The sequence below is a fragment of the Neisseria sp. HMSC15G01 genome, assembly GCF_001808255.1.
GTDB lineage: Bacteria > Pseudomonadota > Gammaproteobacteria > Burkholderiales > Neisseriaceae > Neisseria > Neisseria subflava_A.
On sequence record NZ_KV792686.1, the window covers coordinates 17663 to 121914 of the forward strand.

The following is a 104252-nucleotide window of genomic DNA, read 5'->3' on the forward strand; positions in this document are numbered from 1 at the left end:
GCCGTCTGAAAATTTTCAGACGGCCTTTTCATCTAACTCACATTATTTAGCCAGTTCGGCACGCAGTTTGTGGGTTACGTTCATCATCACTTGGAGTTGTTCCAGAGTTTCTTTCCAGCCACGGGTTTTCAGGCCGCAGTCTGGGTTAACCCATAGACGTTCAACCGGTACAACCTCGATGGCTTTGCGCAACAGGTGCTCAACTTCAGCTTCAGTCGGTACGCGTGGGCTGTGGATGTCATAAACACCTGGACCGATGTCGTTCGGGTATTTGAATTCGCCGAATGCAGTCAAGAGCTCCATATCGGAACGTGAAGTTTCAATGGTGATGACGTCAGCGTCCATAGCGGCGATGGCAGGCAGGATGTCGTTGAACTCAGAGTAGCACATATGAGTGTGGATTTGGGTGCTGTCTTCGCAACCGGTAGAGGACAGGCGGAAAGATTCACCGGCCCAGTTCAGGTAGGCATCCCAATCGGCACGTTTCAAAGGCAGACCTTCGCGGATGGCAGGTTCGTCAATTTGGATGACTTTGATACCGGCTTTTTCCAGATCCAATACTTCGTCGTTCAGAGCCAGTGCGATTTGTTTGCACACGGTAGCGCGAGGAATATCGTTGCGGACGAAAGACCATTGCAGAATGGTTACAGGGCCGGTCAGCATACCTTTCATCGGGCGTTTGGTCAGGCTTTGAGCGTAAGTAGACCAAGCAACAGTCATGGCTTCAGGACGGCTTACGTCACCGAAGATGATAGGTGGTTTAACGCAGCGTGAGCCGTAGCTTTGTACCCAGCCGTATTGGGTGAACGCAAAACCGCTCAACAATTCGCCGAAGTATTCAACCATGTCGTTACGCTCGGCTTCGCCGTGTACCAGTACGTCCAAGTCCAGTTTTTCTTGCTCTTCAACCACCAAAGCGATTTCTTTTTTCATCGCGGCTTCGTAATCGGCAGCAGACAGTTCGCCTTTTTTGAAGGCTGCACGTGCTTGGCGGATTTCGGTAGTTTGTGGGAAAGAACCGATGTTGGTAGTCGGCAGCAGAGGCAGGTTCAACCATGCTTGTTGCGCTTTGATACGGTCGGCAAATGGAGATTTGCGTTGGTCTGCGTTGGCAGGCAAATCGGCCAGGCGTTTGGCAACGTCTGCACGGTGGATTTCACTGCTGTTGGCACGGGAGTCGGCAGCAGCTTGGCTGGCGGCGAGTTCTTCGGCAACAGAATCACGACCTTCGTTTAATGCAGCTTTCAGAACGCGCAATTCTTGAGTTTTTTGCAGGGTGAATGCCAACCAAGAGTACAGATCAGGTTTATTGGCTTTCAGTTTTTCTTCAACTGACAAGTCAAATGGAGTGTGCAGCAGAGAGCAAGAGCTGGAGATCCACAAACGGTCGCCCAGTTTGGCTTGCAGAGGCTCAACAGTTTCCAAAACTTTGTTCAGGTTGGCGCGCCAAATGTTGCGGCCGTCGATAACGCCGGCAGACAGAACTTTGTCGTAGTCGGCAAATGCGTCCAGTTGCTCAGGGGCGCGTACCAAGTCGATGTGCAGGCCGTCAACAGGCAGGGATTTCAGCAAAGCAGCGTGTTCGGCAACAGAACCGAAGTAAGTGCTCAACAGGATTTTGGCGCTTACTTTGCTCAAAGTAGCGTAAACGTCTTTGTATGCTTCTACCCATTCTTTAGGCAGGTCAACAGTCAAAGCTGGCTCGTCGATTTGAATCCACTCGGCACCGGCTTCAACCAAAGCAGTCAGGATTTCAACGTAAACAGGCAACAGTTTAGGCAACAGGCTCAGACGGTCGAATTCAACGGCGCCTTTTTCTTTACCCACCCACAGGAAAGTCAACGGACCAACAACGGTCGGTTTGGCTTTCAGGCCCAAAGCTTGGGCTTCTTGCAGCTGTTGAACGTAGTGTTTGGCGTTGGCTTTGAATTCGGTATCGGCGTGGAATTCAGGCACCAAGTAGTGGTAGTTGGTGTCGAACCATTTGGTCATTTCGATAGCGAATTGGTCTTTGTTACCACGCGCCAGTTGGAAGAATTGTTCCAAAGACAGGTTTTGGCTGTCGAAGCCGAAGCGGGCAGGGATGGCACCGGTAGCAACTTGCAGGTCGAGGATGTGGTCGTAGAAAGTGAAATCGCCTACGGCAACGTAATCGGTGTTGGCAGCAGCTTGGTGTTTCCAGTTTTTCTCGCGCAAGTCTTTAGCAACAGCCAGCAATTCTTGCTCGCTGATTTCTTTGCGCCAGTATTTTTCTTGTGCGAATTTCAATTCGCGGAAGGCACCGACGCGCGGGAAGCCTGAAAAATGTAATGTTGTCATGTTAACTCTCCTAGTTGGAATTTTGAATCAGGCCGGTATGGCCTGAATGTTCGATATTGTAAATCAGAATGGTGAGGCCGTCTGTTTTATTAACGGGGGCGTACACCCAAAATATGGCAGATGGCGTAAGTCAGTTCGCTGCGGTTGAGGGTGTAGAAGTGGAAGTCTTTGACACCTTCGCGAGAGAGGACTTTGACCATGTCGATGGCGATGCTGGCGGCAACAAGGTTGCGTGTGCCTTGGTCGTCATCCAAACCTTCGTACATTTTAGACAGCCAGCTTGGAATTTTGACGTTGGTCACTTGGGCCATTTTGGTCAATTGTTTGAAATTGGTTACAGGCAGGATGCCGGGAACGATTTCAACGTCGATGCCCATCATCACGCAACGGTCGCGGAAGCGCAGATAGCTTTCCACGTCAAAGAAGAATTGGGTGATAACGTGGTTTGCGCCCGCATCGATTTTACGTTTCAGATTGATCAAGTCGGCTTGGGCGGATTTGGCTTCAGGGTGAACCTCTGGATAGGCCGCTACGGAAATATCAAAGTCGGCCACGGAGCGCAACAGTTTGACCAAATCTTCGGCATAGAAAGGTTTTTTCTCGTAGCCGGGCGGCTCGTCGCCACGCAGGGCGACAATGCGGCGGATACCGCTGTCCCAATAATCTTTGGCGATTTGGCGCAACTCGTCAGGGCTGGCGTCGATACCGGTCAGGTGGGGGGCTGCGTCAAGGCCGGTTTCTTGTTTGATGCGTTTAACGATACTGTGTGTGCGGTCGCGTTCGCCGGAGTTTGCACCGTAAGTTACGGAAACGAATTTCGGATGCAAGGTTTGCAGGCGATGGATGGAATCCCATAGCATGGTTTCCATTTGTTCGTTTTTCGGCGGGAAAAATTCGAACGAAACATTGATGTCGCCTTTCAAATCAGAAAGGCTGTTGTTTAAAGCGGCGATTTCTCGAGCGTGATTCATGGTTATGCACCTTCTGCATATCTTTTATTTGTTGTCAGACTGCATAATAAATTTGAGGTCAGTATGAGTCAATTTCGAAATTTTCCAAAATTGTATGAATAGATTTAATAAAGACCTCAGGCCGTCTGAAAAATAGCCTGAGGTCTTGTTTGATAGGGAAGGGAAGAAAGCTTATTCTGCTTCATCTATCCATGCTTGTTGCACGGCTTCGAGAATGCGCTCGCCGCAACGCGCCGGATCATCGTCAAATCCAGGCAAAGCCATAATCAGATCACGCAGTTGGGTAAAGCGTACGGTTTTCGGGTCGATGCTGTCACCGTGTAAGTCGTAGAGTTCTTCGGCGATGCGTTGGGTATCTGTCCATTTCATGATGTGTTCCTTTATTGGGTTTGGGCTAATAGTAATTATTTTAATCAAGAAGAAGTCGGACTGCCAGAATGTTTTACTGCAGATGCGGATATAAATAATGCGGGTATTTTTTAACAAAATAGCATATTTGCGTTAAAATACGGCACGACACTTAAAAACTACGGCACATTCGCTTTGAATTTGCCGTTTTATATATTTTATTCCGTTTTGAATGATGGTTTGCGCATGAATAATTTACATTATCTCAATGCAACCAAATCATTTGGAACGGCTCTTAATACGAAATCCATCGCTTAAAAATAAAAGGAAAAAAAGATGAATAACGCACTCAACGCCAAGCTATCCAAACTAATTTACGCGCTTGCTTCAGATGATCCGGAGTATCTGTCTAAAGCAGGCGCATTTGACCGTTTGCTGCTGTTGGTTCGCGAACTTTATCGGATGCTGGACGAAACAGAAGGTTTGAAGCAGCTGGTGTTCCGTCTGTATTACGGCAAGCACTATGGCTTAATTAAACTGGATGCCGCTTCGCCCAATGACGATGCAGGCGCGTTGAGGTTGAAACGTTGGATGGTTTATTCGCGGATCGCAGAGCGTATCGAAAAGTGCGGCAAGCATTTGTCGGTCGTGCTTGAAGATGCGGCGTTGGAAAATGGCGTGGACAAATCTCATTATATAGATGAAGCCAATGCCATTATCGAGCGTTTCGGTTTGGTAAGGGATGAGGCTGCGCTTTCAGCCATCGAGGCAGAGGAAGCGTTAAAGGCAGAGGCTGAACTGCCGACAGTAAATAAATCTCAGAATGCTGCTCCCCGTTATAACGGCAATATGCATCAAATCAGAATGCAAGAAAAAATTGAAAATTACTCCGCTACGCAGAAAGTGGCCTCCATGCAGATTTCGCGTATGCGTTTTATTTTCCCTCATATCAAATAATTTGCTGCATAACCAAAAGGCCGTCTGAAAACCATGAATTTGTGGTTTCAGACGGCCTTTTCATTAAACCTCGTTTTAATGGTCTTCGCGAGCGTGGTTGATTGTATATTTAGGAATTTCTACGACCAAATCTTCATCGGCAACGACTGCCTGACAGCTCAAGCGTGAATCAGCTTCCAAACCCCATGCTTGGTCGAGCAGGTCTTCTTCCAATTCGGTCGGTTCTTCCAGGCTGTCAAAACCTTTGCGGATAATCACGTGGCAGGTGGTGCAGGCGCAGGATTTTTCGCAGGCATGATCGACTTCGATGTCATGGTCGAGCAGTACGTCAAGGACGGTTTGGCCTTCCGGCGCGTCTTCGATAACCGCGCCTTCAGGGCATAATGTCGCGTGTGGGAGTACGGTAATTTTTGGCATTTTTATTGTCTCGGTTGTTTAAGAGTGGTTGTGGTTAAAGTGGTTTCAGACGGCCTTGGATATTCAATATTCAGGCCGTCTGAAAAATGGGTTTATAACATGATGCCTTTACTTCTTAAATTTTCCAAACACTCGTCCAGATAAGCATCATCATGTTCGGCATAAATCGGCGAAGTAGCTGTTTCAGCCGCGTGTGAATGGTATGGGGCAGCGACTTTGCCGCGATATAGCGGGTCTTTCCATAAAGCATCCGGTTTGTAACCGCGCTTTTCCATCTCATCCATAATCAACGCGTGATATAGATAGAGTTTGTAGGGCGAATGGGTAAAAACGTAATTAACCGTCGCATGCGGCCTGCCCCAGCCCGCTCCGCGTAAAGCGGCGCATTCGCGGTGTTGCCCCAAAAGCTGGGCACGGGGGAGTAGGGGGATAAGGGTTTGGTGCCAGAGTCTCATTGTGATTAAAATAATTTTAAATATTCTGTGTAAGCTTTCTCTAAATTTTCTTTTGAATAGGTAGTATAAATATGAAGACCTTCTTCAATTTCAGTAGTTAGCTTTGAACCACTTGTCCCAAAGTATTCGTCTTTATATAAACGGACTTTGGAATTTTTGGGTTTATATGCATTTTCTGAAGAGATGAGATTTCTTAATATGGAAGGATTTTGTTGGTGCTTTTCCTTGATAAAGTCGATAAATGCACTTCTGTTTACTTCAAAGATTTTTTCTTGATGATGTTCTTCGACGGTTTTTTCAAAACCTAACTCTGCTATTTCATTTTTAGGAAATACAATTTCGCCTCTTAATGAGAGAAAAAGCCTTTTCGCAAGATTTTCATCAATTGCAAAAAGCTCAGTTTCTCCTATTTGGCTTTTGCCGAAAATTTCATGAAGTAAGGTTTCTTTTTCTTTATAGTTGTCGGTTTTAATGGCTAGAATGCGTTCTAACCCGGCAACGTTTGCGTAGCCGTTGTTTTCCAAATGGCGCATTCTAGTTTCAAAATTATTTTCGTCAGTAATACCAATTTTATATACGCCTTTGATGACGGTTTTCATCAGGAAGACAATGCCTGCTTTTTCCATTGTTGTCCTTTATTTTTATTTCTGTATGAAGATATCTTTTCAGACGGCCTTTTTATCAAAGGCCGCCTGAAACCATTTGCCGTCAAATATTATCAACGCTTTGTCCTGTCAATGCGCGTTGGATGTTGCGGTTCATGCGTTTGGCGGCGAAGTTGTCGGTGCTGTGGCTGAGCTTGGTGACGGCGGCACGGATGTCTTCGGCTTTGCCGTCTTTCAGACGGCCTTGCAAGTTGGCGATGTCTTGTTGAATCTGTTGCAATTCTTCGGCTTCCAACAAATCTCTGTCTAACTCAAGGGCTGCGTTGACAGCGTCGGTTAAGCTTTCGGCTTCGACTACGGCTTCGGCGCGTGCGCGTGCGGCCATGTCTTCGGCAGCGTTGCTCATGCTGTCTTTGAGCATTTGGGTAATGGTGCCGTCGTCCAAGCCGTAGGAAGGTTTGACTTCGATTTGCGCCTGTACGCCGGTGCTTTGTTCTTGTGCGGAAACGGACAGCAAACCGTCGGCATCAACTTGGAAGGTCACGCGGATACGCGCTGCGCCTGCTGCCATGGGCGGAATACCGCGCAGGGTAAATTTGGCAAGGCTGCGGCAGTCGGAAACGAGTTCGCGCTCGCCTTGAACGACGTGTATCGTCATGGCAGTTTGACCGTCTTTGAAAGTGGTAAAGTCCTGCGCACGCGCGGTAGGAATGGTAGAGTTGCGAGGAATGATTTTCTCGGCAAGACCGCCGTAGGTTTCCAGACCAAGCGATAAAGGTGTAACGTCAAGCAGTAGCCATTCGCCGTCGGTTTTGTTGCCGGCAAGGACGTTTGCTTGTATGGCGGCACCGAGTGCAACCACTTCGTCAGGATTGAGGTTGTTCAGCGGGGTTTGGCCAAAGAATGTGGCAACTGCTTGTTGAACGTGCAACATGCGGGTAGAGCCGCCAACCATAATCACGCCTTTGACATCTGCCTTGGTTACGCCTGCGTCTTTCAAAGCCTGTTTGACGGGCTCGATGGTTTTTTGTACCAGATTTTGGGTCAGATTGTGAAACTCTTGGCGGGTAATGACGGTATGAACTTTATGGCCGTCTGAAAGTGTGGTTTCGATGACGGCTTCGGTTTGAGTGGTCAGTTTTTCTTTGGCGGTACGGACAAGGGAAAGCAGAAGTTGGCTGTCTTGTTCGTTGAGTTTGGAAAGGTCGTTTTGTTCGAGCAGGTAGCAGAACAAACGATGGTCGAAGTCATCGCCGCCCAATGCGCTGTTGCCGCCGGTGGCTTTAACTTCAAACAATCCTTTGGTCAGTTGCAATACTGATACGTCGAATGTACCACCGCCCAGGTCGTAAACGACAAACGTGCCTTCTGAAGCGTTGTCCAGTCCGTAGGCGATTGCGGCGGCGGTCGGCTCGTTGAGGAGGCGCAATACATTCAAGCCTGCCAAGCGTGCGGCATCTTTGGTGGCTTGACGTTGGGCATCGTCGAAATAGGCAGGTACGGTAATGACGGCACCGACCAAATCGCCGCCTAATGTTTCTTCGGCACGCGATTTAAGGGCTTTGAGGATTTCAGCCGATACTTCGATAGGCGTTTTTGCACCTTGACGGGTGTTTAACTCGACCACGCGCTCATTGGGTGTAAATCGATAGGGCAGGTATTGCGCCTCTTGTGCGAGGTCGGTAAGGGTGCGGCCGATCAGGCGTTTGGCGGAGCTGACTGTATTTAGCGGATCGGTTTTTTGGGCAGAAAGGGCGTTTTTGCCGACTTCAACTTCGCCATCCAAATAACGGACAACCGAAGGCAGGGTGGCGCGGCCGTCTGAATCAGGCAGGCAGACTGCGCTGCCGCTGCGGACTGTGGCAACCAAGCTGTTGGTTGTGCCTAAATCAATGCCTACGGCGAGGCGGTGTTGATGGGGGGCGGCGGACATGCCGGGTTCTGAAATCTGCAAAAGAGCCATGATTGTGTGCCTTCTGATGCTGTATTTATTAGGATGGGGCAGATTTTAGCAGATTTTTGGCAGATAGTTGAGTGGTTTGCTAGGAAATAACCATAAGGCCTATTGTTGTTTTTTAATTGAAAAGAAAGTGGATTTTGAATCCGGACTTGTATTTTTTAAGAAATGCGGATAAAATTCAGCCTCTTTGCCTTGCCTTTTACTTCGCATGGTGAAAGGCTGTTTTTAATCATCCATAAGGAGATAACATGCGTCATTACGAGATCGTGTTTATCGTTCATCCTGATCAAAGCGAGCAAGTGCCTGCTATGGTTGAGCGTTACAAAACCATGATTACTGAAGCCAGCGGTAAAATCCACCGTTTGGAAGACTGGGGCCGTCGTCAATTGGCTTACCCAATCAACAAAATCCACAAAGCACATTATGTTTTGATGTATATCGAAACTACTCCTGAAGTGGTTGAAGAGCTGGAAACTGCTTTCCGCTTCAATGATGCCGTACTGCGTCACCTGACCATCAAAACAAAACACGCTGTAACTGAAGCTTCTCCAATGTTGGGCGGCGAAAAAGCAAAAAATTTGCTGAACGGTGCAGCTGAAGAAGTTGCAGCAGCCGAATAAGATTGAACAATCTGATTAAGCTTACCGCCCGTATCTTACAGGTTCAGCCTTTGAGATACACGCCGGCAGGAATTCCTGTTTTAGATGTTGTGTTACAACATGAATCTTGGCAGGAAGAAAACGGACAGAAATGTCTGGTCAAATTTGAAATTCCCGCGCGGATTTTAGGTAAGCAGGCTGAGGAATGGCAGTATCGGCAAGATGCTATCATCGAGTCGGAAGGATTTTTGGCGCAACGCAGCCAACGCTTCCCCAAGCCGGTACTACGCATACAGAACATTAAAGAATATAAAGGTTAAACGACAATGGCTCGTCAATCATTCAAACGTAGAAAATTCTGCCGCTTTACGGCTGAAAAAATCCAAGAAGTTGATTACAAACAAGTTGATTTGTTGAAAGACTTCATCTCTGAAAACGGCAAAATCATCCCTGCCCGCATTACTGGTACTAAAGCACACTACCAACGTCAGTTGGCTACTGCTGTGAAACGTGCCCGTTTCCTGGCTCTGTTGCCTTACACCGATCAACACAAATAATTTTGGAGTTTAAATCATGCAAATTATTCTGTTAGAAAAAATCGGCGGTCTGGGTAACTTGGGTGACATCGTAACCGTTAAAAACGGTTACGCACGCAACTTCCTGATCCCTGCCGGTAAAGCAAAACGTGCAACCGAAGCCAACATGAAAGAATTCGAAGCACGCCGCGCTGAATTGGAAGCCAAACAAGCTGAAATCTTGGCTGATGCTAAAGCACGTCAAGAAAAACTGGAAGGCCAAACCATTACTGTTGCTCAAAAAGCCGGTGTTGATGGTCGTCTGTTCGGCTCTGTTACCAATGCTGACATCGCTGAAGCAATTGTTGCTGCCGGTATCCAAGCTGCTAAAGCAAACGTACGTCTGCCTAACGGCCCATTGAAAGCTGTTGGCGAATACGAAGTTGAAGTGGCTCTGCACACTGACGCTGTTGCTAAAATTACCGTTGCTGTTGTTGCAGCCGCTGAGTAATTGATTCATTCAAGGCCGTCTGAAAATCAAGGGTTTCCTTGGATTTCAGACGGCCTTGTCTATGTGCTTGAGTCGAAGCAAATAGGTACCGAGTTTCTATATTTTTTGGCTGATTAAAAAGATGGCAGTTGGCATAGAGAGATGATGTGTTGGACGAATATTCTTTCGTATTCGGATTTATCATAGTATTTAATAAAGAGATTATTTATGAATAAAATCAAAATCTTTGGGATGGGTCTGGCTGCTTTGGCTCTAGCTTCATGTAGTACCCCGCAAAAGCCTGCTGTCGATACAGCGAAACCTGTTGAGCCTGTTTCTTCTGCAAAACGCCCTGTATTTGATGCAGCGGCTGAATCTGTTGCCAGCAGCGGTTTTAATGAGAACGTCAATGTTCAGCAGTTTATCCAATATGAAGTAAAAAACCGCCGTTTCAGTGCGGAAGAGTTGCGCAATTTCTTTAATGGCGTGGTGTATAAAGGCAACATTATTACCATTATGTACCGCCCAAGCACTTCGCGTCCTTGGTATGAATTCCGCACCGGTAACTCTGGTGCAGCCAAATTTAACGGCGGCAGACAATTCTATGCGGCAAACCGTGCCGTAATCGATGATGTGGCACGCAAATACGGCGTACCTGCCGAATTGATTGTGGCGATTCTCGGTATCGAAACCAATTACGGCAAAAATACGGGTAGCTTCCGCGTTGCCGATGCCTTGAGTACATTGGCCTTTGATTATCCACGCCGTGCCGAGTTCTTCCAAAACGAGTTGAGCGAACTTTTGCAGATGGCAAAAGAAGAAAAAGAAAATATCTTTGACTTCAAAGGCAGCTATGCCGGTGCGATGGGTATGCCGCAATTTATGCCTTCAAGCTACCGTAAATGGGCGGTGGACTATGATGGTGATGGTCATCGCGATATTTGGAATAATGTCGGCGATGTGGCGGCTTCTGTCGCCAATTATATGAAACAGCATGGCTGGCAGACCGGCGGTAAGATGGTTGTGCCGGTAAGTCTGACGATTACTCCGCACTTGCAGGCGATTATCGATGAGAAAACTGCCTTGACGCGCACTGTCGCAGATTTCAAAGCTTTGGGTGTCGTGCCTCAAGCTGCTGTTGCGGATAATGAAAAGGCTGTATTGTATGCTTTGGAAACCAGCCCGGGCGTATTTGAATACTATTTGGGCCTGAATAACTTCTACACTGTATGGCAATACAACCACAGCCGCATGTATGTAACAGCGGTACGCGATATTGCGAATGCAATCAATAACAATGGCCTGTAAGCCATAAGAAAACCACCCATTTGGGTGGTTTTTAAGTATTTGGGGCTTTTACAGAACATTTTAAGCCATCAGTTTGATTTTCATGGCGTAACGTTTTTTGCTGTGCCCTGAAACAAACTGTCCGCCTTTTGCAGGGGATAAAAACGCATTGCCTTCTGCGGTTGGTTCTGCACAAGTATATTGGCCGTTTCTATCGCTCCAGAGGGCATACACAGGCAGATTGTGGGTGCGGATATCCAGTTTCAAGCCGTTAAATGCAACGTGTGCATCCTGGTCGGAGGAAACAAATTCGGTATGGGAGATATAGTCGGCATCGTATGGCGCGCCGTTGAAATCAAATTGTGTACCTGCGGCGGTAAAGTAGGGGTGGAATCCCGGAGACGTGCGGACGGGCGATTCGCCGTAATTGCAGACAGTTAGGATGGCGATGGCTTCATTTTCGTTAGGCAGACTGTAATCAAGCAACCATTCGACGTGTTCATAGCCTTTTTCTGTGCTGATTAATTTCAAGCCGATATCCGATTCATTTTGATGGCGGATTTCCCAGTCTGAAGTTCTGCCGAAACCATGTTGAGCTAGATGATTTTTGCTGTCCGGTCCGAATTGGGGTAAGCAGACGTGCATGCCGCCGCGTAATTTTGTATCATCGCCCACGTGGACGCTGGTTTTCGGAAACAAGACTTCCCGTCCTTTTAGAATCAGGGAGTCAATATATCCGCCCATTGTATTGACTTGCATAGTGGCTGATTGGTTGCGTAGTATGATTTCAGGCATAATGATTTTAGCTTCAAATTGTTTATCATTTGTGTGGCATTCTAACATTGCGATGACATGCTGTCGCTGCCAGCTTGATAGAAAATCCTTAATAAAAATCAAAAAAATGCTAGAATATATGCCATTTTCTGAGGCCGTCTGAAGAGCGGATAATTCTTTTCAGACGGCCTTCCGATTTATTTCCCGTAGAGAAACAACATGGCTTATCAAGTTCTTGCACGAAAATGGCGTCCGAAAACCTTTGCCGATTTGGTCGGTCAGGAACACGTCGTCAAAGCCCTGCGCAACGCGCTGGACGAAGGCCGTCTGCACCATGCCTATCTGCTGACAGGGACGCGCGGTGTGGGCAAGACCACGATTGCCAGGATTTTGGCCAAGAGCTTGAACTGCGAAAATGCCGTGCATGGCGAGCCGTGCGGTCAGTGTGAAAGCTGTACGCAAATCGACAGCGGCCGTTATGTGGACTTATTGGAAATCGACGCGGCATCGAATACCGGCATCGATAATATCCGCGAAGTATTGGAAAATGCGCAATACGCACCGACTGCGGGTAAATACAAAGTCTATATCATCGACGAAGTGCATATGCTTTCCAAAAGCGCGTTCAATGCCATGCTGAAGACTTTGGAAGAACCGCCTGAACACGTTAAATTCATTTTGGCGACCACCGATCCGCACAAAGTCCCCATTACCGTATTGAGCCGCTGTTTGCAGTTTGTTTTGCGCAACATGACAATCCAGCAGGTTGCCGAGCATTTGGCACATGTTTTGGACCGTGAAAACGTTCCTTATCAGCCGCAGGCCTTGCAGCTTTTAGGACGCGCCGCCGCCGGCTCGATGCGCGATGCGTTGAGCCTTTTGGATCAGGCGATTGCCATGGGTTCGGGTAAAGTGGCCGAACAAGATGTCCGCCAAATGATCGGAGCGGTCGATAAACAATACTTGTTTGAATTGCTTGAAGGAATCATCAATCAAAACGGTGAGGCCTTGCTGGAAAAAGCTCAGGAAATGTCCGCCAGAGCGATTGGTTTTGATAGCGCATTGGCAGAATTGGCCATGCTGTTGCAACGTTTGGCTTTGATTCAAACTATTCCTTCCGCCTTGGCAAATGACGACCCTGAACGTGAAACCTTGCTTCGTTTAAGTCAAGCCTTGAGTGGCGAGCAGATTCAGCTTTATTATCAATGTGCTATTCATGGCAAACAGGATTTGCCGCTGGCTCCGGATGAGTATGCTGGTTTTGTCATGACGCTTTTGCGCATGCTTGCATTTGCGCCGTTGGCCGCTTCGGGTTGCGATACGCAAAGTCAGATTGAACACACGGATTTGCATTCCGACCATCAGAAAGCTGAGGCTGAAAAAAAGCCTTTTCAGCTGCCGAAATCTGAGCCGATAGCAGCACCGGCGGTTGAGGAAGAGGCTGTTTTTGCCAAGCAGGATACCGTTGAAAAGCCGTCTGAAGAAACCGTTCAGTCTGTTCGGCAACAACAGACGGATGTACCGCCTTGGGAGGAAATGCCGAGCCAAGTATCGACTGAGCCGCCTCAAACTCAAACGGCGCAGATGCAAGAAACTGCGGAGCCATTGCCTGTTGCAAAAGTTCAGACGGCCCCTGAGCCGGAAACATATCCGCACATGGATGAGGAAATTCCGCCTCCGTATTTTGATGAAGCATATGTATATGAAGATTCACACCGTGCTGATGTGATGGAAGTACCGCAGCCGGTTGCGTCTGCTGAGTCTGAAGAAGAGGAGGGAGATGAAGAAGAGCTTCAGTTCGCTCCTTTGCCTGAGTTTAAAACAGAGAATTGGCACAGCATTATCGAACGCTTCGCCCGTAAATTAGGCGCGGCGCAGATGTTGGCGCAAAATGCGGCATGGACGAATTATGATGCGGAAGCAGGATTAATCATGCTGTCGTTGACGGATGAGGCCAAAGCCACTGCCAATAAAGAGCGCTTGGATAAAATCTGCCAGACGTTGAGCGAGGCCTATCATCTTGGCAATTTAAGGCTGCAAACCGAGCCTTGGCAAGATGATAAAGGCTGGGAAACGCCGGTGATGCGCCGCAAACGTATTCAAGAAGAAGGGCGGCAGCAGGCGCAAGATTTGCTGGAAGCGGATACGACGGCGCAGAAAATCTTGCAAACCTTTGAGGCGCAATGGCTGCCGGATTCTTTAGAGTTGGCAGGACATTCTTAACATACTGATATACAAGGCCGTCTGAAAGGCAATAGCGTTTTCAGACGGCATGAGTAAAACCCATTTATTCAAACCCATAGGAGTAAAACATGTTTGGAAAAGCCGGATTAGGCGGCCTGATGAAACAGGCCCAACAAATGCAGGAAAACATGAAAAAGGCACAAGCCAAGCTGGCTGAAACCGAAGTTGAAGGTGAGGCAGGCAATGGTTTGGTGAAAGTCGTGATGACCTGTTCCCACGTTGTCCGCAAACTTGAAATCAGCCCTGATTTGATTCAAGAGGCTGCTGACGATAAAGAAATGCTGGAAGATTTGGTATTGGCCGCCATCAATGCCGCTTCTGAAAAAGCCGAAGAAACCACCAACAAAACCATGGGCGCATTCACCCAAGGCCTGCCTGCAGGCATGGGAGATTTCTTCCGCTAAACCCGCGCCGCAAAGCAAACAAAGGTCGTCTGAAACACCAAAAATCAGTTTCAGACGGCCTTTGGATTATCTGTTCTGCAGATTGAAATCAACATATCGGCAGTTATTCCGCTTATTGCATTCAAATCAGCTCAATCAATATTAAAACCAACCGATACACTAAACAAAATGAAACCGTCCCTTCCCATCCGCTCACTTCTTTTAAGCTGTATACTCGCCGCAGCAAGCGCAAACAGCCTTGCCGCTGAAACTGTCATTACTTCTCCGGATAAGCAGTTCAGCGTCAGAAAAATCTGCAACCACAAAACCCAAGAATGCTCTTTCTTTGCAGGCAAAAAAGCCATCGAAAAAAATCTCCCTGAAGACAGGATAAGCCATGAATGGCTTGGCAATACTTTCGCATTAAGAATCAGCTTCGGGTCGTATGATTCCTACACCACCTTCGCCGACCGCACCCATAAGCCCCATACGCTTTCCTCCGTCATTGCCGCCGACGGCAAAACGCAATGCGCAGTGACCGCAGATAATAAAGGCGTTTCTTTCTATTCGTTATTTCATGAAAAACCGGTCAAATTCATTGCCGCAAACGACAAAAAATTCGGCTTCACCCGAGATGTTGCCACGCTGGAATCCGTTGTCAAAGCAGAATTCAAAGGCAAGAAAGTCCACATGACGTATATGAACAAAGCCGAACGCAATGTCTCGGTCGTTTTGGACAATCCGTGTGTGAAATGATGTGTCAAGTTTAAGGCCGTCTGAAAAGACGCTGTCCATTTCAAAACGAAACAGCCCGAAACCTGACTGAAAAAGGTTTCGGGCTGTTTGCATTTGTTCGCCAGACGAAGCGGGTAAGGCGTAAGGCGTGCCAGTTTTGGGGATAGAGACCTTTGCAAAGGTTTCATGAGGGTTCAGGGCTTTTTTGGAAAAGAACAATCGTTCCTTATTGATGTAAAAAAGCCTGAACAGAAGTTCAGGCTTTTAAAATTTGGCTCCCCGACCTGGGCTCGAACCAGGGACCTGCGGATTAACAGTCCGTCGCTCTACCGACTGAGCTATCGGGGAATGGGGCGTATTATAATGGCTGGAAAAAATGTGTCAATCCATATTTTCAAGAAAATGGTGCAAAATATTTCAAATGTTTGAATGTTAAAAATATTTTGTAATCAAGTTTCACAGGCTTCCAGCCGTTTCAGACGGCCTTTAGTATTTGGCGTTAACCAATTTGCCGTTTTGGAATACTTGCTGCTGCATCAGGGTGCCGTTGTAGGCGTAAGTGGTCAGCGAGCCGTTGCTTGGTGTGGCGCGGAACTGCATCAGCTGGTTGCGGCTGAGGACATAGGGGTCCGTGCGTTTTTGGCTGTTGTCGCTGTAAAAGTCTTGGACGACGTATTCGTTGTTGCGTTTGCTGATCAGTTGACGATGGAAGCCGCCTTTGACTGCGCTGTTGCTGGGCGTACCGTGTGCATCAAAATAGGTCACGATTTGTTCTTCTGAGATACGGATGCCGTCTGAATCCGTGCCTTTGGTGGTTTTGGTTTTGTCCAATCCGACAGGGATGTTGATGGATGTACCCAGGCCGACATGGCGGCCGATGCCGGTACCGACGCCTAAGCCGACGGAAACGCCGGGTGTGCCGACTGTACATGCGCTGAGTGAAGCGGCCAAAAGGGCAGGTAAGAGAACTTTTTTCATAATGTGTATCCTTGTAATAAGAAATGTTTGTAATGTTGGAAGTATAGTATTTTTGCGGGGTGGCTGGTGTTAGTATTGGTAAAAGGGCGCAAGGCCGTCTGAAAAACAAGATAGAAACGGATATATCATTCTGGTGTAGAATGTGCCGGAATAATGATTTAATAAGAATGTGAATGAATAATGAAAACTTTAAAATTTACGAAGATGCACGGCTTGGGCAATGATTTTATGGTGGTCAATGCCATCAATCAGGACTTTGATCCGTTGGCTGCGCCGCTTGCCCAATGGGCAGACCGCTATCGCGGCGTGGGTTTTGATCAGTTTTTGGTAGTGGAGAAGCCTTCTTCTGATGCGGTCGATTTTCGGTACCGCATTTTCAATGCTGATGGTCGGGAAGTAGAGCAGTGCGGCAATGGCGCGCGTTGTTTTGCGCGTTTTGTCGCGGATAAGGGGTTGACGGATAAAACGGAAATTTTGGTTGAAACGACCAAAGGGATTATTGTGCCGAAGCTGTTGGATAACGGTTTGGTTACCGTCAATATGGGTAAACCGCGTTTCATGCCGTCTGAAATTCCGTTTGTGCCTGCACATGGTGAAAATGAAGATGCGCTGACGCATATTGTCTTGGTCGGTTTGGAATCTGTACCGGTAAGCTGTGTGAATATGGGTAATCCGCATGCGGTAATTTTGGTTGATAATGTTGAAACCGCACCGGTGGAGCATTGGGGCGGCGCTATTGAATCGCACGAGCAGTTTCCTGAACGGGTCAATGTCGGCTTTTTGCAGGTTGAAGATGAGTTGTCAGTCCGCCTGCGCGTGTTTGAACGCGGGGTGGGGGAAACTCAGGCTTGCGGCACTGGAGCGTGTGCGGCCGTGGTGGCAGGCGTGCGCAATGGCTTGCTGAAAGCGGGTGCGCCTGTGCGTGTTACTCTGCCTGGGGGCGAACTGTTTATCAGTTGGGAAGAAGGCGGCGATGTGCAAATGACCGGCCCTGCTGAAACCGTTTTTGAAGGCGAGTTGCAGTATTCATGATGGTTTCTTTGGATTTTTGGTTTGCCGTCGCGTATGCTGCGGTATCGTTGGCATTTATTTTTCGCGCACAGCGGTTTCAATGGCTTTGGGCTACGGTGTTGTTGTGGCTGGGGATTTCGGCACTGGGCGCACGCTTGTTGCCTGGAATGTGGGGCTTTACGCATACAGGCCCTTTGTTCATCCCTCATTTTTATCTGACAATCGCCAGTATTTTCTTCTTTATCGATGACTGCAGTAAAACGGAAGACAAAAAGTTTTGGTCGGCAGGCGAATATGCCGGTTTGACCTTATTTGCAGTTTCCAATGTCGTCATGACTTTGGCTTTTGTTTTCTTGGCAGGCGTGGTTTATTTCATCTTGCCGCTGGCAGGCTCGGTTTTTGCATGGGTGGCCTTACTGAAAATTTATGCTTTGAAACCCATTTATTGGTTTGTCTTGCAGGGCGTGTTGATGCTGGTGTTTTATCTGCACCGTGTGGTTGTTTGCAAGCAGTCTGCCTCTCTTTTCAGTATGCGGCAGATGTGGGCAGGCTGGATGGTTGCCGTCGTGATGCAGGCTGTGGTTGCCGTTACATTGATTTTTGAGCGCAGTGGATATTGACCGCGCTTGAACCAAAAGTTATAAAGAAAGAAATTTTCGATATTGGTTTTTTAGACGGCCTGAGTTTAATATGCAGGCTGTATTACATCTAAATCAGGAGCAGGAAATGAAAATTGCAAATAATATTACCGAGCTGATCGGCAACACACCTCTGGTGAAACTGAACCGCCTGACCGAAGGTTTAAAAGCGCAAATCGCCGTTAAACTTGAATTCTTTAATCCAGGCAGCAGCGTGAAAGACCGTATTGCCGAAGCCATGATTGAAGCGGCCGAGCAAGCCGGTAAAATCAATAAAGATACCGTTATCGTCGAGGCAACCAGTGGCAATACCGGTATCGGTTTGGCCATGGTGTGCGCGGCCCGCGGTTATAAATTGGCCATCACCATGCCTGAAAGCATGAGTAAAGAACGCAAAATGCTGCTGCGTGCGTTTGGTGCAGAATTGATTTTGACTCCTGCTGCCGAAGGCATGGCAGGCGCTATTGCCAAAGCCCAATCTTTAGTGGACGAACATCCGGGCACTTATTTCATGCCGCGCCAATTTGATAACGAGGCCAATCCTGAAGTTCACCGCAAAACCACTGCCGAAGAGATTTGGCGCGATACAGACGGTAAAGTAGATATTTTCGTGGCCGGTGTGGGTACTGGCGGCACGATTACCGGCGTGGGCGAAGTGTTGAAAAAATACAAACCCGAAGTTCAAATCGTGGCTGTCGAGCCTGAAGCTTCTCCGGTATTGAGTGGTGGCGAAAAAGGCCCACATCCGATTCAAGGTTTGGGCGCAGGCTTTATCCCCAGCGTTTTGAATACGACTGTTTACGACAGCATTGTCAAAGTACCTAACGAAGCAGCGTTTGAAACTGCACGCGCTATGGCTGAAAAAGAAGGCATTTTGGTAGGTATTTCTTCAGGTGCCGCGGTATGGAGCGCATTGCAACTGGCCAAAAAACCTGAAAACGAAGGCAAGCTGATTGTTGTCTTGTTGCCATCGTATGGCGAACGCTATCTTTCTACGCCTCTGTTTGCCGATTTGGCATAATATAGGATTGTTGTTAAAAGGCCGTTTTCAGACGGCCTTTTTTGCGTATGGGCTTGAGATATCGTATGAAATCTGTTGTAATTCAGTTAATCTGTTTTGAATACCGTTATTCAAAAGTTGGTTTCTTCAACGAATCATGCTTATAATGCGCATTATGAAAAAATACATTCTTCCTATCCTTGCTGTAGCGGCACTTGCCGGTTGTGAATCGATTTATGTTCCGACTTTGAAAGAAGTGCCAGTTCGACCAACCAACGTCAAAAAGCCTAAGGCTGATTCACAAGTTTCAGCTACCGGTTATCATTTGGCTCCTTCGCATTGGGCAGATGTTTCCAAGATTCATGATGAAGCACGTCGCTTGAGTACCCAAGTGAGCCAAGGTAGTCTGACCAAAGTTCAGGCTGCACAATATTTGAACCGCTTCCGTATCCAACAAGTGGGACGCAACTCTGTCGATGACAGTATGTACGAAGTTTATCTGCGTTCTGCCGTTGACAGCCAACGTGGTGAAATTACTACCGAGCAATCCAAACAGTACATCCAAGGTGCTTTGCGCGGTTGGCAACAGCGTTGGAAAAACATGGATACCAAGCCAAGCAATCCTGCGTTTACCAATTTCCTGATGGAAGTTATGGGTATGCAGCCTTTGAAATAAAAAAGTCATAAACTGAGAAGGCCGTCTGAATATTCAGACGGCCTTCTTTTTGTATTTATATATGTGTAGTCGAATTGTATCCAATTAAGAACCAAACAACTTGTCAGCCGCTTGACGGGCTTTTTCTTGAATATCTTCGGTCAGATAGTTTTTCATCTGAGAATAAACCAGCGCAATGACGGCAATGTCATCGCTGAAGCCAAATGGAATCAGAAGGTCGGGAATGCTGTCGATAGGGCTGAGGAAATAAACCAGTGCGCCGACAATAATCATTTTAGCCCGTTTGGGCGTGTGTTCGGATTCCCAAAGGTAATAAAGTACATAAAGCTGTCGGACGACAGGTTTGCCCAGGCGGCCGGCAAAGCGTCCGAGTTTTTTCATAAAACCGGATGTGTCCAAGTTTCGACGGCGGAAGGAGGGGATGTAGTCTTCCGGATCGGGTGTGTTTTGATGAGGGGAGTGTGTCATGATGCAGCTTCCTTATAAGGTATGGAAACATTGTTGGTGTTGTGCTGTATTTTAGTCCATCTAGGGATAGATGAAATGTCTTTGAATGTATAACTATGTAAGAGTAGTAGTAATAATGCAATAGTAATAAGTTAAAAATGGCTTATGCCTTTGTAAAGATTAGGTATCAAGAGTGAGAATTTATCTCGCAATAGATACGATTCTCAAATCATAATGATGTTATTGTAAGTGCTTTGATGGGGAGATGGCTTAATTGCAGGAAAGTAACAAAAAAGGCTAGCCACGCAAAAAAAAAATCTAAGAATGATTGTTTGATTTTATTAGTCTTTTGGTAAAAATCATTAGAGCATTCATAAATTGCACTGTTCAAAATGAGATAAAACAGGTAAATTATGGTTTATGTAGCTTATTGTAGTGCTGAGCTATAGGTTTTGAGCTGATAATAAATCTAGAGGAACTGACCATGTCCGCCAAATCACGCCCGGTATTTTTGGAAATTCCGAATATCCGATTGCCCATACCGGGGATTGTATCTATTCTTCACCGTATCAGCGGCGTCGGCTTATTTGTGATGCTGCCTGTTCTCTTGTATTTCTTCTCTGGAACGCTGGATCGCGAAGCGTCGTTTGAAGCATATCGTTCTGCTATTTCCAATCCGTTTGTGAAGCTGATCCTTATCGGTCTGTTGTGGGCATATCTGCACCACTTTTTTGCCGGTATCCGCTTTCTGTTTTTGGATGTGCATAAAGGCCTGGAATTAAATACTGCCCGTACTACTGCTAAAGTTGTATTTGCTTCTGCTTTGATTCTGACCGTCGTTTTGGGAGCTTTGTTATGGTAGAACGTAAATTGACAGGTGCGCATTACGGTTTGCGCGATTGGGCAATGCAACGTGCAACTGCGGTCATCATGCTGGTGTACACCGTGGTTCTTTTGGTTGTTTTGTTTACGTTGCCTAAAGAATATTCGGCATGGCAGGCATTTTTTGATCAAACTTGGGTGAAGGTGTTTACCCAAGTGAGCTTCTTGGCCGTATTCCTGCATGCATGGGTAGGTATCCGTGATTTGTGGATGGACTACATTAAGCCTTTCGGCGTGCGTTTGTTTTTACAAGTTGCCACCATCGTTTGGTTGGTAGGCTGCTTGGTGTATTCAGTTAAAGTAATTTGGGGGTAAATATGGGTTTTCCTGTTCGCAAGTTTGATGCCGTGATTGTTGGCGGTGGTGGTGCAGGTTTACGCGCAGCCCTCCAATTGTCTAAATCCGGCCTGAATTGTGCTGTTTTGTCTAAAGTCTTCCCAACCCGTTCTCATACTGTAGCGGCTCAAGGTGGTATTTCTGCTTCATTGGGTAATGTGCAGGAAGACCGTTGGGATTGGCATATGTACGATACCGTAAAAGGTTCCGACTGGTTGGGCGACCAAGATGCGATTGAGTTTATGTGTCGCGCAGCGCCTGAAGCTGTAATTGAGTTGGAACACATGGGTATGCCTTTTGACCGTGTGGAAAGTGGCAAAATCTACCAACGTCCTTTCGGTGGTCATACTGCAGAACACGGTAAACGCGCGGTAGAACGTGCATGTGCTGTTGCTGACCGTACCGGTCATGCGATGTTGCATACTTTGTACCAACAAAACGTCCGTGCCAATACACAATTCTTTGTGGAATGGACAGCGCAAGATTTGATTCGTGATGAAAACGGCGACGTAGTCGGTGTAACCGCCATGGAAATGGAAACCGGCGAAGTTTATATTTTCCACGCTAAAGCTGTGATGTTTGCTACCGGTGGTGGCGGTCGTATTTATGCTTCTTCTACCAATGCTTATATGAATACCGGTGACGGTTTGGGTATTTGTGCCCGTGCAGGTATTCCGTTGGAAGACATGGAATTCTGGCAATTCCACCCGACTGGTGTAGCCGGTGCCGGTGTATTGATTACTGAGGGTGTGCGTGGTGAGGGCGGTATTCTGTTGAATGCCGACGGCGAACGCTTTATGGAACGTTACGCACCAACCGTAAAAGACTTGGCTTCCCGTGACGTGGTTTCCCGTGCGATGGCGATGGAAATTTACGAAGGTCGCGGCTGTGGTAAAAACAAAGACCATGTATTGCTGAAAATCGACCATATCGGTGCAGAAAAAATTATGGAAAAACTGCCGGGCATCCGCGAGATTTCCATTCAGTTTGCCGGTATTGACCCGATTAAAGACCCGATTCCTGTTGTGCCGACTACCCACTATATGATGGGCGGTATTCCGACTAACTACCATGGCGAAGTTGTTGTTCCGCAAGGTGAAGATTATGAAGTGCCTGTAAAAGGTCTGTATGCGGCAGGTGAGTGCGCATGTGCTTCCGTACACGGTGCGAACCGCTTGGGTACCAACTCCCTGTTGGACTTGGTGGTATTCGGTAAAGCTGCCGGCGACAGCATGATTAAATTCATCAAAGAGCAAAGCGACTGGAAACCTCTGCCTGCTAATGCCGGTGAATTGACCCGCCAACGTATCGAGCGTTTGGATAATCAAACTGGCGGCGAAAACGTTGATGCATTGCGTCGCGAACTGCAACGCTCCGTACAACTGCACGCCGGTGTGTTCCGTACCGATGAGATTCTGAGCAAAGGCGTTCGAGAAATCATGGAGATTGCCGAGCGCGTGAAACGTACTGAAATCAAAGACAAGAGCAAAGTGTGGAATACCGCGCGTATCGAAGCTTTGGAATTGGATAATTTGATTGAAGTAGCGAAAGCGACTTTGGTGTCCGCCGAAGCGCGTAAAGAATCGCGTGGCGCACACGCTTCAGACGACCATCCTGAGCGCGATGACGAAAACTGGATGAAACATACCCTGTATCATTCAGATACCAATACTTTGTCTTACAAACCGGTACATACCAAGCCTTTGAGCGTGGAATACATCAAACCGGCCAAACGCGTTTATTGATGAGTTTTCAGACGGCCTTTATCTTAAAGGCCGTCTGAAACCTAACCATACCCACATTGAACTGCTTGAATTCATAATACAAAATCATTGGGCAGTTTATGAGAAAAGGAACACTTCTCATGGAAAAAATGAGTTTTGAAATTTACCGTTATAACCCGGACGTTGATGCCAAACCTTATATGCAACGTTACGAGTTGGAATTGGAACCAACGGACGTTAAACTTTTGGACGCTTTGGTGCGTCTGAAAGCCCAAGACGATACATTGTCTTTCCGCCGTTCTTGCCGCGAAGGTATTTGCGGTTCTGACGGTATGAACATCAACGGCAAAAACGGCTTGGCATGTCTGACCGATCTGCGTGGTTTGAAACAGCCGGTTAAAATCCGCCCTCTGCCAGGTCTGCCTGTTATCCGCGACCTGATTGTGGATATGACCCAATTCTTCAAACAATATCACTCCATCAAACCTTACGTTGTCAACGATAACCCTATCGATGCGGACAAAGAGCGTCTGCAAACTCAGGAAGAGCGTAAAGAGTTGGACGGTTTGTACGAATGTATTTTGTGTGCTTGCTGCTCGACTGCCTGCCCGTCATTCTGGTGGAACCCTGATAAATTCGTTGGTCCGTCTGGTTTGCTGAATGCTTACCGTTTCATTGCGGATAGCCGTGATACCATTACTAACGAGCGTTTGGATAATCTGAACGACCCATACCGTTTGTTCCGTTGCCACACCATTATGAACTGCGTAGACGTATGTCCTAAACACTTGAATCCGACCCGAGCCATCGGTAAGATTAAAGAGATTATGTTGAAACGAGCCGTTTAAGAAATGATGGTTTTTGACGATATTGCCAAACGGAAAATCCGTTTTCAAACCCGCCGGGGATTATTGGAATTAGATTTAATCTTCGGCAGGTTCATGGAAAAAGAATTCGAGCACCTGAGTGATCAGGAGTTGTCCGAATTTTCCGAAATCCTCGAATTTCAAGACCAAGAGTTGCTTGCCTTGATTAACGGACATTCGGCGACGGACAAGAAACACCTGATTCCCATGCTTGAAAAAATCAGACAGGCATGACGTGTTATAGAGCTTGTTTGCGATGCCAATCCGAACAAGCTCTTTCCATACGGAGGCCGTCTGAAAAAAAGGACCGTGCCGCTTGGGCGGCAACGAAAGCCCCAACTTACAAAGGAGTTTAAGAATGTCTAAATCAGTCAAGCTCACCACCCCAAATCAAGAGACCTTGGAACTGCCAGTATTGGAAGCAAGTATCGGCCATGATGTGGTTGATATTCGTGCTTTGACAAAAAATACAGGTCTGTTTTCCTTCGACCCCGGATTCGTGTCAACTGCAAGTTGCGAATCCAAAATCACTTATATTGATGGCGATGAAGGTCTGTTGTATTACCGTGGTTATCCTATCGAGCAGTTGGCCGAAAAATCCGATTACTTGGAAGTTTGCTACCTGTTGATTTACGGCGAACTGCCTACCCCTGAACAGAAAAAAGAATTTGATGCTACAGTCAGCCACCATACTATGGTGCATGAACAGTTGACTTGGTTCTTCCGCGGTTTCCGTCGCGATGCGCACCCGATGGCGATGATGGTGGGTGTGGTTGGCGCTTTGTCTGCTTTCTATCAAGACAGCTTGGATATTACCAATCCTGAACACCGCAAAATCGCGATTTACCGCTTAATCTCCAAAATTCCGACCATTGCGGCAATGTGTTACCGTTATTCCAACGGTTTGCCGTTCAATTATCCAAAAAATAACCTTTCCTATGCTGAAAACTTCTTGCACATGATGTTTGCGACACCATGTGAAGAATACAAACCTAATCCAGTATTGGCTCGCGCGCTCGACCGCATCTTTATTTTGCATGCCGACCACGAGCAAAACGCTTCTACTTCGACTGTACGTTTGGCCGACTCTTCTGGTGCAAATCCATTTGCCTGTATCGCTGCCGGTATCGCCTGTCTGTGGGGTGCTTCACACGGCGGTGCAAACGAAGCTGTGTTGAAGATGCTGGACGAAATCGGCGATGTATCTAATGTTGCCGCATACATGGAAGGTGTGAAACAACGCAAATACCGTCTGATGGGCTTCGGTCACCGCGTATACCGCAATATGGATCCACGAGCCAACATCATGCGCGAAACCTGTTATGAAGTCTTGAAAGAATTGGGCTTGGAAGACAGTCCTAAATTCAAGCTGGCGATGGAATTGGAACAAATTGCACTGAAAGATCCATTCTTTGTTGAACGCAAGCTGTATCCAAACGTCGATTTCTACTCCGGCATCGTCTTGTCCGCATTGGGCATTCCAACTGAAATGTTTACCGTTATCTTCGCATTGTCGCGCAGTGTAGGTTGGATTTCTCATTGGCATGAAATGATTAGCGATCCGGCACTGAAAATCGGTCGCCCACGTCAACTTTATACCGGTGCAGAACGTCGCGATTACGTTTCGGTAGATAAACGCTAATAGACAATACATTAATATATTGTTGAAAAGTCGTTTGAAAAAATCGAATTGCCGTTTTCAATGAGGTTGGTCGTAATTAATTAAGTTGATAGCAGGTAATTTGATTTGAAATAGGGTAGAATAAAGTGTCATTTCAGACGGCCTGAATTCCGTTCGGAGAACACGGGATTCTACCCTTTGTTTATATTTTAAAGAAAAGAGCTCACGCCATGATGGACGAAAAACTCAATTTCTCTTATCTGTTTGGTTCTAATGCGCCATACATCGAGGAGTTGTATGAAAAGTTTCTGGATAATCCGGAATCTGTCGATGAAAAGTGGAAACAGTACTTTACCGATTTGAGTAAACAGCCGGGCGCAGTCGCTGTCGATGTTGCCCATACACCGATTCGTGAATCATTTGCCACTTTGGCTAAAAAGAAAATTGCCGCAGCCGTCGCAGGCGGTTTGGATGAGGCAATGATGAAAAAGCAAGTCAGCGTTTTGCGACTGATTTCTGCCTATCGTATCCAAGGCGTGGGTGCAGCCCAACTTGATCCGCTCAAACGTATTCCTCCTCAAAATATCGAAGCTCTCGATCCTAAATTCCACGGTCTGTCAGATGCCGATATGGCGCTTCAGTTCAATATGGGCGAGGGCGATTTTTCCGGTCAGAGCAAACTGCCTCTGTCCCAAATCATCAGCAACCTCAAACAAACCTACTGCGGCCATATTGCGGTAGAGTATATCTACATCCCAAATACCGAAGAGCGCCGCTGGGTTCGCAATTATTTTGAAAGCGTACTGTCTACGCCAAGCTACAACGTTGAACAAAAACGCCGTATCTTGAAAGAAATGACTGCTGCCGAAACTCTGGAACGCTACCTGCATACCAAATATGTCGGTCAAAAACGCTTTGGTGTAGAAGGCGGTGAAAGCGCGATTGCCGGTTTGAATTACCTGATTCAAAACGCTGGTAAAGACGGCGTGGAAGAAGTCATCATCGGTATGGCACACCGTGGCCGTCTGAATGTTTTGGTTAACATTTTGGGTAAAAAACCGGCTGATCTGTTTGCTGAATTTGAAGGCCGTGCCGAAATCAAATTGCCTAGCGGCGACGTGAAATACCACATGGGCTTCAGCTCCGACATTGCTACGCCACACGGCCCGATGCACGTTTCTTTGGCATTCAACCCGTCACACTTGGAAATCGTTAACCCGGTAGTGGAAGGTTCTGCACGCGCCAAACAAAAACGTTTGGGCGAAAACGGCCGCGATAAAGTCTTGCCAGTATTGATTCACGGTGACTCCGCATTTATCGGTTTGGGTGTTAACCAAGCAACATTCAACCTGTCTAAAACACGCGGTTATACCACCGGCGGTACTGTTCACATCGTGATCAACAACCAAATCGGCTTTACGACTTCCGATACCCGCGATACCCGTTCTACCGTACACTGTACCGATATCGCGAAAATGGTTTCCGCTCCGGTTATCCATGTGAACGGCGATGATCCTGAACGCGTTTGCTTTGCCATCCAAGCTGCCTTGGATTACCGCAAAAAATTCCATAAAGATATTGTGGTCGACGTTGTCTGCTACCGTAAATGGGGTCACAACGAGGGCGATGATCCGACCCTGACCCAACCGATGATGTACAAAAAAGTATCGCAACACCCAGGTGCGCGTGCTTTGTACACCGAGCAACTGATTGCCGAAGGCGTGGTAACTCAAGCTGAGGCTGACGGCTACATCCAAGCTTACCGTGATGCTTTGGACAAAGGCGAACATGTTGAACAAACAACTTTGAGCAACTTCCAACGCACACAAATCGACTGGAGCAAATACCAAGGTAAAGATTGGCGCGAAAAAATCGAAACCGGTTTGCCTGCCGCCGACATTGAGCGTCTTACTGAGAAATTCACCGCTGTACCGGAAGGCTTTGCCCTGCATCCGACTGCAAAACGTGTGATCGAAGCGCGTAAAGCCATGGCATCCGGCAAACAAGCCATCGACTGGGGTATGGCCGAAACCCTCGCATACGCAAGCCTGCTGACCAAAGGTCATGGCGTGCGTATCTCCGGTGAGGACTCCGGCCGCGGTACATTCTCACACCGTCATGCAGTATTGCACGATCAAAAACGCGAAAAATGGGACGACGGTACTTATGTTCCTCTGCGCAACATGGGCGAAGGCTTGGGCGAGTTCCTGGTTATCGACTCTATCTTGAACGAAGAAGCCGTGATGGCGTTCGAGTACGGCTTTGCCTGCTCCGCTCCTGACAAGCTGACCATTTGGGAAGCTCAATTCGGTGACTTCGCCAACGGCGCGCAAGTGACTATTGACCAATTCCTGTCTTCAGGCGAAACCAAATGGGGTCGTTTGTGCGGTCTGACCACCATCCTGCCGCACGGTTACGACGGTCAAGGCCCTGAGCACTCTTCTGCACGCGTAGAACGTTGGTTGCAACTGTGTTCAGAGAACAATATGCAAGTCATCATGCCGTCTGAAGCATCGCAAATGTTCCACCTCTTGCAACGTCAAGTCTTGGGTTCATACCGCAAACCGCTGGTGATTTTCATGTCCAAACGCCTGTTGCGCTTCAAAGGTGCAATGAGCCCGCTGGAAAACTTCACCGAAGGTTCGACTTTCCGTCCGGTTATCGGTGATACCGCCGAACGCGCAAGCAACGACAGCGTGAAACGCGTGGTATTGTGTGCCGGTCAGGTTTACTATGACTTGGAAGCAGGCCGTACCGAGCGTAAACTGGAAGATGATGTTGCTATCGTCCGCGTTGAGCAGCTGTATCCGTTCCCATATGAAGAGGTTAAAGCTGAACTGGCGAAATATCCGAATGCAAAATCTGTGGTTTGGGCGCAAGAAGAGCCGAAAAACCAAGGCGCGTTCTACCAAATCCGCCACCGCATCGAAGACGTTATCAGCGAAGAGCAAAAACTGTCTTATGCCGGTCGTCCAAGCAGTGCATCGCCTGCAGTGGGCTACTCAAGCAAACATATTGCTCAATTGAAACAATTGGTTGAAGACGCTTTGGCGTTGTAAACCAAGTAGCATTCCGTCTGAGGCTGCTCAGGCGGAATGCCCATATGCAGAATTAAAAACACACAACAGGCCGTCTGAAAGGGCCATTGGAGACACAAAATGATTATTGATGTAAAAGTACCTATGCTGTCTGAAAGCGTATCTGAAGGCACGCTCTTGGAATGGAAGAAAAAAGTTGGCGAAGCAGTTGCCCGTGACGAAATCCTGATCGATATCGAAACTGACAAAGTGGTTTTGGAAGTACCTTCTCCACAAGCCGGCGTATTGGTTGAAATCGTAGCGCAAGACGGTGAAACCGTTGTTGCCGACCAAGTTTTGGCACGCATCGATACAGCTGCTACTGCCGCTGCTGAAGCACCAGCCGCCGCGCCTGCCGAAGCTGCCCCAGCCGCTGCTCCTGCTGCTGCACAAAACAACGCCGCTATGCCTGCCGCCGCCAAACTGGCTGCCGAGACCGGTGTTGACGTGAACGCATTGCAAGGTTCTGGCCGTGACGGTCGCGTATTGAAAGAAGACGTACAAAATGCCGCTGCCAAACCTGCAGCAGCCGCAGCCCCTGCCGTTGCACTTCCTGCCGGCGCACGTCCTGAAGAACGCGTACCAATGAGCCGTCTGCGTGCCCGTGTTGCAGAACGCCTCTTGGCTTCTCAACAAGAAAACGCCATTCTGACTACATTCAACGAAGTCAACATGAAACCAATCATGGACTTGCGTGCGAAGTACAAAGAAAAATTCGAGAAAGAACACGGCGTGAAATTGGGCTTTATGTCCTTCTTCGTTAAAGCCGCTGTTGCCGCCCTGAAAAAATATCCGGTTGTGAATGCTTCTGTTGACGGCAAAGACATCGTTTACCACGGCTACTTCGACATCGGTATCGCAATTGGCAGCCCACGCGGTTTGGTTGTACCAATCCTGCGCGATGCCGACCAAATGAGCATTGCCGACATCGAACAAGCAATTGTTGATTACGCGAAAAAAGCTAAAGACGGCAAAATCGCTATCGAAGATCTGACCGGCGGTACATTCAGTATTACCAACGGCGGTACTTTCGGGTGTATGATGTCTACCCCGATCATCAACCCGCCTCAATCTGCGATTTTGGGTATGCACGCCACTAAAGAACGTGCCGTGGTTGAAAACGGCCAAGTTGTTGTCCGTCCAATGATGTATCTGGCTCTGTCTTACGACCACCGTATTATTGACGGCCGTGAAGCTGTATTGACCTTGGTAGCCATTAAAGACGCGTTGGAAGACCCAGCTCGCCTGTTGTTGGATCTGTAATCGTTTCAGACGGCCTTTTATTTGTTAATGAAAAGGCCGTCTGAATTTTTATTTAGATGTAGCGTAATGTAGTATCGTGCTACAATAGGCTCAACGAACGATTGAGGCCGTCTGAAACATTTGATTCGAATGAATCGGCAGATATGGACTTTCAGACGGCCTTTTCTTAAAACCATCAAAACGCAGTCATTCAAAATAAAAAAGAAACAAAAAGTATCGTTTTTATTTTGAGATACTGCAAAAGCAAAGGATGACACGATGTCTCAATATGATGTAGTAGTGATTGGTGCAGGCCCGGGCGGATACGTTGCCGCCATCCGTGCCGCGCAACTCGGTTTCAAAACCGCTTGCGTTGACGCAGGCGTTAACAAAGCAGGCAATGCCCCTGCATTGGGCGGTACTTGCTTGAACGTAGGTTGTATCCCTTCTAAAGCCCTGTTGCAATCCAGCGAACATTTCCACGCTGCGCAACACGAGTTTGCCGAACACGGTATCACTGTCGGCGACGTAAAATTCGACGCGGCCAAAATGATTGAGCGCAAAGATGCCATCGTAACCAAACTGACCGGCGGCGTGAAATTCCTGTTCCAAAAAAACAAAGTAACCAGCCTGTTCGGTACTGCTTCCTTTGCCGGTAAAAATGGCGATGCTTACCAAATCGAAGTCGATAACAAAGGCGAGAAAACCGTTATCGAAGCCAAACACGTCATCGTAGCCACCGGTTCCGTACCGCGTCCGCTGCCACAAGTCGCTATCGACAACGTGAATGTATTGGACAACGAAGGTGCATTGAACCTGACTGAAGTACCTGCCAAACTCGGCGTGATCGGTTCCGGCGTGATTGGTTTGGAAATGGGTTCCGTATGGAACCGCGTGGGTGCAGAAGTTACCATTCTTGAAGCCGCGCCGACCTTCCTGGCTGCCGCAGACCAACAAATCGCCAAAGAAGCCTTCAAATACTTTACTAAAGAGCAAGGTTTGAGCATCGAATTGGGCGTGAAAATCGGCGACATCAAATCCGAAGGCAAAGGCGTTTCCGTTGCTTACGAAACTGCTGCCGGCGAAGCCAAAACTGAAGTATTCGACAAACTGATCGTTGCCATCGGCCGTATTCCAAACACCAAAGGCCTGAACGCGGAAGCCGTAGGCTTGGAAAAAGACGAGCGCGGCTTTATCAAAGTAGATGGCGAATGCCGTACCAACCTGCCTAACGTATGGGCAATCGGCGACGTGGTCCGCGGCCCGATGTTGGCACACAAAGCCAGCGACGAAGGCGTTGCCGTTGCTGAGCGCATTGCCGGTCAAAAACCGCATATCGACTTCAACAACGTACCATTCGTGATTTACACCGATCCTGAAATCGCTTGGGTGGGTAAAACCGAAGAGCAGCTCAAAGCCGAAGGCGTGGAGTACAAAAAAGGTACTTCAGGTTTCGGTGCAAACGGTCGCGCATTGGCAATGGGCAAAGCCAAAGGTACGGTTAAAGTGTTGGCAGATGCCAAAACCGACCGTATCTTGGGCGTACACATGATCGGCCCGGTTGTCAGCGAATTGGTTACCGAAGGCGTGACTGCGCTCGAATTCTTCGCCAGCAGCGAAGACATCGCCCGCATTATCCATGCCCACCCAACCTTGTCCGAAGTGGTTCACGAAGCTGCATTGGCGGCTGACAAACGCGCTTTGCACGGTTGATAGACATTAAGGCCGTCTGAAACTTTTCAGACGGCCTTAAGGCCTCCGACAAATTGAATGTTTCGAGAGCTCCGTTTTCTGATTTATAATTCCGTCAGACAAACACACAGCATTTACATTCATTATGAACAAAGAAATAGTCGGTATTTTCTTTATACCGATGGGCATCATCAGCATGTGTATGGCCGCATTGTGGCAGATGTATGTGATGATGACCGAAACTTATACGCTCAACCGTTTCAAAGATAAAGAATTGGTTTGGCGCGTGGCATTGTTGTTTATCAGTTTCAGCCTTGCTGTTTATCTGCTCTGCCCGAATTCGCGTAAAAAAGGCATCGTCTTTTTTATTCTCGGGGGAGGCGGTGCAACCATGTATCTGCTGGCACGGATGTGGTTGCCCTTCAGTAAATAGTAGGGCCGTCTGAAAATATGGGATTGGCCGCAGGGCGATTCCTAAAACCCACTCACCTTAAGGAGAAATCCATGAATTTACACGAGTATCAGGCTAAAGAACTGCTGGCTAGCTACGGTTTGCCCGTACAAGGCGGTATTTTGGCACATAACGGCGAAGAAGCCGCTGTAGCTTACGACAAATTGGGCGGCAAATTCGCTGTTGTCAAAGCACAAGTACACGCCGGCGGCCGCGGTAAAGCGGGCGGCGTAAAAGTCGTTAAAAGCCGCGAAGAAGCTAAAGAAGTGGCTGAAAGCCTGATTGGCACCAACTTGGTAACTTACCAAACCGATGCCAACGGACAACCTGTCAACAGCGTTTTGGTTTGCGAAGACATGTATCCTGTTCAAACCGAGCTGTACTTGGGCGCAGTGGTTGACCGTTCTACCCGCCGCGTTACATTCATGGCTTCTACCGAAGGCGGCGTGGAAATTGAAAAAGTTGCTGCCGAAACTCCTGAAAAAATTTTCAAAGTAACCGTTGATCCGCTGGTCGGCCTGCAACCTTGCCAAGCTCGCGAAGTTGCCTTCCAACTGGGCTTGAAAGACAAACAAATCAACGAGTTCGTCAAACTGATGACCGGCGCGTACAAAGCGTTTATCGAAAACGACTTCGCCCTGTTTGAAGTAAACCCACTGGCAGTTCGCGAAAACGGCGCACTGGCCTGCGTGGACGGCAAAATCGGTATCGACAGCAACGCGCTCTACCGCCTGCCAAAAATCGCTGAATTGCGCGACAAATCTCAAGAAAACGAACGTGAGCTGAAAGCTTCTGAATTTGACCTGAACTATGTTGCCCTGGAAGGCAACATCGGTTGTATGGTTAATGGTGCCGGTTTGGCGATGGCCACTATGGACATCATCAAACTGAAAGGTGGCCAACCTGCCAACTTCTTAGACGTTGGTGGCGGCGCAACCAAAGACCGCGTGGTTGAAGCGTTCAAACTGATTTTGGAAGACAAATCCGTTAAAGGCGTATTGATCAACATCTTCGGTGGTATCGTACGTTGCGACATGATTGCGGAAGCCATCGTGGCAGCCGTTAAAGAAATCAACGTCAACGTTCCTGTCGTTGTTCGTTTGGAAGGTAACAACGCCGAACTCGGCGCGAAAATCCTGAATGAATCAGGTCTGAAACTGACTTCTGCAGACGGCCTGAATGACGCAGCCGAAAAAATTGTTGCAGCCGTAAACGCCTAAGGAGAAAAGAATGAGCGTATTGATTAATAAAGACACCAAAGTATTGGTTCAAGGTTTCACCGGTAAAAACGGTACTTTCCACTCCGAACAAGCTCTGGCTTACGGCACTAAAGTTGTCGGCGGCGTTACCCCGGGCAAAGGCGGTCAAACCCACCTGAACCTGCCTGTATTCAACACCATGAAAGAAGCCGTTAAAGAAACCGGCGCTGACGCATCTGTAATTTACGTTCCAGCTCCGTTTGTTTTGGATTCTATCGTTGAAGCCGTTGATTCAGGCGTAGGCTTGGTCGTTGTGATTACCGAAGGCGTGCCTACTTTGGACATGCTCAAAGCCAAACGTTACTTGGAAACCAACGGCAACGGCACCCGCTTGGTCGGCCCAAACTGCCCGGGCGTGATTACTCCGGGTGAGTGCAAAATCGGTATTATGCCGGGCCACATTCACACTCCGGGCCGCATCGGCATCATTTCCCGTTCCGGTACATTGACTTACGAAGCCGTGGCACAAACCACCAAACTGGGCTTGGGTCAATCAACCTGTATCGGTATCGGCGGCGACCCGATTCCTGGCATGAACCAAATCGACGCACTGAAACTCTTCCAAGAAGACCCAGATACCGACGCCATCATCATGATCGGTGAAATCGGCGGTACTGCGGAAGAAGAAGCAGCCGAATACATCCAATCCAACGTAACCAAACCCGTTGTCGGCTACATCGCAGGTGTTACCGCGCCTAAAGGCAAACGCATGGGCCACGCCGGTGCGATTATCTCCGGCGGTAAAGGTACTGCCGAAGAAAAATTTGCCGCTTTCGAAAAAGCCGGTATCGCCTACACCCGCAGCCCTGCCGAGTTGGGCACTACTATGCTGGAAGTGTTGAAAGCAAAAGGTTTGGCATAAGACTTAAGTCTTTAAGCTGAAATGAAAAGGCCGTCTGAAGTTTTCAGACGGCCTTTTTTAAATTTCATCGGGTTGTTTTTACATATTTGATACTTAATTTGATTGGAATTAATGTGATAACCGGAGATAAATGTTTATAATTGATTAACAGATAAACAGTCTGTAGCCATATCAACCTATCTCAAGGAGAAAAACATGAAAAAACACGATTTTGAAACGCGTCGCGAGGCTTTGCTGAAAGACATCCGAGAAGTGATGGATGATGTGGAAGAGTTGTACCGCGACGGTGTGGAAGCCGGTTCGGAAGAGGGCGGCAAAGCCCGGGCCAAATTGGAAGAGAAATTGGCCGCGGCCAAAGAGCGTTTGAGCCGTTTTGAAGAAGAGGCCGGCGAACGTTTGCGCCATCATGCCGAGCGTGCGCGTGAGAAATACGAGCAGTTTGAAGAAGCGGCCCAGGAGCGTCTTAAAGAAGGCAAAGAGCGTTTTGCCGAATTTGAAGCTGATGCGGGCGAGCGTTTGAAACGCGGTGCCAAACACGCTGATGAAGTGGTGCATGAAAAACCATACTATGCGATGGGTTTTGCCGCATTGGCCGGTTTGGTTGTCGGTGTGTTGTTGAACCGCCGTTAATGTGAATATGTTAAGGCCGTCTGAACAGGCGTACACATGAAATCTTGGATTTCATTGCGCCGTGCAGACGGCCTTAGCCTTATGTTTCCTGAGAAAAAGGATAATCGAGATGGGGATTCGCCAACGTTTTGAACATGGCAAGGCTTTGTTGAATCAGGGCGCGGATTTGCTGTTGCTGCGTTTGCAGGTATTGAGCTTGGATTTGACACGTCAGGCTGAGAATGTGTTCCGTTTAGCGATATGGCTGGTGTTGTCCGGCGCGCTGTTGATGGTGGGCTTGGTCGGTTTGCTGTTTGGCTTGAACCGCATGCTGTCGGATGTGGCCGCTTTGTGGGTATTTTTCGGCATTTTCTTTGTAAGCCTGCTGATTATTGCCGTATTGTTCCGCAAAGTATCGGCGGACTATCGGGAGCAGGGCAGTCGTGTGGCTGAAACCTTGCAGGATATTCGATCGGATATTGCGTATTTGCGCGGTGAGGGTGAGATAGATAAGGATGCGGACGATGAAGCAACAGGAGTATGAAGAAGAGCGTGAGCTGCTGCTTTTAGAGGCTAAGCTGGTGCGGCTGCGGATTGAAGCGGAAAATTTGAAACTGCGTAAAGTGGAAGAAAGCAAAACACGACAGGGCAATCAGTTGATTAAGCTCGCAGATGTGGCGTATCAGTTGAGCCAAACGCGTTTGCTGTCTCAACGCTCTTTGTTCTCTACATCGCGCCGTCGGCATTGGATTTGGCTGGTATTGGCGGTCATACTGGGCTTGTCGAGATAATCGAGGGAAGAGGTTTGGTCAAAATGATATTTGCGCCGAGTTGTTGTCTCGTGTGAGCCGCTTGTTGAGGACGCTGCGTCATTGTGTTGCCGAAACTGAAACTTTATCTATGTTGAGTATTTTTTACAAAAGACACCGGCCGTCTGAACATTTCAGACGGCCTCAATGTTTGGAGTTTCAGATATAATGGCGGCAATTTTGAAATTATTAAATGAAGGATAAGTGATGAACCGTTTGTATCCCCCCCCGATTATCGCCCGTGAGGGCTGGCCGATTATCGGCGGCGGTTTGGCTTTGAGCCTGCTGGTGTCGATGTGCTGCGGCTGGTGGTCTTTGCCGTTTTGGGTGTTTACTGTATTTGCTTTGCAGTTTTTCCGTGACCCTGCGCGTGAGATTCCGCAAAATCCTGAAGCGGTGTTGAGCCCGGTTGACGGCCGTATCGTGGTGGTTGAGCGTGCACGCGATCCGTATCGTGATGTCGATGCTTTGAAAATCAGTATTTTTATGAACGTGTTCAACGTGCATTCGCAAAAATCGCCTGCTGATTGTACGGTAACGAAAGTGGTCTATAACAAAGGCAAATTCGTGAATGCGGATTTGGATAAGGCCAGCATGGAAAATGAACGTAATGCGGTTTTGGCGATTACGGCTTCTGGTCGTGAAATTACTTTTGTTCAAGTGGCCGGTTTGGTGGCGCGCCGTATTTTGTGCTACACCCAAGCCGGTGCGAAACTGTCCCGTGGCGAACGCTATGGCTTTATCCGCTTTGGTTCGCGCGTGGATATGTATCTGCCTGTCGATGCGCAGGCGCAAGTGGCGATTGGCGATAAAGTTACCGGCGTCAGCACTGTATTGGCGCGTTTGCCGCTGACTGCGCCGCAAACTGAATCTGAGCCTAAAGCCGCAGCTCCACAAGCCGCGCCTGCTTCTCAAGCAGCCCCGGTTGAAACAGTGGCAAACCCATCTACCGAACAGCAGCAAATCGAAGCAGCGGCGGCTAAGATTCAAGCGGCTGCGCAAGATGTGTTGAAAGATTAATAGTCAGTTTTAAATGATTGGTTAAAACAAGAAAAAGGTTTTCAGACGGCCGTCTGAAAACCTTTTTTGTTTGTCTATCTGATTTTAAAACTTCACGTTCACACCGCCGGTAAAGCTGCGGCCCATTTGCGGCGTATCAGAGAGGAAGCTGCTGTGGGCGTAAACGGATTGGTTGAGCAGATTGTCGGCTTTGACGTACCAATTCCACTCGCCATAGCGCGTATTGCGGCGGTAGTTTGCGCCGAGGTTGAGCATATGGTGTCCGGGTGTGCGCGTTTCGTAGCGGGCGAGTTTGTTTTGGGCGAACACGCGGTAGTAGTCCAAATTGGCATCGATGCGGTCGGTCAGCGCGGCTTTTAGGTGGACACCGAGGCGCGCAGCCGGAACGCGGGGGGCGTTTTGGTCGTCCTGTGCGATGAAAGGACGGTTGCCGTAGGCATCTTCCCTGCCGGGCAGCGATGGCAGGTTTTTCAGACGACCTCTGACGTAGTCGCCGGAAAGTCCGATGCGGTAGCGCGGCGTGGGCTTGAAGTAGATTTCGCCTTCCGCGCCGTAGAAGTCGGCGCCGGATTGGTTGTAGCGCACGAGCTTCATTTCGCTGTCGTCTTCGATAGATTTAGGGCCGCGTCCGTCGTTTAAGGTTTGGGCGTAGATGTAGTTGCCGAAACGGTTGCGGTAGAGTGCCAGATTGTATTGCCAGCGGTCGCCTTCGTAGCCCAGCGCGAGTTCGATGTTGTTGGAACGCTCTTTGTTGAGGTGTTTGTTGCCGACTTCAAAAGTGTTGGTGGCGACGTGTTTGCCGTGTGCGTACAGCTCTTGCGTTGACGGCAGGCGTTCCTGATGCGAGGCGGTCAGGCTGAGTTTGTGTTGTGGCGTGAAATACCAGTTGCCTGAAAGCGCGAACGAGCGGGCGGTTTGGCGGTGCGCGCCGAGGTCGGGCAGGGGCTGGTTGTAGTAGTTTTCCCGATCAATCAGGGCTTTGTCGTATTGGATGGAGGCTTTTTGTTTTTCCACGCGTACGCCGCCTTCAAGCGAGAAGTTGTCCCAGTTTGCCTGTTCTACGCCGAAAAAGCTGTAATGGCGGACATTGTTGTCAATCAGCATCGGTTGTTGGACGGTTTCGGGAATGGCGGAGAGCGCGCTGGATTTTTGTCCCAAATATTGCACACCCCAGCTGCCTTTCAGACGGCCTATGGGTTGGTGGCGCAATTCGATGCGGGCGTTGTGTGTTTTGTTGTTGAAGAAGTTTTCTACTGCATCGCCTGCTTTTTCGTCGTGGTGGTAGTCATTGCGGTTCAGATGTACGCGCAGGGCTTCAAAACCGGGCAGAGGCTGCTTCCATTCGGCGCGGAGTTCGTAGCGTTTGTTGCGCAGGTCTATCCACGGTTTGCCGTTGTGGGCATGGGTGTGTGCATCATCGTCGTCGTGGAAGCCGCAGCTCAAACCCGGATTGTCGTAATCGACGTCTTCTTCGGTCAATAAGTGCGGATAAAGCTGCAAATAGCGTTTGTTAATCAAGCTCTTTTGCCAGATGATGTCGGCGTGGCAGTCGTCGTAGAGATGGCTGTGGGCAGGCAGGCCGTAGCGGTCGCGACGGTCGCTGTACGCCACGCCGAGGAAACCTTTATCCCCAACCCAAGACAGGCCGATGCTGCCGGTTTTTGAATCGGCATGGCTGTCGGGCAGTCGTTTCAGACGGCCTTCTTCTTTTTGATAGCGTGGTACGGCGTAATCGCCCGATTTGCGGTACAAGCCTTCGGTATGCAGCACGAAGTTGTTGCCCAGTCCGATATTGATGCCTGCGGATGTCAGTTTTTCCAAATTGCCGCTGCTCAAACGCAATCCGGTTTCGCCCGATACGCCGTTTTCAGGCATTTTTTCGGGGATTTTGCCATCGGCAACATCGACCAAACCGGCTACATTGCCCGAGCTGTACAAGAGCGTAACCGGGCCGCGCAGGATTTCGACCTGTTGCGACAAGGCGCTGTCCACCATCAAGGCATGGTCGGGCGAGAAGTCCGCCATGTCGCCCGTTTCGCCGTGATGGTTCAAAACTTTAATCCGTCTGCCTGTTTGACCGCGAATAACGGGAGCGGACGCGCCGCCGCCGTATTGCGAGGCATGAATGCCCGGTACGCCGTCTAAAGCATCGCCCAAGTTGACGGCTTTTTGGCGCAAGGTATCGCCGGAGATGATTTTGTCGGAGGCGGTCGAAGTGTGCAACAGCCCCGAAGTGGCGCGCGGACGGCTTTTGCCGACAACGGTAACCTCGTCCAAGTCCACCGACTGATCGGTTTCATGCGCTTGGGAGAGAATGGGGGTGCTGATTAAAAGAATAGATAAAACAATGGGTTTGAGTGTGGTTTGTGTCATTTTAGTTTCTCATCATATTTCGAAAGGCTGTTATTATATAACATTTCATCATTAATATAACAAGAATTTAAGAAGTAAATCGCATTTGATGCTGAAAAACAGTCAAGCCAAAGCTCATACAAACAGTGAAAAACCAAAGGTCGTCTGAAGCCCAATATCTTGAAAATGATAAAAAAGATGGAAACAACGGCGGCGCACCATCCCCCCGTTTGCTTGGAACGAATCATGCTGCCTAAACAGCAAAAAAGGTCGTCTGAAAACGTAATATGGTTTTCAGACGACCTTGTCGGTTTGATAACTGCTATTTGGCGGCTTGGGCGGTTTAGATCGGGAAAAAACGCGCTTCGTAATTTTCGATGTTCAAATGAGTTCAAGGGATTTAGACATAAAAGTCCTTAACAGTTGGTTAGACATTGTATAAATCAATGTTTAACCAACTGTTAAGGGGTGCTTGCTGACTATTTAACAGATACTAGAAAGTTATTGATAAAATTCTAAAACAGCTTTAGCAGTGTCATACAATATAAACAATGCATAAATAAATACTGTTAATAACAAAATTTCCAAACTGGCATTAATAATAGTCGGATTCCAAGCCCAATCTATTTTTTTCGATAAAATAGAAAGAACTAGACCACTACCTATCAAAGCAATTTGTTCACGAATAGACAACAACATTTGTGATTTGGTAGCACCAAAGATTTCATTAACTTTTTTTTGATGTTCTCGACTGATTTCATACATTTTTGACAAAATGACAGCTATTGTTGCAGTGTTAATAGCCATCAAAGTAACCAGAATATTGAGCAAATTGTCCTGCATGAATTCTCTGACAAAAGAAATCCCAAATAATGCTTGAATGGCACAAATAACCACAGCAATGACAAAAGATTTGGCAAAGGTGTCAGCAATAGTTTTAATCATTTTCTCTACAAGAATCTTGAATTTTGTCAACAAGGTTATAGGGGTGATATTCAATAGTAATCTCATCAACCGTTAAACTAGAGTGTTCAGTTTTGACGTTGGTAATTGCTTTGACACCTTTATACTTTACTCTAATATTTCCACCTCCTTTACTGCTGTAATCTACCAGTTCAGGAAGTTGCGGCATACTGGGTGAAATATTCAAAGTACCATTTTCGGGAGCAGTCAAAGTCAATTCTGTTGTGGCAGAATTGGACATTTTAGCTATGGCTTTTAATTCTTCACTTAATGACTGAGAAATAGAAGCCATGTTAGGTGTAACTATTTTGAAGATAACCTTTTCTAAGTTGCGACCTTCAATAAATTCCCAAAAGGATTTCTTATCAAATATCGGATTGATTTGCACATTTAAATTATGAATAGCAAGTATTTCATTTAAACGTTTTTCCAAGGTTGCTGCTAATGAATTAGTACTATGAAATGCTATTGGTCGATATTCAATAGCAATAATTTGTTGCTCTGGGTCATTCCAAATAAGTACAAACGCACTTGGCCAATTTTCTTCGGAAACCGATTCAAAATTTTCTGTTTCTCTCTTCAATCGCTTACGTGTAGCAACTTTAAATACAAAAAGTTGCTCACTTTCATCTGCATGGGTACTTGGGAAAATTTGCTTAATTCTTATCTTTCTAGTCGTTTCTTCATATAAATTCAAATCACTCTGCAGGATAAGATTATTAAAGGCTTCGATAAAAAATGCATTTTTATTTTGGATTACTTCTTCAACTGTCATATCCCCAAAAGGCAGACGTTCTTGAATGCGTTCATTCGAAATAATTTGATAGCGATATAAGTGAAAAAGACGGTTAGCCATAATTGATTGAACTCAAGAATAAAACAAGTTCAATCATAACATGATTTAATATAGAAACAATGGTTACTCTAACCCGATTACAGTACCTGAAGCAGCCGAAATCTTGTGTCTAGGTTTCGGCTGTTGGATAAATGGGTTATTTTGTAAAGGTCTTAGTTTGGGCAGCAGCAGTTTCGGCAATCAGATCAAGGAAGACCAACGGCTTTTTGCCGATATTTTTGAGTGCGTGGGACTGGCCGGGGCGGGCGATGGTAATGTCTCCGGCGCCGACTTCGGTTTGTTTGCCTTCGCTGTCGGTAAACAGGCCTTTGCCCGATACGATGATGTAGACGTCTTCATTGCCGGTATGTTTGTGCTGACCGATGGAAGCGCCCGGCGGCAGTGTCAGCCAGCCGATTTCTTTGAATGCGTCTTGGTCGGCGGTTTGATGGCGCGTGAAGGCAAAGCTGCCGAGCAAGGGGCCTTGGCCTCCGGCTGCGTTTTCGCGGTTCCATTCAGTTAAGTCGGCTTTTTTGTACACTTGGATGCTGCGGTCGGTGGGGGCGGTTTGTTCGGTAGCTTGAGCGCTTATGGATGTGCCGAGCAGAAGGGCAACAGATAATGCGGCAAATAGTGGTTTCATGGTGGTTCTCCGTTTGTCAGGTTGAGTCAGATAATGCGGATTCCGTTTTCAGACGGCCTGCGGGGTTGAAATGTGTAACCCCGCAGGCTTTCCCCAAGATTTATTTCACATTGCGCAGATAGTTCAACAATAAAGGAACAGGGCGGCCGGTCGCGCCTTTTTCTCCGCCGGATTTCCATGCGGTACCTGCGATGTCGAGGTGTGCCCATGGATAGTCTTCGGTAAAGTAAGACAGGAATGTTGCGGCGGTAATCGTGCCTGCACCCGGCGTACCGATGTTTGGAATGTCGGCAAAGTTGGATTTGAGTTGGTCTTTGTAGGTTTCAAAGAGCGGCAGTTGCCATGCTTTGTCGTCCACGTTGCGGGAAGCAGTCAGCAGGCTGTCGACCAAATCTTGATTGTTGCCCATCACGCCGCTGACGTCATGACCCAGGGCGATGATGCACGCGCCGGTTAGAGTGGCGACGTCGATGACGGCTTTGGGCTTGAACTGCTCGGCGTAAGTGAGCGCGTCGCACAAAATCAGACGGCCTTCGGCATCGGTGTTCAACACTTCGATGGTCAAGCCTTTCATGCTTTTCACGACGTCGCCCGGTTTGTTGGCCGCGCCGGAAGGCATGTTTTCACAAGTGGCGACGACGGCAATCAGGTTGATCGGCAGTTGCAGTTTGACGGCGGCGCAGAAGGTGCTGATGACGGTTGCCGCGCCGCACATGTCGAACTTCATTTCGTCCATGTTCAGGCCGGGTTTGTGGGAAATGCCGCCGGTATCGAAGGTAATGCCTTTGCCGACCAATACCACAGGCGCGGCTTCTTTGTCGGCCGCACCGAAATAGCTCAGTTCGACTAAATATGGATCCTCGACACTGCCTTTGGCGACAGACCAGAACGAACCCATGTTTTCTTTGATGTAGTCTTTTTCAATGATTTTGGCGTGTGCACCCAATTTTTCGGCTTCGGCTTTGGCAGTACGCGCGAGGAATTCAGGCGTGCATTCGTTCGGCGCGGCATTGCCCAAGTCGCGGCAGAGGCTTTGTCCGTAAACTTGCGCTTCGGCAATGCGCAGGGCTTCTTTGACGGCGGCTTCGTGTGCGCTGTGGAACACGGCTTCTGCAAATTTGGCCGGTTTGGCTTCTTTTTTGTAGCGGTCGAAACGGTAGGCGGCATTGCCGAAAGCAATCGCAAACGCTTCGGCAACGGCGGCGGCTTGCGCTTCTTCAAAGGCGTGAACGTCCACATTGACCGTTTCTTGATTTTGCGCCCATTTGGCGGCTTCGGCTGCAGCTTTGTTCAATGCGGCGCGGTCGGTTTTTTCGAGGCGGGCGATGGCAATGGCCTGCAAACCGTTGTCCGTCGGGATTTTGGTGTCGGCGAAATTTTGACCTTCTTCAAGGGAAGCGAAGAGGGCGAGGGCAGTCGGGTTGTTCAGTTGCGATGCTTCGGCGCAGACAAATAATTGCGCACCTGCCTGTTGAGCCTGCAAAGTTTCGGCTTTTGTGCTAAATTTCACGTTTATTCTCCTGATTGGAACGGTTGTCGGTTGTTCAGACGGCCTGTTGACCAACCGTCCGAACAGATGAAAATCATTGTACTCCATTTGTGTCATGCCGTCTGAAGCCTTATTAATAAATATAGGTTTCCCATAAACCGTATACCACGCTCAATCTTATGATTTACCAAAGAAACTTTATTAAAGAACTTTCCTTTACCGCCGTCGGCATCTTTGTCGTCCTCTTGGCGGTATTGGTGTCCACGCAGGCCATCAACCTGCTTGGCCGCGCAGCCGACGGGCGTGTCGCCATCGATGCCGTGTTGGCCTTAGTCGGCTTCTGGGTAATCGGCATGACACCGCTTTTGCTGGTGTTGACCGCATTTATCAGTACGTTGACCGTATTGACCCGCTACTGGCGCGACAGCGAGATGTCGGTTTGGCTTTCCTGCGGATTGGCATTGAAACAATGGATACGCCCGGTCATGCAGTTTGCCGTGCCGTTTGCCATTTTGATTGCCGTCATGCAGCTTTGGGTAATGCCGTGGGCAGAGTTGCGCAGCCGCGAATATGCCGAAATTTTGAAGCAGAAGCAGGAGTTGTCTTTGGTGGAAGCCGGCGAGTTCAATAGCTTGGGTAAGCGCAACGGCAGGGTTTATTTTGTCGAAACCTTCGATACTGAATCCGGCATCATGAAAAACCTGTTCCTGCGCGAGCAGGACAAAAACGGCAACGACAACATCGTTTTTGCCAAAGAGGGCAATTTTTCGTTGACCGACAACAAACGTACGCTTGAATTGCGCGACGGCTACCGTTACAGCGGTACGCCCGGCAAAGCCGATTACAACCGCGTTTCCTTTCAAAACCTCAGCCTGATTATCAGCACCACGCCCAAACTTATCGACCCTGTTTCACATCGCCGTACCATTCCGACCGCCCAACTGATTGGCAGCAGCAATCCCCAACATCAAGCGGAATTGATGTGGCGTATTTCCTTGACCGTCAGCGTTTTGTTGTTGTGTCTGCTTGCCGTGCCGCTTTCTTATTTCAATCCGCGTAGCGGCCATACCTACAATATCTTGATTGCCATCGGTTTGTTTTTGGTTTACCAAAACGTGCTGACCTTCCTGCGCAATGCTGTGGAAGACGGCAAAATCCATTTTTGGCTCGGACTGCTGCCTATGCACATCATCATGTTTGTGATTGCCGTCGTCCTGCTACGCGTGCGCAGTATGCCCAGCCAACCCTTCTGGCAGGCGGTTGCCAAAAGTCTGACATTGAAAGGCGGAAAATGAACCTGATTTCACGTTACATCATCCGTCAAATGGCGGTTATGGCGGTTTACGCCCTCCTTGCCTTCCTCGCTTTGTACAGCTTTTTTGAAATCATCAACGAAGTCGGCGATCTTGGAAAAGGCAGCTATAACGGCGCAAAATTGGGGCAGTATGTTTTAATGCAGATGCCTGCGCGCGCATATGAACTGATGCCGCTTGCCGTTTTGATCGGCGGCCTGATTTCCCTCAGCCAACTGGCTTCCGGCAGCGAGCTGACCGTTATCAAAGCCAGCGGCATGAGCACCAAAAAACTGCTGTTGATTCTGTCGCAGTTTGGTTTGATTTTCGCCATTGCCACCGTCGCTCTTGGCGAATGGGTTGCTCCCACTCTGAGCCAAAAAGCCGAAAACATCAAAGCTGCGGCCATCAATGGCAAAATCAGTACCGGCAATACCGGCCTTTGGTTGAAAGAAAAAAACAGCATTATCAACGTGCGCGAAATGCTGCCCGACCATACGCTTTTGGGCATCAAAATTTGGCAGCGCAACGATAAAAACGAACTGACCCAAGCGGCAGAAGCCGAATCAGCCGTTTTGAATCCCGACGGCAGTTGGCAGCTGAAAAATATCCGCCGCAGCATATTGGGCGAAGATAAAGTCGAGGTCTCCACTACCACCGAAGAAAACTGGCCGATTTCCGTTAAACGCAACCTGATGGATGTATTGCTCGTCAAGCCCGACCAAATGTCTGTCGGCGAATTGACCACCTACATCGACCATCTGGAAAAAAACAACCAAAATACCCAAGTCTATGCCATCGCATGGTGGCGCAAGCTGGTGTATCCCGTTGCCGCATGGGTGATGGCGCTTGTTGCCTTCGCCTTTACGCCGCAAACCACGCGCCACGGCAATATGGGCTTGAAACTTTTCGGCGGTATCTGCCTTGGTTTGCTGTTCCACTTTGCCGGACGGCTCTTCGGCTTTACCAGTCAGTTGTACGGTGTGCCGCCGTTTTTGGCGGGCGCATTGCCGACGGTTTTGTTTGCACTGTTGGCGGTGTATCTGATACGCCGTCAGGAAAAAAGATAAGGCAAAATAAACTTCAGGCCGTCTGAAAGGCAATCTTCAGACGGCCTGAGTATTTTGTGTGCAAAAAACAAAATGCTAAAGTAAAATAATACCTTTCCAAACCAATGCGGCTATTGAAAATGTCCCAAACCATCTGCTTGAATATGATTGTTAAAAACGAAGCGGCAATCATCGAAGAAACACTGGCCAACATCACCGACCACATCAAACTTGACTACTATGTCATCAGCGACACCGGCTCGACCGATGATACCGCCGGCGTGATCCGCCGCTTTTTCGATGCAAAGGGCATCGCAGGCGAGATTCATCATGATGGTTGGCAAAATTTTGCATACAACCGCAATCAAGCGTTGAAACACGCAAAAGACAAAACCGATTACGTGTTGATTTTTGATGCGGACGACCGCTTTGAAGGCAAATTGGAATTGCCCGAGCTGACCGCCGACCGCTACCGCCTCCGCATGAGAAATGCCATGGGCAGCGTGGTTTATTATCGTCCGCTGTTGTTGCGCAATGACGGCACATTCTACTGGCGCGGCGTGTTGCACGAATTTATTGAAACCGACAAACAAGATACCAGCGAAGCCACGCTTCATGGCGACTATACGGTACTCAGCGGCCGTTTCGGCGCGCGCAGCAATATGGCGAACAAATACCTGCTTGACGCCGTTTCTTTGGAAAAAGCGTTTTACAGCCCTGAAGATGAAGACCTGAAACCGCGTTACGCCTTTTATGCGGCACGTTCTTATTGGGATTCTGATATGCCCGAGCGTGCGAGCGAATGGTTTAAAAAACGCATCGAGTTGGGCGGTTGGATCGAGGAAGTGTCGGTTTCTTACCAACAGCTGGGCGAGTGCTACAAATTAATGGGCAAACGCGATGAAGCCTTGGCGACTTGGTTGGCAGGCTATGATTACAACCCGCGCCGTGCCGAATGTCTCTACCTTGCGCAAACCATGTTGCGCCAGGAAGGGAAATACCGCATTTCCCATGCGATCGGTCTGATGGCGAAACGTATCCCGTTCCCAACAGACGATATTCTTTTTGTCCAAAGCAATGTTTATCAGTTGGACATCGATTATGAATTGTCGGTTACCGCCTATGCGGCCGGCGATTTGCGCCAAGGCTATGAATCTTGCCGCCACTTGCTCTTGCTTAATGTACGCGAGGCATTGACCACGGTGACCATGCAAAATATGTGGCTCTACCGCGAACACGCGCAAACCGAAACGCGCGAAGTGTTGGAGCAGCTGGTGGCCGTAATGCAGCCTTATGCCGCGCAAGGCGGACGTTTGGCAGAAGTGACCGAATATTTTGCCGATATTTTGAAAAACCGTTAATTAGCACTTTGACCCAGCCATAAGGCCGTCTGAAAGGAAATTTTTTGAGCAAGCGCAATCTGTTTTCCGTCGATAAATCTTTGGAGCAGCCCGAACGCGTCCTCTTGGTCGGCGTAATGCTGACGGCGGACTATTCTGGCGCAAATGAAACGCGCGAGCGCGGCTTTCAGACGGCCTTGACCGAAGCGGCAGAATTGGTGAGCGCGGCCGGAGGCGATTTGGTTTCTATCGAAACTTCACGCCGCGACAAACCGCATCCGGCTTTGTTTGTCGGTACGGGTAAGGCGGAAGAATTGGCGGCAGTGGTCAAGCAGCATGATGTCGGGCTGGTCGTGTTTAACCACGAACTCACGCCGACACAAGAGCGTAATCTGGAGAAAGAGCTTCAATGCCGCGTCCTCGACAGAGTGGGTTTGATTTTGGCGATTTTTGCCAAACGCGCCCAATCGCAGGAAGGTAAGTTGCAGGTGGAGCTGGCTCAGTTGAACCATTTGAGCGGACGGCTGGTACGCGGTTATGGACACCTGCAAAGTCAGAAGGGCGGTATCGGCTTGAAAGGGCCGGGCGAAACCCAGTTGGAAACCGACCGCCGTTTAATCGGACAAAAAATCACGGCATTGAAAAAACAGCTTGCCGATGTCCGCAAACAACGCGCCACGCGCCGCAAATCGCGCATGAGCGGCCGTCTGAAAACCTTTGCCATTGTCGGCTATACCAATGCCGGAAAATCCAGCCTGTTCAACCGCCTGACCAAAGCGGACGTATTGGCGAAAGACCAATTGTTTGCCACTTTGGATACCACTGCGCGTCGGCTTTTTCTGTCGCACGAGGCGAGCGTGATTTTGACCGATACCGTCGGCTTCGTCCGCGATTTGCCGCACAAGCTGGTGTCGGCGTTTTCCGCTACTTTGGAAGAGACGGCGATGGCGGATGTGCTACTGCACGTTGTTGATGCGTCCAATACCGATTTTGAACGGCAGATGGACGATGTCAACGAAGTCTTGGAAGAAATCGGCGCGCATGAAATTCCGCAATTGGTGGTGTACAACAAAATCGATTTGCTGCCGTCAGGTATGCGTGAAGCAGGCATTTTGCGCGACAATTCCGGGCATGCCGTCGGCGTGAATGTTTCCGTTGCAGAAAGTTTGGGCTTGGACGGTTTGCGCGAAGCAATGATTGAATTGGCCGTACAGCCAAGTGCTTGATAGTATGGAATGAAACAAGGCCGTCTGAATGTTCAGACGGCCTTACCGTAAAATTCTAAATCTGAGGATTATGCCGACAGAGGGCTTTTCTTTTTGAACACGCTTTCGTAAAGCATCCAAGCGGCGAGGCTCAGGTATACGGTGCTGGACAAAATGCCGATAACGGCGAAGATAGGCATAAGGCGATCAATCATGGTGAGGTTTCCCAATAAGTTAGTTTTATAAGTAAATGTGTGTTTTTTTATTTCCGTCTTCGCGGAATGCCTAAAGTATGCTGCTTAAATGGATTGAGGTCAATAAAAAATGTATTGGAGTTTTTAAAAAAGTTCCATTTTTACATTAAAATAATTGGAAGTTTTTAAGGATAAACGGTATTTATATGTTACCGTTCATCATTTGATAAACGGTCAATACTTTGTTTTCCATATTTTTTATAAAATTCGACAGTCTATTAATTCAAAAGTAAATGAAATGAGGCGGAAAAACGCTTTTTGCTAAAATGTAACACCCTGAAACGATTGTTTCAGGCCGTCTGAAAAATAAATCGAACACATTATGACATCTTCCACACATCCCCAAAAAAACTGTTTCCATTGCGGACTTGAAGTCCCGGAGCATCTGCATCTGACGGTTCGTTTTGAAGACGAAGAACACGAAACCTGCTGCGCCGGCTGCCAAGCGGTGGCGCAGAGTATCATTGATGCCGGTTTGGGCAATTATTACAAACAGCGTACCGCAGACGCGGAAAAATCTGAATTGCCGCCGCCGGAAGTGTTGTCACAATTAAAGCTGTACGATTTGCCCGAAGTGCAGGCGGATTTTGTCGAGGTCGGCGCAGGGGATGAGCGCGAGGCGGTGTTGATGCTGGGCGGCATTACCTGCGCCGCGTGTGTGTGGCTGATTGAACAACAGTTGTTGCGCATGAAGGGCGTGGTGCGCGTGGATTTGAATTATAGTACCCACCGCTGCCGCGTGGTGTGGGACAGCGCCCACATCGAATTGTCGGACATTTTGCTGAAAATCCGCCAAACCGGTTATACCGCCGCGCCTTATGATGCGCAAAAAATCGAAGTGCAGGCGCAGAAGGAGCGTAAGCAGTTTATCGTCAGATTGGCCGTGGCCGGACTGGGTATGATGCAGACGATGATGTTTGCTCTGCCGACTTATTTTTACGGCGGCGACATCGAGCCGCTTTATTTGGAAATCCTGCATTGGGGCGGCTTTTTGATGGTGTTGCCCGTTGTGTTTTACAGCGCGTTGCCATTTTACCGCGGCGCATGGCGCGACTGGAAAAACCGCCGTGTCGGCATGGATACGCCGATTGCCATTGCCATTGTGATGACCTTTATTGCGGGTATTTACAGCCTGGCCACCAACGCAGGGCAGGGCATGTATTTTGAATCTATCGCCATGCTGCTGTTTTTCCTGTTGGGCGGGCGTTTTATGGAACAGATTGCCCGACGCAAAGCAGGCGATGCGGCGGAGCGGTTGGTCAAACTGGTTCCGGCATTCTGCCACCGTTTGCCATCTTATCCGGAAAGTGAAGCCATCGAAGAAGCCGCAGTCGTCCGCCTCAATATCGGCGATACGATTGTTGTGAAGCCCGGCGAAGTCATTCCGGTGGACGGTACGGTTTTATCCGGCGAGAGTGAAGTTAACGAAGCCATGTTGACCGGCGAAAGCCTGCCCATCGTGAAAAGGCCGTCTGAAAAAGTAACCGCCGGCACGCTCAACACCAGCAGCCCTTTAATCATCCGCACCGACCATACCGGCGGCAACACGCGCCTGTCCCATATCGTCAAACTGCTCGACCGTGCGCTGGCGCAAAAACCGCGTGCCGCCGAGTTGGCCGAAAAATACGCGTCCAGTTTTGTATTTGGCGAGCTCTTGCTTGCAGTTCCTGTTTTTATCGGCTGGGCTTGGTATGCCGATGCGCACACCGCCTTGTGGATTACCGTTGCCCTGCTGGTCATTACCTGTCCGTGTGCCTTATCGCTTGCCACTCCGACCGCACTGGCTGCTTCTACCGGTGCGCTTGCCAAAGACGGCATTCTCATCAGCGGCAAACAAAGCTTGGAAACGCTTGCTCAAATTGACGATGTCGTGTTCGATAAAACCGGTACGTTGACCAAAGGGCAGCTTTCCGTCAGCCGTATGTTGTCCGCAGGCCGTCTGAACGAGGCCCAAGCCCTTGCCGTTGCCCAAGCATTGGAGCAGCAATCCGAACACCCCATCGCCCGTGCCATTTTGAACCATACGCTTTCAGATGGCCCCATATCCGCGCTTGATGTGAAAGTGCAGCAACGGATCAACCGTATCGGACACGGCGTCAGCGCGCAAATCGAATTTGATGGCGAAATCCAGGTTTGGGCTTTGGGCAAAGCGGCATTTGTTTCTGAGATCGCCGGTAATCTGCCTGAAACATTTGCCCATATCGACCACACAGGCAGCATTATTTTCTTGGGCAATCAAAGCGGTTTTCAGACGGCCTTTTTGCTAGAAGACCAAATCAAAGACAGCGCCGCTGAAATGTTGCAAAACCTGAAACAACACGGCATCCGTCTGCACCTTTTAAGCGGCGACCGTCAGGCTGCCGTAGCCCAAGTCGCGCAAGAGCTGGGTTTGGATGCCTATCGTGCCGAAGCCACGCCTGAAGACAAGCTGGCTTATGTGGAAAATCTGCAAAAACAAGGGCGTAAAGTCATGATGATCGGCGACGGGATCAACGATGCCCCCGTCCTTGCCCAAGCCGACGTATCGGCTGCCGTGGCCACGAGTGCCGATGTGGCGCGAGACGGTGCGGATGTGGTTTTGCTCAATGATGATTTGAACGTTTTACCCGTGATGATGGAACAGGCACGCCGTACCCATCAAATCATCCGCCAAAACCTGACTTGGGCGAGCGCATACAATCTGGTTGCCGTTCCGCTGGCCGTGTTTGGTTACGTTACCCCGTGGATCGCCGCGCTCGGCATGAGTTTCAGCTCGCTGCTGGTATTGGGCAATGCCTTGAGATTGTTGAAAACCAAAAAGGCCGTCTGAAAACGGCAAATCCATTGCCTAAATGAAAGAATACGCCATGCCTAAAGCCACTTTTTATACACACGTCGCCCAGCCGGCCGCCTTTGCCTGCCGCCTGATTGCCCGCGCCATACGCGATGGCGGGCAGATTTTGGTATGGTCGGATTCTGCTGCGGCCATGCAGCAACTCGACATTGATTTGTGGCAGCAGATTCCCGAAAGCTTTATTCCGCATGAAGTCTGGCTGCCTACCGACCCCATGCCGTCTGAAACGCCGGTATTGCTTGCGTTTGGAAACTCATTGCCGAATATTTCGCAAGATTGCACGGTTTTGAACCTGTCTGCCGATTTCTGGAGCCAAGCCCCGGCCATTCCAAATCGTATCCTTGAGATTGTGGGCAATAGCTTAGAAGATTTGGCCGAAGCCCGAGACCGTTTTCGAGCTTATCGTCAGAGCGGATTTGAGATTGAGCATTTTTCGAGAGAAGGGAAGGATTGAGTATTGAAACAGCAAGGTTTTAATATAAAAGGCCGTCTGAAACAATAAAGTTTCAGACGGCCTTTTGATTGGCTGGAATTAGTTGCCCAAGTCGAATGCTTTATGTAGAACGCGGGTGGCCAGTTCCATGTATTTTTCGTCAATCAGGACGGATACTTTGATTTCGGAAGTTGAAATCATTTGGATGTTGATGCCTTCTTCTGCGAGGGTGCGGAAGATTTTGGCGGCTACGCCGACGTGTGAACGCATGCCCAAGCCGACTGCGGAGACTTTGCATACGGTGTCGTCGCCGTCGATGTAAGCGGCGCCGATGCTGTCTTGGCGTTGTTGCAGGAGTTCGATGGTTTGTTTGTAGTCGCCGCGTGGAACGGTGAAGGAGAAGTCGGTTGTGCCTTCACTGCCGACATTTTGGATGATCATGTCGACTTCGATGTTGGCATCGGCAACTGCGCCGAGGATTTGGTAGGCAACGCCGGGTTTGTCAGGTACGCCGCGTACGTTGATGCGTGCTTGATTTTTGTCGAATGCGATACCGGTTACGGCTGCTCTTTCCATGTTGTCGTCCTCTTCAAAGGTAATCAGGGTGCCGTTGCCGCCATCTTGCAGGCTGCTGAGTACGCGCAGGCGCACTTTGTATTTTCCGGCGAATTCTACGGAGCGGATTTGTAAAACTTTTGAGCCAAGGCTGGCCAGTTCGATCATTTCTTCAAAAGTGATCGTGTCCATGCGGCGCGCTTCGGGTACGACGCGCGGGTCGGTGGTGTAAACACCGTCCACGTCGGTGTAAATTTGGCATTCGTCGGCTTTGAGGGCTGCGGCGATAGCAACGGCGGAGGTATCCGAACCACCACGGCCAAGAGTTGAGATATTGCCTTCGCTGCTGATGCCTTGGAAACCGGCTACGATAACGACTTTTCCGGCGGCCAAATCGGCACGCATTTTCTCGTCGTCGATGTTTTCGATGCGGGCTTTGGTGTGGGAAGTGTCGGTTTGGAGGGCGACTTGCCAGCCGGTGTAGCTCTTGGCGTCAACGCCGATGTCTTTCAGGGCCATGGCCAGCAGGCCGATGGTCACTTGTTCGCCGGTAGCGAGAACGACGTCGAGTTCGCGCGGATCGGGATGCTCTTGCATTTCGTGCGCCAGTGCGACCAGTCGGTTGGTTTCGCCGCTCATGGCGGATACGACGACTACGATGTCGTGTCCTTCGGCGCGGGCTTTGGCGACACGTTTGGCTACGTTTTTGATGCGTTCGGGCGAGCCTACTGATGTGCCGCCGTATTTATGTACGATTAACGCCATGTTTCGTGCTTTCTTGTGGGGGGTTGTCGGGCAGCTTGGTTTGCTGGAAAAAGGGTTATTATTACTATTTTTTACATGGAATTCAAGGATGGGACGCGCTTTTTTGAGTAAATACGCATAAAGGGGTTTGGTTAAAAAAGGCCGTCTGAAAGTTTTCAGACGGCCTTGCTGATTATCGGGCCAAAAGGGCGGCCTGCTGGTGTTGAACCAATTCGGCAATGCCTTTGTGCGCGAGGGCAATCAGCTTGCCCAATTCTTCGATGCTAAACGGCGCGCCTTCGGCCGTACCTTGGATTTCGATGATTTTGCCGGATGCAGTCATGATGATATTAACGTCACTGTCGCAGCCTGAATCTTCGGGATAGTCCAAGTCCAAAAGCGGTACACCGCCTACCACGCCGGCGGAAACGGCGGCAACGGCTTCACGGATTGGGTTTTCGCTGATAAGGCCGTCTGAAAGCAGCTTGTCCACGGCGATTTGCAGGGCAACGTAGGCACCGGTAATGGAGGCGGTACGCGTGCCGCCGTCGGCTTGGATGACGTCGCAGTCAATCAGGATTTGGCGTTCGCCGAGTTTTTCCATATCGACAACGGCGCGCAGCGAGCGGCCGATCAGACGTTGGATTTCTTGTGTGCGGCCGGACTGTTTGCCTGCGGCGGCCTCGCGGCGCATACGGGAGGCGGTAGAAGCCGGCAACATGCCGTATTCGGCCGTTACCCAGCCTTGTTCTTTACCGCGCAAGAAGGGCGGGACATTTTCGTCGATGGAGGCAGTGCAAATCACTTTGGTGTTGCCGCACTCGATAAGGCAGGAGCCGTCGGCGTGTGGCAGGAAATTGGGGGTGATTTTAATGTTGCGCAGGCTGTCGGCAGCGCGGCCGGTGCGGGTGTAGTCGCTCATGATGGTCCTTTGGGGGGAATAAAAAATGGGCTGCCTTGAATTATAGAGGAATTTGGCAGCAAAGGCCGTCTGAAAATCGTCGGTCGGGTGTGTTATAGTGTCCATACTTTCACTCGTATTTGGAAACGGAGTAAAACCATGGCTACAAGACGAAATATTCAAATTCACAGTATGACCGGCTTTGCCAATGCCGCAGGCGAATGCGGCGGCAAGCGGATTAATTTGGAAATCCGCGCGGTCAACCACCGTTATTTGGATGTTCAATTCCGTATGCCTGAAGAGTTGCGCTATTTGGAAGGCGCATTGCGCGAACAGATTGCCGCGGCTGTGGCGCGCGGTAAACTGGAGTGCCGCGTTCAGCTGCAAGATGCGGCTTCGGGCGGTCAGACTTTGGAAGTCAATCAGGATTTGGTCGCCCAGCTGGCGCATTTGAACAAAGAATGGCGCAAGGAACACAATTTCGGCAAGCTAAGCGTGGCCGACGTTTTGCGTTTCCCCGGAGTTTTGGCAGGTCAGAGCGAAGACTCCGAGGCCTTGGCGAAAGGTGTCAAAGATTTATTGACCGGCGCGTTGAAAGAGTTCACAGCCGCCCGCAAACGCGAGGGCAAAAAACTGGGCGAACACCTGCTGCAACGTCTGGACGGCATGGAAGAGATTGTGGATGCTTTGAACGAACTGTTCCCAAGCCTGCTGCAGGCGCATATGGACAAAGTCAAAGCCCGTTTGGCAGAAGCCGTCGGCAATATCGACAACGACCGTTTGCAACAGGAATTTGCTTTATTCATCCAAAAATCCGATGTGGATGAGGAATTCAGCCGTTTGCGCACCCATATCGCCGAAGTGCGTCGCATCGTTACCGAAGGCAAGGGCAGCGCAGGCAAACGTTTGGATTTCTTGATGCAAGAGTTGAACCGTGAAGCCAACACTTTGGGCAGTAAGGCCATCGCTGCCGAATGCACGCAAGCTTCGGTTGAACTGAAAGTCTTAATCGAACAAATGCGCGAACAGGTTCAAAATATCGAATAAATCGATAACGAACGGATAAAACAAGGCCGTCTGAAAAGTTTCAGACGGCCTTTGTGTTGATATTGGGTGGAGTCAGTGTGGTTTGTTTTTAAACATTATTGGATGATGGATTTCCTGTTTCGTTACTGTAATTGCGCATAAGAGTTAACATGTGTTAAATTATGGCAATTATTGTCATGATAAAAACATACAAAGGAGTAAAAACATGAACTTTCTGACCGCTATCAGTCGGCAAATGACCCGCTTCACCGCCTTGATTATCGTCCTTGCCTCCATTATCGCCTTTATCGAACCTGCCACTTTTTCGTGGGTAAAAGGCGATACGCAAGTCGTCGTACTCGGCATCATCATGCTCGGCATGGGCATGACTTTGGGTAAAGAAGATTATCAAATTCTGGCACAACGTCCGCTCGATATTTTTATCGGCGCAATCGCCCAATACACGATTATGCCCCTGCTCGCTATCGGTATTGCCAGAGCCTTTGACCTCTCGCCCGGATTGACGCTGGGTTTGGTTTTGGTCGGCACCTGCCCGGGCGGCGTTTCGTCCAATATCATGAGTTTTTTGGCTAAAGGCGATGTTGCCTTTTCGGTTGGTATGACGACTGTTTCCACCGTCCTTGCACCTGTGATGACGCCGCTGTGGATGACTTATTTGGTTGGACAAACCGTCGAAATGGACGGCTGGGGTATGTTCAAATTTATGTTGCTCGTTACCCTGTTGCCTGTCGTTATCGGTTCTGTCGCCAATATATTGCTGCATAAAAAACATTGGTTTGAAGACGTACGCGCGATTATGCCGGCCGTTGCCGTTGTCGCGTTTGCCTGCATCGTCGGCGGCGTTGCTGCTGTTCACGGACACCGCTTTGCTGAATCCGCCTTGGTTATGGTACTCGCCATTGCTGCCCACAACATCGGTGGCTACATCCTCGGCTATTACAGTGGCGCGCTGACCGGCATGAATACCGCCAAAAAACGCACCCTTGCCATCGAAGTCGGCGTACAAAACGCCGGACTTGCCACTGGTTTGAGTGCTAAATTCTTCCCCGGTAATGCCGAGTCCGCCGTTGCCGCCGCCGTTGCCTGCGTTTGGCACTCTGTATCGGGAACGATTTTGGGCAACTTGTTTGCCTGGTGGGACAAGCGTAAGCAATAAGCCGGTAAACATTGCCAGATAACAAAAGGCCGTCTGAAACATTTCAGACGGCCTTTTAATTGCCTTTTATCAATGTGCTTTATGTGTCGTGCTGTACACGATTTTGTCCGTTAAAGCCATGGCGAGGGCGGAAATCAGGAAGCAGATGTGGGTAATACATTGCCACATGATTTGTTTTTCCGACAGATTGGCGGTGTTGAGGAAGGTTTGCAGCAGATGGATGGAGGAAATGCTGATGATAGACATCGACAGCTTAACCTTCAAAACCGAAGCATTGACATGGCTGAGCCATTCGGGTTGGTCGGGATGTTCTTCAACGTGCAGGCGGGAAACGAAGGTTTCGTAGCCGCCGACAATCACCATGGTCAGCAGGTTGGCAATCATCACGACATCAATCAGGTTCAATACGGCGATCATGATGGTGTTTTCATCCATGATGCTGAAATTGGATACCAAGTGCCACAAGGATTTGAGGAACTTACAGGCATAAATGACTTGGGCGATAATCAAGCCTATATAAATCGGCAGTTGCAGCCAGCGGCTGGCAAAAATGAAATGCGCGAAGATGCTCATTCGTTCGTGGGCTGTGCGTTTGGTCGGGGTGGAATGTTCCATAAAATGTGTTGTGTGCAGGAAAGATAAGGGGCGGCATTTTAATGGAAAAATTTTTAAGCCGCAATTTGAGCGGCTGAATTGAAAAAGAAAGGCCGTCTGAAAACAGAATATGGTTTCTTGTTTTCAGACGGCCTGGTAGGTTGTCAGGACAGGCAAACACGCGCAAAATCGCTTTGCTTTTTTGAGATGGACATTATGCTTGCAGATTCGTTTTTTTATTATCTGGTATTGGTAGGCTTTGCCGCCGGGCTGATGGATGCGGCCGTTGGCGGCGGAGGGCTGTTGCAGATTCCCGGATTGTTCAACCTATTGCCAAACGCTACACCTGTGGCCTCGGTGATGGGTGTCAATAAATTTGCTTTCTGCTGCGGCACGTTGACTGCGACGGGGCAATACCTGCGCCGAATCCCCGTGCCGTGGAAAATGCTGCTGCCTGCGGCGGCGTTGGCATTTGCCGCTTCATATTTGGGCGTGAAAACGGTGGTGTATTTCCCCGTGCAATACATGAAACCGGCAATGCTGGTCATCATGATTGCCATGTGCCTGTACACTTTTTTGAAAAAAGACTTGGGGCAGACGGTACGCACTGAAAAGCTGACGCGTCGCGAAACTTTATGGGGCTTATTTTTCGGCGCGTTAATCGGGTTTTACGACGGCGTGTTCGGGCCGGGGACGGGCAGCCTGCTGGCTTTTGTGTTCGTCCGCTTTTACGACTATGATTTTTTAGCGGCGAATGCTTCGGCAAAGGTCATCAATTCGACCACTAATCTTGCCGCGCTGACGTTTTTTATCCCACAAGGCCATGTCGTGTGGGCATGGGCGATACCGTTGGCGGTGGCGAATTTGTGCGGCGGCGTGGTCGGCGCGCGCTTGGCAATACGCGGCGGAACTAAATTACTGCGTTATGGGTTTATGTTGCTGCTGTGCCTGACCATCGGAAAGTTTGCTTGGGATTTATTGGGTTGATATCGAATGAAAAAAAGGCCGTCTGAAAGTTTCAGACGGCCTTTGCATTTTACAGTTTAACCGAATGCTCGCGTGTTTCGTGGAATACGATGTCGGGCCAGCGTTCTTGTGTCAGATTTAAGTTTACGCGGTTAGGCGCGAGGTAGGCGAGGTTGCCGCCTGCGTCTATCGCCAGATTGCCTGCGTTGGCTTTTTCAAATTCCGCCAGTTTTTTCCTGTCTTCGCACGATACCCAGCGCGCCGACCAGATGGATGCGCTGTCGAACACGGCTTCTACGCCGTATTCGTTGGCGAGGCGTGAGGTAACGACTTCAAACTGCAACACGCCGACCGCGCCCAAAATCAAATCTGCGCCGCTCATCGGTTTGAAAACCTGTACCGCACCTTCTTCGCCGAGCTGTTGCAGGCCTTTTTGCAGTTGCTTGATTTTCAGCGGGTTTTTGATGCGTACGCTGCGGAACAGTTCGGGCGCGAAGAATGGGATACCGGTAAACGCCAGTTGCTCGCCTTCGGAGAAGCTGTCGCCGATTTGGATGTTGCCGTGGTTCGGGATGCCGATGATGTCGCCGGCGTAGGCTTCTTCTACCAGCTCGCGGTCGTGCGACATGAAGGTTACCACGCTGGAGGCGGCGATTTCGCGGTTGATACGCAGGTGTTTCATCTTCATGCCGCGCTCGAATTTGCCGGAGCAGACGCGTAAGAAGGCGATACGGTCGCGGTGTTTCGGGTCCATATTGGCTTGGATTTTGAAGATAAATCCGGAAAACTTCGGCTCGTCCGGCTCGACCATGCGTACGGTCGCATCCCGCGGTTTCGGCGCGGGCGCCCATTCAATCAATGAATTGAGGATTTCCTGAATACCGAAGTTGTTAATCGCCGAGCCGAAAAACACGGGTGTGAGTTCGCCGGCGAGGAATTCGTCGAGATTAAATTCGTTGGAAGCCGCCTGCACCAATTCGATTTCGTCGCGCAACTGTTGAATTTCCAATGGAAAGCGTTGTTCCAATTCAGGATTGTCGATGCCTTTGATGATGTCGAACTCGTGCGGCAGACGCTCGCCGCCTGCGTCGAAGAGATAGATTTCATCGTTCAGGATGTGGTACACGCCTTTGAAGTTTTTGCCCATGCCGATAGGCCATGTGACGGGCGCGCAGCGGATTTGCAGGATGTTTTCCACTTCGTCCAGCAATTCCAAAGAGTCGCGTACTTCGCGGTCGTATTTGTTCATGAACGTGACAATCGGCGTATTGCGCAGGCGGCAGACGTTCAAGAGTTTGATGGTTTGCGCTTCCACACCTTTTGCCGCGTCGATGACCATCAATGCGCTGTCCACGGCGGTCAATACGCGGTAGGTATCTTCGGAGAAGTCTTGGTGTCCCGGCGTGTCCAAGAGGTTGACGGTATGGTCTTTGTAGTCGAATTGCATTACGGACGAGGCCACGGAAATGCCGCGCTGCTTCTCGATGTCCATCCAGTCGGAGGTGGCGAATTTGCCGGTTTTCTTGCCTTTTACCGTACCTGCGCTTTGAATCGCACCTGAAAACAGCAGCAGTTTTTCGGTCAGCGTGGTTTTACCCGCGTCGGGGTGGGAGATGATGGCAAACGTGCGGCGGCGGCGCACTTGGTCGAGGATTTCTTGGGACATGGTTTTCTTTGCAAAAAGGTTGAGGCCGCTTTTTCAGACGGCCTGAAGGATATGGGTATTGGAAAACAGGCTAAAATAAGGGCGTGTGCAACACGCCCTGCAATAGATTGAAAGATGCGGAATTGTACAAAAAAATGCTTGATAATTCAATGTTTGTACCAAAACAAAGGCCGTCTGAAAAGTTTCAGACGGCCTTTGTTTATGAATCGATGATTAAATATCCATCGGTTTCCATTCTGCGCCTTTTACCGGCGGCAGCCATGATTGCGTACCACTGGAGGCAAATCCCCACAAGGTGTCGGGAAGGCCGTAATGGTCGGCGCGCGTCGGATCGAGTTGCGTTTCGATTTCATCTTCGCGGCCTTCACGGATTTGCGTGGCGATGTGCGGATTAATCATCACGGTTTTGCCCAAGGCGATAAATTCTGCCCAGCCGGTTTCATAGGCGGCCAAAATTTGGTCGGCGGTAAACAGGTTGCCTACGCCGATAAGCGGCAGTTTGCCGTTGATGCGTTCGTGGATAAACTGCATACGGGTTTGGGCTGTATCGCCGCCGCGACGGATTTTTTTATCAAATTCCCACAGGGAAACGTGCAAATATTGCAGCGGTTTTTGTACCAATGCGTCAATCAGTGCGCCGGTTTCGGTCATGGTTAAGCCGTTGTCACCCGGCTCTTCAGGGGAGAAGCGGTAGCCGATAATGAAGTCGTTGCGCTGGTGTTTTTCACGGACGGCAACCACGGCATCGATAACGGCCAGCGGGAAGCGCATTCTGTTTTCCAAGCTGCCGCCCCATTGGTCGTTGCGGCGGTTGCTTTGGGCAGAGTAAAACTGTTGGATCAGATAGCCGTTCGCACCGTGGATTTCCACGCCGTCAAAACCGGCACGAAGCGCCAAATCGGCGGCTTGCGCATAAGAGGCGATGAGTGCTTCGACTTCTTCTGCGGTCGCTTCGCGTGCGTGTTCGGTTTCGCTGGCGGAAGCGCTGATTTTGTCGAGACCGTCCAAAAGTTCATCAATGGCTTTGGAGCCGCCGTGATGGATTTGCAAAATCGCTTTTGCGCCTTGTTGTTGCAGGATTTGTGCGGTTTCTTTCAGGCTGTCGAGGCAGTGTTCGCCTGTGGCTTCAGGTTGGCCGTGAAAGGCTTTGCCGTCTTTTTGAACCAAAGTGGCGGCAGTGATAAACAAGCCCATATCGCCTGCACGGTTGCTGAGGAATGTACGCTCTTGGTCGCTGATCAAACCGTCGGCTTGTGAGCCGAAATGGGTCATGGGGGCGACGACAAGGCGGTTTTTGATGGTTACGCCGTTATTGAGGGTGTATGTTTGAAAGAGTGGGGCGTATTTTGGATTCATGGAGTTTTACTCTTGATAAGTGAATGGTCGGCAGAGAATTGGGCCATTCGGGAATTTATCAAGTAGACAGGCCGTCTGAAAAGTTTCAGACGGCCTGTTTATTCTTTAAGCCTTAGGATTAAAGATTAGGATTGACAATGATTTTTACTGCGGATTCGTTGTTGTGGATCAAGCGCTCGAAGCCTTCGGAAATCAATTCGTCCAGTTTGATGCGCTGGGTGATGAAAGGCTCAAGGTTGATTTTGCCTTCTTCAACCAATTTGATGGTTTCTGCGTGGTCGTTGCAGTAGGCGATGGTGCCGCGCACGTCCAGCTCTTTCATCACGACGCTATGGACGTTGATGGTGGCGGGGTGGCTCCAAATGGATACGATGACGACTTTCGCAGTCGGACGGCATGCTTCGACCATGGTGTCCAGCACTTTGTTGACGCTGGTGCATTCGAATGCGACATCTACGCCTTCGCCGTTGGTCAGTTTTTTCACTTCTTCGACGACATCGACTTCGGACGGGTCGAGGATGTAGTCGGCCACGCCGGCTTCGCGTGCTTTGTCTTTACGTGCTTTGCTCAATTCGGTGATGATGACTTTGATGCCTTTGGCTTTCAATACGGCAGCCAACAGCAAACCGATTGGGCCTGCGCCGCCGACCAATGCCACGTCGCCTTCTTTCGCGCCACTGCGTACATAAGCATGGTGGCCGACAGACAGAGGCTCAATCAAAGCAGCTTGGTCTAATGGAATTTTGTCGGAAATAGGGTGTACCCAACGGCGTTTAACGGCGATTTTTTCAGACAAGCCGCCACCGCAGCCACCTAAACCGATGAAGTTCATGTCTTTGGAGAGGTGGTAGTTGCTGCCTTCGCCGGTCGGTACATCGTCGCGGATGATGTAGGGTTCAACGACAACGTGTTGGCCGACTTTGATGTCGTCCACGCCTTCGCCTACGGCATAAACCACGCCGGAGAACTCGTGCCCCATGGTTACAGGGGCTGACTCGCCGGAGATTGGGTGCGGATGGCCGCAAGGCGGAATGAAAATCGGGCCTTCCATGAATTCGTGCAGATCGGTACCGCAGATACCGCACCACGCAACATTAATGCCGACAGTACCCGGAGCTACGGTTGGCTCTGGAATGTCTTCGATGCGGATGTCACCTTTGTTGTAAAAACGTGCTGCTTTCATTGTAACGCTCCTTTTTTTAAAGTGGAGGCCGTCTGAAAAAGACGGTCAATTAGGGAAAGGGAAGCAGTGTGGCGTGTGAAATATTTTTATTGATATGTTTTATATTTGTTATTTTACTACTGATAATATGAAAATGGTTTGTCTTTGCTCAAATTAAAGTTTGTAAATGAAAAAAAGGCCGTCTGAAATGGATAATCTATTTTCAGACGGCCTGGGGCAATAGTTTGAATACGTTATGGTGTAGGATTGTTACTTTTGCCGCGCTTCAGATGCTTTTGGTAGGCGATGACGTAGTCGGCCTTGCTTAAGCCTGCCAATACGCGGATGTGGGCGGCGGCAGATTTAGACATGGATTCCAAGGTATATCCGCCCTCCAGCACGGAAACGATACGTCCTTGACAGCTTGCTGTTGCTTGGACGATTTTGTGTGTCAGCCAGGCAAAATCGGCTTCATGCAGGTTCAGACGGCCTGTTTCGTCTTGTTTGTGCCCGTCAAAACCGGCTGAAAGCAACACCAACTCGGGGCGGAAGGCCGTGAGCTTGGGAAGCCATTGTTCGCGGATGGTCGTACGGAAGATACGGCTGCCTGTGCCCGGTTTGAGGGGCGTATGCAGCATATTCTTATTGCCGGCGTATTGTTCCGCCTGAGGGAAGGGAAAGATGTCGGTTTCAAACAGGTTGAAAAACATCACGCGCGGATCGTCTTGGAGAATCTCCGCCGTACCGTCGCCGAAGTGGACGTCGAAATCGATGACGGCGATGCGTTGCAAGCGGTATTGGGCAATGGCGTGCATCACGCCGGCGGCGGTGTTGTTAATGAGGCAGAATCCGCCGGCGCTGTTGCTGTGGGCATGGTGGCCTGGCGGGCGGATGGCGCAAAAAGCATGCCAGGCTTTTTTGTTCATCACCATATCGACTGCCTTGATGACGGCGCCGGCCGCAAAACGGGCGGCTTGGAGGGAGTCGTGGCAGATGACGGTATCGTCGTCGATACGGTGGATTTTACCGGGGAGCGGCTGGGCGGCTTCCAACTCGTGCAGATAGTTGCGCGAGTGGACCAATGCCAGCTGCGCATCTTTGATTTCCGGTGCTTCGGTGGTTTGCAGGCGACGCCAAATGCCTTCTTGTTTTAAGGCGGTTTGAATGGCGCTGATGCGTTCGGGCCTGTCGGGATGGTTGGGTCCCGGCTGGTGCTGTAGGAATATCGGATGCGAAATCCATACGGTGCGGGCGTTTTTGCCGAGTAGTCGACGCAGCAGGGTACGCACGCGCCAAATGATTTTTTTAAGCATGGAAAGTGTGTATCGAACGAGTCGCACGGACTGCTAAATATGGTTAATAAATACGGAAATGCTTGGAAATTTTTCAGACGGCCTTTAGAATAGCTCAATTTTACAGTCCGACCAACTGCGTTTTGGACTGTATGCAGTTTTTTACTTTATCTTAAAACTCAAAAGAACGGATATATTATGAATCAAGCTGTGGCTCAATTTGCCCCTTTACTGTTGATTATGGTGGTGTTTTACTTCCTGATTATGCGTCCTCAACAAAAGAAATTCAAAGCACATCAAGCTATGCTGGCTGCTTTGAAAGTAGGTGATAAAGTCGTTTTGGCTGCAGGTTTCAAAGGCCGTGTGACCAAAGTCGGCGAGCAATTCTACACTGTCGACATCGGCCAAGGTGCGAGAATCGAAGTAGAAGTGGAACGCAACGCGATTGCCGCGAAAGCCGAATAATCCGTTTTTTTGCGAAAAGCCGCCTCATTTTCCGAGTGCGGCTGTTTGCCTTTATAAATAAAGCAAAGGTTTACCATGAACCGTTATCCTTTATGGAAATACCTACTGATTGCGTTCACGATTGTGGTTGCGGCTGTATATTCGCTGCCCAACCTTTTCGGTGAAACGCCTGCCGTACAGGTATCAACCAACCGACAAGCCATCGTTATCAATGAGCAAACCCAGTCTAAAGTGTCTTCTGCGTTGCAAAGCGCAGGTATTCAGACTGACGGTATGTTCATTGTCGATAACTCGCTGAAAGTGCGTTTTAAAGATACTGAAACGCAACTGAAAGCGCGTGATGTCATTGAAAACACTTTGGGCGAAGGCTATATTACCGCGCTCAACCTTTTGGCGGACAGTCCTGAGTGGATGGCGAAAATTAAAGCCAATCCGATGTTCTTGGGTTTGGACTTGCGTGGCGGCGTGCATTTCACCATGCAGGTGGACATGAAAGCCGCGATGCAGAAAACGTTTGAACGTTACGCCGGCGACATCCGCCGCGAATTGCGCCGCGAAAAAATCCGTACCGGTACGGTGCATCAGGCTGAAAATGGTCTGACTGTGCCTCTGCAAGATGCCGCCGATGTACAAAAGGCCTTGCCTCAGTTGCAAAAGATGTTTCCTGAAGCCACTTTGCTTGCGGACGGCAACAATATTGTGCTGACTCTGTCTGAAGAGGCGATCAATAAAGTACGCTCTGATGCAGTGAAACAAAACATCAACACTTTGCACAACCGTGTGAACGAATTGGGTGTGGCAGAACCGGTTATCCAACAATCCGGTCTTGACCGCATTGTTGTACAGCTGCCGGGCGTGCAAGATACTGCCAAAGCCAAAGACATTATCGGTCGTACCGCGACTTTGGAAGTACGCATGGTGGAAGACGATCCGATTAAACTTCAAGAAGCCTTAAACGGTAATGTACCGACTGGTTATGAGTTACTGTCAAGCGGTGGCGATCATCCGGAAACTATTTTGGTCAACAAACAAGTTGAATTGACCGGCGACAACATCAACGACGCGCAACCTAGCTTTGACCAAATGGGTGCGCCTGCCGTGAGCCTGAGCTTGGACAGCGCAGGTGGCAGCATTTTTGGCGAATTGACTTCGGCCAATGTGGGTAAACGTATGGCTATGGTGTTGATCGACCAAGGTAAATCCGAAGTCGTGACCGCCCCTGTCATCCGCTCCGCCATTACCGGTGGTCGTGTAGAAATTTCCGGCAGCATGACAACTGCCGAAGCCAACGATACTTCATTGTTGCTGCGTGCCGGCTCGCTGGCTGCGCCTATGCAAATTGTTGAAGAACGTACCATCGGTCCGTCTTTGGGTAAAGAAAACATTGAAAAAGGTTTCAATTCCACTTTGTGGGGCTTTGCCGCTGTTGCTGCGTTTATGGTGGTTTACTACCGCCTGATGGGTTTCTTCTCTACCATCGCTTTGAGTACCAATATCTTGTTCTTGGTAGGTATTTTGTCTGCCATGCAGGCAACGCTGACCCTGCCGGGTATTGCCGCGTTGGCATTGACATTGGGTATGGCGATTGACTCTAACGTATTGATTAACGAGCGTATCCGTGAAGAATTACGCGGAGGCATACCACCTCAACAGGCCATCAACCTCGGTTTCCAACATGCTTGGGCAACCATTGTCGACTCTAACTTGACCTCTCTGATTGCTGGTATCGCTTTGTTGGTATTCGGTTCCGGCCCGGTACGTGGTTTTGCTGTTGTGCACTGTATCGGTATTCTGACCTCGATGTACTCGTCTGTGGTCGTGTTCCGTGCTTTGGTCAACCTGTGGTACGGCCGCCGTCGCAAATTGCGGAATATTTCCATTGGTGCGGTATGGAAGCCGAAAGCTGAAATGGCAGAAGGCAAGGAGTAAAACATGGAATTATTTAAAATCAAACGCGATATTCCGTTTATGAGCTACGGCAAACTGACGACCTTTATTTCGTTGGTTACGTTTATCGCCGCCGTGTTCTTTTTGGTAACCAAAGGCCTGAATTTCTCCGTCGAATTTACCGGCGGTACGGTGATGGAAGTCCAATATCAGCAGGGCGTGGATGTTAATAAAACACGCGAACGCCTCGATACGCTGAAAATGGGTGATGTACAGGTTCAGGCATTGGGTACGAACAAGCACATCATGATTCGCCTGCCGAACAAAGAAGGCGTAACGTCAGCCCAGCTGTCCAACCAAGTAATGGATTTGCTGAAAAAAGATAATCCTGACGTTACCTTGCGCCAAGTCGAATTTATCGGCCCTCAGGTTGGTGAAGAATTGGTTACCAATGGTTTGATGGCATTGGGATTCGTGGTGGCAGGTATTATTATTTACTTGTCCATGCGTTTTGAGTGGCGTTTTGCAGTGTCCGCGATTATTGCGAATATGCACGATATCGTGATTATTCTCGGCTGTTTCGCCTTCTTCCAATGGGAATTCTCTCTGACTGTCTTGGCAGGTATTTTGGCGGTTTTGGGTTATTCCGTGAACGAATCTGTGGTTGTGTTTGACCGTATTCGTGAAAACTTCCGTAAGCCGCATATGCGCGGCCACACTGTGCCTGAAGTTATCGACAACGCGATTACTGCAACCATGAGCCGTACCATCATTACCCACGGTTCGACCGAGGCAATGGTTGTTTCTATGCTGGTGTTCGGTGGCGCAGCCTTGCACGGTTTCTCTATGGCACTGACCATCGGTATCGTATTCGGTATTTACTCTTCCGTATTGGTTGCCAGTCCGCTCTTGCTGATGTTTGGCTTGAGTCGTGAGAACATTGCCAAAGAAGTGAAGAAAAAAGAAGAAGTTGTAGTCTAAACACTGCAATAATTCGATAAAGGCCGTCTGAAAATTGATTGAATCAGTTTTCAGACGGCCTTTTGTATTTAAATTTCAGAATGTTTTGTTTTAATGAAATAGGAGGGGTCAAATGTGAAAGAAAAAGAAAAAATAGGAACAATATAATTTTGTGATGAATCAAGTTTATTGTCTGATATTCCCTTAATTGCTTGTCAGCCCTAACATTTTAAAACATAATACTTTTGCCCCCGGTGCTGGAGTTTTACTACAAGTACATGATTTGCAAAAAATCTGTCGGGTGTGCAGACCCTGCCAATCAACCTCAAAAAAGGAAGGCCAAGAATGAAAGTAACCAGTTTCGGTGAAGTGCTGTGGGACGATTTTCCAAACGGAAAGGTATTGGGTGGTGCACCCCTAAATGTTGCTGTCCGTTTGCAGTCTTTGGGTATCGATGCTGCCATCATCAGTCGTCGCGGCGATGATGCCGATGGCGAAGAATTGCTACTCCAGATTCAAAGCAAAAACGTCAATACTGATTATTTGCAGGTTTGTCACGAATGTGCGACCAGTTTGGTGAAAGTACACTTGGACAAGTCTGGCAGTGCGTCTTATGAGATTGTCTATCCTTGCGCGTGGGACAGGATTGCGGTTGATGATGCGGCAATCAAACGTGTGGGAGAATCCGATGCTTTCGTTTTTGGCAGCTTGGCAACCCGTGATGAAGTTTCGCGTAAAAGCTTGGCAGTTTTGCTGAAAGAAGCCAAATTCAAAATTTTTGACGTTAATCTGCGCAAGCCGCATTACGATATTGACCGCTTGTTGGAGACCATGAAACAGTCCGATATGGTTAAACTCAATGATGATGAGCTGTATGAGTTGGCTGCGGCTTACGGCTCTCCTTATCACAGTATCGAGCAAAATATCGGCTACCTTGTTAAGCTGACGGGTGTCAAAATCTTGTGTGTGACTTTGGGCAGCCATGGAGCGGTTTTGTATAAGGACGGCGAGGTGTACCGCCATTGCGGTTTCCGCGTCAAAGTGGTGGATACTGTCGGCTCGGGGGACAGCTTTCTTGGCGGTTTGACTTACAAATTGTTGAACAATGCGCCTCCTCAAGAAGCCATTACTTTTGCTTGTGCGTTGGGCGCGTTGGTTGCTTCGCGTCATGGTGCAACGGCGGATATTTCTTTGGAAGAAGTTGAAGCGTTTATGAATCCGGCTTGATATTTTGACAAGAGACATAAAAAGGCCGTCTGAAAACCATTAAATCAGGTTTTTAGACGGCCTGAGTATTTTCAGGCTTTACCAATAAGTGGTAAAACATTCCAAGTTGGTATTTTTCGGGCCGCCGCCTTCTTCTGTCGGCGAGCCAATCATCATCAGACCGATGATTTTGTCTTTGTCGGTACACTCAAATGCTTCGCGCAACAATGGGCTGTTGACCCACATGCCCGTAATCCAAACATTGTCGAAGCCCTGGGCTGATGCGGCCAGTTGCAATGCGTAGGCGGCGCATCCGGCGGTCAGCATTTGCTCCCATTCGGGTTTGGGTTTCGCCACTTCACGGTTTGGCGCAAATGTAACGCCAATAATCATAGGCGCCATGTTGCCGACACGTTCGGCTTTTTTCATGGCGTCATCGCCGAAGTTGAGTTCGGTAACGGTCTTGCTCAAAAGCCCGCGGAAACGTTCTAAGCCGGCCTCGCTTTGAATAACGGTAAAGCGGTAAGGGCGCATATTGCCGTGATCGGGTACTTGGGTTGCCGCTTGCAGCATTTGTTCCAGTTGCTCGGCATTGGGCGCCGGAGCCGTCAGTTTTTTGGAAGAACGACGTGTGGTCAGGAGATTTAAGGCATCCATGTTTTATTCTTTCTTGTGAACTTGAATGAGAATAATTATATAGCGGAAAGATAAATAAATCAGCAAAAGACTGAGGCCGTCTGAATTCAGGTTTCAGACGGCCTTTGGGTTTTACAGGATACCGTTGTTTTGCGTATTTTCAGTAATCAGTGCTTTGCTGAGTTCGTCGGCGGTGTAGCTCTTACCGCTTTCAAATACAAAGCTGTCGATATTATTGTTGGCAATATCATGGATGGTCAGGGTTTCGCCTGTATCTTTGATGGTTAAGACCCAATCATCGCCGGTTTTCAACTGTAAATCTTTCAGCGTCAGCCCTTCTTTGAAAAGGACTTGGGTATCGCTGCCACCATATGGATTAAAGGTGTCGTTGCCGCTGCTTCTGCCAAACATGATAACGGTGTTGTCGGCACCCGGGTCGGTAATGTTGTCGTTGCCGCCGGCCGTATCGACGATGTTGATGCCTCGGCCCAAAGTAATGGTTTCATCGCTGCGGTTGCCCCTGTATTCGACAACAGAAGTGTAACGCGACAAATCTAAATCGCTGTTGTCGCTATCGGCATGGATGGTGTGGTTGAAGTTGTTGTACACATCCCGGTTGAGTTCTTCAACGGGTTGACCGGTGTATTGGACGATGTTTTTGTTGCCGATCATGTGCGGAATAGACAGTTTGAAGTGGTTGATTAGTTCGCCCGTGCTGTATGAGGCATTGCCGTCAAACTGAAACTCGGAAATCGCCCCATAGATACCGCTTTGGTTTTTGATGGTCAAAACATCGTCTGTGCCTTTGATGCGGATATGCCAAGTGTCGCCATCCAGCAGGGGAGGAGATACAAATTGGTTGCTGTCGGGCAGGTCGGCAATCCCGGTTTTGTCGTAACCTTTTTCAACGGTAATTTCAAGGTCGTCAAGGGTAATGCCGCCGCTAAATTTCACGACGTTGGCGTTGAGCGTATGCAGGCCGGCCTCGTTGTCGAAACCGAAGTTGTAGTCAAAAATGGTGTCGTGTCCGTAACCTTTTCCGAAAATATAGGTGTCGTTGTGTTCTCCGCCTTCCAGATAATCATTGCCTGCGCCGCCGTCGAGTAAGTCTGCGCCTACATGGGCATAGAGTTTGTCGTTACCGTTGCCGCCGTAGAGTTTATCGTCGGAAGCGGGTTCGTTGCCGTAATAGGTTTCGCTGTGTTCGCGCAAGATGTCATCGCCATCGTGGCCATAAAGGGTATCATGGCCGTCATTGCCGCCGTCGATTTCATTGTTGCCTGCATTGCCATGCAAGGTATCATCGTCGTTTGTGCCGACGAGTTTAATGGTTTCGGTCTTCAGCGCTTGGAAGGTTTGTTGGAACTGTGCGGCAGTGTAGGTTTGGTCGTTGAACTGGAAACGGTCGATGGAAATGCTGCCATCCGCACCGATTTGGTTTTGAATCAGGGCAGAACCTTGTTCGGAAGTAATTTCCCAGCTTTGGCTGCCATCATCGTTATGAATGGTCTTTAGGTTGAGCTTGGTATTGTTCAGGCCGTCTGAAAACTTGAGGGTATTGATGCCTTGGTTGTCGATAATGGTATCGTTGTCGCCGTAGATATAGGTATCGTTTCCGGCTCCGCCTTTCAGAATGTCTTTACCGTTGCCGCCCACTAAAATGTCGTCGCCTGCATCACCGTTGATGACATCGTTGCCGTCGCCGCCATCCAGATAATCGTTGCCGTCGCCGCCGTTGAGGTTGTCGTTGCCACCCATGCCGTAAACGGTATCATCACCACGTCCGCTATTGAGGCGGTTGCGGCCTTCGTTACCGGTCAGGATGTTATTGCTGTTGTTGCCGGCGGCAAAAATATTGGCCGAGCCGGTCAAGGTAACATTTTCGACGTGAGTAGCGGCAGTATGAGAAATGCTGCTGAATACGGTATCTTCGCCACCGCCAGCCTGTTCAATCACCACGTCTTTTACATCATCAACGTAGTAAGTGTCATTGCCATCACCACCTTCCATAATGTCGGCACTGGCTTTGCCGTCGATAATATCGTCGCCGGATGTGCCGATCAGGTAGTCATTGTCGTCGTTACCATCGATAGTCTGACCGATTTCGGTATGCTCAGTCAGGGAAATATCGAAATATTTGGCAAAGTTGTTTACATCCAGTTTTTGTGTGCCAATGATGAAGTGGGAGACTGCCGGTGTTGTACCGTTTTGAGTGTATTGGTTTTTGATGGTTAAAACGGCGTTGCTGTTTTTTACGGCAATCAGCCAGTCTTTACCACCGGTTTCGTTGTTTTGGACTTCAACGGTTAAATCGTTAAGGCTTAGATCGGTATGAAAGCGGATGCTGTTGTGGCCTTGATTGTCGATGATGGTGTCTTGCTCGTTTTTGGCAGAGAAAAGGTAGGTATCGTCGCCTTCGCCACCTTCAAGCACATCGTTGCCTGCTTCGCCGTTGAGGATGTCATTGCCTGTTTCGCCGAAAAGAAGGTCGTTGCCTTCGCCCCCATTGATGACATCGTTGCCACCGCCGCCGTAAACGATGTCGTCACCGCGCCCGCTGTTGAGGCGGTTGCGGCCTTCATTGCCGATGAGGATGTTGTTGCTGTTGTTGCCGGCACCGAAAATGTTGGCTGTACCGGTCAAAACAAGGTTTTTAACGTGGTTTGGAAGGGTATAGCTGACGTTGCTGCAAACCGTATCATCGCCACCATTTGGGTTTTCAATGATTGTATCGTCACTGAGGGTTACATAATAAACGTCATCTTCCGACGTTCCTATCGTTACTTGTTCAAAGACGGAAGGTTGTAATTGCTCTAAATGTCGTAATTCAAATTGCGCATTGGGGGTGCGCATTGCTTTTTCGATTGTCATGATATTTTCTTTAGATATTGATGAGAGTAACAAGGAAGTAAACGTATCCGGCATATGGCCGGTATTGCTTAATTTGTATTGTGTTTAGGCTGTATATACTAGTGCTGAAATTTGATAAAAACAACAGAAACGTTAAGATATGACAATATATAGAGAGCTTTATCAGGCTTTGTCTGCCGTCTATTCCTTTGCTAAATGGCTTTGCCTTGTATGTCTGTTTTGTTTCTTATATACCACACATCAATTTTCATAGTTTCAAACTATGAATGGTTGTAAAAAGGCCGTCTGAAAAAAAGAAGCAGGTTTCGCATTGCAAAACCTGCTTCTGATTTTTCAGACGGCCTGTCTGATTACAGAGTACGGGCAACTTCGACGATGTCGAAACATTCGAGTTGGTCGCCTTCCATAATCTCGTTGTAGCCTTTGAGCATCAGACCGCACTCGAAGCCCATGCGGACTTCTTTGACGTCGTCTTTGTAGCGTTTCAAAGAAGACAGCTCGCCGGTATGGATAACCACGTTGTTGCGGATGAGGCGGACATGGGAATCGCGTTTGACCACGCCGTCGGTAACCATACAGCCTGCAATGTTGCCGACTTTGGAAACGGAGATAACCTGACGGATTTCGACCGTGCCGGTTACTTGCTCTTTCTCTTCCGGAGAGAGCATACCGCTCATGGCGGCTTTCACGTCGTCGATGGCATCGTAAATGATGTTGTAGTAACGGATTTCCACGTTTTCATTTTCAGCCAGTTTGCGTGCGGAAGCATCTGCACGGACGTTAAAGCCGATGATGAATGCGCCGGAAGCGATGGCCAAGTTGACATCAGATTCGGTAATGCCGCCAACGCCGCTGTGCAACACGTTCACTTTCACTTCGTCTGTGGACAGTTTTTTCAGGCTGCCCGCCAAAGCTTCGTAAGAACCTTGTACGTCTGCTTTGATGATGACGGACAAGGATTGGGCTTGGTTTTCGCCCATGTTGTTGAACATGTTTTCCAGTTTTGCGGCCTGTTGTTTGGCCAAGCGCACGTCGCGGTATTTGCCTTGACGGAAGAGGGCGATTTCGCGCGCTTTTTTCTCGTCGGCCAATACCATTGCATCTTCGCCTGCGTTCGGAACGTCGGACAAGCCGAGGATTTCGACAGGGATAGACGGACCGGCTTCATTGATGGCTTTGCCGTTTTCGTCAACCATTGCACGGATTTTACCGAATGCAGTACCGGCCAGCAGCATATCGCCCTTTTTCAGCGTACCGCTTTGTACCAAGAGGGTGGCAACCGCGCCGCGGCCTTTGTCCAAACGTGCCTCTACGATGATACCTTTGGCAGGTGCATCGACTGGGGCAGTCAGTTCCAAAACTTCGGCTTCGAGCAAGACGGCTTCGAGCAATGCATCGATGTTCAGGCCTTTTTTAGCGGAAACGTCGATAAATTGTACATCGCCGCCCCATTCGTCCGGCACGACTTCGTGCGCGGTCAGCTCTTGGCGGATACGCTCTGGGTTGGCGGCTTCTTTATCGATTTTGTTGACGGCAACCACAATTGGTACGCCCGCAGCTTTAGCATGGGCAATCGCCTCGATGGTTTGCGGCATCACGCCGTCGTCGGCTGCTACAACAAGAATCACGATATCGGTTGCTTTCGCACCGCGCGCACGCATGGCGGTAAACGCTTCGTGACCCGGAGTATCCAAGAAGGTAATCACGCCGCGAGGGGTTTCAACGTGGTATGCGCCGATGTGTTGGGTAATGCCGCCCGCTTCGCCTTGTACCACTTTGGCGCGGCGGATGTAGTCCAGTAGGGAAGTTTTACCGTGGTCAACGTGACCCATCACGGTAACAACCGGAGGACGCGGCAATGCTTCGGCTTCTACTGCTTCAACGCCTTCATCCAAGAAGGCTTCAGGATCGTCGGCGGCGGCAGGTTTGCCGATGTGGCCGAGTTCTTCCACAACAATCAGGGCAGTGTCTTGGTCGATGGATTGGTTGATGGTTACCATCATGCCCATTTTCATCAGGGCTTTAACCACTTCGACGCCTTTAACGGCCATTTTGTGTGCCAAGTCGGCAACGGTAATGGTTTCAGGCACTAAAACTTCGTGTACGACAGGTTCGGTCGGCGCTTGGAAGGCGTGTTGGTTTGGCTCAAGTTTGAGTTTTTTGCCTTTTTTGCCGCCGCGTACGCGCTCGTCGTCGCCAGTGCGTGTATTGTTGCGGTCGCGACCACCTTTGCCGCCTTTGCCTTTAGCATTGCGGCCTTGAGTGTCTTCATCACGCTCACGACGGTCTTCTTTTTTACTGCGCGCGTTGTGTTCGGATTTGCCTTCGCCGGATGCTGCTTTAGCTTTCTCGGCAGGTTTACTGCGTTCGCCTGATTTGGCTTCTTTAGTAGGTTTTGAGTCTTTCTCGGCCTGTTGTTTTATGGCTTCACGGCGTGCTTGACGCTCTTGTTTTTCTTTCAACAAGGCTTCTTGATGCGCACGCAGGGCGGCGGCACGACGGGCTTCTTCATCGCGTTGAGCCTGTTCTTCCACGCTGACGACAGGTTGCGGTACGGCAGGAGCGGCAGGTTTAGCTGCCTTTTTCGCTTCTTTGCCTTTGCCGCCTTTGTCTTGTTTGGCTTTGGCAGGTTTCTTGGCTTCGGCTGGTTTTTCAGCTTCAACGGATTTTTCAGACGGCTTGTTGTCTGCTTTAGCTTCAACTTTTACTTCGGTCTTGGCTTCTACAGCTTCAACCGGTTTGGCTTCTTCTTTTTTAGCTTCGGCAGGTTTGCCTTCCGCTTTTGGTGCGGCTTTGGCTTCTTTCAGTCTGGCTGCTTCGGCCTCTGCTTTGGCGCGGGCTTCGGCTTTTGCGGCTGCTTCTGCTTCAGCTTTGGCTTTTTCTTCGGCAGCTTTTGCGGCTGCTTTTTCTGCTTCGGCTTTTTGGTTTTCAGCCGCTACTTTGGCTTTGGCTTCCGCGGCCAATTCTTCGGAAGAAGGAATGGTAACGGCACGGCTGCGGCGGCGTGTTTCCACTTTTACGCCGTCAACGGTGCTGACTTCGGTTTTTTTGCGGCGGATGCTGATGGTGCCGCTGTTGCTGCCGTTTTTCTTTTGCAGGTAAGCGGTCAGCAATTGTTTGTCGTCAGTGGTCAGGCTGTCATTACCGCTGTTTTTGTTGACGCCGGCTTCTTTCAATTGTTTGAGCAAATCATCGACGGGGCGGTTTAGTTCGGCGGCAAATTGTGCTACGGTTGTATTACTCATTCAGTACCCCCTTAGTTGTTTTCTTCAGTAAACCAGTGTTCGCGTGCAGCCAAAATCACTTTTTTGGCTTCTTCTTCGTCAACACCGGTAATTTCGACCAATTCGTCAACAGACAATTCGGCCAGATCGTCGCGTTGGGTCACGCCTGCTTCGGCAAGCTTGCGCAACATATCGGAATCTACGCCGTCCAGATTGCGCATGTCTTCAGACACTTCGCCCAGTTTTTCTTCTGCCGCGATGGTCATGGTCAGGATGGCGTCGCGTGCGCGGTTGCGCAGGGTTTCAACGATTTCTTCGTCAAAGCCTTCGATGGCGAGCAATTCTGCCGCCGGAACGTAAGCCACTTCTTCCAATGTGGCAAAACCTTCTTCAACCAAAATATCGGCGGTTTCGTCGTCGATGTTCAAGTGGGTAGGGAAGAGGTTGCGGATAACGGCATCTTCGGCGGCATTGCGCTCGTCGGCTTCTTCAACGGTCATGATGTTCAGCTGCCAGCCGGTCAGGATGGAAGCCAGGCGGACGTTTTGACCACCGCGGCCGATGGCCAGCGCCAGTTGGTTTTCATCAACAATCACGTCAACGGCGTGTTTGTCTTCGTCAATCACGATGCGGCTCACTTCGGCAGGAGACAGCGCGTTCATCACGAATTGGGCAGGCTCGGGAGACCACAATACGATGTCGATGCGTTCGCCGGACAATTCGTTGCTCACGGCGTTGACACGCGAACCGCGCACGCCGATACAAGTACCTTGCGGGTCGATGCGTTGGTCGTTGGCTTTAACGGCAACTTTGGCGCGTTGGCCTGGGTCGCGTGCTACTTCGCGGATTTCCAACAGGCCGTCTGCAATTTCAGGCACTTCGTTGGCGTAGAGTTTGGCCAAGAAGTCGCCGCTGGTACGGCTCAAAATGACTTGTTTGCGGCCGGTATTGCCAATTTCGTCCACACGCAGGAAGAGGGCGCGGATTCGGTCGCCGCTGCGGAAGTTTTCGCGCGGAATCATTTCTTCGCGCGGAATCAGGGCGTCAAGTTTGCCCGCGACGACTTCAACGATGATGCCGTGGCGCTCGACGCGTTTTACGGTGCCGGAAACAATGTCTTCTTTAGAAGCGAGGAATTCGTTCAGGTTTTGCTCGCGCTCCGCATCACGGATGCGTTGCAGGATGATTTGTTTGGCGGTTTGCGCTGCTTGGCGGCCGAAGCCTTCGTTTGGCAACTGCTCTTCGTAGTATTCGCCGATTTGGATGGTGGTGCCGGGGATTTCTTCTTGGATTTCCTCGATGGTTTTTTCTACGTCGGGGTAGGTGTAGTCTTCATCGGCAACAATCAGCCAGCGGCGGAAGGTTTGGTATTCGCCGGTATCGCGGTCGATTTCGACGCGCACGTCCATGTGCTCGCGGTCGGCTTTTTTCTTGGCGGCAGTAGAGAGGGCGAATTCAAGGGCTTTGAATACGACTTCCGTTTCAACGTTTTTTTCACTTGCCAGCGCTTCGGCCAGCTGTAACATTTCGCGACTCATTTTCTAGAATCTCCAAGTAATCGGTTTTTAAAATTTAAATTCGGGGCGCAAACGGGCTTTGTCGATGTTGCTCAATTCGATTTGGGCGGTTTTGCCGTCGAAAGAGACGGTAACAATGTCGTTTTCGCAAGATTCGATGCGGCCGATGAAGTTTTTCTGACCATCAATCGGCAGGCGTGTTTTGATTTTGGCGTTCTGGCCGGCAAAGCGCACGAAGTCGGCGGCTTTTTTCAGCGGACGGTCAAGGCCCGGGCTGGAGATTTCCAAACGTTTGTAGTCGATGTCTTCAACCATAAACACGCGGCTCAGATGGTTGCTGACAGTGGCGCAGTCTTCGACGGTGATGCCGCCTTCTTTATCGATGAAAACGCGCAAATCGCCTTGTGCGGTCAGTTCGAAATCGACCAGCTCGTAGCCCAAGCCGGGCAGGGTTTTATCAAGAATGCTTTGAATATCCATGCTTCTCCAGAAGTACATAAACAAAAAAATGGCCACGCGGCCATTTTTCGTGTGATTTGAAAAATTGGCCTATTATAACTGTTTTCAAGATAAAAGAAAAGCGTTGATTTGGCGTGGATTTTTTGAAGTGATTGCTTAAATGTAAAGGATAGGAGTGAGGCCGTCTGAAAAGAAAATTGTTGACAAGTTTTGATATAGTACTTCTAAAATTATTTTTGAAAACAAATAATTGGTATTACTTTGTTTTCAGACGGCCTTGGATTTCCTGATTTTTCGTGCTTGCACAATGTGCAAGGCGGTTCTACAATTTCTTCATACCCACCGAATAAGAAAGAAGGCCGCCATGTCCGCTCACCCGATTTACAACTTTTCCGCAGGTCCTGCCGTATTGCCGGAAGCGGTATTGCGTACCGCGCAACAGGAGATGCTCGACTACAACGGTACGGGTTTCCCCGTGATGGCGATGAGCCACCGTTCGGATATGTTTTTGAGTATTCTGCATCATGCCGAACAAGACTTGCGCCAGCTTTTGAATATTCCGTCCAACTATAAAATCCTGTTTTTACAGGGCGGTGCGACCACGCAATTTAATATGGTGGCCATGAATTTAGCGCACGGTTTTGCGACTGCCGACGCGGTGGTAACGGGCAACTGGAGCCGTATTGCCTATGAGCAGATGAGCCGTTTGAGCAATGCCGAAATCCGTTTGGCTGCGCATGGCGGCGAGCAATATGCCTATAAAAACCTGCCTGCGGTGGAGGATTGGGATGTCAACCCGAATTCCGCGTTTGTTCATTTTGCGATTAATGAAACCGTAAACGGCTTGCAGTATCAAAACGTCCCCAAACTTTCAGACGGCCTGCCGCCGCTGGTGTGCGATATGTCGAGCGAGATTTTGTCGCGAGAGTTTAATGTATCCGATTACGGCTTAATTTATGCCGGCGCACAAAAAAATATCGGTCCTGCCGGTGCGACCGTGGTCATTATCCGCGAGGATTTGCTGGAGCGTTGTCCGAACGATATTCCCGATGTGTTCAACTACCGTTCGCACATCAACCGCGACGGTATGTACAACACGCCGTCCACCTATGCGATTTATATGTCGGGCTTGGTGTTCCGCTGGCTGCAAACGCAGGGCGGTGTGAAAAAAATTGAAGCGGTCAATCGAATAAAGGCGCAAACCTTGTATGAGACGATAGACGGCAGCGGCGGTTTTTACATCAACGATATCCATCCTGATGCACGTTCCAAAATGAACGTGGTCTTCAAAACCGCAAGCGAAGACTTGGACCGCCGCTTTGTGTTGGAAGCCGAGTTGCAGGGCTTGTGCCTGCTCAAAGGCTATAAAACCGTCGGCGGTATGCGTGCCAGCATTTACAATGCGATGCCGCTTGAAGGCGTGAACGCGTTGGCTGACTTTATGAGAGATTTTCAACGACGTTACGGTTAAGACTTAAGATAAAAAGGCCGTCTGAAACTGGGTTTCAGACGGCCTTTTGATTTGAACAAGCCTTATTCGGTGACTTCTTCAGTAATGCTGTCGCGGTAGATGGTGCTGTCGTAAGTCGGAACAGGAGGCGGCAGCAGGTTGTCGAGTGTCAGCGCGGACGGGTTCAGCGTAGGATAGCCGCTGAAGGTGACGGAATAACCGCCGTTGCCGGTACTGCGGACTTTGGCATGCGCGCCCAACGGGAAAGTGGTTTTGTTGGTGATGTGGCCGAATGGGAAACCGGTCAACACAGGAATTTTGGCGGTGCGCGAAATGTGGTTGACGACGGCGGAGAAATCGTAGCTGGAGTCGTACACGTCGCGGATGGTACCCATGCGGAAATCGCCGAAGATGATGGCGCGTTGTTTTTGCAAAACACCTGACAGATAAAGCGTATTGAGCATGCGCTCGATGCGGTAGGGTTGCTCGCTGACGTCTTCGATAAAGAGGATGCCGCCTTGAATATCGGGCATGTAAGGCGTGCCAGCGAGGGAGGCGAGAACGCTGAGGTTGCCGCCCCACAATGTGCCTTCGACGTTGACATCGGCGCGTTGGATGGTTGGAACATCAACGATATTGACGTTGTTGGTCGTGCCGCGGATGAAAGAATCCATGGTAAAGATACTGGGGTCTGCTTTGCCGAATTCGCTGTACACCATCGGGCCGGCAAAGCTCATCATATTGCCTTTGGCCAACAGGGCGAGTTGGACGGCGCACACGTCGCTGAAACCAAAGAACAATGTGCCGCGTTCGCGCATTCTGGCGCCGAGTGAGGCAAAGTCGATTTGCGGTAGGATGCGTGCCGCGCCGTAGCCGCCGCGCAGACCCATCAAGACTTTAGGTGTTTCAACCCGGCCGTTGGCAACGTCTTGGAAGTCGGCGGCACGTTGGGCGTCGCTGCCGGCAAAGCGTTGGTAACGGCGGCTGCCTGCCTGTTGGTTAGTCACGGTAAAGCCCGCGTTGTAGAGGCGTGTCAGGCCGGTGGTCACGCGGTTGGGGTCTTCGGCGAAGCCTGACGGCGCAACAACGCGCAGGAGGTTGTCGCCGGAACGTGGCGGATGGGGTTGCTTAGGTTGCACGGTTTTGGCTTTCGCGGTGGTAGAAGTGGTTTTGGTTTGCGGCGTGGTGGTCGTGCCTGTGCCGCAGGCTTGCAACAACCCTGCGCCTGCCGCGGCAGAGCAGGTACGCAGGAAATGGCGGCGCGTGGTGGAGTTCATAGAGGTCTTCCTTTCGTTATATGTTCAGACGGCCTGAACTTGGCGTGTCGGACCTTACAGGCCGTCTGAAAGTTTAAGCGATTAAGTTTTTGATTTGTTGTGGCCAGTTTTCGGGCAAGGCCATACCGTGTTCGCGAGCGGGCGCGGCCCAAATCGGCGCGGGGAAGTTGGCGTCGTTTTCAAAGCGGGCGATGACGTGCCAATGCAGATGGGGCACAACATTGCCGAGGCTGGCCAGATTGATTTTGGCCGGGCTGAAGACTTGGCGCATTGCGGCTTCAACCTGATACACCATTTCCATGATTTCGTTGCGTTCGGCAGGGGAAAGGTCGGTCATCTCGGAAACATGGTTATTCCAAATAACGCGGCAGAATGCCGGTGCGCCGGCTTCGTTGTGGACGGCGATAACGCGCAGGTTTGGCGTTTGCAGCAAAATATCTTCGTTGTCGGCAGTGCAGATGGGGCAGGTCATGTTTTTTTCTTTCGCAGTCTGAATAGGAATCGGATGATTTCAATCAGGATTTTTAGAACGAGGTAAATGGCAGTCAGAGATATGAATGCGAAAAGCCACGGTTCAGGTATAAACCACCAAAATAAATAGGTGGGCGTGATTCAGTCGGCACATTCTTCGGCACTCTTAACGTGATCGCACAAGCTAAAGCTAAAAAAATCATTGACATCATGAAACGGCGAATAGGCGAACATTAAGTGCCATTGGCGTCATACAAACCAATGCAATGACGACAATCCAAAAGAATGGTTTGAGATGTTTGAGTGCAGTCATGGACGAAGTGTTATGCAAATTTTGCGGCACCGCGGTTGGCAAGCTCGTCAGCTTTTTCGTTTTCAGGGTGTCCGGCGTGGCCTTTTACCCACGTCCAGCGGACATCGTGTTGTTGAACCAAACTATCCAGCTCTTTCCATAAATCGTCGTTTTTGACCGGTTTCTTGGCGGCGGTTTTCCAGCCGTTTTTTTTCCAACCGTGTATCCAGCTTTCCATGCCGTTTTTGACGTATTGCGAGTCGGTGCAGATGACGACTTGGCAACGGCGTTTTAGGGATTTCAGACCTTCGATGACGGCGGTCAGCTCCATGCGGTTGTTGGTGGTTTCGGCTTCGCCGCCGAACAGTTCTTTTTCGTGTGTGCCGTAGCGCATAAATACCCCCCAGCCGCCTGCGCCGGGGTTGCCTTTGCATGCGCCGTCTGTGTAGAGGTAAACGGGTTTATCCATGGGCATATCTTTGTTGAGTAAGGCGGTATCATAACATAAGGCCGTCTGAAATATCGGCAAATACGGTTTGCGCGTGTAAAATACCCTGCACTTTATCACTCGTATAGAAAGCAGGCAGATATGGGATTGTTCAGCGGCCTTTTGGGCAATGCTTCGCAAAAAGACGCCGATGCGGTAGAACGCGATTTGGCGAATATCCTGATTGATGGCGAACAGGTAAGAATGGCATTCAGCCTGGTGCGCGATTTGATTGTGTTTACCGAATATCGGCTGGTGTTGGTGGACAAGCAGGGTTTGACCGGCAAGAAAGTGTCTTACCGTTCGATTCCGTATCGTTCCGTATCGCGCTTTTCGGTGGAAACCTCGGGTCATTTCGATTTGGATGCCGAGCTGAAGATTTGGATTTCTTCTAGCGAGGCGCCAACCGAAACCTTGCAGTTTAAAAGCGACAAGAGCGTGATTGCCATTCAAAAAGCCTTGGCAGAAGCCGTGTTGAAACCGTCAAAATAGAAAGGAAATATGATGAGCGAACAGCAAGAATTGTTTTGTTACAAACAGATGCCTGTGTGGGCGGCGGACGAGATTCCCGAAGCCTTGTTGTCCAAACACAATACCGCCGCCGGTACTTGGGGCTGCCTCAATGTCCTCCAAGGCCGTCTGAACTTCAATGAATTGGACGAAGCGGGCAATATTACGGCCACGCACGAGCTGACGCCTGAGAGCGGCGATTGGATTATCCATCCGCAAGCATGGCACTTTATCGCGCCGCAAACGCAAGACACGGAAATTCAACTGTCGTTTTACTGCGAGGCGGCGGACTATTTCAATAAGAAATACGGCATGAGCGCGACACATTCGGCCGTCCGTGCCGCTGAAGGCATCGTACCTGTCGGCAAGGTTTTGGATATGGGCTGCGGTCAGGGCCGCAATGCGCTGTATTTAGGTTTGAAAGGTTTTGACGTTACCGCTGTCGATAATAATCCCCATGCGGTTCAAAACGTGGAAGAGCTGGCGCGTATCGAAGAGTTGAATGTCCGCGCGTTTGAATACGACCTCAACGCCGCCAATATTCAGGAAAACTTCGATTATATGGTGGCGACCGTGGTGTTTATGTTCCTGATGCCGCGTTACGTTCCTGATGTGATTGCCAATATGAAGGAACACACCAACCCCGGCGGCTACAACCTGATTGTTTCTGCAATGGATACGGAAGATTTCCCTTGCCCGATGCCGTTCCCGTTCAAATTCAGCGAAGGCGAGCTGCGCGAATACTATAAAGATTGGGAATTGGTGGAATACAAGGAAGAGCTGGGTTCGATGCACGCGAAAGACGAATTCGGCAATCCGATCCAGTTTAAATTCGTCACCATGCTGGCGAAGAAACCGGAATAAAGGTTTTGCCGTCAAAAGGCCGTCTGAATTCAGTTTTCAGACGGCCTTTGCCGTAATCAATCCACAATCCTTTTACCCAAAATCACGACGTCTGCCAACATGGTTTCCAAATCGCAGACTTGCGGCAGCCGTCCCCATTCTTCAAAACCGAAACGGTGAAACAGGTTCAGGCTCGGATAGTTGTGGCCGAACACAAGCGCGATGACGTTGCGGATGCCTAAGGACGGCGCGCGTTCGAGCATATGGCGCAACAGGATTTTGCCCACGCCTGCGCCGCGCATATCGTGGCGGACATAAACGCTGACTTCCGCGCTGATATGGTAGGCGTAGCGCGGATGGTAGTCGCTGAAACTGCCCCAGGCCAATACGGTGCCGTCGGTATCGTAAAGGGCGTAGATCGGGCGTTTGTCCGTGTGTGCGGCAAACCACATTTCGCGTTCGGCAACCGTGGTCGGCGACAAATCGGCCGTGGATTGGCGCGTGGCCACGGTGCTGTTGTAAATATCGACGATGGCGGGCAAGTCTTGGCGCAGGGCAGGGCGGATGGTGTATTGCATTTCAGACGGCCTTTTATTGAATCAATTTGGAGATGGTCTTAAAGGCCGGATGTTTGGCATCGCCAAGCAGTTGGAACAAAATACTTTCGACATTGGAAACGGTAATGCCTTGACGGCTCATTTGCGCCAAACCATTGTCGCGGTTGGCTGTTGTGCGCGAGGCGGTGCATTCGAAAGGCAGGGATACGGCGTAACCTTGCGCTTTCAAATCCAAGGCCGTCTGAAGCATACAGATATGCGCTTCTGCGCCCACTAAAATAACGTGTTTAATGTCGTTTTTGCGTAAGATTTCCTGAATTTCGGGCAAAAACGCCGAAAATCGGGTTTTCTCGACAACAGGCGTGCCTTCGGGCAACAGCAGCGATACGGCGGACACGGTGTTGCCCAAACCTTTCGGATATTGTTCGGTTACGGCAAAGGGTACGTCCAAAGCCGTCAAGCCCTGAATCAGCAGGCGGCAGCGTTCCAACATTTCGTCCGCGCCGGAAAGGGCGGGCAGCAGGCGTTCTTGAATATCGACAATCAGACAAAGCGTATTTTTGGGGTTCATGGCTTTTCCTTTCAGACGGCCTTTACAGCAAAATCGTTGAATCAGAATGCAATCATATAACAAGCCGCTGGAAAAGTATTGCAGCTTGCCCTGTTTTAAAGCCCGAAATTCTTTTAAAATACCGCCTGATTTGAATTTAACCGAAAGACCGATCTTCATGAACCTACATCAAACCGTCGAACGCGAAGCCGCCGCCGCCTTTGCCGCCGCGGGCATCGCCGACAGCCCCGTTGTTTTGCAGCCGACCAAAAACGCCGAACACGGCGATTTCCAAATCAACGGCGTAATGGGTGCGGCGAAAAAAGCCAAACAAAATCCGCGCGAGTTGGCGCAAAAAGTGGCCGAAGCATTGGCGGGCAACGCCGTGATTGAAAGCGCGGAAGTCGCCGGCCCCGGCTTTATCAACCTGCGCCTGAGTCCTGAATTCCTCGCCCAAAACATTCATGCGGCTTTGAACGACGCGCGTTTCGGCATAGCGAAAACCGACAAACCGCAAACCGTCGTCATTGACTACTCTTCGCCCAATCTGGCGAAGGAAATGCACGTCGGCCACTTGCGTTCCAGCATCATCGGCGACAGCATTTCGCGCGTATTGGAATTTATGGGCAACACCGTCATCCGCCAAAACCACGTCGGCGACTGGGGTACGCAGTTCGGCATGTTGGTTGCTTATTTGGTTGAGCAGCAAAAAGATAATGCCGCGTTTGAGTTGGCGGATTTGGAGCAGTTTTACCGCGCTGCCAAAGTGCGCTTTGACGAAGACCTTGTCTTTGCCGATACCGCGCGCGAATACGTTGTGAAGCTGCAAGGCGGCGATGAAACCGTGTTGGCGTTGTGGAAACAGTTTGTCGATATTTCGCTCTCGCACGCCCAAGCCGTTTATGACACGCTGGGCTTGAAACTGCGTCCTGAGGACGTAGCGGGCGAATCGAAATACAACGACGATTTGCAGCCCGTGGTTGATGATTTGGTTCAAAAAGGTCTGGCGGTCGAAGACGACGGCGCGAAAGTCGTGTTCTTGGACGAGTTCAAAAACAAAGAAGGCGAACCCGCTGCGTTTATCGTGCAAAAACAAGGCGGCGGCTTCCTTTACGCTTCCACCGATTTGGCGTGTCTGCGCTACCGCATAGGCCGTCTGAAAGCCGACCGCCTGCTGTACGTCGTCGACCACCGCCAAGCCCTGCACTTCGAACAACTTTTCACCACTTCCCGCAAAGCAGGCTATCTGCCGGAACATGCAAAAGCCGAGTTTATCGGCTTCGGCACGATGATGGGCAAAGACGGCAAACCGTTCAAAACGCGCAGTGGTGACACTGTAAAACTGGTTGACCTGCTGACCGAAGCCGTTGAACGCGCCACTGCTTTGGTGAAAGAAAAAAATCCCGAATTGGGTGCGGATGAAGCCGCTAAAATTGGCAAAACCGTCGGCATCGGCGCGGTCAAATACGCCGATTTGAGCAAAAACCGCACCAGCGATTATGTGTTCGACTGGGACGCCATGCTCTCGTTTGAAGGCAACACCGCCCCCTACCTGCAATACGCCTACACCCGCGTGCAAAGCGTGTTCCGCAAAGCCGGCGAATGGGACGCAACCGCGCCAACCGTTTTGACCGAACCGCTGGAAAAACAGCTTGCCGCCGAGCTTCTGAAATTTGAAGACGTGCTGCAAAGCGTGGCAGATACGGCGTATCCGCACTACCTCGCCGCCTACCTCTACCAAACCGCCACCCTGTTCAGCCGCTTCTATGAAGCCTGCCCGATACTCAAAGCCGAAGGTGCAACCCGAAACAGCCGCCTGCAACAGGCGAAGCTGACCGGCGACACGCTGAAACAAGGTTTGGAGTTGTTGGGTATTGATGTATTGGATGTGATGTAAGTTTTTGAATGAAAACAATGAAAGGCCGTCTGAAACTTTGCGGATTGCAAGGTTTCAGACGGCCTTTTTATGCTTTGAAAAATATTGTGATACCGTTGTTTGACCTAAGCGGTTTTGAATTTGCTCAGGTAATGCGTTCAGACGGCCTTATCTTTATTTCAAATTGCTTGCCAACAGCCAAGCCTGTGCTTCAGTGGCGTCGCTGAAATATTTGGGATGTTGGTTGGTCAGGAGGCTGGAAAGGCGCGCGCCGAGTCTGATCCAGATGTCGTCGGTAATGACGGCAACGCGGCCGAAGTCGGTTTCGTGTTGGTTGAGGAATTTGATTTGTTCGACCGCCATATCGATGGTGAAGTCTTTCAACATGGACAAGTCCAACAGGATGTCGGGCAGATGGATTTTTTGTTTTGCGGCCAACAAGGCTTCTTCCAATTGGCGGAAATCGTCCAAAGTGAACTCGTTGTACAGCGCTACGTTTAAGCCGTAAGATTGTTCGCGGATGGAAATCATGGTGTTCTCCTTGTTAAATTATTGCTTCATCAGAAATTTTTTGATTGAGGCCGGAGTAAAACTGCTGAACACGCCGCCTGCAACAATGATAACCATGCCGGCGGCTTCCTGCCAAGTGATTTTATCGCCGAAAAGCAGTACGCCGGACAGGGCGGAGAAAACGACAGCCAGGTAGGAAAGCGAGGCAACGGTAAATTTCTTGCCGACCTTATAGGAGCGGGTCATGGCAAGTTGGGCAATCATGGCGGAGATGCCGATGCCGGCCAGATAGGGCAGGGAAGACACGGTCAGCGGATGCCAGCCGGTAAAGCAACTCCAAATGGCAGACATAATCAGGCCGGTAAGCGACAGATAAAACACCACGCGCCAGCCCGGCTCGCCCAAAAGCGAGAGTTCGCGCACCTTCAAATACGCCCAGCCCGACATGGCGCCGCCTGCTAAGCTGACCAGCGCGGCAAATTCCTGTCCGCCTTGAAAAGATGGGTTGAGCAACAGGATAACGCCGATAAAGCCCATAACCAAAATGGCTTGGGTATAAAGCGTAATTCTTTCTTTTAAAATGAAAAATGAAAAGATGGCAAGCCAGATGGAGGACGTGTAGTTGAGTGTGACGCCTGTTGCCAGCGGCAGATGCATGACGGAATAAATCGTGCACATCATAGCAAGCGTGCCGATGACGCTGCGGTTAAGATGGGTTTTCCAATGCGGCGTGGAAAATGTGTTGCCTTGCGCTTTGGCCATGATGCCTAAGAACAGGGTGGAGACCAGCATGCGCCAAAAGACCAGCTCGCCGCTGGAAAAGCCGAATTGCGTTGAGGCGGCTTTGACGGAGAGGTTCATGACGGTAAAGCCGAGCGCGGCAATAACCATCCATGCTGAGCCGAGCGGATCTTTTCTGACGGTTTCCATTTGATGGGTGTGTAAAGCGGTTTTATTAATAAGAAAATATTATACAGGTCAATCAGGCCGTCTGAACAATATCGTTGGGTTTCAGACGGTCTTTTTATTAGAAAATGAGAATTATTATTGAAGAATAAAGTGGATTTTTATAGAATGGAAGCCCTGTTTTAAGAAAGGCTTGTCATGAAAGTTTCCAATATTTCCGCTGTATTGCTGTCTGCTTTGTTTTCCGTTGCCGTTTCTGCCGCGCCTTTGGGGGAGGTTTCTTCCGAAAACGGTAAGATTTTCAGCGGCGAAAATTACATGGTCGTTAAGAAAGACATGAAGAAAGGGGAGCAGATTAAGCCGCACGATCATCCGGGTTTTAAAACGCTGATTTTTGCCGTTGGAAAAGGAAGCTTTGACGTGACGTTGAATCAGACTGAAAAACATACTGTCGGCGCAGGCTCGGTGTTGAGGTTTGGCAGCGATGCAGTGATTGAGGCAATTGCAACCGAAGATGCGGATGTGGCAATTACTTTGATTAAGTAAACCGATAGATGATAAAAGGCCGTCTGAAAAATGATGTTTCAGACGGCCTTGTTTATTCATTCAACTATTGCCATTAAGCGCAAATCAAATAGATGAAGCCGGAGCCGAAGATATCTGCCAAGGCGTGAATCAGGAAAAACGGCAACAGGTTTTTGACTTTGTATTTGTAGAAGAAGTAGTACATCAAGCCGAAAACAACGCCGATAACGGTCGCCCAAAGCATGCCTTGGTAAGTATGGAAGGAGACACGTACCAAGGTTGAATAGGCCAATGCCTGCCATTTGTATTTGTCTTCCACGCAGGTTAAAAGGCCGAGGAAACAGAATTCTTCGTAAAAGCCGTTTAAAAGGCCGTAGAGGATGGCCATCGGCGCAAGGGCAGCGAATTTGTCGAAGATGGATAATGGTTTGATGTATTGGAAGATTTCAGTGGTAAAGTAATTGTAGCCGCCGCTTAACGAAGTTACCGCATCGGCGGTCAGACCCATCAGGATAAAAATCACAGGCGTCCAAAACAACACGCCTAAGTTAAAACGAATCGGCAACTGTTTGAAGTCGAAACGGCGGATAACGAGGTAAATCAGAGCAATAGCAAGCAGCATCAACTGCAGGCTCATGTTTTCCGAATAAGCCACGCCGGTTACCGCAGTATCGCGCACTTCTTCGGCAACCGCGGCCGTTTCCACTTGCGGCATCAGGCTGGCAATATAAAGTTGGGTAGAACGGTAGGCAAATTGACCGAACAGGATAGCGGTAACAATCAGCATGTCAAACCAGCGCAGATTGCGCAAAGGCTCTTTAGGGCGGATAGCGGCGAGTATGCTCATAATTCTCCTCTTTACTCTAATTAAATGGTAGTGCGCAATAGTTACATAAACATACAAAAATCGTCAACAATTATCACAATAAAACATGAATTAAAAAATCAGGCTGTTTCAGACGGCCTGAAGCGCTTCTAAAATGCCGTATTTTCCGAAGGGTTTATCTTCAAAAATATGGCATAATCACTTTATTGCAAACTAAGGAATCTTATCGTGAGTATTTCTCTGCCCCAATATCTGCTCTACCTGCAATACATGTTGGCAGGTGTCGCCATGACTGTAGTTTTTGGTGCCGTATATCTGCGGATTACCCCCGCCGAAGAATTGCGCCTGATTAAAAACGGCAACCTTGCCTGCGCCTTATCATTTGGCGGCGCGTTGGTCGGTTTCTGTCTGACACTGGCTTCAAGTATTGCCCACAGCGTCAGCTTCATCGATTTTATCCTGTGGGGACTTGCCGCAGCAGTGATTCAGATTTTTGTCTATTTCGCTGCAACAATGATGATTAAAGACGCTACCCCAGAACTTATCGGCAACAATGTCGCCGTCGGCGCGCTGTTTGGTGCAGTGTCCATCTCGATCGGCATTTTGAACGCTGCTTGCTTGACTTGATTTTGATGGTTGGTTGGATAGCAAAAGATGTGCTGATCCTGACTCCTGCCTGGAAAAATTATCGGTAGATTTTTTTGACTGATAAGGTCTTATGTCTGATGGTATTGGCGTTATAGTGAAATTCTGAAAGCATCAAAAAATTCAGACGGCCTGTTATATACAAGGCCGTCTGAAACGTTTTAACTACTTAAACTCATCAAATTAGAAAGAGTATTGCAATCTTACGCCCGCTTCGTGGGTGTGGTTTTTAGGTTCTATAGATCCCAATCCATATGAGTCATACTCTTCCGTAACGGTAAGGTTCGATTCTTTAACTTTCCAGCCGCGATAGAATGGAGCGAGGCTGATTTTGGAGCCGTTCGCGAATTTTTTAGATATAGGCACTTCAACCTCAATACCTTGTCCGCCGCCTTGTTTCATTCGGGTTTCTACCTGGTCGGGTTCGTAAGAATATTGGCGGCCTTTCACGGCACGATTGTAGGCAATGCGGGGAGATATCTCAAAGTTTGCAGGAAGGGCGATATTTACTCCGGTATTGATTTGCGCATATGTGGTTCGGTTTTTGCGGTCATAATCATTTGGATCAATGCGGCTACTTAAGTCTCTCAGAACGCGGTGTCCCAAGCCGGCTCCGGCAGTAATGCTAAAGCGATCGTTAATCGGGAGTGTATATTCGTATAAGGCACGGATATCGTATGCGCGGCGTGGTGCATTTTTGAGTGTGGCTGAGCCATAACTTGCTGAATCGTCGATATAATCCTCAGTTATATATTGTACGCTTCCCGTGTAATCTGTTTTACCGCGCGAATAACGGCCTTCTAATTTTGCCGCATGGCGATCGTTGAAACGGTATTTTACGCCGGCATTAATAGACCATAAGTTGCCTTTTTGCTGCATTAAGCGACTACCATCTTTTTCGTATTCGCGATAGGTCTCGTTGTAATATTCGCTACCAACGGTAAATTCAACAGGGCGGGCAGCCTGTGTACTTACGGTAGCAGAGAGTACTAACACAGCAAAACAGAAATGAGCAGAATTTTTCATATAAATTCCTTTTACTTTATGAAAGCCAATGTGATAATTTGAAAATACAGCATGATGAATTTCTAGGATTTGATAAATATTAACAGGTGTAGTGAACGCTTGGTATGGTGTTTAATGATTTTCTACCTGTATTTGTCTTTTTTATGATATAGCGCAGGTAAAAGCAGAAAAATAGTGTAAAACAGAGTCTGCATGAATTTTAATGATATGTTAATGTTTCTGGGTGGGCTAGTGGGTTTAACACTAAAAATAGATAGAGCAACCCACTCTATTCCCAGGCATAAAGACATTTTGAATGTTAATATCGTATGACATTCTATTTATATAAAATAAGCGATATGACCAACCAGGCAAATTGACCTGACAGCCTATAAGTTATCCCTTCTTCTTCAAATAAGGAACTGCGATGTTCAACTTTATCAAGAAACAGTTTATCGACGTCATTCAATGGCCGAATCCCGATGACAGCCTGTTGATGTGGCGTTTTCCGATTGCCGATGAGGAGATCCAAAACGGTGCGAGCCTGACTGTGCGTGAGGCGCAGATGGCGATGTTTGTCGATGAAGGCGTAACCGCCGACGTGTTTGGGCCGGGGCGTTACACGCTCAATACGCAAACGTTGCCAGTACTGACCAACTTGAAAAACTGGGACAAGCTTTTTGAATCCCCGTTTAAATCGGATGTTTACTTTTTCAATACCAAACAACAGCTCGCACGTAAATGGGGGACGTCCCAACCAGTTACCGTACGCGATGCCGAGTTTGGCGCGGTGCAACTGCGTTCGTTCGGTATGTATTCTTACCGTATCAGCGATCCGGCAAAATTTTTCAAAGAAGTTAGCGGCGTGGCGGCGCAATACAGCGGCGTAGATTTGGAAAACCAGTTGCGCAATATTGCAGTCACCCAATTGGCGGCGGCGTTTGGCAGATCCGGTATCCCATTCTTGGATATGGCGGCGAACCAAGTTTTGCTGTCGCAAAAAATCGGCGAATTGCTCGGAGCGGAATTTGCCAAGCTGGGTTTGGCGCTGGAAAACTTCACTGTTGAAAGCATTACCTTGCCTGCGTCTATTCAGGCTGCGTTGGATAAGAAAATTTCAATGGGCGTTATCGGCGATTTGGGACGCTACACCCAATATCAAACCGCCGAATCTATCCCACTTGCGGCACAAAATGAAGGCGGACTTGCTGGAATCGGTGCAGGTTTGGGCGTAGGTGCCGGTATTGGTCAGGCGATGGCGGGTGCCATGGCGGGCATGATGCAGCCGAATACGCAACAGGCTCAGCAAAATGCTCAGCCGGCTGCCGAAGATCCGCAGGCTAAATTGGTGAAACTCAAGTCTTTGCTGGATGGCGGTTTGATTTCGCAAGAAGATTTTGATAAGGCCAAGGCTGAAGTGTTGAAGCAGCTGATTGGTTAATCAATTGAAGGCCGTCTGAAAAATATCATTCAAAGAAGCGTTGAGCTGCTTCTGTGAAAAGTTTTCAGACGGCCTTTCGAATCATTTGATTGAGTCCGTTCGGCGATTTGGTTTGTTTCTAATCTGAAATCATTGATAAAACCAGTTGATAGAAACGCTAAGGCCGTCTGAAACATTCCAACCCATTCTGTAAAAGCAAACCCATGTCTCAAACTCCTTTCTTTAAAACCGACTGCCCAAGCTGCGGCGCACCGGTCGAAGCGCATTCTGCTTCTGCCGTGACGCTGGTGTGCGGCTATTGCAACAGCATGCTGGTGCGGCAAGATAACGGCGTTGTCGACTCCGGCCGCGATTCCGCATTGCTGGAAGATTTTAGTCCGCTGCAAATCGGAACCAGCGGCACATTTGTCGCTCAACGCTTTACCTTGGTCGGACGGCTTCAGGTGCAATACGACGATGGTGCGTGGAATGAATGGTATGCGTTATTTGACGACAGCAGAGCAGGTTGGCTTTCTGAGGCGGGCGATTTGTATGTGATGACTATGCCGGTCGAAATCGATAATCCGCCGAAATTTGAAGACACGCGAGCCGGATTTAGCGAGCTGACTTTTCAAGATAAGCACTATATCGCCTCCGATGTCCGCAAAATCAGTTTGAAACACGCCGCCGCGCAGGGTGAATTGCCGTTTGTTTTGAAAGAGGATACAGAAAATCGGGTTTCCGACTGGCGTTGCGAAAACCTTTTCATCACGCTCGATTACAGCAACAAAACACCCGAAGCCTTCTTCGGGCGGATGGTAAACCTAGATGATTTGAAGCTGGAAAACACGCGCCACGAAGATGAAATTAAAGAAAGCGCAGGCCGTCTGAAAGGCAGTATTACTTCAGAAAACTGTCCTAACTGCGGCTCATCCATTCATTGGGTAAACGGTCTGACTTCTCATCTGAACTGTCAAAGTTGCGGCAGCGAATTGGCAGTCGGCAAGGATAAAGCGGAGCTTATTACCGCGAACAATCTGCGTTTGTCGCAAAATACGATGTTTACTTTGCCTGTCGGCTCGACAGGCCGTCTGAAAAATAAAGAGTTTCATGTTATCGGCGCAATCAGATATTTAGAAACAGATGCGCAGGAAACATTTGATAACTTGTTCAAAGGAGCCAAACATACATTGGCACCAGAAGGGCAGTGGACAGAGTATCTGCTTTACAACCCAACTCAGGGTTTCTTATGGCTGGTTGAAGCTGATGAAGGTTGGAATATTTCCGAAACCTTGAACGATTGGCCGCGCCTCGACCGCAACCGCCAACCGCAAGGCTATGGCAAACTTTATGACTATGGCGGACGGGTCAGGGTTGCCAGCGGAGCGTTTTATTGGCGTGTCCGAAGCGGTGATTTGAACTATTACAGCGATTACCGAGATGGACAAAGCCGTAAGATTGGCTCCGAACTAAACAGTCACGAAATGGCATGGACTAGAAGTGCCCCAATTGCTTATCGGGAAATTGCAGATGCGTTTAATCTGACCAATAAAATATCATCTTATACCGTGAAAATGAGTGCGGATGATATCGATGAAAAATTACGACTTCTGATGATTGCTATTTTGGTTATCGTCAATATTCCGTCATTGTTTATGAATGGCTTCGATGCACTGTTCGATATATTTCTTATCGGTTGGGGTGTCTATGCTCTTTTTATAGTTGGACGGAAGAGAGATGAAAATGGCGAACAGAGTATTTCCCGAGTGGGATATGTTATTTGTGCAATGGCTTTGATTGTTTTTGTTACGATGATGAATTATGCAGATTTGGATGATGACAGTAGCCGAGTTCATTCAGGAGGAAGCTACGGCGGTTATTCAAGCGGCTATTCCGGAGGCCATAAATGACCCATGCCCCCGGTAACCATGGCCTATTGGACTTATATGGCTGCGATGAAGCCATCTTAAAAGATGAAGGCCGTCTGAAAACCGCTTTGGTAGCAGCCGCACAGGCAACAGAAGCGACTATATTAACCGAACATTTCCACACCTTCGGCGGCGCAGGCGGCGTAACCGGCGTTTTGCTGCTCGCCGAGTCCCATATCAGTATCCATACTTGGCCGGAACACCGTTTTGCTGCTATAGACGCATTTATTTGCGGCGGTATGAAATTGGAAAAAGTGAAGGAAATCTTGTGCAGGGAATTGGCGGCGGAACAGGTGGATTGGACGGTTGTAAATAGAGGCAGTGATTTGACTTTATTTTAGTTTTATCAATATTGGCAAGAGGGGCAAAAGTTCAACGCCAAGCATACGCCATTTGATATTTCAGGAGATGTTAATTTATTGCTGGTTAAGTAAGTGTTATCGGTTCTATAACATGAAGGCATTTGGAAATAATGGGTATCTTACAGAGAAAAGGGTGTATGACTTGCTTTCCTAAAAAATACTGAAAAGCAATAATTTATTATGCTAACCCGCCGTCAATTTCTCAGCTATACCGCCGCGCTTGGCGCTGCTTCTGCTTTTTCTTGGCAGACTTACAAATACCTCAACCATAAACCGCCGGTTTCTATTAACCGTGTCGGCTTGCCGTTGGGGCATTTGTTGCGTGACGGGGAATTGCTCAATCAGCCGACCCGTCGTTATGAATGCAATACGTTGATACTTGGCGGCGGTGTGGCGGGTTTGGGGGCGTTGTGGTATTTGGCGAAGCATAATCACTGCGATGTATTGTTGGCAGAAGGGTTTGAACGCAATGGCAACAATGCTGCCTATACGTCTTCAGACGGCCTGAAAGCGCCGAGTGGCGCGCATTATTTGGCTTTGCCGTCGAAAGAAAGCGTGTATGTGCGCGAGATGTTGGCGGATTTCGGTATTTTGCAGTCGGACGGCAGCTTTAGGGAAACAGATTTGGTCTATGCGCCCGAGTCGCGCCTCTTATATCAGGATAAATGGGTGGAACATTTATTGCCGAAAGAAGATGCGGATTCCAAACGGTTTTTTGATTTGATAGGCCGTCTGAAACAGGCTTACGGCAATGACGGTAAGAAAATTTTTGCCATTCCGATTGTGCTGTCATCGGCAGATAAAACATGGCGCAAACTTGATGATTTGACGTTCAAACAATGGCTTGAGCAAGAGGGCTACACCTCGCCCGAGCTTTTATGGTATCTCGATTATTGTTGCCGCGACGATTACGGACAGGGCATAGCGCAAGTATCCGCCTTTGCCGGACTGCATTATTTTGCCGCCCGCAACAGCGCGGAAACCGTCCTCACTTGGCCCGAAGGTTTGGCGCATCTTTCTGAAAACCTACGCCGTCATGCCGGTTTGCAGGAAGGCTGGCAATGGCCGTCTGAAAACCGTATCCGTTTGGAGAAGCCTGCTTCAATTAATGCTTCCGCCGTCAAAATCAAACCGCTTTCAGACGGCCGGATTGAAGTGTGGCTGCGTGATAATGCAAAAGGGGAAACCGTTGCCGTCACTGCGCAACACGTTATCTCCGCCATGCCGCTGATGGTTGCCGCCTGCATTATTGAATTTCCCGAACAATTTGGTCTGGACATCCCAGAATACGCGCCATGGCTGGTTTCTAATTTTGAACTGCACAGTTTCCCGAAAGAAAAAAACAACAGCGAACTTGCGTGGGACAATGTGGTTTACGGCAGCCAAGGGCTGGGCTATGTTGTTGCGACCAACCAGTTTATCCGGGTTGCCCGTCCTGAACGCACGATTTTTACCGCCTACGCCGCGCTCAATCACGATGCGCCACAAGTCGTCCGCCGCCAGCTGCTTGAAGCAAGCGACGAAGAGCTGCTCCAGCTTGCCGCCCAAGATCTGCTTACCGCTTACGGCGAAGGCTTTTGGCGGCACGTTTCCCATGTTGATATTACCGTTCGCGGGCATGGTATGAGCGTGCCGAAGCCCGGCTATTTAAGCGATGAGGCTTTATTAAAAATCAGAAACCGAAATGGCGGATTGTTGTTTGCACACAGTGATTTAAGCAGCTATTCGGTATTTGAAGAGGCTTTGTATTGGGGTGTGGAAGCGGCACGGAAAGTGTTGGCTTAATTGATATAAAAAGGCCGTCTGAAATCATATTCAGACGGCCTTTTCTCTTTTAACTTAATAACCTGATTAGGCTTTTGGTTTCAAAGCGGCAGCTTCGCGAGCCAGACGGGTGATGGTATCCCAGTCTTTGTTTTTGATGGCTTCTTTCGGAGTCAGCCATGAGCCGCCGACGCACAAGACATTAGGCAGCGCTAAGTACTCGGGTGCAGTTACCAGGCTGATGCCGCCGGTCGGGCAGAAGCGAACGTCGGCATAAGGGCCATAGAGTGCTTTGAGCATGGCTTTGCCGCCAACGACTTCGGCAGGGAAGAGTTTGAGGGTGTCGATACCGTGTTCCAAAGCCAGTTGGACTTCGCCCGGAGTGGCAACGCCGGGAATCAGGGGGATGCCGCTGTTGTGGCTGGCTTTGGCGAGGGATTCGTGCAAACCAGGGCTGATGGCGAAAACTGCGCCTGCGTCTTCGACGGCTTTGAGCTGTTCGGGATTGGTTACCGTACCCGCGCCGACGATGGCGTTAGGCACTTCTTTGGCAATCAGGCGGATGGCGTCGAGGCCGACGGGGGTGCGCAGGGTGATTTCGAGGGTGGGGATGCCGCCTTCGACAAGGGCGTGGGACAAATCGACGGCGGTGCTCAAGTCGTCAATCGCCATCACAGGCACAACTGCGCCGGCTGTCAGAATTTCACGAGGGGTCAGTTTGGACATTTTAGGTCTCCGTTGGGGACTGTATCGTAATAGGGTTGTTAACATGGTTTCAGACGGCCTGATTGTTTTAAAAGGCCGTCTGAAAATGGTTTAGGCAAATTCGCCGCCGAAGCTCATAGCACCGGTTTCTGCGCTACTGGTCATGCTGCGGAAGTTGGCGAAAAGTTCGCGGCCGCAACCTTGTTGGTTAGCGCTCAAATCGATGCGTTCGACTTCGCGGGCATTCCATTCGGCTTCGTTAATCAGGACGTTGAGTTCGCCGGTAACGGAGTCGAAGCGGATCAGGTCGCCGGTACGGATTTTGGCGATATTGCCGCCCATCAGGGCTTCAGGCGTCATGTGGATGGATGCAGGCACTTTGCCGGATGCACCGGACATACGGCCGTCAGTCAGCAGCGCCACTTTAAAACCGCGGTCTTGCAGGATGCCCAAAGGCGGGGTCAGTTTGTGCAATTCGGGCATACCGTTGGCACGCGGGCCTTGGTAGCGGACAACGCAGACGAAATCGCGTTCCAACTCGCCGCGTTCAAACGCAGCCAACACTTCGCGTTGGTCGTTGAATACGATGGCGGGCGCTTCAATGATGCGGCAACCTTCGCGCACGGCAGATACTTTAATCACGCCGCGACCGATGTTGCCTTTCATCAGGCGCAAACCACCGTCTGGGGAGAACGGATTGTCGGCTTTGCGCAGGATGTCATCGTTGCCGCTGGTTTCGGGGGCTTCGCGCCATTCGAGTTTGCCGTCGATGAGGAAAGGCTCTTTGGTGTAGTGGCGCATACCGTGTCCGACGACGGTATCGACATCGTCGTGCAATAAGCCTGCGTCCAGCAATTCGCGGATAACGAAAGGCAGGCCGCCTGCTGCGGTAAAGTGGTTCACGTCGGCTTTGCCGTTGGGGTACACGCGGATCAGCAATGGGATGATGGAGGAAATTTCGTCGAAGTCGTCCCAGTTCAAAATCACGCCTGCGGCACGTGCCATGGCAACGAGGTGCATGGTGTGGTTGGTCGAGCCGCCGGTTGCCATCAGGCCGATCAGGGCGTTGATGAAGGATTTTTCGGTCAACATTTCGCCCAATGGTTTGATGGTGCCGTTTTTGATGCCGCGTGCGAGGTGTCCGGCAGCGTAGCGGGTTAGGGCTTCGCGCAGGTCGGTATAAGGATGGACGAAGGCGGCGGCAGGCAGGTGTACGCCCATCATTTCCATCATCATTTGGTTGGAGTTGGCAGTACCGTAGAAGGTACAAGTACCCGGGCTGTGGTAAGAGCCCATTTCGCTTTCAAGCAAGGCATCGCGGCCAACTTTGCCTTCGGCGAAAAGCTGGCGGGTACGGGCTTTTTCTTTATTGCCGATACCGCTGGACATCGGGCCTGCGGGGACGAAGATGCCTGGAATATGGCCGAAAGACAACGCACCGATCATCAGGCCGGGAACAATTTTGTCGCACACGCCCATAAACAGGCTGCCGTCAAACATTTGATGCGACAGACCGATAGCGGTACTCATGGCAATCACGTCGCGGGAGAACAGCGACAATTCCATACCGGCATAACCTTGCGTGATGCCGTCGCACATGGCGGGTGTGCCGCCGGCGACTTGGGCGGTTGCGCCGTTTTTCTGTGCTTCGTCTTTGATTTGGTCAGGGAAGTCTTTAAACGGCTGGTGTGCGGAAACCATGTCGTTGTAGGCAGTGATGATGCCTAAGTTGGGGACGGTTTCCTGAAGCATTTCGATTTTGATGCTTTTAGGCATGGCGGCATAGCCGTGAGCCAGATTGCTGCAGCCGAGTTGGTTGCGCTCTAAGCGTCCCATCTGTTTGGCACTACGGATTTTCGCCAGATATTTTTCACGCGTCGGGCGGCTGCGCTCGATGATGCGCTCGGTAATCTCGGCGAGTTTAGGGTGAATCGGAGTGGGGTTCATGGGCTGTCTCCTGGCTAAACGATATGATAGGGATTTTGTTTGCGCGTTTCTGATTTTTGTATTGGGTGTTTTCTTCAGACGGCCTTGAGCTGTGGGAATGAATAATATGGGCCGTCTGAATATTTGAAGATTTTCTCTTCGAAGCGTCCGCATATTATAGTACAAAATCTGTAATTTTGTTACAAAATAATTTACTAAGTGGAAGAAATTTGATTTAAATCGAGGTATGGTCAATTCGTAAAATGGCAGGCTGCAAAAGTCATCAAACTTTTATGTTAAATCAAACAATTTGTAAAAATGAGAATAGACAAAATGTGTAGCCATGTGTAGTATTACTACTCATTAGCCCGCTTGTTTGAAATTTTGGTGCAGGCGATTGGTTTTTTACTGCTTATTGCTTAAAGGCTTTTGATTCTAATCGATTTTTATAGATGACGACAGTCCAAAAGTTTTGAAGCAAGCTTCCTCAACGAGAGATGAAACAATGAGTACACAGACAAATTTTGATTTGGTGTTGTTTGGCGCGACCGGCGATTTGGCAATGCGTAAACTTTTGCCTTGCCTGTATCAGGCGCATGTAGCCGGTTTGCTTCATCCCGAAGGTCGTATTTTGGGCGTAAGCCGTAGCGAATTGGATACCGCCGGCTTTTTGGCTAAAGTGGAAACGAATTCTAAAATCCATGTCAAACAAAACTTCTCAGAAGAAGCGTGGGCATCGTTTATCCAACGTCTTGAGTATTTGAAAGTCGATGTGACAAAGAAAGACGACTTCATTGCTTTGGGCGACTTGGTAAAAGCGCGCAAGAATACTGAGAATGTCGTGATCTACCTCTCAACTGCGCCGAAATTCTTTGCGCAAGCCTGTGAAAACCTTGCCGAAATCGGTTTGAATGCCGATAACGTGCGCGTAGTTTTGGAAAAACCGTTGGGTACGGACTTGGCTTCTTCCCAGCAAATCAATACAGATGTGGCCCGTTATTTCAAAGAAGAGCAGATCTACCGTATCGACCATTATTTAGGTAAAGAAAGCCTGCAAAACCTGCTGGCCTTGCGTTTTGCCAATGTGATGTTCGAGCCTTTGTGGAACAACAAATATATTGAAAGTGTACAGCTGACCATCGCCGAGCAGTTGGGCGTGGAAGAACGCGGCGAGTTTTACGACATTACCGGCGCGTTGCGCGATATGGTGCAAAACCACTTGATGCAAATGCTTTGTATGACTGCCATGGAAGCACCGGCGAGCTTGGATGCGGATGCCGTACGCGACGAGAAAGTAAAAGTCATTAAATCGCTGAAACCGCTGACCATCGAATCCGTCAACGAAAATGTTATTCGCGGCCAATATGTTGCAGCAAACGGCATGAACGGCTATCTGGAAGAAGTCGATGTACCGAAAGACAGCTTCACTGAAACCTATGTTGCCATCAAAGCCGAAATTGAAAACGAGCGTTGGAAAGGCGTACCTTTCTACCTACGTACCGGCAAACGCATGGCAGGAAAAGTGGCGGAAATCGTGTTGAACTTCCATCCGCTGCAAAACCATATTTTTGACAACAGCCAACCTGCGCCGAATCGTTTGGTTATTGAACTACAACCGACCGAATCCGTCCGCCTTTACACTCAAGTAAAAACCCCGGGTGCAGGCAACAAAGTCGAAGTGACACCGATTGGCGTGGACTTGGGCACAGCAGTAGAGGGCCGCCGCGCTGAGGCTTATGAGCGCCTGCTGCTGGATGTGATTAACGGCAAACTCGCTTTGTTCAACCGCCGCGACGAACTCGAAGCCGCTTGGGAATATGTGATGCCTATCCTGGAAAACTGGGCGAACAATACAACGCCTCCGCATGCTTACGAAGCCCATTCTTGGGGTCCTGAAGCTGCGCGCGCGCTGTTGGCGCGTGACGGCAACAAGTGGCACGAAGAGCAATAATATTTCTTTCAGACGGCCTTGTTTTCCAACAAAAGGCCGTCTGAAACCATGAAAGGACGAAACATGTTTGTTTGGCACGAACAAGAAAACGCTGCAACTGCCGCGCAGGCTCTCGCTGATGCCGTTGCCGCTGCATTACAAACCGCGTTGAATGAGAAAGGCCATGCGGTTTTGGCTGTTTCCGGCGGTCGTTCGCCGATTGCGTTTTTCGAGGCTTTGTCGCAAAAAGATTTAAATTGGCAAAATGTCGGCATTACTTTGGTGGACGAGCGTATTGTCCCGACCACGCATGCCGACAGCAATACAGGCTTGGTACGTGAATATCTGCTCAAAAATAACGCGGCCGTTGCCACATGGATTCCTGTTGTTGAAGACGGAAAGTCTGAAACTGAATTACAACCTGAAGTTGTCGTTGCTTATGCATTGAAACATTACAAGCAACCTGACGTGCTGGTGTTGGGCATGGGAGGAGACGGGCATACAGCGTCGTTGTTCCCTCAAGCGCCTCAATTACAGGCCGCAATCAATGAAGCTGATGACCCGACATTGATTCATACTACGCCGGTTACCGCGCCGCATGAGCGTGTGAGCATGACTTTGGGTGCGATTGCCAAGACGCCGAATGTATTTTTGGCCATTCAAGGCGCAGAGAAAAAAGCAGTATTTGATAAAGCTGCCACAAGGGCTGATACCGAATATCCGACCAGCCTGATTCTCAATCACCAAGGAATTAACTGCCATGTCTACTATGCACACTGAAGCTTATCCCCGCCTGGTCGCCGATATCGGCGGTACGAATGCCCGTTTTGCGCTTGAAACTGCACCGCAAGTGATTGAGAAGGCTGAAGTTTTACCTTGTAAAGATTACGATACCGTCGTTGATGCCGTCAAAACTTATTTGGAACGCGCAGGCAGCCCGAAAGTTTTGCACGCCGCCTTTGCGATTGCCAATCCGATTTTGGGCGACTGGGTGCAGATGACCAACCACCACTGGGCGTTTTCCATCGAGACCACCCGTCAGGCTTTGGGTTTTGAAACGTTGATTCTGTTGAACGATTTTACCGCCCAAGCTTTGGCAGTGACCAAAACTGAAAAGAATGACTTGGTACAAATCGGCGGTCAAAAGCCCATCGAATTTGCACCTAAAGCCGTTATCGGCCCGGGTACCGGTTTGGGTGTCAGCGGTTTGGTGCACAGCGCTGCCGGCTGGGTGGCATTGGCAGGCGAGGGCGGCCATACCAGCTTCCCGCCGTTTGACGATATGGAAGTGTTGATTTGGCAATACGCTAAAAACAAATACGGCCATGTTTCTGCCGAGCGTTTCTTGAGCGGCGCAGGTTTGAGCCTGATTTACGAAGCATTGGCCAAACGCGACAACATCAAACAATGCCGTCTGAAACCTTCGGAAATCACCGATAAGGCATTGAGCGGAACATCGCCGATTTGCCGTCAGACTTTGGATATTTTCTGCGCCATGCTGGGTACGGTTGCTTCCAATTTGGCTTTGTCATTGGGTGCGCGCGGCGGCGTGTATTTGTGCGGCGGCATTATCCCGCGCGTGTTGGATTACTTTAAAACGTCCCCGTTCCGCAGCCGCTTTGAAAATAAAGGCCGCTTTGAGGCTTATCTTGCCGCTATTCCCGTGTATGTCGTATTGAGCGAGTTTCCGGGCATCGTCGGCGCGGCGGTCGCATTAGACAATCATTTAAATAACGTTTAAACACACAAACGGCGGTGCAGGGCAGGGGGTGGAAAAAACCCTTGTCCTGAACGTCAAAAAATCAAAGGGTAGAGTATATGTTAAGCAAAATCAGCGAATCATTGTCCAATCTCTCCGGCGCAGAACGCAAAGTTGCCGAATCTGCGTTGGCCGAGCCGAAATGGTTCGTTCATGCCGCTGTGGCCGAAATCGCCGAGCGTGCATCCGTCAGTCAGCCGACTGTAATCCGTTTCTGCCGCAGCTTGGGTTACAAAGGCTTGCCTGAGTTCAAACTCGCTTTGTCTGCCAGTATCGGTCATGAAGGTATGCCTTACGTTCATGAAGAATTAAACGCCGATGACAACATGGGCAGCGTGGTCGAAAAAGTGTTGGGCAACGCCGCAGCCTCCCTCTTGGGCGAGCGCCGCTTTCTGAAAGAATCCGAGCTGGAAAACGCGATTGCCATTCTGATGCACGCGCGACGCGTTGAGTTTTATGGAGTCGGCAACTCCGGCATCGTTGCCCAAGATGCGCAACACAAATTCTTCCGCTTCGGTATGTCCACCGTTGCCTATGTCGATACGCATACCCAGTTGATGGCAGCTTCCGTGTTGACCGAGCAGGATGTGTTGGTGGCGATTTCTAATACCGGCTCATCTATCGAATTGTTGGACGCGGCCAGTATCGCCAAAGAAAACGGCGCAGCCGTTATCGCGCTGACCCGCAATGATTCGCCGTTGGCTCAAATGGCCGACTGTGTATTGAGCATTGCCACTCAGGAAAATGCCGAGCTTTATACGCCTATGGTGTCCCGCCTTCTGCAGTTGGCCGTTATCGACATTCTTGCTATCGGCTTGGCCTTGCGCTTGGGCGATACTGCCAGCACGCAACTGCAAAAAAGTAAAAAAAGCATACATAACAAACACATCGAATACGATAAAGATTGATTCTTCACTGATATCTTCAGACGGCTCCAACCCACATCAAGGCCGTCTGAAACCTCAAAAAACGGAAACCACCCCGTTCCCGTTTCAGACGACCTCACGGCCGTTTTCTCAACAAAACTGTCCACTATCCAGGAGAGCATCCGATGAAACACCTTCACGATTTACCAGCTTGGTCAAAATTATGGATACATTTTGACGAAACCAAAGAACAACACATGCGTGAAATGTTCGAGCAAGATCCCGAACGTGCCGAGCGCTACTGGCTGCAGGTTGGCGGCCTGACTTTGGATTATTCTAAAAACCGTATCAACGACGAAACCATGGCACTGTTGTTCGAGCTGGCGCGTGAAGCAGGCGTACCGGAGCGGATGCAGCAAATGTTCCACGGCGAAAAAATCAATACGACAGAAAACCGCGCCGTACTCCACGTTGCCCTGCGCAACCGTACCAACGCCCCTATCGTCGTGGATGGCGAAGATGTCATGCCTAAGGTTAACCATGTCCTGCAACGCATGGGCGAGTTCGCGCATGAAGTCCGCAGCGGTAGCTGGTTGGGCTATACCAATCAAGTCATTACCGACGTCGTCAATATCGGTATCGGCGGCTCTGACCTCGGCCCTCTGATGATGTGTACCGCGCTCAAGCCTTTCGGCCATCCGCGTTTGAACATGCACTTCGTCTCCAATGTGGACGGCTCCCAACTGCGCGACGTATTGTCCAAAGTCCACCCCGAGACCACCCTCTTCATCATCGCCTCCAAAACCTTTACCACCCAAGAAACCCTGACCAACGCCCTGACCGCACGTAAATGGTTCTTGGATCATGCAGGCGATGAAAGCGCCGTGGCCAAACACTTCGTTGCCGTATCGACCAACCAAAAAGCCGTTGCCGAATTCGGTATCGATACCGCCAATATGTTTGAATTTTGGGACTGGGTCGGCGGACGATACAGCCTCTGGTCGGCCATCGGCCTGCCGATTATGCTGTATCTCGGCGAAGAAAACTTCATCGAAATGCTCAACGGCGCACACCTGATGGACCAACACTTCATCAACACGCCGCTGGAGCGCAACCTGCCGGTTATCCTTGCCCTTATCGGTGTTTGGTACATCAACTACTACGGCGGCGGCAGCCACGTTATCGCTCCTTACGACCAACATCTCCACCGCCTGCCCAAATTCATCCAGCAGCTCGACATGGAGAGTAACGGCAAACAAGTTACCCTTGACGGTAAACCGGTCGGTTACGAAACTTCCCCGATTATTTGGGGCGAAACCGGTATCAACGGCCAGCATGCCTTCTTCCAACTGCTGCACCAAGGTACGCACATCACGCCGATTGACCTGATTGCATCCCTTGAAAAACGCAGCAATTTGCAAGGCCACCACGAAATCCTGTTGGCAAACGTCTTTGCCCAAGCCGAAGCCTTTATGCGAGGTAAAACGCCTGACGAAGTACGCGCCGAGCTTCAAGCACAAGGCATGGACGAAGCGCGTATCGAAGAGCTGGTTCCGCACAAAACCTTCTCCGGCAACCGCCCGACCAACCTCATCCTCATGGACAAAATCAACCCGCGCAATATGGGCAGCCTGATTGCCATGTACGAACACAAAACCTTCGTGCAAGGCATTATTTGGGGCATCAACAGCTTTGACCAATGGGGCGTAGAACTCGGCAAACAGTTGGCCAAAACCATTCTTGCCGAATTGACCGGCGAGACTGAAGTGCAAAAACACGACAGCTCCACTACACGCCTGATTAATCTTTATTTGAACGCCAACAAATAAAGCATTTATTTAAAACAAAAGGCCGTCTGAAAGTTTCAGACGGCCTTTTGTTTCATTCCGGATCATCCGTAAACGCATTTTCCCGAAATATCGGTACAAACGTGAAAAGATACAGTACGAACACGGCGATGGTCAGAATCGCAGGAACGGTAATGAAAAATATCGGGTTCACGTTCATCAAGAAAGCGCGCGAGATGGCGGCCATAAAGAGTAGGGGGATGGCAATGCGGCAGAGTTTCGGGTAGTCGAGTTTGGTAAAGCCGCTGTGCCACAGTCCGGCGGTCAGCCACACCATCATCACGCCGCCCATCATACCGCCGAGGGTAATCAAGTGTAATGGGGCGGAGGAAGGCAGATTTTGCAGTTTCTCCACGCCTGTCCACAGATAGCCTGCGGCGGCAAAAAGCTGGAGCAGGTAATAAGTGCAGACGTAGTGTTTGCGCAGGAGTTCGTGATGGTGGAGCTCACGCAGCTTGGCGAGCAGGATGAATCCGACGGCAAGCGCGGTAAAACCGGCGGTTTGTGCGGGCAGCCAAAGTTCGGCGGCGGCGTGCAGCAGCAGGAAAGTAATGGCGATGTTTTTATAAACGATATTTGGAATAAAAACAGGGTCTTTCAGACGGCATTCTTTAAGGGCTTCCGCGCCCAAAAGAATGCTGACGCGGACGGATACAAACATGACAGCTGCTATGTTCAGATGTACTTGCGCGCGCAGTAAGTTCAAATCGCCAGTTGCGGCGTAGGCCGTCTGAAAAACGGTAAATGCGGCGAGCAGCATTAGTAGGGCGAAGTTATCAGTGTTGCGATCAAGCCAAATCAGCCAAGTGCAGAACAGCAGCAATACCAGCCAATAGACAGCAACGAAAAACGAGGCAGTTTGCGGCGAAAAGGGCAGTATGGCGGATGCGGCGAGCAGTAATGCCGCCATCAAAGTAGCGACAGGTTTCAGACGGCCTTGATAGCCCGTCCATTCAAGCATGGCGGCAGTCAGAAAACCGCCGTATGCCGCAGGCAGCATGAGCTCTAAGAAGATTTGGCGGTGCAAAATGACGGCACCGGGGCCGATGAAAAACACCAACGCGCCGAGTATGGCAAGCACCGCCGCACCGACGAAAAACGGCCGCATGGGGTGGGTAAAAAACTTATTCATAGTTTGGCTTGATTCTGCATGAAGATGCTTTCGGATATAGATTTATTGGGAGGACAGGGCTGTATTTTTGCCAAACAGGCAAGCCTTCGGCTTGCTTACCCTCTCCCTAGCCCTCTCCCACGGGGAGAGGGGATTAAACTGCCAAACCCGAACATTTTTAGGTTTACCTGACATCTGATTCTCAATTCTACGTTCTTTGATTTTCAGCAACCTGATCCCCTCTCCCCGTGGGAGAGGTTTAGGGAGAGGGCAACGAACCGCAAGGTTTGTCA

The 104252-nt window shown here is 49.5% G+C and carries 97 protein-coding genes and 1 tRNA gene; 57 read left to right on the plus strand and 41 right to left on the minus strand.

Going from position 1 to position 104252, the window contains the following annotated elements; translation table 11 throughout:
- Positions 1-42: 42 nt before the first annotated feature.
- The 3 genes from metE to iscX all read right to left on the minus strand — a co-directional run bounded on the left by metE (position 43) and on the right by iscX (position 3659).
- Positions 43-2319, minus strand: a complete 2277-nt coding sequence (gene metE / locus HMPREF3139_RS06530) for a 5-methyltetrahydropteroyltriglutamate--homocysteine S-methyltransferase (protein ID WP_070461310.1) — start codon at positions 2317-2319, stop codon at positions 43-45.
- An 89-nt stretch (positions 2320-2408) separates the two neighbouring features.
- A complete protein-coding gene (gene metF, locus HMPREF3139_RS06535; RefSeq protein ID WP_049323818.1) occupies positions 2409-3290 on the minus strand; it encodes a methylenetetrahydrofolate reductase in 882 nt (293 codons plus the stop codon).
- 171 nt (positions 3291-3461) lie between these two features.
- Positions 3462-3659: a Fe-S cluster assembly protein IscX gene (gene iscX / locus HMPREF3139_RS06540; protein WP_070461311.1), complete on the minus strand. Its 198-nt coding sequence runs from the start codon at positions 3657-3659 to the stop codon at positions 3462-3464.
- Positions 3660-3974: 315 nt separating this feature from the next.
- On the opposite strand from iscX, the gene HMPREF3139_RS06545 reads away from it, so the two are divergent.
- On the plus strand, positions 3975-4595 hold the full coding sequence (locus HMPREF3139_RS06545) for a hypothetical protein (protein WP_070461312.1): 621 nt from the start codon (positions 3975-3977) through the stop codon (positions 4593-4595).
- Between the two features lie 75 nt (positions 4596-4670).
- Here the strand turns inward: HMPREF3139_RS06545 and fdx are convergent, their stop codons facing one another.
- The 4 genes from fdx to hscA form a co-directional block, all read right to left on the minus strand.
- On the minus strand, positions 4671-5012 hold the full coding sequence (fdx, locus tag HMPREF3139_RS06550) for an ISC system 2Fe-2S type ferredoxin (RefSeq protein ID WP_003686005.1): 342 nt from the start codon (positions 5010-5012) through the stop codon (positions 4671-4673).
- A 92-nt stretch (positions 5013-5104) separates the two neighbouring features.
- On the minus strand, positions 5105-5467 hold the full coding sequence (locus HMPREF3139_RS06555) for a TIGR02328 family protein (protein ID WP_070461313.1): 363 nt from the start codon (positions 5465-5467) through the stop codon (positions 5105-5107).
- 5 nt (positions 5468-5472) lie between these two features.
- The gene (locus tag HMPREF3139_RS06560; protein ID WP_070461314.1) at positions 5473-6093 is read right to left on the minus strand and encodes a GIY-YIG nuclease family protein; all 621 of its coding nucleotides are present in this window, start codon (positions 6091-6093) and stop codon (positions 5473-5475) included.
- Positions 6094-6175: 82 nt separating this feature from the next.
- The gene (gene hscA, locus HMPREF3139_RS06565) at positions 6176-8035 is read right to left on the minus strand and encodes a Fe-S protein assembly chaperone HscA (protein WP_070461315.1); all 1860 of its coding nucleotides are present in this window, start codon (positions 8033-8035) and stop codon (positions 6176-6178) included.
- A gap of 245 nt (positions 8036-8280) precedes the next feature.
- On the opposite strand from hscA, the gene rpsF reads away from it, so the two are divergent.
- From rpsF to mltB, 5 genes are all read left to right on the plus strand, one after another.
- Positions 8281-8652, plus strand: a complete 372-nt coding sequence (rpsF, locus tag HMPREF3139_RS06570) for a 30S ribosomal protein S6 (RefSeq protein WP_070461316.1) — start codon at positions 8281-8283, stop codon at positions 8650-8652.
- Complete coding sequence (priB, locus tag HMPREF3139_RS06575; RefSeq protein ID WP_191620669.1) at positions 8649-8951, plus strand: primosomal replication protein N; 303 nt, start codon at positions 8649-8651, stop codon at positions 8949-8951. The genes rpsF and priB overlap by 4 nt, the downstream gene beginning before the upstream one ends.
- A 6-nt stretch (positions 8952-8957) precedes the next feature.
- A complete protein-coding gene (rpsR, locus tag HMPREF3139_RS06580) occupies positions 8958-9188 on the plus strand; it encodes a 30S ribosomal protein S18 (RefSeq protein WP_003678863.1) in 231 nt (76 codons plus the stop codon).
- Positions 9189-9204: 16 nt separating this feature from the next.
- Positions 9205-9657: a 50S ribosomal protein L9 gene (rplI, locus tag HMPREF3139_RS06585; protein ID WP_003678862.1), complete on the plus strand. Its 453-nt coding sequence runs from the start codon at positions 9205-9207 to the stop codon at positions 9655-9657.
- A gap of 207 nt (positions 9658-9864) precedes the next feature.
- Entirely contained in the window at positions 9865-10944 is a 1080-nt protein-coding gene (gene mltB, locus HMPREF3139_RS06590) for a lytic murein transglycosylase B (RefSeq protein WP_070461317.1), read from the plus strand.
- Positions 10945-11004: 60 nt separating this feature from the next.
- On the opposite strand, the gene HMPREF3139_RS06595 is transcribed toward mltB, so the two are convergent.
- Positions 11005-11718: an aldose epimerase family protein gene (locus HMPREF3139_RS06595; RefSeq protein WP_070461503.1), complete on the minus strand. Its 714-nt coding sequence runs from the start codon at positions 11716-11718 to the stop codon at positions 11005-11007.
- A 198-nt stretch (positions 11719-11916) separates the two neighbouring features.
- Between HMPREF3139_RS06595 and dnaX the strand changes: the two genes are divergently transcribed.
- From dnaX to HMPREF3139_RS06610, 3 genes are all read left to right on the plus strand, one after another.
- A complete protein-coding gene (gene dnaX, locus HMPREF3139_RS06600; RefSeq protein WP_070461318.1) occupies positions 11917-13920 on the plus strand; it encodes a DNA polymerase III subunit gamma/tau in 2004 nt (667 codons plus the stop codon).
- Between the two features lie 89 nt (positions 13921-14009).
- Positions 14010-14345 (plus strand): YbaB/EbfC family nucleoid-associated protein, encoded by a 336-nt coding sequence (locus tag HMPREF3139_RS06605; protein WP_003678854.1) that lies wholly within the window; start codon positions 14010-14012, stop codon positions 14343-14345.
- Between the two features lie 168 nt (positions 14346-14513).
- Positions 14514-15080, plus strand: a complete 567-nt coding sequence (locus HMPREF3139_RS06610; RefSeq protein WP_070461319.1) for a hypothetical protein — start codon at positions 14514-14516, stop codon at positions 15078-15080.
- Between the two features lie 251 nt (positions 15081-15331).
- On the opposite strand, the gene HMPREF3139_RS06615 is transcribed toward HMPREF3139_RS06610, so the two are convergent.
- A tRNA-Asn gene (locus HMPREF3139_RS06615) sits at positions 15332-15407 on the minus strand.
- Between the two features lie 138 nt (positions 15408-15545).
- Positions 15546-16037: a NemA protein gene (locus HMPREF3139_RS06620; RefSeq protein WP_070461320.1), complete on the minus strand. Its 492-nt coding sequence runs from the start codon at positions 16035-16037 to the stop codon at positions 15546-15548.
- A gap of 180 nt (positions 16038-16217) precedes the next feature.
- Between HMPREF3139_RS06620 and dapF the strand changes: the two genes are divergently transcribed.
- From dapF to HMPREF3139_RS06640, 4 genes are all read left to right on the plus strand, one after another.
- Positions 16218-17069: a diaminopimelate epimerase gene (dapF, locus tag HMPREF3139_RS06625; RefSeq protein WP_004519258.1), complete on the plus strand. Its 852-nt coding sequence runs from the start codon at positions 16218-16220 to the stop codon at positions 17067-17069.
- A complete protein-coding gene (locus HMPREF3139_RS06630; protein WP_070461321.1) occupies positions 17066-17668 on the plus strand; it encodes a hypothetical protein in 603 nt (200 codons plus the stop codon). The genes dapF and HMPREF3139_RS06630 overlap by 4 nt, the downstream gene beginning before the upstream one ends.
- 106 nt (positions 17669-17774) lie before the next feature.
- A complete protein-coding gene (gene cysK, locus HMPREF3139_RS06635; RefSeq protein WP_100066632.1) occupies positions 17775-18707 on the plus strand; it encodes a cysteine synthase A in 933 nt (310 codons plus the stop codon).
- A 145-nt stretch (positions 18708-18852) separates the two neighbouring features.
- Positions 18853-19362 carry a membrane lipoprotein lipid attachment site-containing protein gene (locus HMPREF3139_RS06640; RefSeq protein ID WP_049344413.1) on the plus strand — a complete coding sequence of 170 codons (510 nt, stop codon included), beginning with the start codon at positions 18853-18855 and terminating at the stop codon, positions 19360-19362.
- 84 nt (positions 19363-19446) lie between these two features.
- On the opposite strand, the gene HMPREF3139_RS06645 is transcribed toward HMPREF3139_RS06640, so the two are convergent.
- Positions 19447-19830: a YkvA family protein gene (locus HMPREF3139_RS06645; protein WP_039861948.1), complete on the minus strand. Its 384-nt coding sequence runs from the start codon at positions 19828-19830 to the stop codon at positions 19447-19449.
- A 463-nt stretch (positions 19831-20293) separates the two neighbouring features.
- Here HMPREF3139_RS06645 and sdhC point away from each other — a divergent pair, with 463 nt between their 5' ends.
- From sdhC to HMPREF3139_RS06725, 16 genes are all read left to right on the plus strand, one after another.
- Positions 20294-20671 (plus strand): succinate dehydrogenase, cytochrome b556 subunit, encoded by a 378-nt coding sequence (gene sdhC / locus HMPREF3139_RS06650; RefSeq protein ID WP_004519263.1) that lies wholly within the window; start codon positions 20294-20296, stop codon positions 20669-20671.
- Positions 20665-21006, plus strand: a complete 342-nt coding sequence (gene sdhD / locus HMPREF3139_RS06655; RefSeq protein ID WP_004519264.1) for a succinate dehydrogenase, hydrophobic membrane anchor protein — start codon at positions 20665-20667, stop codon at positions 21004-21006. Before sdhC ends, sdhD begins: the two co-directional genes overlap by 7 nt.
- 2 nt (positions 21007-21008) lie before the next feature.
- Positions 21009-22772 carry a succinate dehydrogenase flavoprotein subunit gene (sdhA, locus tag HMPREF3139_RS06660; RefSeq protein WP_070461322.1) on the plus strand — a complete coding sequence of 588 codons (1764 nt, stop codon included), beginning with the start codon at positions 21009-21011 and terminating at the stop codon, positions 22770-22772.
- Between the two features lie 119 nt (positions 22773-22891).
- Positions 22892-23599, plus strand: coding sequence for a succinate dehydrogenase iron-sulfur subunit (locus HMPREF3139_RS06665; RefSeq protein WP_002241462.1), 708 nt, complete (start codon positions 22892-22894; stop codon positions 23597-23599).
- Positions 23600-23602: 3 nt separating this feature from the next.
- Positions 23603-23851 (plus strand): FAD assembly factor SdhE, encoded by a 249-nt coding sequence (locus HMPREF3139_RS06670; protein WP_003678830.1) that lies wholly within the window; start codon positions 23603-23605, stop codon positions 23849-23851.
- A 124-nt stretch (positions 23852-23975) separates the two neighbouring features.
- Positions 23976-25259, plus strand: coding sequence for a citrate synthase (gene gltA, locus HMPREF3139_RS06675; protein ID WP_070461323.1), 1284 nt, complete (start codon positions 23976-23978; stop codon positions 25257-25259).
- 209 nt (positions 25260-25468) lie between these two features.
- Positions 25469-28297 carry a 2-oxoglutarate dehydrogenase E1 component gene (locus tag HMPREF3139_RS06680; protein WP_070461324.1) on the plus strand — a complete coding sequence of 943 codons (2829 nt, stop codon included), beginning with the start codon at positions 25469-25471 and terminating at the stop codon, positions 28295-28297.
- 99 nt (positions 28298-28396) lie between these two features.
- Positions 28397-29578 carry a 2-oxoglutarate dehydrogenase complex dihydrolipoyllysine-residue succinyltransferase gene (gene odhB / locus HMPREF3139_RS06685; protein WP_070461325.1) on the plus strand — a complete coding sequence of 394 codons (1182 nt, stop codon included), beginning with the start codon at positions 28397-28399 and terminating at the stop codon, positions 29576-29578.
- A gap of 258 nt (positions 29579-29836) precedes the next feature.
- A complete protein-coding gene (gene lpdA, locus HMPREF3139_RS06690; protein WP_002225317.1) occupies positions 29837-31270 on the plus strand; it encodes a dihydrolipoyl dehydrogenase in 1434 nt (477 codons plus the stop codon).
- A 124-nt stretch (positions 31271-31394) separates the two neighbouring features.
- Positions 31395-31682, plus strand: a complete 288-nt coding sequence (locus tag HMPREF3139_RS06695; RefSeq protein WP_004519272.1) for a hypothetical protein — start codon at positions 31395-31397, stop codon at positions 31680-31682.
- 17 nt (positions 31683-31699) lie between these two features.
- Positions 31700-32920, plus strand: coding sequence for an ADP-forming succinate--CoA ligase subunit beta (gene sucC, locus HMPREF3139_RS06700; protein ID WP_349267093.1), 1221 nt, complete (start codon positions 31700-31702; stop codon positions 32918-32920).
- A 10-nt stretch (positions 32921-32930) separates the two neighbouring features.
- Positions 32931-33821: a succinate--CoA ligase subunit alpha gene (gene sucD / locus HMPREF3139_RS06705; protein ID WP_002221113.1), complete on the plus strand. Its 891-nt coding sequence runs from the start codon at positions 32931-32933 to the stop codon at positions 33819-33821.
- A 195-nt stretch (positions 33822-34016) separates the two neighbouring features.
- A complete protein-coding gene (locus HMPREF3139_RS06710) occupies positions 34017-34451 on the plus strand; it encodes a DUF883 family protein (protein WP_070461327.1) in 435 nt (144 codons plus the stop codon).
- 109 nt (positions 34452-34560) lie between these two features.
- Positions 34561-34974: a phage holin family protein gene (locus HMPREF3139_RS06715; protein WP_070461328.1), complete on the plus strand. Its 414-nt coding sequence runs from the start codon at positions 34561-34563 to the stop codon at positions 34972-34974.
- A complete protein-coding gene (locus tag HMPREF3139_RS06720) occupies positions 34955-35221 on the plus strand; it encodes a hypothetical protein (protein WP_049330958.1) in 267 nt (88 codons plus the stop codon). Before HMPREF3139_RS06715 ends, HMPREF3139_RS06720 begins: the two co-directional genes overlap by 20 nt.
- A gap of 225 nt (positions 35222-35446) precedes the next feature.
- A complete protein-coding gene (locus HMPREF3139_RS06725; RefSeq protein ID WP_070461329.1) occupies positions 35447-36259 on the plus strand; it encodes a phosphatidylserine decarboxylase in 813 nt (270 codons plus the stop codon).
- An 84-nt stretch (positions 36260-36343) separates the two neighbouring features.
- Here the strand turns inward: HMPREF3139_RS06725 and znuD are convergent, their stop codons facing one another.
- The 5 genes from znuD to HMPREF3139_RS06750 all read right to left on the minus strand — a co-directional run bounded on the left by znuD (position 36344) and on the right by HMPREF3139_RS06750 (position 42562).
- Positions 36344-38632: a TonB-dependent zinc receptor ZnuD gene (znuD, locus tag HMPREF3139_RS06730; RefSeq protein ID WP_070461330.1), complete on the minus strand. Its 2289-nt coding sequence runs from the start codon at positions 38630-38632 to the stop codon at positions 36344-36346.
- A gap of 480 nt (positions 38633-39112) precedes the next feature.
- Positions 39113-39556 carry a hypothetical protein gene (locus HMPREF3139_RS06735; RefSeq protein ID WP_070461331.1) on the minus strand — a complete coding sequence of 148 codons (444 nt, stop codon included), beginning with the start codon at positions 39554-39556 and terminating at the stop codon, positions 39113-39115.
- Positions 39549-40430 carry a hypothetical protein gene (locus tag HMPREF3139_RS06740; RefSeq protein WP_141743138.1) on the minus strand — a complete coding sequence of 294 codons (882 nt, stop codon included), beginning with the start codon at positions 40428-40430 and terminating at the stop codon, positions 39549-39551. The genes HMPREF3139_RS06735 and HMPREF3139_RS06740 overlap by 8 nt, the downstream gene beginning before the upstream one ends.
- Before the next feature lie 136 nt (positions 40431-40566).
- Positions 40567-41052 (minus strand): cupin domain-containing protein, encoded by a 486-nt coding sequence (locus HMPREF3139_RS06745; protein WP_070461333.1) that lies wholly within the window; start codon positions 41050-41052, stop codon positions 40567-40569.
- A 100-nt stretch (positions 41053-41152) separates the two neighbouring features.
- Positions 41153-42562, minus strand: a complete 1410-nt coding sequence (locus HMPREF3139_RS06750) for a leucyl aminopeptidase (RefSeq protein WP_070461334.1) — start codon at positions 42560-42562, stop codon at positions 41153-41155.
- 158 nt (positions 42563-42720) lie between these two features.
- Between HMPREF3139_RS06750 and lptF the strand changes: the two genes are divergently transcribed.
- The 4 genes from lptF (at position 42721) to hflX (ending at position 47448) form a co-directional block, all read left to right on the plus strand.
- Positions 42721-43836, plus strand: a complete 1116-nt coding sequence (gene lptF, locus HMPREF3139_RS06755) for an LPS export ABC transporter permease LptF (protein WP_070461335.1) — start codon at positions 42721-42723, stop codon at positions 43834-43836.
- A complete protein-coding gene (lptG, locus tag HMPREF3139_RS06760; RefSeq protein WP_070461336.1) occupies positions 43833-44903 on the plus strand; it encodes an LPS export ABC transporter permease LptG in 1071 nt (356 codons plus the stop codon). Before lptF ends, lptG begins: the two co-directional genes overlap by 4 nt.
- Before the next feature lie 119 nt (positions 44904-45022).
- Positions 45023-46243: a glycosyltransferase gene (locus HMPREF3139_RS06765; protein WP_234396194.1), complete on the plus strand. Its 1221-nt coding sequence runs from the start codon at positions 45023-45025 to the stop codon at positions 46241-46243.
- 44 nt (positions 46244-46287) lie between these two features.
- The gene (hflX, locus tag HMPREF3139_RS06770; protein ID WP_070461337.1) at positions 46288-47448 is read left to right on the plus strand and encodes a GTPase HflX; all 1161 of its coding nucleotides are present in this window, start codon (positions 46288-46290) and stop codon (positions 47446-47448) included.
- A 68-nt stretch (positions 47449-47516) separates the two neighbouring features.
- Here hflX and HMPREF3139_RS11255 read toward each other — a convergent pair whose 3' ends face one another.
- On the minus strand, positions 47517-47642 hold the full coding sequence (locus HMPREF3139_RS11255) for a hypothetical protein (protein WP_003678791.1): 126 nt from the start codon (positions 47640-47642) through the stop codon (positions 47517-47519).
- 361 nt (positions 47643-48003) lie between these two features.
- Here HMPREF3139_RS11255 and HMPREF3139_RS06775 point away from each other — a divergent pair, with 361 nt between their 5' ends.
- Together HMPREF3139_RS06775 and HMPREF3139_RS06780 are read left to right on the plus strand one after the other, a co-directional pair.
- Entirely contained in the window at positions 48004-50490 is a 2487-nt protein-coding gene (locus HMPREF3139_RS06775; RefSeq protein ID WP_070461338.1) for a heavy metal translocating P-type ATPase, read from the plus strand.
- Between the two features lie 37 nt (positions 50491-50527).
- Positions 50528-50968, plus strand: coding sequence for a DNA polymerase III subunit chi (locus HMPREF3139_RS06780; protein WP_070461505.1), 441 nt, complete (start codon positions 50528-50530; stop codon positions 50966-50968).
- 78 nt (positions 50969-51046) lie between these two features.
- On the opposite strand, the gene HMPREF3139_RS06785 is transcribed toward HMPREF3139_RS06780, so the two are convergent.
- Together HMPREF3139_RS06785 and rph are read right to left on the minus strand one after the other, a co-directional pair.
- Positions 51047-52267 (minus strand): aspartate kinase, encoded by a 1221-nt coding sequence (locus HMPREF3139_RS06785; protein WP_063075945.1) that lies wholly within the window; start codon positions 52265-52267, stop codon positions 51047-51049.
- A gap of 172 nt (positions 52268-52439) precedes the next feature.
- Entirely contained in the window at positions 52440-53168 is a 729-nt protein-coding gene (rph, locus tag HMPREF3139_RS06790; RefSeq protein WP_003686003.1) for a ribonuclease PH, read from the minus strand.
- A gap of 138 nt (positions 53169-53306) precedes the next feature.
- Here rph and HMPREF3139_RS06795 point away from each other — a divergent pair, with 138 nt between their 5' ends.
- On the plus strand, positions 53307-54194 hold the full coding sequence (locus HMPREF3139_RS06795) for a YicC/YloC family endoribonuclease (protein ID WP_234395502.1): 888 nt from the start codon (positions 53307-53309) through the stop codon (positions 54192-54194).
- 205 nt (positions 54195-54399) lie between these two features.
- Complete coding sequence (locus HMPREF3139_RS06800; RefSeq protein ID WP_070461340.1) at positions 54400-55350, plus strand: bile acid:sodium symporter family protein; 951 nt, start codon at positions 54400-54402, stop codon at positions 55348-55350.
- 69 nt (positions 55351-55419) lie between these two features.
- Here the strand turns inward: HMPREF3139_RS06800 and HMPREF3139_RS06805 are convergent, their stop codons facing one another.
- Positions 55420-55965 (minus strand): TIGR00645 family protein, encoded by a 546-nt coding sequence (locus tag HMPREF3139_RS06805; RefSeq protein ID WP_070461341.1) that lies wholly within the window; start codon positions 55963-55965, stop codon positions 55420-55422.
- Positions 55966-56160: 195 nt separating this feature from the next.
- Between HMPREF3139_RS06805 and HMPREF3139_RS06810 the strand changes: the two genes are divergently transcribed.
- Positions 56161-56931 carry a sulfite exporter TauE/SafE family protein gene (locus HMPREF3139_RS06810; RefSeq protein ID WP_070461506.1) on the plus strand — a complete coding sequence of 257 codons (771 nt, stop codon included), beginning with the start codon at positions 56161-56163 and terminating at the stop codon, positions 56929-56931.
- Between the two features lie 49 nt (positions 56932-56980).
- Here the strand turns inward: HMPREF3139_RS06810 and HMPREF3139_RS06815 are convergent, their stop codons facing one another.
- The 4 genes from HMPREF3139_RS06815 to HMPREF3139_RS06830 form a co-directional block, all read right to left on the minus strand.
- Entirely contained in the window at positions 56981-58576 is a 1596-nt protein-coding gene (locus HMPREF3139_RS06815) for a peptide chain release factor 3 (protein ID WP_063068011.1), read from the minus strand.
- Positions 58577-58789: 213 nt separating this feature from the next.
- Positions 58790-59932 carry an NADH-dependent flavin oxidoreductase gene (locus HMPREF3139_RS06820; protein WP_063068010.1) on the minus strand — a complete coding sequence of 381 codons (1143 nt, stop codon included), beginning with the start codon at positions 59930-59932 and terminating at the stop codon, positions 58790-58792.
- 118 nt (positions 59933-60050) lie between these two features.
- The gene (locus HMPREF3139_RS06825) at positions 60051-61115 is read right to left on the minus strand and encodes a 2,3-butanediol dehydrogenase (RefSeq protein WP_003745670.1); all 1065 of its coding nucleotides are present in this window, start codon (positions 61113-61115) and stop codon (positions 60051-60053) included.
- A 233-nt stretch (positions 61116-61348) separates the two neighbouring features.
- A complete protein-coding gene (locus tag HMPREF3139_RS06830) occupies positions 61349-62407 on the minus strand; it encodes a histone deacetylase family protein (RefSeq protein ID WP_070461342.1) in 1059 nt (352 codons plus the stop codon).
- A 177-nt stretch (positions 62408-62584) separates the two neighbouring features.
- Here HMPREF3139_RS06830 and yajC point away from each other — a divergent pair, with 177 nt between their 5' ends.
- The 4 genes from yajC to HMPREF3139_RS06850 all read left to right on the plus strand — a co-directional run bounded on the left by yajC (position 62585) and on the right by HMPREF3139_RS06850 (position 66925).
- Complete coding sequence (yajC, locus tag HMPREF3139_RS06835) at positions 62585-62851, plus strand: preprotein translocase subunit YajC (protein WP_003678762.1); 267 nt, start codon at positions 62585-62587, stop codon at positions 62849-62851.
- Between the two features lie 75 nt (positions 62852-62926).
- Positions 62927-64780, plus strand: a complete 1854-nt coding sequence (secD, locus tag HMPREF3139_RS06840; RefSeq protein ID WP_070461343.1) for a protein translocase subunit SecD — start codon at positions 62927-62929, stop codon at positions 64778-64780.
- Between the two features lie 3 nt (positions 64781-64783).
- Entirely contained in the window at positions 64784-65719 is a 936-nt protein-coding gene (secF, locus tag HMPREF3139_RS06845) for a protein translocase subunit SecF (RefSeq protein ID WP_003686183.1), read from the plus strand.
- 324 nt (positions 65720-66043) lie between these two features.
- Entirely contained in the window at positions 66044-66925 is an 882-nt protein-coding gene (locus tag HMPREF3139_RS06850; RefSeq protein WP_070461344.1) for a carbohydrate kinase family protein, read from the plus strand.
- Positions 66926-67003: 78 nt separating this feature from the next.
- Here the strand turns inward: HMPREF3139_RS06850 and HMPREF3139_RS06855 are convergent, their stop codons facing one another.
- The 5 genes from HMPREF3139_RS06855 to rimP all read right to left on the minus strand — a co-directional run bounded on the left by HMPREF3139_RS06855 (position 67004) and on the right by rimP (position 75632).
- Positions 67004-67561: a nitroreductase family protein gene (locus tag HMPREF3139_RS06855; protein WP_070461345.1), complete on the minus strand. Its 558-nt coding sequence runs from the start codon at positions 67559-67561 to the stop codon at positions 67004-67006.
- A 111-nt stretch (positions 67562-67672) separates the two neighbouring features.
- Positions 67673-70411 carry a calcium-binding protein gene (locus HMPREF3139_RS06860; RefSeq protein WP_070461346.1) on the minus strand — a complete coding sequence of 913 codons (2739 nt, stop codon included), beginning with the start codon at positions 70409-70411 and terminating at the stop codon, positions 67673-67675.
- A gap of 350 nt (positions 70412-70761) precedes the next feature.
- Positions 70762-73656 (minus strand): translation initiation factor IF-2, encoded by a 2895-nt coding sequence (gene infB / locus HMPREF3139_RS06865; protein WP_070461347.1) that lies wholly within the window; start codon positions 73654-73656, stop codon positions 70762-70764.
- 11 nt (positions 73657-73667) lie between these two features.
- Entirely contained in the window at positions 73668-75173 is a 1506-nt protein-coding gene (gene nusA, locus HMPREF3139_RS06870; RefSeq protein ID WP_070461348.1) for a transcription termination factor NusA, read from the minus strand.
- A gap of 27 nt (positions 75174-75200) precedes the next feature.
- Entirely contained in the window at positions 75201-75632 is a 432-nt protein-coding gene (gene rimP, locus HMPREF3139_RS06875; RefSeq protein WP_003685973.1) for a ribosome maturation factor RimP, read from the minus strand.
- 343 nt (positions 75633-75975) lie between these two features.
- On the opposite strand from rimP, the gene serC reads away from it, so the two are divergent.
- Positions 75976-77082, plus strand: a complete 1107-nt coding sequence (gene serC / locus HMPREF3139_RS06880; protein ID WP_070461349.1) for a phosphoserine transaminase — start codon at positions 75976-75978, stop codon at positions 77080-77082.
- Positions 77083-77144: 62 nt separating this feature from the next.
- Here the strand turns inward: serC and HMPREF3139_RS06885 are convergent, their stop codons facing one another.
- The 3 genes from HMPREF3139_RS06885 to rnhA form a co-directional block, all read right to left on the minus strand.
- The gene (locus HMPREF3139_RS06885; protein ID WP_070461350.1) at positions 77145-78338 is read right to left on the minus strand and encodes an LD-carboxypeptidase; all 1194 of its coding nucleotides are present in this window, start codon (positions 78336-78338) and stop codon (positions 77145-77147) included.
- Positions 78339-78411: 73 nt separating this feature from the next.
- Positions 78412-78810 (minus strand): HIT family protein, encoded by a 399-nt coding sequence (locus tag HMPREF3139_RS06890; protein ID WP_070461351.1) that lies wholly within the window; start codon positions 78808-78810, stop codon positions 78412-78414.
- Positions 78811-79132: 322 nt separating this feature from the next.
- On the minus strand, positions 79133-79570 hold the full coding sequence (rnhA, locus tag HMPREF3139_RS06895; RefSeq protein ID WP_049350717.1) for a ribonuclease HI: 438 nt from the start codon (positions 79568-79570) through the stop codon (positions 79133-79135).
- Positions 79571-79690: 120 nt separating this feature from the next.
- Here rnhA and HMPREF3139_RS06900 point away from each other — a divergent pair, with 120 nt between their 5' ends.
- Positions 79691-80080, plus strand: coding sequence for a PH domain-containing protein (locus tag HMPREF3139_RS06900; protein WP_036491598.1), 390 nt, complete (start codon positions 79691-79693; stop codon positions 80078-80080).
- Between the two features lie 12 nt (positions 80081-80092).
- On the plus strand, positions 80093-80962 hold the full coding sequence (tehB, locus tag HMPREF3139_RS06905; protein ID WP_070461352.1) for an SAM-dependent methyltransferase TehB: 870 nt from the start codon (positions 80093-80095) through the stop codon (positions 80960-80962).
- 56 nt (positions 80963-81018) lie between these two features.
- Here tehB and HMPREF3139_RS06910 read toward each other — a convergent pair whose 3' ends face one another.
- Together HMPREF3139_RS06910 and HMPREF3139_RS06915 are read right to left on the minus strand one after the other, a co-directional pair.
- Positions 81019-81519, minus strand: a complete 501-nt coding sequence (locus tag HMPREF3139_RS06910; protein ID WP_070461353.1) for a GNAT family N-acetyltransferase — start codon at positions 81517-81519, stop codon at positions 81019-81021.
- A gap of 13 nt (positions 81520-81532) precedes the next feature.
- Positions 81533-82069 (minus strand): isochorismatase family protein, encoded by a 537-nt coding sequence (locus tag HMPREF3139_RS06915; RefSeq protein WP_070461507.1) that lies wholly within the window; start codon positions 82067-82069, stop codon positions 81533-81535.
- Between the two features lie 157 nt (positions 82070-82226).
- Here HMPREF3139_RS06915 and argS point away from each other — a divergent pair, with 157 nt between their 5' ends.
- Positions 82227-83945 carry an arginine--tRNA ligase gene (argS, locus tag HMPREF3139_RS06920; RefSeq protein ID WP_070461354.1) on the plus strand — a complete coding sequence of 573 codons (1719 nt, stop codon included), beginning with the start codon at positions 82227-82229 and terminating at the stop codon, positions 83943-83945.
- Between the two features lie 153 nt (positions 83946-84098).
- Here the strand turns inward: argS and HMPREF3139_RS06925 are convergent, their stop codons facing one another.
- Both HMPREF3139_RS06925 and HMPREF3139_RS06930 read right to left on the minus strand, forming a co-directional pair.
- Positions 84099-84455 (minus strand): SpoIIAA family protein, encoded by a 357-nt coding sequence (locus HMPREF3139_RS06925; protein WP_070461355.1) that lies wholly within the window; start codon positions 84453-84455, stop codon positions 84099-84101.
- Between the two features lie 18 nt (positions 84456-84473).
- Positions 84474-85364 (minus strand): DMT family transporter, encoded by an 891-nt coding sequence (locus HMPREF3139_RS06930; RefSeq protein ID WP_070461356.1) that lies wholly within the window; start codon positions 85362-85364, stop codon positions 84474-84476.
- 174 nt (positions 85365-85538) lie between these two features.
- On the opposite strand from HMPREF3139_RS06930, the gene HMPREF3139_RS06935 reads away from it, so the two are divergent.
- Positions 85539-85886, plus strand: coding sequence for a cupin domain-containing protein (locus tag HMPREF3139_RS06935; protein ID WP_070461357.1), 348 nt, complete (start codon positions 85539-85541; stop codon positions 85884-85886).
- Positions 85887-85959: 73 nt separating this feature from the next.
- Here HMPREF3139_RS06935 and HMPREF3139_RS06940 read toward each other — a convergent pair whose 3' ends face one another.
- Positions 85960-86712: a CPBP family glutamic-type intramembrane protease gene (locus HMPREF3139_RS06940; protein WP_070461358.1), complete on the minus strand. Its 753-nt coding sequence runs from the start codon at positions 86710-86712 to the stop codon at positions 85960-85962.
- A gap of 207 nt (positions 86713-86919) precedes the next feature.
- Between HMPREF3139_RS06940 and HMPREF3139_RS06945 the strand changes: the two genes are divergently transcribed.
- Positions 86920-87318 (plus strand): DUF350 domain-containing protein, encoded by a 399-nt coding sequence (locus tag HMPREF3139_RS06945; RefSeq protein WP_199901827.1) that lies wholly within the window; start codon positions 86920-86922, stop codon positions 87316-87318.
- A gap of 201 nt (positions 87319-87519) precedes the next feature.
- Here the strand turns inward: HMPREF3139_RS06945 and HMPREF3139_RS06950 are convergent, their stop codons facing one another.
- The gene (locus HMPREF3139_RS06950) at positions 87520-88362 is read right to left on the minus strand and encodes an outer membrane beta-barrel protein (RefSeq protein ID WP_003745718.1); all 843 of its coding nucleotides are present in this window, start codon (positions 88360-88362) and stop codon (positions 87520-87522) included.
- 406 nt (positions 88363-88768) lie between these two features.
- Here HMPREF3139_RS06950 and HMPREF3139_RS06955 point away from each other — a divergent pair, with 406 nt between their 5' ends.
- The 4 genes from HMPREF3139_RS06955 (at position 88769) to HMPREF3139_RS06970 (ending at position 93836) form a co-directional block, all read left to right on the plus strand.
- Positions 88769-89782, plus strand: coding sequence for an SPFH domain-containing protein (locus tag HMPREF3139_RS06955; RefSeq protein ID WP_070461359.1), 1014 nt, complete (start codon positions 88769-88771; stop codon positions 89780-89782).
- A 203-nt stretch (positions 89783-89985) separates the two neighbouring features.
- Positions 89986-91671, plus strand: a complete 1686-nt coding sequence (locus HMPREF3139_RS06960) for a DUF4178 domain-containing protein (protein WP_070461360.1) — start codon at positions 89986-89988, stop codon at positions 91669-91671.
- Complete coding sequence (speD, locus tag HMPREF3139_RS06965; protein ID WP_070461361.1) at positions 91668-92030, plus strand: adenosylmethionine decarboxylase; 363 nt, start codon at positions 91668-91670, stop codon at positions 92028-92030. The genes HMPREF3139_RS06960 and speD overlap by 4 nt, the downstream gene beginning before the upstream one ends.
- Positions 92031-92231: 201 nt before the next feature.
- Complete coding sequence (locus HMPREF3139_RS06970) at positions 92232-93836, plus strand: NAD(P)-binding protein (protein WP_070461362.1); 1605 nt, start codon at positions 92232-92234, stop codon at positions 93834-93836.
- Between the two features lie 66 nt (positions 93837-93902).
- On the opposite strand, the gene HMPREF3139_RS06975 is transcribed toward HMPREF3139_RS06970, so the two are convergent.
- Both HMPREF3139_RS06975 and edd read right to left on the minus strand, forming a co-directional pair.
- On the minus strand, positions 93903-94541 hold the full coding sequence (locus HMPREF3139_RS06975; RefSeq protein WP_070461363.1) for a bifunctional 4-hydroxy-2-oxoglutarate aldolase/2-dehydro-3-deoxy-phosphogluconate aldolase: 639 nt from the start codon (positions 94539-94541) through the stop codon (positions 93903-93905).
- Positions 94542-94631: 90 nt separating this feature from the next.
- Positions 94632-96467: a phosphogluconate dehydratase gene (gene edd / locus HMPREF3139_RS06980; RefSeq protein WP_070461364.1), complete on the minus strand. Its 1836-nt coding sequence runs from the start codon at positions 96465-96467 to the stop codon at positions 94632-94634.
- Positions 96468-96951: 484 nt separating this feature from the next.
- On the opposite strand from edd, the gene zwf reads away from it, so the two are divergent.
- The 5 genes from zwf (at position 96952) to pgi (ending at position 102830) form a co-directional block, all read left to right on the plus strand.
- Entirely contained in the window at positions 96952-98397 is a 1446-nt protein-coding gene (zwf, locus tag HMPREF3139_RS06985) for a glucose-6-phosphate dehydrogenase (protein ID WP_070461365.1), read from the plus strand.
- A 63-nt stretch (positions 98398-98460) separates the two neighbouring features.
- Positions 98461-99156: a 6-phosphogluconolactonase gene (gene pgl, locus HMPREF3139_RS06990; RefSeq protein ID WP_070461366.1), complete on the plus strand. Its 696-nt coding sequence runs from the start codon at positions 98461-98463 to the stop codon at positions 99154-99156.
- Positions 99137-100117, plus strand: coding sequence for a glucokinase (locus tag HMPREF3139_RS06995; RefSeq protein ID WP_070461367.1), 981 nt, complete (start codon positions 99137-99139; stop codon positions 100115-100117). Before pgl ends, HMPREF3139_RS06995 begins: the two co-directional genes overlap by 20 nt.
- A 77-nt stretch (positions 100118-100194) precedes the next feature.
- Positions 100195-101043 (plus strand): DNA-binding transcriptional regulator HexR, encoded by an 849-nt coding sequence (hexR, locus tag HMPREF3139_RS07000; RefSeq protein ID WP_004519348.1) that lies wholly within the window; start codon positions 100195-100197, stop codon positions 101041-101043.
- 143 nt (positions 101044-101186) lie between these two features.
- A complete protein-coding gene (gene pgi, locus HMPREF3139_RS07005; protein ID WP_070461368.1) occupies positions 101187-102830 on the plus strand; it encodes a glucose-6-phosphate isomerase in 1644 nt (547 codons plus the stop codon).
- Positions 102831-102882: 52 nt separating this feature from the next.
- On the opposite strand, the gene HMPREF3139_RS07010 is transcribed toward pgi, so the two are convergent.
- Positions 102883-103980 (minus strand): NnrS family protein, encoded by a 1098-nt coding sequence (locus HMPREF3139_RS07010; RefSeq protein ID WP_070461369.1) that lies wholly within the window; start codon positions 103978-103980, stop codon positions 102883-102885.
- Positions 103981-104252: the final 272 nt, after the last annotated feature.

Coding starts and splice junctions, on each gene's coding strand:
- metE (WP_070461310.1), bottom strand. CDS start 2,319: ATGACAACATTACATTTTTCAGGCTTCCCGCGCGTCGGTGCCTTCCGC.
- metF (WP_049323818.1), bottom strand. CDS start 3,290: ATGAATCACGCTCGAGAAATCGCCGCTTTAAACAACAGCCTTTCTGAT.
- iscX (WP_070461311.1), bottom strand. CDS start 3,659: ATGAAATGGACAGATACCCAACGCATCGCCGAAGAACTCTACGACTTA.
- HMPREF3139_RS06545 (WP_070461312.1), top strand. CDS start 3,975: ATGAATAACGCACTCAACGCCAAGCTATCCAAACTAATTTACGCGCTT.
- fdx (WP_003686005.1), bottom strand. CDS start 5,012: ATGCCAAAAATTACCGTACTCCCACACGCGACATTATGCCCTGAAGGC.
- HMPREF3139_RS06555 (WP_070461313.1), bottom strand. CDS start 5,467: ATGAGACTCTGGCACCAAACCCTTATCCCCCTACTCCCCCGTGCCCAG.
- HMPREF3139_RS06560 (WP_070461314.1), bottom strand. CDS start 6,093: ATGGAAAAAGCAGGCATTGTCTTCCTGATGAAAACCGTCATCAAAGGC.
- hscA (WP_070461315.1), bottom strand. CDS start 8,035: ATGGCTCTTTTGCAGATTTCAGAACCCGGCATGTCCGCCGCCCCCCAT.
- rpsF (WP_070461316.1), top strand. CDS start 8,281: ATGCGTCATTACGAGATCGTGTTTATCGTTCATCCTGATCAAAGCGAG.
- rpsR (WP_003678863.1), top strand. CDS start 8,958: ATGGCTCGTCAATCATTCAAACGTAGAAAATTCTGCCGCTTTACGGCT.
- rplI (WP_003678862.1), top strand. CDS start 9,205: ATGCAAATTATTCTGTTAGAAAAAATCGGCGGTCTGGGTAACTTGGGT.
- mltB (WP_070461317.1), top strand. CDS start 9,865: ATGAATAAAATCAAAATCTTTGGGATGGGTCTGGCTGCTTTGGCTCTA.
- HMPREF3139_RS06595 (WP_070461503.1), bottom strand. CDS start 11,718: ATGCCTGAAATCATACTACGCAACCAATCAGCCACTATGCAAGTCAAT.
- dnaX (WP_070461318.1), top strand. CDS start 11,917: ATGGCTTATCAAGTTCTTGCACGAAAATGGCGTCCGAAAACCTTTGCC.
- HMPREF3139_RS06605 (WP_003678854.1), top strand. CDS start 14,010: ATGTTTGGAAAAGCCGGATTAGGCGGCCTGATGAAACAGGCCCAACAA.
- HMPREF3139_RS06610 (WP_070461319.1), top strand. CDS start 14,514: ATGAAACCGTCCCTTCCCATCCGCTCACTTCTTTTAAGCTGTATACTC.
- HMPREF3139_RS06620 (WP_070461320.1), bottom strand. CDS start 16,037: ATGAAAAAAGTTCTCTTACCTGCCCTTTTGGCCGCTTCACTCAGCGCA.
- dapF (WP_004519258.1), top strand. CDS start 16,218: ATGAAAACTTTAAAATTTACGAAGATGCACGGCTTGGGCAATGATTTT.
- HMPREF3139_RS06630 (WP_070461321.1), top strand. CDS start 17,066: ATGATGGTTTCTTTGGATTTTTGGTTTGCCGTCGCGTATGCTGCGGTA.
- cysK (WP_100066632.1), top strand. CDS start 17,775: ATGAAAATTGCAAATAATATTACCGAGCTGATCGGCAACACACCTCTG.
- HMPREF3139_RS06640 (WP_049344413.1), top strand. CDS start 18,853: ATGCGCATTATGAAAAAATACATTCTTCCTATCCTTGCTGTAGCGGCA.
- HMPREF3139_RS06645 (WP_039861948.1), bottom strand. CDS start 19,830: ATGACACACTCCCCTCATCAAAACACACCCGATCCGGAAGACTACATC.
- sdhC (WP_004519263.1), top strand. CDS start 20,294: ATGTCCGCCAAATCACGCCCGGTATTTTTGGAAATTCCGAATATCCGA.
- sdhD (WP_004519264.1), top strand. CDS start 20,665: ATGGTAGAACGTAAATTGACAGGTGCGCATTACGGTTTGCGCGATTGG.
- sdhA (WP_070461322.1), top strand. CDS start 21,009: ATGGGTTTTCCTGTTCGCAAGTTTGATGCCGTGATTGTTGGCGGTGGT.
- HMPREF3139_RS06665 (WP_002241462.1), top strand. CDS start 22,892: ATGGAAAAAATGAGTTTTGAAATTTACCGTTATAACCCGGACGTTGAT.
- HMPREF3139_RS06670 (WP_003678830.1), top strand. CDS start 23,603: ATGATGGTTTTTGACGATATTGCCAAACGGAAAATCCGTTTTCAAACC.
- gltA (WP_070461323.1), top strand. CDS start 23,976: ATGTCTAAATCAGTCAAGCTCACCACCCCAAATCAAGAGACCTTGGAA.
- HMPREF3139_RS06680 (WP_070461324.1), top strand. CDS start 25,469: ATGATGGACGAAAAACTCAATTTCTCTTATCTGTTTGGTTCTAATGCG.
- odhB (WP_070461325.1), top strand. CDS start 28,397: ATGATTATTGATGTAAAAGTACCTATGCTGTCTGAAAGCGTATCTGAA.
- lpdA (WP_002225317.1), top strand. CDS start 29,837: ATGTCTCAATATGATGTAGTAGTGATTGGTGCAGGCCCGGGCGGATAC.
- HMPREF3139_RS06695 (WP_004519272.1), top strand. CDS start 31,395: ATGAACAAAGAAATAGTCGGTATTTTCTTTATACCGATGGGCATCATC.
- sucC (WP_349267093.1), top strand. CDS start 31,700: ATGGGATTGGCCGCAGGGCGATTCCTAAAACCCACTCACCTTAAGGAG.
- sucD (WP_002221113.1), top strand. CDS start 32,931: ATGAGCGTATTGATTAATAAAGACACCAAAGTATTGGTTCAAGGTTTC.
- HMPREF3139_RS06710 (WP_070461327.1), top strand. CDS start 34,017: ATGAAAAAACACGATTTTGAAACGCGTCGCGAGGCTTTGCTGAAAGAC.
- HMPREF3139_RS06715 (WP_070461328.1), top strand. CDS start 34,561: ATGGGGATTCGCCAACGTTTTGAACATGGCAAGGCTTTGTTGAATCAG.
- HMPREF3139_RS06720 (WP_049330958.1), top strand. CDS start 34,955: ATGAAGCAACAGGAGTATGAAGAAGAGCGTGAGCTGCTGCTTTTAGAG.
- HMPREF3139_RS06725 (WP_070461329.1), top strand. CDS start 35,447: ATGAACCGTTTGTATCCCCCCCCGATTATCGCCCGTGAGGGCTGGCCG.
- znuD (WP_070461330.1), bottom strand. CDS start 38,632: ATGACACAAACCACACTCAAACCCATTGTTTTATCTATTCTTTTAATC.
- HMPREF3139_RS06735 (WP_070461331.1), bottom strand. CDS start 39,556: ATGATTAAAACTATTGCTGACACCTTTGCCAAATCTTTTGTCATTGCT.
- HMPREF3139_RS06740 (WP_141743138.1), bottom strand. CDS start 40,430: ATGGCTAACCGTCTTTTTCACTTATATCGCTATCAAATTATTTCGAAT.
- HMPREF3139_RS06745 (WP_070461333.1), bottom strand. CDS start 41,052: ATGAAACCACTATTTGCCGCATTATCTGTTGCCCTTCTGCTCGGCACA.
- lptF (WP_070461335.1), top strand. CDS start 42,721: ATGATTTACCAAAGAAACTTTATTAAAGAACTTTCCTTTACCGCCGTC.
- lptG (WP_070461336.1), top strand. CDS start 43,833: ATGAACCTGATTTCACGTTACATCATCCGTCAAATGGCGGTTATGGCG.
- HMPREF3139_RS06765 (WP_234396194.1), top strand. CDS start 45,023: ATGTCCCAAACCATCTGCTTGAATATGATTGTTAAAAACGAAGCGGCA.
- HMPREF3139_RS11255 (WP_003678791.1), bottom strand. CDS start 47,642: ATGATTGATCGCCTTATGCCTATCTTCGCCGTTATCGGCATTTTGTCC.
- HMPREF3139_RS06775 (WP_070461338.1), top strand. CDS start 48,004: ATGACATCTTCCACACATCCCCAAAAAAACTGTTTCCATTGCGGACTT.
- HMPREF3139_RS06780 (WP_070461505.1), top strand. CDS start 50,528: ATGCCTAAAGCCACTTTTTATACACACGTCGCCCAGCCGGCCGCCTTT.
- HMPREF3139_RS06785 (WP_063075945.1), bottom strand. CDS start 52,267: ATGGCGTTAATCGTACATAAATACGGCGGCACATCAGTAGGCTCGCCC.
- rph (WP_003686003.1), bottom strand. CDS start 53,168: ATGAGCGACTACACCCGCACCGGCCGCGCTGCCGACAGCCTGCGCAAC.
- HMPREF3139_RS06795 (WP_234395502.1), top strand. CDS start 53,307: ATGGCTACAAGACGAAATATTCAAATTCACAGTATGACCGGCTTTGCC.
- HMPREF3139_RS06800 (WP_070461340.1), top strand. CDS start 54,400: ATGAACTTTCTGACCGCTATCAGTCGGCAAATGACCCGCTTCACCGCC.
- HMPREF3139_RS06805 (WP_070461341.1), bottom strand. CDS start 55,965: ATGGAACATTCCACCCCGACCAAACGCACAGCCCACGAACGAATGAGC.
- HMPREF3139_RS06810 (WP_070461506.1), top strand. CDS start 56,161: ATGCTTGCAGATTCGTTTTTTTATTATCTGGTATTGGTAGGCTTTGCC.
- HMPREF3139_RS06815 (WP_063068011.1), bottom strand. CDS start 58,576: ATGTCCCAAGAAATCCTCGACCAAGTGCGCCGCCGCCGCACGTTTGCC.
- HMPREF3139_RS06820 (WP_063068010.1), bottom strand. CDS start 59,932: ATGAATCCAAAATACGCCCCACTCTTTCAAACATACACCCTCAATAAC.
- HMPREF3139_RS06825 (WP_003745670.1), bottom strand. CDS start 61,115: ATGAAAGCAGCACGTTTTTACAACAAAGGTGACATCCGCATCGAAGAC.
- HMPREF3139_RS06830 (WP_070461342.1), bottom strand. CDS start 62,407: ATGCTTAAAAAAATCATTTGGCGCGTGCGTACCCTGCTGCGTCGACTA.
- yajC (WP_003678762.1), top strand. CDS start 62,585: ATGAATCAAGCTGTGGCTCAATTTGCCCCTTTACTGTTGATTATGGTG.
- secD (WP_070461343.1), top strand. CDS start 62,927: ATGAACCGTTATCCTTTATGGAAATACCTACTGATTGCGTTCACGATT.
- secF (WP_003686183.1), top strand. CDS start 64,784: ATGGAATTATTTAAAATCAAACGCGATATTCCGTTTATGAGCTACGGC.
- HMPREF3139_RS06850 (WP_070461344.1), top strand. CDS start 66,044: ATGAAAGTAACCAGTTTCGGTGAAGTGCTGTGGGACGATTTTCCAAAC.
- HMPREF3139_RS06855 (WP_070461345.1), bottom strand. CDS start 67,561: ATGGATGCCTTAAATCTCCTGACCACACGTCGTTCTTCCAAAAAACTG.
- HMPREF3139_RS06860 (WP_070461346.1), bottom strand. CDS start 70,411: ATGACAATCGAAAAAGCAATGCGCACCCCCAATGCGCAATTTGAATTA.
- infB (WP_070461347.1), bottom strand. CDS start 73,656: ATGAGTAATACAACCGTAGCACAATTTGCCGCCGAACTAAACCGCCCC.
- nusA (WP_070461348.1), bottom strand. CDS start 75,173: ATGAGTCGCGAAATGTTACAGCTGGCCGAAGCGCTGGCAAGTGAAAAA.
- rimP (WP_003685973.1), bottom strand. CDS start 75,632: ATGGATATTCAAAGCATTCTTGATAAAACCCTGCCCGGCTTGGGCTAC.
- serC (WP_070461349.1), top strand. CDS start 75,976: ATGTCCGCTCACCCGATTTACAACTTTTCCGCAGGTCCTGCCGTATTG.
- HMPREF3139_RS06885 (WP_070461350.1), bottom strand. CDS start 78,338: ATGAACTCCACCACGCGCCGCCATTTCCTGCGTACCTGCTCTGCCGCG.
- HMPREF3139_RS06890 (WP_070461351.1), bottom strand. CDS start 78,810: ATGACCTGCCCCATCTGCACTGCCGACAACGAAGATATTTTGCTGCAA.
- rnhA (WP_049350717.1), bottom strand. CDS start 79,570: ATGGATAAACCCGTTTACCTCTACACAGACGGCGCATGCAAAGGCAAC.
- HMPREF3139_RS06900 (WP_036491598.1), top strand. CDS start 79,691: ATGGGATTGTTCAGCGGCCTTTTGGGCAATGCTTCGCAAAAAGACGCC.
- tehB (WP_070461352.1), top strand. CDS start 80,093: ATGAGCGAACAGCAAGAATTGTTTTGTTACAAACAGATGCCTGTGTGG.
- HMPREF3139_RS06910 (WP_070461353.1), bottom strand. CDS start 81,519: ATGCAATACACCATCCGCCCTGCCCTGCGCCAAGACTTGCCCGCCATC.
- HMPREF3139_RS06915 (WP_070461507.1), bottom strand. CDS start 82,069: ATGAACCCCAAAAATACGCTTTGTCTGATTGTCGATATTCAAGAACGC.
- argS (WP_070461354.1), top strand. CDS start 82,227: ATGAACCTACATCAAACCGTCGAACGCGAAGCCGCCGCCGCCTTTGCC.
- HMPREF3139_RS06925 (WP_070461355.1), bottom strand. CDS start 84,455: ATGATTTCCATCCGCGAACAATCTTACGGCTTAAACGTAGCGCTGTAC.
- HMPREF3139_RS06930 (WP_070461356.1), bottom strand. CDS start 85,364: ATGGAAACCGTCAGAAAAGATCCGCTCGGCTCAGCATGGATGGTTATT.
- HMPREF3139_RS06935 (WP_070461357.1), top strand. CDS start 85,539: ATGAAAGTTTCCAATATTTCCGCTGTATTGCTGTCTGCTTTGTTTTCC.
- HMPREF3139_RS06940 (WP_070461358.1), bottom strand. CDS start 86,712: ATGAGCATACTCGCCGCTATCCGCCCTAAAGAGCCTTTGCGCAATCTG.
- HMPREF3139_RS06950 (WP_003745718.1), bottom strand. CDS start 88,362: ATGAAAAATTCTGCTCATTTCTGTTTTGCTGTGTTAGTACTCTCTGCT.
- HMPREF3139_RS06955 (WP_070461359.1), top strand. CDS start 88,769: ATGTTCAACTTTATCAAGAAACAGTTTATCGACGTCATTCAATGGCCG.
- HMPREF3139_RS06960 (WP_070461360.1), top strand. CDS start 89,986: ATGTCTCAAACTCCTTTCTTTAAAACCGACTGCCCAAGCTGCGGCGCA.
- speD (WP_070461361.1), top strand. CDS start 91,668: ATGACCCATGCCCCCGGTAACCATGGCCTATTGGACTTATATGGCTGC.
- HMPREF3139_RS06970 (WP_070461362.1), top strand. CDS start 92,232: ATGCTAACCCGCCGTCAATTTCTCAGCTATACCGCCGCGCTTGGCGCT.
- HMPREF3139_RS06975 (WP_070461363.1), bottom strand. CDS start 94,541: ATGTCCAAACTGACCCCTCGTGAAATTCTGACAGCCGGCGCAGTTGTG.
- edd (WP_070461364.1), bottom strand. CDS start 96,467: ATGAACCCCACTCCGATTCACCCTAAACTCGCCGAGATTACCGAGCGC.
- zwf (WP_070461365.1), top strand. CDS start 96,952: ATGAGTACACAGACAAATTTTGATTTGGTGTTGTTTGGCGCGACCGGC.
- pgl (WP_070461366.1), top strand. CDS start 98,461: ATGTTTGTTTGGCACGAACAAGAAAACGCTGCAACTGCCGCGCAGGCT.
- HMPREF3139_RS06995 (WP_070461367.1), top strand. CDS start 99,137: ATGTCTACTATGCACACTGAAGCTTATCCCCGCCTGGTCGCCGATATC.
- hexR (WP_004519348.1), top strand. CDS start 100,195: ATGTTAAGCAAAATCAGCGAATCATTGTCCAATCTCTCCGGCGCAGAA.
- pgi (WP_070461368.1), top strand. CDS start 101,187: ATGAAACACCTTCACGATTTACCAGCTTGGTCAAAATTATGGATACAT.
- HMPREF3139_RS07010 (WP_070461369.1), bottom strand. CDS start 103,980: ATGAATAAGTTTTTTACCCACCCCATGCGGCCGTTTTTCGTCGGTGCG.